101 protein-coding genes (1 of these 101 cut by a window edge) are annotated in these 114,301 nt (G+C 65.3%); 40 read left to right on the top strand and 61 right to left on the bottom strand.

All coding sequences use genetic code 11. The features are described 5' to 3' along the window. On the top strand, positions 1-205 hold the final stretch of the coding sequence (locus ACK6C6_RS11260) for a Bug family tripartite tricarboxylate transporter substrate binding protein (RefSeq protein WP_409267403.1). 788 nt of this gene lie to the left of the window's left edge; only the last 205 of its 993 coding nucleotides appear in the window; its start codon lies off the left edge, out of view; its stop codon occupies positions 203-205. Positions 206-259: 54 nt separating this feature from the next. Here ACK6C6_RS11260 and ACK6C6_RS11255 read toward each other — a convergent pair whose 3' ends face one another. The 9 genes from ACK6C6_RS11255 to ACK6C6_RS11215 form a co-directional block, all read right to left on the bottom strand. Next, on the bottom strand, positions 260-1,192 hold the full coding sequence (locus ACK6C6_RS11255) for a family 43 glycosylhydrolase (protein ID WP_409267402.1): 933 nt from the start codon (positions 1,190-1,192) through the stop codon (positions 260-262). Positions 1,193-1,324: 132 nt separating this feature from the next. Then, a complete protein-coding gene (locus ACK6C6_RS11250; protein WP_409267401.1) occupies positions 1,325-3,295 on the bottom strand; it encodes a peptidase U32 family protein in 1,971 nt (656 codons plus the stop codon). 40 nt (positions 3,296-3,335) lie between these two features. After that, positions 3,336-4,424: a hypothetical protein gene (locus tag ACK6C6_RS11245; protein WP_409267400.1), complete on the bottom strand. Its 1,089-nt coding sequence runs from the start codon at positions 4,422-4,424 to the stop codon at positions 3,336-3,338. Next, complete coding sequence (locus ACK6C6_RS11240; RefSeq protein ID WP_409267399.1) at positions 4,415-5,380, bottom strand: phytanoyl-CoA dioxygenase family protein; 966 nt, start codon at positions 5,378-5,380, stop codon at positions 4,415-4,417. The genes ACK6C6_RS11245 and ACK6C6_RS11240 overlap by 10 nt, the downstream gene beginning before the upstream one ends. Further along, positions 5,368-14,139: an Ig-like domain-containing protein gene (locus ACK6C6_RS11235; RefSeq protein ID WP_409267398.1), complete on the bottom strand. Its 8,772-nt coding sequence runs from the start codon at positions 14,137-14,139 to the stop codon at positions 5,368-5,370. Before ACK6C6_RS11235 ends, ACK6C6_RS11240 begins: the two co-directional genes overlap by 13 nt. Positions 14,140-14,224: 85 nt before the next feature. Beyond that, positions 14,225-14,758, bottom strand: coding sequence for a phage tail protein (locus ACK6C6_RS11230; protein ID WP_409267397.1), 534 nt, complete (start codon positions 14,756-14,758; stop codon positions 14,225-14,227). Between the two features lie 16 nt (positions 14,759-14,774). Beyond that, entirely contained in the window at positions 14,775-15,269 is a 495-nt protein-coding gene (locus ACK6C6_RS11225; protein ID WP_409267396.1) for a phage tail protein, read from the bottom strand. Between the two features lie 25 nt (positions 15,270-15,294). Beyond that, positions 15,295-15,816 (bottom strand): phage tail protein, encoded by a 522-nt coding sequence (locus ACK6C6_RS11220; RefSeq protein ID WP_409267395.1) that lies wholly within the window; start codon positions 15,814-15,816, stop codon positions 15,295-15,297. A gap of 259 nt (positions 15,817-16,075) precedes the next feature. Continuing rightward, positions 16,076-16,807 carry a siderophore-interacting protein gene (locus ACK6C6_RS11215; protein WP_409267394.1) on the bottom strand — a complete coding sequence of 244 codons (732 nt, stop codon included), beginning with the start codon at positions 16,805-16,807 and terminating at the stop codon, positions 16,076-16,078. 66 nt (positions 16,808-16,873) lie between these two features. Here ACK6C6_RS11215 and ACK6C6_RS11210 point away from each other — a divergent pair, with 66 nt between their 5' ends. Further along, the gene (locus tag ACK6C6_RS11210) at positions 16,874-17,350 is read left to right on the top strand and encodes a MarR family winged helix-turn-helix transcriptional regulator (RefSeq protein WP_409267393.1); all 477 of its coding nucleotides are present in this window, start codon (positions 16,874-16,876) and stop codon (positions 17,348-17,350) included. On the opposite strand, the gene ACK6C6_RS11205 is transcribed toward ACK6C6_RS11210, so the two are convergent. From ACK6C6_RS11205 to ACK6C6_RS11190, 4 genes are all read right to left on the bottom strand, one after another. Further along, positions 17,314-17,865, bottom strand: a complete 552-nt coding sequence (locus ACK6C6_RS11205) for a putative glycolipid-binding domain-containing protein (RefSeq protein WP_409267392.1) — start codon at positions 17,863-17,865, stop codon at positions 17,314-17,316. The two genes, ACK6C6_RS11210 and ACK6C6_RS11205, sit on opposite strands and share 37 nt — an antisense overlap. Positions 17,866-17,940: 75 nt before the next feature. After that, complete coding sequence (locus ACK6C6_RS11200; protein WP_209586689.1) at positions 17,941-18,138, bottom strand: hypothetical protein; 198 nt, start codon at positions 18,136-18,138, stop codon at positions 17,941-17,943. 231 nt (positions 18,139-18,369) lie between these two features. Next, on the bottom strand, positions 18,370-19,329 hold the full coding sequence (locus ACK6C6_RS11195; protein ID WP_209586688.1) for a chemotaxis protein: 960 nt from the start codon (positions 19,327-19,329) through the stop codon (positions 18,370-18,372). A gap of 129 nt (positions 19,330-19,458) precedes the next feature. Then, positions 19,459-21,342: an AI-2E family transporter gene (locus tag ACK6C6_RS11190; protein WP_409267391.1), complete on the bottom strand. Its 1,884-nt coding sequence runs from the start codon at positions 21,340-21,342 to the stop codon at positions 19,459-19,461. A gap of 220 nt (positions 21,343-21,562) precedes the next feature. On the opposite strand from ACK6C6_RS11190, the gene ACK6C6_RS11185 reads away from it, so the two are divergent. Next, entirely contained in the window at positions 21,563-22,120 is a 558-nt protein-coding gene (locus ACK6C6_RS11185; RefSeq protein WP_409267390.1) for a sigma-70 family RNA polymerase sigma factor, read from the top strand. Continuing rightward, positions 22,117-22,818 carry an anti-sigma factor domain-containing protein gene (locus ACK6C6_RS11180; RefSeq protein ID WP_409267389.1) on the top strand — a complete coding sequence of 234 codons (702 nt, stop codon included), beginning with the start codon at positions 22,117-22,119 and terminating at the stop codon, positions 22,816-22,818. The genes ACK6C6_RS11185 and ACK6C6_RS11180 overlap by 4 nt, the downstream gene beginning before the upstream one ends. 9 nt (positions 22,819-22,827) lie before the next feature. On the opposite strand, the gene ACK6C6_RS11175 is transcribed toward ACK6C6_RS11180, so the two are convergent. Beyond that, positions 22,828-24,483 carry a DUF4394 domain-containing protein gene (locus ACK6C6_RS11175; RefSeq protein ID WP_409267388.1) on the bottom strand — a complete coding sequence of 552 codons (1,656 nt, stop codon included), beginning with the start codon at positions 24,481-24,483 and terminating at the stop codon, positions 22,828-22,830. Between the two features lie 252 nt (positions 24,484-24,735). On the opposite strand from ACK6C6_RS11175, the gene ACK6C6_RS11170 reads away from it, so the two are divergent. Beyond that, a complete protein-coding gene (locus tag ACK6C6_RS11170; protein WP_409267387.1) occupies positions 24,736-25,071 on the top strand; it encodes a hypothetical protein in 336 nt (111 codons plus the stop codon). A gap of 67 nt (positions 25,072-25,138) precedes the next feature. Here ACK6C6_RS11170 and ACK6C6_RS11165 read toward each other — a convergent pair whose 3' ends face one another. The 9 genes from ACK6C6_RS11165 to ACK6C6_RS11125 form a co-directional block, all read right to left on the bottom strand. Next, on the bottom strand, positions 25,139-25,765 hold the full coding sequence (locus ACK6C6_RS11165) for a DVUA0089 family protein (RefSeq protein WP_409267386.1): 627 nt from the start codon (positions 25,763-25,765) through the stop codon (positions 25,139-25,141). A 100-nt stretch (positions 25,766-25,865) separates the two neighbouring features. Further along, entirely contained in the window at positions 25,866-28,151 is a 2,286-nt protein-coding gene (locus ACK6C6_RS11160) for a hypothetical protein (protein ID WP_409267385.1), read from the bottom strand. Between the two features lie 262 nt (positions 28,152-28,413). Next, entirely contained in the window at positions 28,414-28,857 is a 444-nt protein-coding gene (locus tag ACK6C6_RS11155) for a YybH family protein (RefSeq protein ID WP_409267384.1), read from the bottom strand. A gap of 29 nt (positions 28,858-28,886) precedes the next feature. Continuing rightward, the gene (locus tag ACK6C6_RS11150) at positions 28,887-29,813 is read right to left on the bottom strand and encodes a copper resistance D family protein (RefSeq protein ID WP_409267383.1); all 927 of its coding nucleotides are present in this window, start codon (positions 29,811-29,813) and stop codon (positions 28,887-28,889) included. Beyond that, positions 29,814-30,179 (bottom strand): copper resistance protein CopC, encoded by a 366-nt coding sequence (locus tag ACK6C6_RS11145; RefSeq protein WP_209586680.1) that lies wholly within the window; start codon positions 30,177-30,179, stop codon positions 29,814-29,816. Between the two features lie 9 nt (positions 30,180-30,188). Beyond that, positions 30,189-30,536 carry a copper-binding protein gene (locus ACK6C6_RS11140; RefSeq protein WP_409267382.1) on the bottom strand — a complete coding sequence of 116 codons (348 nt, stop codon included), beginning with the start codon at positions 30,534-30,536 and terminating at the stop codon, positions 30,189-30,191. A gap of 45 nt (positions 30,537-30,581) precedes the next feature. Continuing rightward, a complete protein-coding gene (locus tag ACK6C6_RS11135; RefSeq protein ID WP_409267381.1) occupies positions 30,582-31,976 on the bottom strand; it encodes a multicopper oxidase family protein in 1,395 nt (464 codons plus the stop codon). Between the two features lie 13 nt (positions 31,977-31,989). Beyond that, entirely contained in the window at positions 31,990-33,405 is a 1,416-nt protein-coding gene (locus ACK6C6_RS11130) for a TolC family protein (protein WP_409267380.1), read from the bottom strand. A gap of 25 nt (positions 33,406-33,430) precedes the next feature. Next, complete coding sequence (locus ACK6C6_RS11125; protein ID WP_409267379.1) at positions 33,431-33,754, bottom strand: hypothetical protein; 324 nt, start codon at positions 33,752-33,754, stop codon at positions 33,431-33,433. Between the two features lie 899 nt (positions 33,755-34,653). Here ACK6C6_RS11125 and fdx point away from each other — a divergent pair. Genes fdx through ACK6C6_RS11110 form a run of 3 tightly spaced genes read left to right on the top strand, consistent with a single transcriptional unit; the run spans position 34,654 to position 37,557 of the window. Continuing rightward, complete coding sequence (gene fdx, locus ACK6C6_RS11120) at positions 34,654-34,992, top strand: ISC system 2Fe-2S type ferredoxin (RefSeq protein WP_409267378.1); 339 nt, start codon at positions 34,654-34,656, stop codon at positions 34,990-34,992. A 35-nt stretch (positions 34,993-35,027) separates the two neighbouring features. Beyond that, complete coding sequence (locus ACK6C6_RS11115) at positions 35,028-37,190, top strand: copper-transporting P-type ATPase (protein ID WP_409267377.1); 2,163 nt, start codon at positions 35,028-35,030, stop codon at positions 37,188-37,190. After that, positions 37,180-37,557, top strand: a complete 378-nt coding sequence (locus ACK6C6_RS11110; protein ID WP_409267376.1) for a DUF3703 domain-containing protein — start codon at positions 37,180-37,182, stop codon at positions 37,555-37,557. Before ACK6C6_RS11115 ends, ACK6C6_RS11110 begins: the two co-directional genes overlap by 11 nt. Here ACK6C6_RS11110 and ACK6C6_RS11105 read toward each other — a convergent pair. Continuing rightward, the gene (locus ACK6C6_RS11105) at positions 37,535-38,527 is read right to left on the bottom strand and encodes a tyrosine-type recombinase/integrase (RefSeq protein WP_409267375.1); all 993 of its coding nucleotides are present in this window, start codon (positions 38,525-38,527) and stop codon (positions 37,535-37,537) included. The two genes, ACK6C6_RS11110 and ACK6C6_RS11105, sit on opposite strands and share 23 nt — an antisense overlap. Positions 38,528-38,928: 401 nt before the next feature. On the opposite strand from ACK6C6_RS11105, the gene ACK6C6_RS11100 reads away from it, so the two are divergent. From ACK6C6_RS11100 to ACK6C6_RS11070, 7 genes are all read left to right on the top strand, one after another. Then, positions 38,929-39,573, top strand: coding sequence for a hypothetical protein (locus tag ACK6C6_RS11100; RefSeq protein WP_409267374.1), 645 nt, complete (start codon positions 38,929-38,931; stop codon positions 39,571-39,573). An 816-nt stretch (positions 39,574-40,389) separates the two neighbouring features. Beyond that, positions 40,390-40,998, top strand: coding sequence for a hypothetical protein (locus ACK6C6_RS11095; protein ID WP_409267373.1), 609 nt, complete (start codon positions 40,390-40,392; stop codon positions 40,996-40,998). A gap of 70 nt (positions 40,999-41,068) precedes the next feature. Next, positions 41,069-41,581, top strand: coding sequence for a hypothetical protein (locus ACK6C6_RS11090; RefSeq protein ID WP_409267372.1), 513 nt, complete (start codon positions 41,069-41,071; stop codon positions 41,579-41,581). Positions 41,582-41,721: 140 nt separating this feature from the next. After that, a complete protein-coding gene (locus ACK6C6_RS11085) occupies positions 41,722-42,384 on the top strand; it encodes a hypothetical protein (RefSeq protein ID WP_409267371.1) in 663 nt (220 codons plus the stop codon). 4 nt (positions 42,385-42,388) lie between these two features. Continuing rightward, positions 42,389-44,362, top strand: a complete 1,974-nt coding sequence (locus ACK6C6_RS11080; protein ID WP_409267370.1) for a hypothetical protein — start codon at positions 42,389-42,391, stop codon at positions 44,360-44,362. 2 nt (positions 44,363-44,364) lie between these two features. After that, a complete protein-coding gene (locus ACK6C6_RS11075; RefSeq protein ID WP_409267369.1) occupies positions 44,365-45,366 on the top strand; it encodes an ATP-binding protein in 1,002 nt (333 codons plus the stop codon). Between the two features lie 106 nt (positions 45,367-45,472). Next, entirely contained in the window at positions 45,473-46,840 is a 1,368-nt protein-coding gene (locus ACK6C6_RS11070; protein ID WP_409267368.1) for a hypothetical protein, read from the top strand. A 22-nt stretch (positions 46,841-46,862) separates the two neighbouring features. On the opposite strand, the gene ACK6C6_RS11065 is transcribed toward ACK6C6_RS11070, so the two are convergent. Further along, positions 46,863-47,783 carry a site-specific integrase gene (locus tag ACK6C6_RS11065; RefSeq protein WP_409267367.1) on the bottom strand — a complete coding sequence of 307 codons (921 nt, stop codon included), beginning with the start codon at positions 47,781-47,783 and terminating at the stop codon, positions 46,863-46,865. 9 nt (positions 47,784-47,792) lie between these two features. Further along, positions 47,793-48,755: a DUF4238 domain-containing protein gene (locus ACK6C6_RS11060; protein ID WP_409267366.1), complete on the bottom strand. Its 963-nt coding sequence runs from the start codon at positions 48,753-48,755 to the stop codon at positions 47,793-47,795. A 180-nt stretch (positions 48,756-48,935) separates the two neighbouring features. On the opposite strand from ACK6C6_RS11060, the gene ACK6C6_RS11055 reads away from it, so the two are divergent. Next, positions 48,936-49,979 carry a DNA-binding protein gene (locus tag ACK6C6_RS11055; RefSeq protein ID WP_409267365.1) on the top strand — a complete coding sequence of 348 codons (1,044 nt, stop codon included), beginning with the start codon at positions 48,936-48,938 and terminating at the stop codon, positions 49,977-49,979. A 66-nt stretch (positions 49,980-50,045) separates the two neighbouring features. Here the strand turns inward: ACK6C6_RS11055 and cadR are convergent, their stop codons facing one another. Beyond that, on the bottom strand, positions 50,046-50,474 hold the full coding sequence (gene cadR / locus ACK6C6_RS11050) for a Cd(II)/Pb(II)-responsive transcriptional regulator (RefSeq protein WP_409267364.1): 429 nt from the start codon (positions 50,472-50,474) through the stop codon (positions 50,046-50,048). An 81-nt stretch (positions 50,475-50,555) separates the two neighbouring features. Here cadR and ACK6C6_RS11045 point away from each other — a divergent pair, with 81 nt between their 5' ends. After that, the gene (locus ACK6C6_RS11045; protein ID WP_409267363.1) at positions 50,556-52,988 is read left to right on the top strand and encodes a heavy metal translocating P-type ATPase; all 2,433 of its coding nucleotides are present in this window, start codon (positions 50,556-50,558) and stop codon (positions 52,986-52,988) included. Between the two features lie 26 nt (positions 52,989-53,014). On the opposite strand, the gene ACK6C6_RS11040 is transcribed toward ACK6C6_RS11045, so the two are convergent. From ACK6C6_RS11040 to ACK6C6_RS11005, 8 genes are all read right to left on the bottom strand, one after another. Continuing rightward, the gene (locus tag ACK6C6_RS11040; RefSeq protein ID WP_409267362.1) at positions 53,015-53,620 is read right to left on the bottom strand and encodes an SIS domain-containing protein; all 606 of its coding nucleotides are present in this window, start codon (positions 53,618-53,620) and stop codon (positions 53,015-53,017) included. Continuing rightward, positions 53,617-54,588 carry a cation diffusion facilitator family transporter gene (locus tag ACK6C6_RS11035; protein WP_409268262.1) on the bottom strand — a complete coding sequence of 324 codons (972 nt, stop codon included), beginning with the start codon at positions 54,586-54,588 and terminating at the stop codon, positions 53,617-53,619. Before ACK6C6_RS11035 ends, ACK6C6_RS11040 begins: the two co-directional genes overlap by 4 nt. 65 nt (positions 54,589-54,653) lie before the next feature. After that, on the bottom strand, positions 54,654-54,836 hold the full coding sequence (locus tag ACK6C6_RS11030) for a hypothetical protein (protein WP_409267361.1): 183 nt from the start codon (positions 54,834-54,836) through the stop codon (positions 54,654-54,656). Between the two features lie 662 nt (positions 54,837-55,498). Beyond that, entirely contained in the window at positions 55,499-58,663 is a 3,165-nt protein-coding gene (locus tag ACK6C6_RS11025) for a CusA/CzcA family heavy metal efflux RND transporter (protein WP_409267360.1), read from the bottom strand. Between the two features lie 14 nt (positions 58,664-58,677). Continuing rightward, on the bottom strand, positions 58,678-59,898 hold the full coding sequence (locus tag ACK6C6_RS11020) for an efflux RND transporter periplasmic adaptor subunit (RefSeq protein ID WP_409267359.1): 1,221 nt from the start codon (positions 59,896-59,898) through the stop codon (positions 58,678-58,680). After that, the gene (locus ACK6C6_RS11015; RefSeq protein WP_409267358.1) at positions 59,895-61,181 is read right to left on the bottom strand and encodes a TolC family protein; all 1,287 of its coding nucleotides are present in this window, start codon (positions 61,179-61,181) and stop codon (positions 59,895-59,897) included. The genes ACK6C6_RS11020 and ACK6C6_RS11015 overlap by 4 nt, the downstream gene beginning before the upstream one ends. A 107-nt stretch (positions 61,182-61,288) precedes the next feature. After that, positions 61,289-61,636, bottom strand: coding sequence for a hypothetical protein (locus ACK6C6_RS11010; protein WP_409267357.1), 348 nt, complete (start codon positions 61,634-61,636; stop codon positions 61,289-61,291). Positions 61,637-61,769: 133 nt separating this feature from the next. After that, positions 61,770-62,642 carry a cation diffusion facilitator family transporter gene (locus ACK6C6_RS11005; protein WP_409267356.1) on the bottom strand — a complete coding sequence of 291 codons (873 nt, stop codon included), beginning with the start codon at positions 62,640-62,642 and terminating at the stop codon, positions 61,770-61,772. A 180-nt stretch (positions 62,643-62,822) separates the two neighbouring features. Between ACK6C6_RS11005 and ACK6C6_RS11000 the strand changes: the two genes are divergently transcribed. Next, positions 62,823-63,320, top strand: coding sequence for a hypothetical protein (locus ACK6C6_RS11000; RefSeq protein WP_409267355.1), 498 nt, complete (start codon positions 62,823-62,825; stop codon positions 63,318-63,320). Positions 63,321-63,843: 523 nt separating this feature from the next. Here ACK6C6_RS11000 and ACK6C6_RS10995 read toward each other — a convergent pair. Both ACK6C6_RS10995 and ACK6C6_RS10990 read right to left on the bottom strand, forming a co-directional pair. Next, positions 63,844-66,834, bottom strand: a complete 2,991-nt coding sequence (locus tag ACK6C6_RS10995) for a hypothetical protein (protein ID WP_409267354.1) — start codon at positions 66,832-66,834, stop codon at positions 63,844-63,846. A 503-nt stretch (positions 66,835-67,337) separates the two neighbouring features. Further along, positions 67,338-68,210: a protein phosphatase 2C domain-containing protein gene (locus ACK6C6_RS10990; RefSeq protein ID WP_409267353.1), complete on the bottom strand. Its 873-nt coding sequence runs from the start codon at positions 68,208-68,210 to the stop codon at positions 67,338-67,340. A 253-nt stretch (positions 68,211-68,463) separates the two neighbouring features. On the opposite strand from ACK6C6_RS10990, the gene ACK6C6_RS10985 reads away from it, so the two are divergent. Continuing rightward, positions 68,464-68,742 carry a hypothetical protein gene (locus ACK6C6_RS10985; protein WP_209586661.1) on the top strand — a complete coding sequence of 93 codons (279 nt, stop codon included), beginning with the start codon at positions 68,464-68,466 and terminating at the stop codon, positions 68,740-68,742. A 22-nt stretch (positions 68,743-68,764) separates the two neighbouring features. On the opposite strand, the gene ACK6C6_RS10980 is transcribed toward ACK6C6_RS10985, so the two are convergent. Further along, entirely contained in the window at positions 68,765-69,925 is a 1,161-nt protein-coding gene (locus tag ACK6C6_RS10980; protein WP_209586660.1) for a tyrosine-type recombinase/integrase, read from the bottom strand. A gap of 107 nt (positions 69,926-70,032) precedes the next feature. On the opposite strand from ACK6C6_RS10980, the gene ACK6C6_RS10975 reads away from it, so the two are divergent. Then, positions 70,033-70,476, top strand: coding sequence for a DUF411 domain-containing protein (locus ACK6C6_RS10975; RefSeq protein ID WP_209586659.1), 444 nt, complete (start codon positions 70,033-70,035; stop codon positions 70,474-70,476). Positions 70,477-70,547: 71 nt separating this feature from the next. Then, positions 70,548-70,889: a hypothetical protein gene (locus ACK6C6_RS10970; protein WP_409267352.1), complete on the top strand. Its 342-nt coding sequence runs from the start codon at positions 70,548-70,550 to the stop codon at positions 70,887-70,889. On the opposite strand, the gene pnuC is transcribed toward ACK6C6_RS10970, so the two are convergent. Both pnuC and ACK6C6_RS10960 read right to left on the bottom strand, forming a co-directional pair. Beyond that, complete coding sequence (gene pnuC / locus ACK6C6_RS10965) at positions 70,886-71,479, bottom strand: nicotinamide riboside transporter PnuC (protein ID WP_409267351.1); 594 nt, start codon at positions 71,477-71,479, stop codon at positions 70,886-70,888. The two genes, ACK6C6_RS10970 and pnuC, sit on opposite strands and share 4 nt — an antisense overlap. 93 nt (positions 71,480-71,572) lie before the next feature. Beyond that, positions 71,573-72,073: a pyridoxamine 5'-phosphate oxidase family protein gene (locus ACK6C6_RS10960; protein ID WP_409267350.1), complete on the bottom strand. Its 501-nt coding sequence runs from the start codon at positions 72,071-72,073 to the stop codon at positions 71,573-71,575. Positions 72,074-72,232: 159 nt separating this feature from the next. On the opposite strand from ACK6C6_RS10960, the gene nadB reads away from it, so the two are divergent. The 4 genes from nadB (at position 72,233) to ACK6C6_RS10940 (ending at position 76,843) form a co-directional block, all read left to right on the top strand. Beyond that, on the top strand, positions 72,233-73,861 hold the full coding sequence (gene nadB, locus ACK6C6_RS10955) for an L-aspartate oxidase (RefSeq protein ID WP_409267349.1): 1,629 nt from the start codon (positions 72,233-72,235) through the stop codon (positions 73,859-73,861). Between the two features lie 25 nt (positions 73,862-73,886). After that, positions 73,887-74,786, top strand: a complete 900-nt coding sequence (locus ACK6C6_RS10950; RefSeq protein ID WP_209586654.1) for a DMT family transporter — start codon at positions 73,887-73,889, stop codon at positions 74,784-74,786. Positions 74,787-74,906: 120 nt separating this feature from the next. Beyond that, positions 74,907-75,800: an NAD-dependent protein deacetylase gene (locus tag ACK6C6_RS10945; protein ID WP_409267348.1), complete on the top strand. Its 894-nt coding sequence runs from the start codon at positions 74,907-74,909 to the stop codon at positions 75,798-75,800. Continuing rightward, positions 75,797-76,843 carry an alpha/beta fold hydrolase gene (locus ACK6C6_RS10940; protein WP_409267347.1) on the top strand — a complete coding sequence of 349 codons (1,047 nt, stop codon included), beginning with the start codon at positions 75,797-75,799 and terminating at the stop codon, positions 76,841-76,843. The genes ACK6C6_RS10945 and ACK6C6_RS10940 overlap by 4 nt, the downstream gene beginning before the upstream one ends. Before the next feature lie 37 nt (positions 76,844-76,880). Here the strand turns inward: ACK6C6_RS10940 and ACK6C6_RS10935 are convergent, their stop codons facing one another. The 9 genes from ACK6C6_RS10935 to queE all read right to left on the bottom strand — a co-directional run bounded on the left by ACK6C6_RS10935 (position 76,881) and on the right by queE (position 84,602). Then, positions 76,881-77,204 carry a hypothetical protein gene (locus ACK6C6_RS10935; RefSeq protein WP_209586652.1) on the bottom strand — a complete coding sequence of 108 codons (324 nt, stop codon included), beginning with the start codon at positions 77,202-77,204 and terminating at the stop codon, positions 76,881-76,883. Further along, positions 77,201-78,097 (bottom strand): carboxylating nicotinate-nucleotide diphosphorylase, encoded by an 897-nt coding sequence (nadC, locus tag ACK6C6_RS10930; protein WP_209586651.1) that lies wholly within the window; start codon positions 78,095-78,097, stop codon positions 77,201-77,203. The genes ACK6C6_RS10935 and nadC overlap by 4 nt, the downstream gene beginning before the upstream one ends. Then, positions 78,094-79,242, bottom strand: coding sequence for a quinolinate synthase NadA (nadA, locus tag ACK6C6_RS10925; protein WP_409267346.1), 1,149 nt, complete (start codon positions 79,240-79,242; stop codon positions 78,094-78,096). The genes nadC and nadA overlap by 4 nt, the downstream gene beginning before the upstream one ends. A gap of 16 nt (positions 79,243-79,258) precedes the next feature. Further along, on the bottom strand, positions 79,259-80,860 hold the full coding sequence (locus tag ACK6C6_RS10920) for an ABC-F family ATPase (protein WP_409267345.1): 1,602 nt from the start codon (positions 80,858-80,860) through the stop codon (positions 79,259-79,261). 149 nt (positions 80,861-81,009) lie between these two features. Then, entirely contained in the window at positions 81,010-81,939 is a 930-nt protein-coding gene (ldcA, locus tag ACK6C6_RS10915; RefSeq protein ID WP_409267344.1) for a muramoyltetrapeptide carboxypeptidase, read from the bottom strand. Beyond that, the gene (locus ACK6C6_RS10910) at positions 81,936-82,862 is read right to left on the bottom strand and encodes an alpha/beta fold hydrolase (protein WP_409267343.1); all 927 of its coding nucleotides are present in this window, start codon (positions 82,860-82,862) and stop codon (positions 81,936-81,938) included. The genes ldcA and ACK6C6_RS10910 overlap by 4 nt, the downstream gene beginning before the upstream one ends. A 176-nt stretch (positions 82,863-83,038) precedes the next feature. Then, a complete protein-coding gene (tadA, locus tag ACK6C6_RS10905; protein WP_409267342.1) occupies positions 83,039-83,512 on the bottom strand; it encodes a tRNA adenosine(34) deaminase TadA in 474 nt (157 codons plus the stop codon). Further along, positions 83,505-83,951 (bottom strand): 6-carboxytetrahydropterin synthase QueD, encoded by a 447-nt coding sequence (queD, locus tag ACK6C6_RS10900; RefSeq protein ID WP_409267341.1) that lies wholly within the window; start codon positions 83,949-83,951, stop codon positions 83,505-83,507. Before queD ends, tadA begins: the two co-directional genes overlap by 8 nt. A 15-nt stretch (positions 83,952-83,966) precedes the next feature. Then, the gene (gene queE, locus ACK6C6_RS10895) at positions 83,967-84,602 is read right to left on the bottom strand and encodes a 7-carboxy-7-deazaguanine synthase (protein ID WP_409267340.1); all 636 of its coding nucleotides are present in this window, start codon (positions 84,600-84,602) and stop codon (positions 83,967-83,969) included. A 236-nt stretch (positions 84,603-84,838) separates the two neighbouring features. Between queE and ACK6C6_RS10890 the strand changes: the two genes are divergently transcribed. The 3 genes from ACK6C6_RS10890 to ACK6C6_RS10880 all read left to right on the top strand — a co-directional run bounded on the left by ACK6C6_RS10890 (position 84,839) and on the right by ACK6C6_RS10880 (position 89,809). Further along, complete coding sequence (locus ACK6C6_RS10890) at positions 84,839-85,708, top strand: sensor histidine kinase (RefSeq protein WP_409267339.1); 870 nt, start codon at positions 84,839-84,841, stop codon at positions 85,706-85,708. Positions 85,709-85,836: 128 nt separating this feature from the next. Next, positions 85,837-86,835, top strand: coding sequence for a diguanylate cyclase (locus ACK6C6_RS10885; protein ID WP_081925982.1), 999 nt, complete (start codon positions 85,837-85,839; stop codon positions 86,833-86,835). 97 nt (positions 86,836-86,932) lie between these two features. After that, complete coding sequence (locus ACK6C6_RS10880) at positions 86,933-89,809, top strand: M16 family metallopeptidase (protein ID WP_409267338.1); 2,877 nt, start codon at positions 86,933-86,935, stop codon at positions 89,807-89,809. Positions 89,810-89,907: 98 nt separating this feature from the next. Here the strand turns inward: ACK6C6_RS10880 and ACK6C6_RS10875 are convergent, their stop codons facing one another. The 6 genes from ACK6C6_RS10875 to ACK6C6_RS10850 form a co-directional block, all read right to left on the bottom strand. After that, the gene (locus ACK6C6_RS10875; RefSeq protein WP_409267337.1) at positions 89,908-91,248 is read right to left on the bottom strand and encodes a hypothetical protein; all 1,341 of its coding nucleotides are present in this window, start codon (positions 91,246-91,248) and stop codon (positions 89,908-89,910) included. A 204-nt stretch (positions 91,249-91,452) separates the two neighbouring features. Next, the gene (locus ACK6C6_RS10870; RefSeq protein WP_409267336.1) at positions 91,453-93,510 is read right to left on the bottom strand and encodes a hypothetical protein; all 2,058 of its coding nucleotides are present in this window, start codon (positions 93,508-93,510) and stop codon (positions 91,453-91,455) included. A gap of 230 nt (positions 93,511-93,740) precedes the next feature. After that, positions 93,741-94,949, bottom strand: a complete 1,209-nt coding sequence (locus ACK6C6_RS10865; RefSeq protein WP_409267335.1) for a YsnF/AvaK domain-containing protein — start codon at positions 94,947-94,949, stop codon at positions 93,741-93,743. A 13-nt stretch (positions 94,950-94,962) separates the two neighbouring features. After that, on the bottom strand, positions 94,963-95,400 hold the full coding sequence (locus ACK6C6_RS10860) for a DUF2382 domain-containing protein (RefSeq protein WP_409267334.1): 438 nt from the start codon (positions 95,398-95,400) through the stop codon (positions 94,963-94,965). Between the two features lie 150 nt (positions 95,401-95,550). Next, positions 95,551-95,808 carry a hypothetical protein gene (locus ACK6C6_RS10855; protein WP_209586638.1) on the bottom strand — a complete coding sequence of 86 codons (258 nt, stop codon included), beginning with the start codon at positions 95,806-95,808 and terminating at the stop codon, positions 95,551-95,553. Positions 95,809-95,830: 22 nt separating this feature from the next. Next, the gene (locus ACK6C6_RS10850; protein WP_409267333.1) at positions 95,831-96,616 is read right to left on the bottom strand and encodes a DNA/RNA non-specific endonuclease; all 786 of its coding nucleotides are present in this window, start codon (positions 96,614-96,616) and stop codon (positions 95,831-95,833) included. A 223-nt stretch (positions 96,617-96,839) separates the two neighbouring features. Between ACK6C6_RS10850 and ACK6C6_RS10845 the strand changes: the two genes are divergently transcribed. The 4 genes from ACK6C6_RS10845 to ACK6C6_RS10830 all read left to right on the top strand — a co-directional run bounded on the left by ACK6C6_RS10845 (position 96,840) and on the right by ACK6C6_RS10830 (position 98,059). After that, positions 96,840-97,190: a hypothetical protein gene (locus ACK6C6_RS10845; RefSeq protein ID WP_409267332.1), complete on the top strand. Its 351-nt coding sequence runs from the start codon at positions 96,840-96,842 to the stop codon at positions 97,188-97,190. Continuing rightward, the gene (locus tag ACK6C6_RS10840; protein ID WP_027864053.1) at positions 97,190-97,447 is read left to right on the top strand and encodes a DUF5985 family protein; all 258 of its coding nucleotides are present in this window, start codon (positions 97,190-97,192) and stop codon (positions 97,445-97,447) included. The genes ACK6C6_RS10845 and ACK6C6_RS10840 overlap by 1 nt, the downstream gene beginning before the upstream one ends. A 4-nt stretch (positions 97,448-97,451) precedes the next feature. After that, on the top strand, positions 97,452-97,721 hold the full coding sequence (locus ACK6C6_RS10835; protein ID WP_209586635.1) for a DUF5985 family protein: 270 nt from the start codon (positions 97,452-97,454) through the stop codon (positions 97,719-97,721). Positions 97,722-97,786: 65 nt separating this feature from the next. Beyond that, positions 97,787-98,059, top strand: coding sequence for a hypothetical protein (locus ACK6C6_RS10830; protein ID WP_409267331.1), 273 nt, complete (start codon positions 97,787-97,789; stop codon positions 98,057-98,059). Positions 98,060-98,095: 36 nt separating this feature from the next. Here the strand turns inward: ACK6C6_RS10830 and ACK6C6_RS10825 are convergent, their stop codons facing one another. Beyond that, positions 98,096-98,932 carry a phytanoyl-CoA dioxygenase family protein gene (locus ACK6C6_RS10825; protein ID WP_036212579.1) on the bottom strand — a complete coding sequence of 279 codons (837 nt, stop codon included), beginning with the start codon at positions 98,930-98,932 and terminating at the stop codon, positions 98,096-98,098. Positions 98,933-99,140: 208 nt separating this feature from the next. Between ACK6C6_RS10825 and ACK6C6_RS10820 the strand changes: the two genes are divergently transcribed. The 3 genes from ACK6C6_RS10820 to ACK6C6_RS10810 all read left to right on the top strand — a co-directional run bounded on the left by ACK6C6_RS10820 (position 99,141) and on the right by ACK6C6_RS10810 (position 103,303). Beyond that, entirely contained in the window at positions 99,141-101,483 is a 2,343-nt protein-coding gene (locus tag ACK6C6_RS10820; protein ID WP_409267330.1) for an ATP-binding protein, read from the top strand. Positions 101,484-101,640: 157 nt separating this feature from the next. Beyond that, complete coding sequence (locus tag ACK6C6_RS10815; RefSeq protein ID WP_409267329.1) at positions 101,641-102,723, top strand: mechanosensitive ion channel family protein; 1,083 nt, start codon at positions 101,641-101,643, stop codon at positions 102,721-102,723. Between the two features lie 187 nt (positions 102,724-102,910). After that, positions 102,911-103,303 (top strand): KGG domain-containing protein, encoded by a 393-nt coding sequence (locus ACK6C6_RS10810; protein WP_409267328.1) that lies wholly within the window; start codon positions 102,911-102,913, stop codon positions 103,301-103,303. Between the two features lie 393 nt (positions 103,304-103,696). Here ACK6C6_RS10810 and ACK6C6_RS10805 read toward each other — a convergent pair whose 3' ends face one another. Further along, complete coding sequence (locus tag ACK6C6_RS10805) at positions 103,697-104,884, bottom strand: glycosyltransferase (RefSeq protein ID WP_209586630.1); 1,188 nt, start codon at positions 104,882-104,884, stop codon at positions 103,697-103,699. Positions 104,885-105,322: 438 nt separating this feature from the next. After that, a complete protein-coding gene (locus tag ACK6C6_RS10800; RefSeq protein ID WP_409267327.1) occupies positions 105,323-106,543 on the bottom strand; it encodes a hypothetical protein in 1,221 nt (406 codons plus the stop codon). A 158-nt stretch (positions 106,544-106,701) separates the two neighbouring features. Here ACK6C6_RS10800 and ACK6C6_RS10795 point away from each other — a divergent pair, with 158 nt between their 5' ends. Together ACK6C6_RS10795 and ACK6C6_RS10790 are read left to right on the top strand one after the other, a co-directional pair. Further along, a complete protein-coding gene (locus ACK6C6_RS10795) occupies positions 106,702-107,994 on the top strand; it encodes an NCS2 family permease (RefSeq protein WP_209586628.1) in 1,293 nt (430 codons plus the stop codon). 279 nt (positions 107,995-108,273) lie between these two features. Next, entirely contained in the window at positions 108,274-109,083 is an 810-nt protein-coding gene (locus ACK6C6_RS10790; protein ID WP_036212589.1) for a YdiY family protein, read from the top strand. A 53-nt stretch (positions 109,084-109,136) separates the two neighbouring features. On the opposite strand, the gene ACK6C6_RS10785 is transcribed toward ACK6C6_RS10790, so the two are convergent. Both ACK6C6_RS10785 and ACK6C6_RS10780 read right to left on the bottom strand, forming a co-directional pair. Then, positions 109,137-110,438 (bottom strand): MFS transporter, encoded by a 1,302-nt coding sequence (locus ACK6C6_RS10785; RefSeq protein WP_409267326.1) that lies wholly within the window; start codon positions 110,436-110,438, stop codon positions 109,137-109,139. Continuing rightward, positions 110,435-110,758 (bottom strand): thioredoxin family protein, encoded by a 324-nt coding sequence (locus tag ACK6C6_RS10780; protein WP_285376230.1) that lies wholly within the window; start codon positions 110,756-110,758, stop codon positions 110,435-110,437. The genes ACK6C6_RS10785 and ACK6C6_RS10780 overlap by 4 nt, the downstream gene beginning before the upstream one ends. 182 nt (positions 110,759-110,940) lie before the next feature. On the opposite strand from ACK6C6_RS10780, the gene ACK6C6_RS10775 reads away from it, so the two are divergent. From ACK6C6_RS10775 to ACK6C6_RS10765, 3 genes are all read left to right on the top strand, one after another. Then, complete coding sequence (locus tag ACK6C6_RS10775; RefSeq protein ID WP_027864044.1) at positions 110,941-111,120, top strand: DUF3606 domain-containing protein; 180 nt, start codon at positions 110,941-110,943, stop codon at positions 111,118-111,120. 188 nt (positions 111,121-111,308) lie between these two features. Beyond that, entirely contained in the window at positions 111,309-112,466 is a 1,158-nt protein-coding gene (locus tag ACK6C6_RS10770) for a mechanosensitive ion channel family protein (protein WP_409267325.1), read from the top strand. Between the two features lie 15 nt (positions 112,467-112,481). Next, entirely contained in the window at positions 112,482-113,330 is an 849-nt protein-coding gene (locus tag ACK6C6_RS10765; RefSeq protein ID WP_409267324.1) for a glucose 1-dehydrogenase, read from the top strand. Positions 113,331-113,333: 3 nt separating this feature from the next. Here ACK6C6_RS10765 and ACK6C6_RS10760 read toward each other — a convergent pair whose 3' ends face one another. Further along, entirely contained in the window at positions 113,334-114,158 is an 825-nt protein-coding gene (locus tag ACK6C6_RS10760; protein ID WP_409267323.1) for a hypothetical protein, read from the bottom strand. Between the last annotated feature and the right edge of the window lie 143 nt (positions 114,159-114,301).

Raw genomic sequence — 114,301 nt, 5'->3', positions numbered from 1 at the left:
CCCGGCCAAGACCCCGGCGAACGTGATCGCCAAGATCAATGCCGAAGCGATCAAGGTCATGAAGGGGCCGGAGTTCCAGAAGGTGCTGGCCGATACCGGTTCCGACTTCGTGGGCGACACGCCGGCCAACTTCGGCAAGTTCGTGCAGGCCGAGCATGCGCGCTGGGGCAAGGTCGTGAAGGACAGCGGCGCGACGGTCGACTGAGCTCCCTGACTTTCAACGCAAAACGCCGCCCAGGGCAACCGGGCGGCGTTGTTCTTAGCGCGTGACCTGGCGGATGCTGCCGTCCGCCTCGTACTCGAGCGGCGCGATCGCGATCGAACGGCGGTGGCTGCCGCCGCCCGGCAGCAGATTGTCGTGATAGAAGAGCCAGCTTCTGCCGTCGTGCTCGACGATGGCCTGGTGGTTGGTCGAGATCTTCAGGTAATCGAGCACCACGCCGCGGTAGGTGAAGGGCCCCAATGGCGAGCTGCCGGTGGCGTACAGGATCTGTCCGGGCCAGCCGCTGGAGAAAGTGAAGTAGTAGACGCCGCCGCGCTGGTGCAGGAAGGGGGCTTCGCCGAATTTTTTCTTCGGGTCGGCTGCCGGCAGTCCCGCGATGGCCACGTCCAGGATCGGCCCGTCCAGGCTCACCATGTCGGGCTTCAGCTTGACGACCTTGGGCACCCGGGTGCCGAAGTACAGGTAAGCCTGGCCATCCTTGTCGACGAACATGGCGGGGTCGATCGGCTCGTCGCCGGCGTTAAGGTCGCGCGCCTTGTCGACCAGCGGGTCGAGGCGTGCATCCACGAAGCCGCCGTCCGGGCGGCTGGAGACGGCGACGCCGATCTTGTCGCCGCCGACCGGCGCGTAGAAATAGTATTGACCGTTGCGGTAGGCCGCTTCCGGCGCCCAGGCCTTGGCATCCGGCTTTGCCCACTTGAACACCCTCACGTCGAGCGGCACGCCGGCATCCTGCCAGCCGCGCATGTCCTGCGAGGTGTACAGGCGCCAGGTGACCGAATCCCAGTAGTTGCCGCTATTCGAGGCGTCGTCGGTGGCGTACAGGTAGAACTTGCCGCCATCGAACGGGAACCAGTGCGGCGACGGGTCGCCATTGAAGCGCGGCGAGATTGGCTCGGCTGCCTGGGCAGGCAGGACGGAGGCAAGAGCCAGCGGAAGGGCGGCCAGGTAGGGCATCAGGTGCTGCATCGGGACATCTCCGGAATGGACATGCCGCCATGCTAGCGCCCGCGGGCCGCCTTGGGGCGGCCGCAGGCTACATGCTCAGCGTGTTGATTGCCCGGCGAGCGCCGGGCCAGGTTTTTTACCGATCGGTAAAAATCAGGCGCGCGGGCGCTGCTTGTGGAAGACCAGCGGGCTGTAAGGCACGGCCGAGGGCGGCGGCTGCTTGAGGATGTTGTCCTTCATCGCGCCCACCACGTGCATCTCGCAGGGCTTGCAGTCGAAGCGCAGGGTGTAGCGCTCGTTGCCGCTCACCAGGGTCATCGGCTCGGCCTTGACCTGGCCCTGCACGCCCTGGACACCCTTGGCCTGCTTCGGGCACAGGTTGAACGAGAAGCGCAGGCAGTGCTTGGTGATCATCAGGGACACTTCGCCCGGCTCTTCGTGCGACTCGTAGGCCGCGTCGATCAGCTGCACGCCGTGCTTGTGGTAGAAGGCGCGCGCCTTCTCGTTGTAGACGTTGGCCAGGTAGCTCAGCTGCTGCTCCGGATAGACCGCCGGCGGCTCGGCTGGGGCCTTGCGCTGCGGACGGTCCCAGCTTGCCAGGCGCGCCGCTTCGTGGGCGGCGATCGCGTCGCGGCGCAGCGCATTGATCGCGCTGGAGGCCACGAACCAGGGCTGCGTCAATTGCAGCTCGACCGCGCCGGCTTCGAACATCGTGTTGCCGAGCTTGGCGATGCTGGTGCGCAGCGCGCTTTCCGCCTGCGCCGCCTGCTGGGCCGGCTGCAGCGCGATCACGGCGCTGGTCGCGGTCTCGATGCCGTCCTCGTCGCGCAGCGTCAGGCGCAGACCGTCGGGCTGTTCGGCCAGCAGCAGGTCGACCCTGACCTTGCGCTCGGACGACTTCTTGGAGAGCGCCGATTCCCAGTGATGGTCGCGGTTGCGGTGCACGATGGTGCCGACCTTCAGGCCGGCCAGGCTCTTGACGGGTTCGTTCGGGAACACGCGCCAGTTCTGGCCATCCGCGTCCTCGCCCAGCTTCTGCGCCGTGTTGGCCTGGATGCCGACCGTCTCGCGCTTGTTCATGTAGTTCAGGCCGTCGCCGTTGGCCATCGCCGCATTGGTGGCCAGGTCGATGAAGTCCGGGCCGATGCGGGTGACCGTGCCCAGCTCCACGCCGATGTACTTGGGCGAGTCGAAGGCGCCGATGTCGTCCTGGCGGCCGAGCGCGAAGTAATCGGTGTGGCCGCGATGGAAGTTCTTGTCGACGTCCGGGGTGAACAGCACGCGGGTGTTGCCGCTGGACGCGCGCGCGTATTCCGGACGACGCTCGAGCAGCTCGTCGAGCAGCAGGCGGTAGTGGGCCGTGATGTTCTTCACGTAGCCCATGTCCTTGTAGCGGCCCTCGATCTTGAACGAGCGGATGCCGGCGTCGACCAGGGCTTCCAGGTTGCGGCTCTGGTCGTTGTCCTTCATCGACAGCAGGTGCTTTTCGTAGGCGACCACGCGGCCCTGGCCATCGCTCAGGGTATACGGCAGGCGGCAGGCCTGCGAGCAGTCGCCGCGGTTGGCGCTGCGGCCGGTGTCGGCGTGCGAGATGTAGCACTGGCCCGAGAAGGCCACGCACAGGGCGCCGTGCACGAAGTATTCGAGCGGGGTATCCACTTGCGCCTTGATCTTGCGGATTTGCTCGACGGTCAGTTCGCGCGCCAGCACCAGCTGCGAAAAGCCGACATCGCCCAGAAACTTCGCCTTCTCCACGGTACGGATGTCGCACTGGGTCGAGGCGTGCAGCTGGATCGGCGGCAGGTCCAACTCCAGCAGTCCCATGTCCTGGATGATCAGGGCGTCGACGCCGGCCTCGTACAACTGCCAGATCTGCTGGCGGGCCAGGTCGAGTTCGCTGTCGTGCATGATCGTGTTCATGGTCACGAAGATGCGCGCGCGGTAGCGGTGGGCGAATTCGACCAGGGCGGCGATGTCCTCCAGCGGATTGCTGGCATTGTGGCGCGCGCCGAAGGCGGGGCCGCCGATGTACACCGCGTCGGCGCCGTGGAGGATGGCCTCGCGGCCGATCTCGGCGGTTTTGGCGGGCGACAGCAGTTCAAGCTGGTGATCAAACAGTGACATGGCGGGAATCCTCGATGCGAAGGGCGAAATTATAGCCAAATCAAGGCGTTAAGTCATTCGCGATCGCAGCTGGGGGCGGCGCTCGGGCAGGCTCCATATACGCGATCCCGGGATCGGCGCCCAGCCGGTAGCGCAAATGCAACTGCTGGCCGCCTTCGAAGGCCGGCTTGCCGTCCAGGAAGCGCGGGGTGTTCAGGCTGCAGTCGCCCTGGCGCAGCACGATGTCGTCGAAGACGGTGATTTCGGTCAAGAGGCGCAGCGTGTTGTGCGGGGCCAGAACCGGCGGCAGGGTGATGGCGGCTGCCGGCAGGCTGCCGTCGGGGGCGGCGTCCCAGGCCTGCACCGACGCCGCATTCAGCGCGAACACCTGGCCCAGGGCCGTGGTTTCGCGCCATGCGCTGTGCGCGTCGGGCCGCTCGCACAGCACGCCATCGACCCGTACCTCGGCCGGCACCATCAGCGCCCCTGGCGCCTGGCCGAGCAGGTTGCGGGCGATCGCCACCTGCGGTTCGCGCTTGAGCGCCGCGCTCATGGTTTCGCTGACGATCACGTCGGGCAGCGCCTCCGGGTCGAGCCGCCAGGTCGCGGCGTCGGCCTGCACCCAGGCCGCCACGCCAGGTTCCAGGCCCAGGGCTTCCACCAGCCGGCGCGCCGGGGCCAGCGCCTCGGCATGGATGTCGAGCAGGGTGAAGCGGGCCCGGTCGGCCGGCCACAGGGCCAGCAGGGGCAGCAGCAGGAAGGCGAACGGGCCGCAGCCGGCGTACAGGACCCGCAGCGGGCGGCCTCCGGCACGCGCAGCGGCCGCGTCCATCGCCCGGGCGGCGCCCTGGATGAAGGCGGCGCTGCGCAGGAATTCGCGTGCGCACAGCGCGGCGGTCACGGGCGATACCGCCAGACCCGACTCCAGCCAGCTCTGGCCGTCCCCGATGTTCAGATGCACCGACATGTCCATCCGGGACAGGCGTTCGGCCAGCAGGCGCAGGTCCTGGATCGGGACGATCGCCTCGTGCAGGCCAGGGCCCGCGGCCAGGATGGCGCGGGCGAGCGCGCGCAGCTGTTCCAGGTCGCTAACCGCAGCCTTGCCTGCGTCGTCGGTGTTGCGCTTGTCGTGCGGCTGTGTCAGATCCATTCGGTGTGCTCGTCGCCGGATTCCGGCAGATAGGTAAGGTATTGCACCATGCGCGGGAGTATGCCCCGGTTGGGCGTGGCGCAGTGCGGCAGGGCCTGGTGCCAGAGGATGAAGTCGCCGGCCCGGCCGGGCACCGGCTCCGGGCGCAGGTCGCTCAAGGCCCAGTCGCGCGGGTGGACGCCGGCCGGCACCGTGGACAGCCATTCCGGCAGGCGCCGGTGAAAGCCGGGGACGCAGTGGAAGGCGCCGTCCTGCGGACCGCAGTCGCCCAGGTAGAGCAGGCCCTGCAGCCGGAACGGCACCGGCTGGCTCAGGCTCGCGTCCCAATGGAGGGGACTGCCCTGGAAGCGCCAGCCGGCCGTCTCGGGCGGATTGAAACTGACCTTGTCGATGGTCGGATAGATGGCGGCCGAGCCGTACAAGGCTTCGCAGGTGCGGCGCACGGCCGGCAGCGCGCGGTTGGCCGCGAGCGCCGGGTGGTCGGAAAAATCCAGCATCATGCCGCGCCTGGCAGGGTGTTCCCGGTACCAGCTGGCCGGATGCTCCGGGCTGGCGCCGAGGCATTCCCAGATGGCGCGGCGCGCCGCCTCGCATTGCGCGCTTGATGCGGCGCCGGGCAGCACCAGGTAGCCGTGACGGTCCCAGAAATCCAGCTGCGCCGCGGACAGCGCGGCCTCAATCGCGGCGGGCGCCCCTGCCGGCTCGGCCAGCGGCGCACGGGTGCGCTCCAGCAGCCAGGCCTGAAAGGCTGCGCGGCTCGGGCGCTCGCCGTACAGGTAGTGCAGGGCGCTCTCGAGGGAGATGCCGCGCCGGTACAGCGCCCGCAGCTGGCGCTGCCACGGCACCGCCTCGGCATCCGGATGTTCCCTGCCCTGGCCGGCGCTGCGTTCCCACAACGCGGCCAGCGCCGCTGCGTCCCCTTCGCCGCCGTCCGACGCTGCGCTCAGACCAGCCACAGGCCCTGGCCGGCGAACTGTGCGCCCGCCACGTCGCCGGATTGCAGCCAGCTGCCGATCAACTCGGCGCGGGTGTGCGTGCGCAGGTAGTTTTCCCAGTGCGCGACACCGCCCGCGGCGCCGGCGTCCAGGCCGGAGTTGTCGAACAGCGCCTTGACGAAGGCGGCGTCGCTGGCGCCGTCGTAGCGCGCCTTGAACTCGGCCGTCTGGGTGAAGCCCTGCACCAGCTGGGCGCCGTCCATGCCGGTGGAGAGCCACCACTGGAAGCCGCCGAGGTCGCCCGCACGGTCGAGTACCGCCTGGTACAGCAGGCCCAGCTGGGTCAGCGTGGACAGCTTCCCTTGCAGGAAGCCCAGGTCCACGGTGCCGTCGCTGAACTCGCCTTTTTCGATGCCGAACAGCTGGTCGACGTCGGCGTTGGCCCGGTTGGCCACCTTCAGGTGGCCGGCGCTGTCAATGATGAAGCGGTAATCGAGCATCTTGCCGGCGTACACCGCCGTATCGATGCCGTCGCCGCCCACCAGCACGTTGCTGCCGGCGCCGCTCTCGAGACGGTCGTCGCCGCTGCCGGCGATCCAGTCGTTTTCGCGGGCCACGCTGCCCGCGCCGATCAGGTAGCCATCGGCGGTGTTCCAGGCCAGCTTGTGTTCGCTGCTCTGGGAGAGCGCCAGCATCATGTCGACCCGGCTCATGGCCGGCGCAGCGGCGCTGCCTGCCAGTTTCCCGAGCCAGAAGGCCAGCCCGCCGCTGTCGGCCTGGCGGCCGAGGGCGTTCTGGTACAGCGCCTGGACAAAGGCGCTGTCGGACAGCGCGCGGCCGGCGCCGTCCTGCCATTCGGCGGACTGCAGGAACAGCTTGGCCACGGCGCCGATGTCGGCGCCGGCGCGAGCCCAGTATTCCAGTCCAGCCAGGTCCGGCGCGCGGCCGAAGGCGGCATGGTAGAGCAGGGACAGCGAGGACAGCATCGCCTTGTCGGCCGCGAGGAAGGACAGGCCTTCGGCTGCGCCGTTCAGCTCGCCCAGCGCGAGGGTTTCCTTCTGGCCCGGCGCGAACAGCGCGGTCTCGTGCTGCGCCTTGAGGGTGCCGGCGGCGTCCAGGTAGAACTGCCAGCCGCCCTGGCTGCTGCGGCCGCCCTGCAGGATGTCGTCGCCTGCGCCGCCGATCAGGCGGTCGTTGCCGATGCCGCCGACGACGATGTCGTCGCCGTCGCCGCCGTCGAGCAGGTCGTCGCCGCCGGCGCTGCCGATGATGTCGTCGCCGCCGCCGCCCGCGAGCACGTCGTCGTCCGCGCCCAGGAAGATGTTCTGGCGGGCGTCGTCGCCGGTCACGTAGTTGCGGCCGTCGCCGCCGCGCAGGGTCGCCGCGCCGATGATGGCCGCGAAGTCGACGTTGTTCAGTTGCAGCACGCTGCCGCTCGGCAGCGCCTTGGCGTCGAGCACCAGGCCGATCGCGGTGGCGTTGCTGCCGCCGTTGGCCGGCGTGGTGGAACTGCCGTTGATCAGGATGGTCTGCGGCGTGGCCGACCCGGCCGTGAGCACCACCGTCTTGCTCTCCAACAGGGTGTTCGGCGCGAGGCTGGACAGGAAGCTGCCGCCCTGGCCGGTCATGTCGGCCTGGACGCTGGAGCCGGCCTCGGTCTTGTTCTCGATCCGGCGGATCAGGTCGAGCAGCGCCTGGGCGTTGCTCAGCAGGCTGGCGGGACCTTCGACCTGCATGCCGGTGCCGGTCGGCAGGCTCACCAGCAGCTCGGTGCGCGGGCCGTTCGCCTCGCCCAGGCCCAGCGGGATGTCGGCCAGGTTGCCGTGGGCGGAGTTCGGGTCGTCCGAACGCGTGGCTTCGATCACCGGGATCGTCAAGCTGGTGGTCGCGACGCCGGTGGCCGGGTCGACCGGTCCGACCTGGGTGAAGATCGGCACACCGTCGACCAGGCCGGTCGCGGGCGGCGGCGCCGACGCGGTCCTGACCACATACGAGGGCGACACCGCACTGCCGGCGCCGGGGTTGCCGGCGGCATCCAGCACGCCCGCCAGGTCGACCCTCATGACGTTGACGACAGCCGTCGTCCCGGCGGCCGGGGTGAAGGTCGCGCTCCAGGTAATGCCGCCGTCGGTGCTGGCGAAGTCGCCCAGGCTGCCGTTGGCGGCGCTGACCGCGGCGCCGCTGAAACCGGTGACGGCCTCGCTGAAGCGTACGGTCACCAGTGCGGTCTCGCCGGCGCGCAGGTCGGTGTCGGACATGGTCACCGTCGCCGTCGGCGCGCGCGTGTCGACCGCGTAGACGCCGCTGTCGGCGCTGCCGCTGCCGGCGTTGCCGGCCAGGCTGGTGATGCCGCCGAGGTCCAGCGTCAGGAAGGTCGACGCATTGCTGGCGTTGGCGGCGGGCAGCAGGGTCGCGGTCCAGGTGGTGCCGCCGTCGCTGCTGGCGAGGTTGGACAAGCTGCCGCTCGGCACCGTGACGTCGTCGACCGTGAAGCCGGTGACGGCTTCGGTGAAGACGAAGGTGACGGTGGCGCTGTCGCCGATCTTGAGCGCGCTGTCGGAGATCGTGATGGGCGAGGCCAGCTTCGGCGCCGTGGTCTGGACGACATAGCTGGCGCTGGCGACGGTGCCGCTGCCGGCATTGCCGGCCAGGTCGGTGATGCCCGCATAGTCCAGGGTCAGCACGTTGCCGGCGGCGCTGGTGTCGGCCGAAGGGGTCAGGGTCGCGGTCCAGGTGATCCCGCCGTCGCTCGACGCCAGGTTCGACAGGGTGCCGTTGGGGACGGTGACGTCGTCGGTGCTGAAACCGCTCACGGCTTCGGTGAACGTAAAGGTGACGGTGGCCGTGTCGCCGGTCGTCAATGCGGTGTCGGAGATGACGATGCCGGAAGCCAGCGTCGGGCGCACGGTATCGACGGCGTAGTTGCCGCTGTCGGCGCTGCCGCTGCCCGTGTTGCCGGCCAGGTCGGTGATGCCGGCGTAGTCCAGGGTGAGCACGTTGGCGGCGGCGCTGGTATCGACCGAAGGGGTCAGGGTCGCGGTCCAGGTGACGCCGCCGTCGCTCGAGGCAAGGCCGGACAGGGCGCCGTTGGCGACGCTGACGTCGGCGGCGGTGAAGCCGGTCACCGCCTCGCTGAAAGTGAAGGTGACGGTGGCGCTGCCGCCGAGGGCGAGCGCGGCGTTCGAGATCGCGATGCTGGACGCCAGCGTCGGACGCACGGTGTCGACCGCGTAGTTGGCGCTGTCGGCGCTGCCGGTGCCGGCGTTGCCGGCCAGGTTGGCGATGCCGCCGAGGTCCAGGGTCAGGACGTTGCTCGCATCGCTGGCGCCGGCATCCGGGCTCAAGGTCGCGGTCCAGGTGGTGCCGCCGTCGCTGGTGGAGAGATTGGACAGGCTGCCGTTCGGCACGGTGACGTCGGCGGCCGTGAAGCCGGTGACCGCCTGGTTGAACACGAAGGTGACGGTGGCGCTGTCACCGATCTTGAGCACGGTGTCGGAAATGGCGATCGGCGACGCCAGCGCCGGCGCCGTCGTGTCGACCGCATAGTTGCCGCTACTGACAGTACCGCTGCCGGCATTGCCTGCCAGGTCGGCGATGCCCGTGTAGTTCAGGGTCAGCACGTTGCTGGCGCTGCTTGCGCCGGCCGAAGGCGTCAGGGTCGCAGTCCAGGTGATGCCGCCGTCGCCCGTGGCGAGATTCGACAGGACGCCGTTCGGCACGCTCACGTCGGCCGTGGTGAAGCCGGTGACGGCCTCGGTGAACGTGAAGGTGACGGTGGCCGTTTCGCCGGTCTTCAGGGCGGTGTCGGAGATCGTGATGCCGGCGGCCAGGCTTGGACGCACGGTGTCGACCGCGTAGTTGCCGCTGGCGGCAGTGCCGCTGCCGGCATTGCCGGCCAGGTCGGCGATGCCGGTGTAGTCCAGGGTCAGCACGTTGGCGGCGGCGCTGGTGTTGGCCGAAGGGCTCAGGGTCGCGGTCCAGGTGATGCCGCCGTCGCTCGAGCTCAGGCCCGAAAGCGTGCCGTTGGCCACGCTGACGTCGGCGGTGGTGAAGCCGCTCACCGCCTCGGTGAAGGTGAAAGTCACGGTGGCGCTGCCGCCGATGGCGAGCGCGGTGTCGGAGATCGCGATTGCCGAGGCCAGGCTCGGACGCACGGTGTCGACCGCGTAGTTGCCGCTGGCGGCAGTGCCGCTGCCGGCGTTGCCGGCCAGGTTGGCGATGCCGCTGTAGTCCAGGGTCAGGACGTTGGAAGCACTGCTGGCGCCGGCATCCGGGTTCAGGGTCGCGGTCCAGGTGGTGCCGCCGTCGCTGGTGGCGAGATTGGACAGGCTGCCGTTCGGCACGGTAATGTCCTCGGTGGTGAACCCGGTCACCGGCGCGGTGAAGACAAAGGTGACGGTGGCGCTGTCGCCGATCTTGAGCGCGGTGTCGGAAATCGTGATCGGCAAGGCCAGCACCGGTGCGGTCGTGTCGATCGCGTAGTTGCCGCTGGTGACAGTGCCGGCGCCGGCATTGCCGGCCAGGTCGGCGATGCCCGCGTAGTTCAGCGTGAGCACGTTGCTGGCGGCGACGACGCCGGTGCCCGGGTTCAGGGTCGCGGTCCAGGTGATGCCGCCGTCGCTTGAGGCCAGGTTCGACAGGGTGCCGTTCGGCACGGTCACGTCGCCGGCGGTGAAGCCGGTGACGGCTTCGCTGAACGTAAAGGTGACGGTGGCCGTGTCGCCGCTCGCCAGCGCGGTATCGGAGATGACGATGCTGGTCGCCAGGCTCGGGCGGACGGTGTCGACGCTGTAGTTGACGCTGTCGGCGCTGCCGCTGCCGGCATTGCCGGCCAGGTTGGCGATGCCGGCATAGTTCAGGGTCAGGACATTGCTGGCGTCGGTGCTGCCGGCGGCGGGCGCCAGGGTCGCGGTCCAGGTGACGCCGCCGTCGCTGCTGGACAGGTTGGACAGGCTGCCGTTCGGCACAGTGACGTCGGCGACCGTGAAGCCGGTGACCGCCTCGCTGAAGGCGAACGTGACGGTGGCGCTGTCGCCGATCTTGAGCGCGGTGTCGGAGATCGTGATCGGCGAGGCGAGTACCGGCACCGTGGTCTGGACGGCGTAGTTGGGGCTGGCGACGGTGCCGTTGCCGGCATTGCCGGCCAGGTCGGCGATGCCCGCGTAGTTCAGGGTCAGGACGTTGCTGGTGTCGTTGACGCCGGCCGCAGGGGTCAGGGTCGCGGTCCAGGTGATGCCGCCGTTGCTTGACGCCAGGTTCGACAGGGTGCCGTTGGGGACCGTGACGTCGTCCGCGGTGAAGCCGGTGACGGCTTCGGTAAAGACGAAGGTGACGGTGGCGCTGTCGCCGTTCTTCAGGGCGGTGTCGGAGATCGTGATGCCGGCCGCCAGGCTCGGACGAATGGTGTCGACGCGGTAGTTGCCGCTGTCGACGGTGCCGGTGCCGGCGTTGCCGGCCAGGTCGGCGATGCCGGCATAGTTCAGCGTCAGCACGTTGCTGGCGGACGTGGCGTTGGCCAAAGGCGTCAGTGTCGCGGTCCAGGTGATGCCGCCGTCACCCGAGGCCAGGCTTGAAAGCGTACCATTGGCCACGCTCACGTCGGCAGTGGTGAAACCGGTCACCGCCTCGGTGAAGGTAAAGGTCACGGTGGCGCTGCCGCCGATGGCGAGCGCGGTCTCGGAGATCGCGATGCTGGAGGCCAGGCTCGGGCGCACGGTGTCGACCGCGTAGTTGCCGCTGTCGGCCGTGCCGCTGCCGGCGTTGCCGGCCAGGTCGGCGATGCCGCCGTAGTTCAGGGTCAGCACGTTGGACGCGCTGCTGGCGCCGGCGTTCGGCAGCAGGGTGGCGGTCCAGGTACGGCCGCCGTCGCTCGAGCTCAGGTTGGTGAGCGAACCGCCCGGCACGGTGACGTCGGCGACCGTGAAGCCGGTCACCGCTTCGGTGAAGGCGAAGGTGACGGTGGCGCCATCGCCGATCTTGAGTGCGGTGTCGGAGATCGAGATCGCACTGGCGAGCAACGGCGCGGTCTGGTCGATCGTGTAGGACTGGCCGGCCGTGAAGCCGCCGGACACGCCCTGGCTGCTGGCGTTGACGATGCCGGTGCCGCCCGCATTCAGGTCCAGGCGCAGGCTGCCGTCGCCGCTGACGTTGTCGACGGTGACGGTATAGGTGGTGCCGCTGCCGCTGACGCCGGCGATCGTGCCGCTCACGCCGCTGCCCGCCAGGGTGAAGTCGCTCGCGTCGACGCCGGTGACGCTCTCCGAGAAGGTAACGGTGTAGTCGACGCTGGTGGACTTGGTGAGCGCCTGGCCGACCCGTTCGATGGCGCTGACGGTCGGCGCCAGCGCCGCAACCAGCACGCCGGAAGTGGAGCCGACACTGTTCAGCGCCGTCGCAACGTTGTTGCCCACTGCGTCCCTGATGGTGGCGCCATTGAGCGCGATGCCGGCGCCGAGGGCGATGCCGTTGTTGTCCGCCTGGCCACTGACGACGGTGTAGCGGAAGTTCAGCGCGCTGCTGCCCGAGCCGCTCACGTAGAACGCCTGTACCGTCCCTCCGGTGTCGAGCGTGAGCGCGAGCGACGGCGTCCCGCCGGCCGCGTCGACCACCACCGTCTCGTTGAAGTTGACCGTGAAGTCCAGGTCCTGGCCGGCGCGATAGGTGGCCGATGCCGGTACCGCCACCGAACTGACGACCGGGGCGGTATGGTCGAAGGTGTAAACCTCGCCGCCGGTATACCCGCCCGGGGCATTGCCGCCCGTGTCGGTGATGCCGGTGGCGCTGCTGTTCAGATCGAGCCTCATGGTGCCGTCGCCGGTGATCCCGTTGACCGTGACGGTGTAGGTGCTGCCGCTGCCGCTGACCGCGGCGATGCTGCCGGCCGTGTTTCCGGTGGTCGTCAGCTTGAAATCGCCGGCGTCGACGCCGGTAACGCTGCTGTCGAAGGTGACGGTGTACTGCACCGAGCTGGCGTTGCTCGGCGTGGCATTGGCGCGCACGATCGAGCTGACTGCCGGCGCCAGGGTGTCGAAACTGATCGACGGCGTACTGCCGGCGCCGCCAATGTTGCCGGCCAGGTCGGCGTAGCTGCCGGCGGCCACGCTGATGCTGGCCGTGCCGCCGTTGACGCCGTTGGTGGGCGTGAAGGTCGCGGTGCGGGTCAGGCCGCTGCCCGAGATCCCGCTCAGGGTGCCGCCGCTGACGGTCACGTCGCCGCCGCTGCCGTTCCAGGTGAAGGTGTTGCCGGGGTCTTCGCTGAAGGTGAAGGTAATCGTCGCGGTTTCGCCGGCCTTCAGGGTGCTCCTGTTGCTGGTGATGGCCACGGTAGGCGCGGTGCGGTCGATCGTGACGTTGAGCGCAGTGCCGACCGCGCTGGTCTGTCCGCCGTTGCTCACCTGGGCATAGACCTTGTAGACGCCGTCGCTGACGCTGGTGGCATCGATGCCGTTCACGGTCCAGGCGCCGTTGCTGGTCGATGCGGTATTGGTGGGGTCGGTGCCGGCATCGAAGACGCCGTTGTTGTTCTTGTCGAGGAAGACACGCACCGTGCCGCCGTTGTCGGCCGTCGCGCTGGTGCCGCTGAAGGACAACAGGCTGGCGTTGGTGATGTTGTCGCTATTGAAGGTGCCGCTGTCGTCGAGGGGCGCCAGGTCGGGCGCGCTTGGTGCGCTGGGTGGCTGCGAGGCGCTGACGTTGGCGATTTGAATGCTATGGAACAGTAGGTTCCACGCTTCATCGCCCATATACCCGGGATAGGCGGGATTCTCTCCCAAGGTCCAGCTGATCGTAATGGATGCCACATTGTTGTCAGAGAACGAAACGCCCCCGTTCAACACCGTGCTTGCCTTGAACGGCGTGGCGTTTCCGGGCGAATAGACTCCCGCCATCCTGTACGTGGAAATCGGGACGTCGAGGGTGTTCTTGGTAACGATCTCCAGTGCGTCGAGCCTCGAGACAGCTATGTTGTTCTGGAAATCGTAAAAGGACAATGTCAAGTCCTGGAAGCTGAAGGTCTTGGCGACTGCGCCTCCCTCGGCCTTGATAACCATGCTGGCGCTGGGAACGCCGGGACCAGAATTGTAATAAATCGCCGTGCTGCCCAGTTCGCGCTCGACGCCGTTCGAGATGACGAACTTGTCACCAATCTTCACGAAGCCATTGCCACCGGAATTGTATGTGCCGATCGTATCACTGAAATCATAGGTGCCGTTCGCGGTGCCGTTCGGGGCCAGCAGGTTGCCGTAGTCGCGCAGTGCGCTCGCCGAGAACGGGCTGTAGGAGCTGATGGTCCCGGTCGTCCGCTCGAGTACCCAGTTGCCGCCCAATGCGACGGAGCCCGTTGCATCGGTCGATGCGGCGACGTCGGCGCCGCTGGCCTGCGCCAGTTGTTCGACGAAGGTGGCGCCGTCCGTGCCCGCGCCGACCTCGCAACCGTAGAGCAGGATATCGGCGTCCGGTGCGAGCGCGGCGCGGATCGTGGCCAGCTCGCCGGCGCGGGCATCCAGCACCTCGCTGGTCAGCTGCAGCGAGCCGAGCGAAACCTTGCCTTCCTTGCCGTGAGAAACAATGTGCAGGGCCTCGATGCCGCTCCTCCCCTCCAGCACCTGGGCCATGCGCGCCAGGCCGTCTTCACCGGCGTCCAGGATGTGGACTTCGCTGTCCGGCGCCAGTCCGGCCAGCAGGGTTTGATAGTCTTGAACGTCAGTCTCGACAAACACGATCGCGCGCGGCGCAGGGGTCTGCGGGAGGGCTTGCGATTCCGGGAGGGTAGTGGGCGACATTGGCTCAGTCATGGCGGGAACGGGGAGAGTAGATGGAAATCATTTCCGGCGGCACTGAGGCCGCCGGGTGCTGGTGCTGCGACGATCAAGGCCTGCTGGGGAACACGCCTTCGAGTGAAATGATGAAGCGCAGCGGTAGGTAGGGTTGCATGTTGTTGTGCGGCTGGCCGCTGCCCGCCGGCCCCAGCGCCTGCGCATTCATGGCCGTGTCGGGCGTCGGATAGTAACCCGGCGTATCGACCTTGGCCTTGCCGGCCTTGGGTGTCTTGGCCCAGACGGCAGCGGTCGGGTCGGTCGTCGATCCCTGGTTGTCGAGCGCCTGCGGCAGGTGGACGTGGGCAGGCATCTGGGTCTGGTCCAGGGTGACGGCAGCGCTGCCGCCCACCTGGCCGACCACCCGCGGCGTCAAGCCGTTGCCGGTTCCCTGGTGCAGCGGCACGCGGCCGTTCAGGTTCGGCAGGGCGAAGGTCGTGCGGCCGTCGCCACCGTAGATGGCGCCGATGACCGCGAACAGCGTCGAGTACTGCTGAATGCTCAGCAATTGCCCGTTGCAATCTGCCCAGCCGTTCGGCGCGTACTGGCCGGTGAAAATGCGTACTTCTCCAATGTATGAATCCATGCTCCGGCTCTCCTTCTTATTGTCGTGGCGGGAAAATACCCGAGATGGCAATGCACAGATTGATTGCCAGGTAAGGCTGCATATTGTTGTGCGGCTGGCTGCCGCCCGCGGTGCCCAGTGCCTGCGGGGCCATCTGGACGTTGCTCGTTGCCGCGTACTCGCCGGCCAGCGCGGCCCAGGTGTTGCCGGAAGGCGAAGGCTGGGAAGCCGGCTGCGCGGAGGCAAGGGCCTGGTGGGTGTGCGTCGGGATTTCCTTGTCGATCAGCGCGTGCGTGGCGCTGCCGCCGGCCGCGCCCTGCGGATAGCCGGGACCGAAGCACAGGGGCGCCTGACCGCGCAGGTCGGGGAGATTGAAGGTAGTACGGCCGTCGCCGCCATACATCGTTCCGATGATGGCGAACAGCGCCTGGTTCTGATTGACCTGCAAGGTCTGGCCCTGGCACGGCATCCAGCCGCGCGGGACCCGGCCGAATGCGAATGCGCGGATTTCACCCAGAAAGAAATCGGACATGAATAGTTCTCCTCTCGTGCGCTGCTTAATTGAAGGACGGGAAGATCCCGTTCGTCGCGATAATGAAGGTCAGCGCCATGAAGGGCATCATGTTCTCGTGCGGCTGATTTCCACCGGCAACGCCGATGGCATTCGGCTTCATTGGCACCAGGGCGGCGGTTCCAGGCTTTTCATAGGCGGTCACGGTCGGGCCGCCCCAGAATCTGTTTTCGGCGTTGGCGTCGGTGCCGGGCGCCGAGTTTGCATTCACGGCATGGGTATGGACGCCCATTTCGGCAGTCGTCAGGGTCACCGTTTCGGTGCCGCCGGCCTGGCCGAGGTTGTAGTTGATGCCTTGCCTGCTCACACCCGTGCTGACGGGGACCCTGCCGCGCAGGTCAGGCAGGCCGAACGTGGTCTGGCCGTCTCCGCCATAGGTCGTGCCGATCAGCGTGTACAGCGCCTCGTATCCCGAAATGGGAAGAATCTGCCCGTTACACATCTCCCATCCTTCGGGAGCGTACGTTCCGGCGAACATGCGGATTTCCCCCACATAGCAATCGGCCATTTCTTTTCCTTTTTATGAAAGTAACGAATGCAAGGCTTGTGAATCGATTCAGTCATCGATCGCCTCGGCTGCTGCGAACAAAATTTAAACAGATTTCTGTGGAGAATGAAATGCAAATTGGCAATATGTGGCGTGGAGGCACAGCATTTGCGGATATGTGTGAATTGTGGGGAAGTGCGTTTTACAAAATAGGGGCCGGCCTCTTCCATTAGGTGGAGATCGATGGCGAGACAGGCCTGAAACGCGCCGGCGGGGTGGCTCAGTCGAGATGCTCGTGGTGGTCGGCCACGCCTTGCTTGCAGTACGCAGAGACGCGCATGGCGTCTTTCGCGATCCGCTTTTCCTCGAGCAGCACGCTGCGAACCTGCCTGGCGGTCGCGGCTTCGCCGGCAAACCAGGCGAAACCTTCGCCCGCGGGCAGGGACAGGGCGCGCAGGGCAGCCACCAGGTCCGCGTCGCTGTCGACCCAGGCCACCTCGACCTGCGCCCGCGAGACCGGCGGCAGGCGCTCGGCGCCGTCGGCCGCGATCACGGCCAGTACCCGGCTGCTGGCAGGCAGCTCGGCCAGGCGGCGCCGGATCGCGGGCAGGGCGCTGCGGTCGCCCGCCAGCAAGTGCCAGTCGAGGTCTTCCGGGATGATCATCGAGCCCCGTGGCCCCGCTATGACGGCCGGCTGGCCGACGGCGGCGGCGCGCGCCCAGTCGCTCGCGGCACCGCCGCCGTGCAGCGCGAACTCCAGGCTGACTTCACGCGCGTCGGCGTCGTAGTCCAGCGGGGTGAAGTCGCGCCGGACCTGGGCGCCGTCGACGCCGGCGAAGATGAATTTGACGTGGTCGTCGAATGAGGCCGACACGAACCGGGCAAGACCCTCGCCGCGGAAACGGATGCGTACGAAGGAGTCGCCGAGCGCGTCAACGCGGGACACGGTGACATCACGGATGTGCAGTTCATGGCGCACGCGTCGTACGCCCTTGCGATTTGGCTGTTCCATGCTGATCCAAATTGGTTGATAATATCATCTATTATCGATAACTTAGTTGATGAAGTCAACCAACCCATGAATCAGGCTCCCTCTCGCCCCGGCAGCGACGTCTTCGAAGCGATCCACGAGATCATGCATCTGTATCGCGCCCAGCAATATCGTGCGCTGCGCGCCAGCGCCCACGAACTCACCCACATGGAAAACCGGGCGCTCGGCCATATCGCGCGTCACCCGGGAGCGACCGGCCGCGACCTGGTGCAGCGCTCGGGCCGCGACAAGGCGCAGGTGACGCGCCTGGTGCAGGGCTTGCGCGAGAAAGGCCTGGTGGAGGCACGCGCCGACGAGGCTGACCGCCGCAGCACCCGCCTGTACCTGAGCGCCAGCGGCCAGGCCGTGCATGCCGAACTGCGGCAGGCCGGCCTGGTGCTGGCGGCCCAGGCGCTGGCCGGCCTGGACGAGGGCGAGCGGCGCCAGCTCGAGACCCTGCTGGGCCGGGTGCAGGAGGGGCTGCGGGTTCAGGCCGGGAGCAGCCGGGTGAACAGCGAAGGGTAGTGCCGCACCAGGCCGTCGGCATCGAGCTCCAGTTCGGCCTGGAAGTCGCCGATCGGTCCCTCGTACAGGTAGCGGCCACCGTCCAGCCGGGTATAGGCCTGCTCCATGCGGCGCGCCGCCAGCGCGGGCACGGGAATGTAGACGACCGCGATCCTGGTGCGCGCTTGCAGGGCGGCGCCGAGCCGCCGTACCGGCAGGGTGTTGGTAAAGGGCGTGGCGGCGATGTCGACGTCGGTACAGCCGCCGAGCTGGGGCTGGAGTGCGCCGTCGCCGTCGCGCCAGTGGCCGCTGCCGTCGCTGGTGAGCACCAGGGAGGCGCCGCCGGCCGCGTGCACCTCGACCGAGCGCACCCGCCAGGCGGTATCGCAGCAGATCCGGTAGCTGCAGCCGAAGGGCCCGTCGCCGCGATCGCCGACGACGACGCCTTCGGCGACGATCACGTCGTCCCGGTAATCAAGATTCAGGTGTTCCAGCCCGATGCCGTCGAGCGGCTGCCAGCGGTATGCATGTCCCATGATCGGCCTTGTCGGATCGAGCCGCCACGGTAGCACGGCGCACGGACGCTTGCAGGGTTCGGGATGACGGAAGCTTCAGTCGTTGCGGGGATAGCGGCGCCGTTCGCCCTTGCGGCGGCGCTCGGGCTGCTCATAGGCGCGCAGCAGGATGTCGCGCGGGATATGGCAATTGTCGAGGTAGTCAAGGGCGAAGCGCAGGCCCCGGGTTTCCGCCAGAAAGAAGGCGTACTCGGCAGTTACAGCGGTGTTCTCGTCTCGTCTTCGTTGCGGCATGGTGTGCTCTCCGCGGGAACGGCGGTATGCTTGCCGCGCGAACCTGCTTTGTCCTGTCGGCGGAGAAAGTGCTCCCCGCCTGGCCGGTACCCCCGATAACGTACCGACTTGTTGTCAATAATACATTCTGCGCCGCTGCGCACGATGTCGAATGTGTTAATGTTTGTTACATCACAACGAATGTGATGCGTGTCGGGTTGACCGCCGCGCAAAAAACCTGAGTCGGGGGGCTTACTGGCGCAGGAGGCGTCGGATCGTCGCCGCCAGCTCCTCGGCCGAGAACTTGGCCACGTAGGCGTCGGCCTGCACGTTCTTGACGTGCTCTTCGTTCGTGGTGCCGGACAGCGACGAATGGATGATCACCGGCAGGCTGGCGAAGCGGCCGCTCTTCTTGATGGTCCGGGTAAGCGTGAAGCCGTCCATTTCCGGCATCTCGAGGTCGGTCAGCACCAGGGCGACCTTGTCGTGCACGCTCTTGCCCTCGGCTTCGGCGGCATTCGCGATGCTGTTGAGCTGGTCCCAGGCTTCCTTGCCGCTCTTGACCATGATGAAGGGCAGGCCCATGGCGTCCAGGCCCTGTTCGATGAGGGCGCGCGCCACCACCGAGTCGTCCGCGGCCAGCACGACCGAACCCGGCTTGATCTGGATCCTGGCGCCGACCGTCTGCTGGTTGATCTCGGGACCGGAATCCGGGTTCATGTTGCGCAGGATGGTCTCGACGTCCAGCACCTGCGCCAGGCGGCTCGGCTGGCCGTTTTCTTCCGGCAGGCGGGCGATGCTGGTGACCATGCCGCTGCCGGCGGCGTGCTCGGCCGACATCACCTGGTTCCAGTCCAGGCGCACGATTTCCTCGACGCTCTCGACGGCGAAGGCCTGGGTGGTGCGGGCGAACTCCGTCACCAGCATGATGTTCAGGCCGGTTTTCGGCTTGACGCCGGCGATCGCGGGCAGGTCCAGCACCTGGATGATCTGGCCGCGCAGGTTCACCACCCCCAGCACATGGGGCATCGAGCCGGCCACGGCGGTGATCTCCGGCATCGCGACGATCTCGCGGATCTTGAACACGTTGATGCCGAAGAGTTCGCTGCGCTCGCCGTTCTCGTCGCCGCCGAGGCGGAATAGGAGGAGCTCGAATTTATTGGTGCCGGTGAGGTTGCTGCGTTCGTCGACTTCTTGTTGAACCGATTTCATATTCCGCCATGAGAAAAATAGTGCCGATAGGCAAGCATTTTACGTGGGAAACATCCCGAGCCGTAAAGACTGCCGCAAATCTCGCCCATTTTTCTATGTGAGGACGGTCGGAAAACAACAAACTGCGGTTCAACGAACGGGTTCGGGCATGGCGGTCCGGGCTGCGGCATTGCGGTCCGGCGCCACGAAGGCCAGCCCTTCCTCGAAGGAGCGCAGGATCATGTCGACATAGGCCTCGACCAGGGCCCGCTTGGGCAGCTGTTCGTCGTAGGGCAGCAGGACCGTGACCATCAGCGCTTCCGGCAGGTCCTTGCGCAGTTCGGCCACGGCGGCGCGCCAGGCCTCGAAATTGTCCTGGCGCGGGTAGGTGATGAACACGGTCGACACCAGCTCCGGCGCGCTGCCTTCCGGACGCTCCACCGGCGCGCCCACCACCAGGCTGCGGGCATCGACGTCGCCCTCGCGCAGCGCGCGCACCAAGAGCTCGGTCAGGAACTCGTCGCGCTCGGACGGCAGCCCGGCGCACAGCACGATCGAACCGGCCGGCACGTCGAGCGAACCCTGCCAGCGCCCGAAACGGGCTTCGCGCATCTGGCGCAGGTGGGCGCCGATGTTCGCATCGAGCAGCGGTACGGGTTTGCGGCGTCCGCGCGCGCCGCTCTCCGAAGCCGTGGCCACGGTGTCGGCGATGTTGGCGATGACGGCGCGCATGCGCGTTTCCTGCGCCTTGTCGATGGTGCCGGCGCCAAGGTCCGACACCGCCATGCGCAGGCCGGGCAGCAGCACGTGGTCGCAATAGCGCGCGAAGCTGTAGCGGCGCACGTAGGCGCGCGCATCCTTGGTCAGCTCGTCGGCTTCGCCGGCCAGCACGCGCTGGTGGAAGCGCTCGGCGTCCGACATGTTGGGCGCGTCGCCGAGCAGGATGGTGATCGGCGCCAGCGCCCGCACGTGGCGGCCGGCCACCACCAGGCACAGGGTCAGCGGGGTCGACAGCAGCAGGCCGACCGGCCCCCATAGCGCGCCCCAGAACAGGGCCGAGACGATCACCGCCAGCGGCGACAGGCCGGAGCTGTGGCCGTACACCTTTGGCTCGATGAAATTGGCCAGCACCAGTTCGAAGGCCAGGAAGATCGCCATGCAGGTGAGCGCCAGCGACCAGCCGGGGTCGATGGCGGCCACGAACACCGCGATGATCGTCCCCGCCAGCAGCACGCCCAGGTAGGGCACGAAGCGCAGCACCCCGCTCAGCACGCCCCACAGGATCGCATGCGGGATCCCGGCCAGCCACAGCGACACGCCGATCACCACGCCGAAGGTGAAGTTCACGATGAACTGCGAGAAGAAGAAGCGCGACACGCCCTGGGCCGCGTCGCCCAGGGTGCGGATGGTGCGGCTGACCTCGGCCTGGCCGGCCAGGCGCACCAGCCGGTCGCGCAGCGAGCTTTGCTCGAGCAGGATGAAGACGAGCAGGATCAGCACCACGCCGGCCTCGCCGATCGGGCCCCAGACCAGGTTGATGACCCGTCCCAGCGTGTCCTTCATGGTGCGCGGGGTGCGCACTTCCACCGGCAGCGGCTGGTTGGGGGTGACCACCAGGTTGCCGCGCCGTACCCGCGCAGCTTCGGTGCTTGGTACCGGCGCCACCGCGCTCAGCTCGGCCTCGATGCGGCTGATCGGGCGCTCGACCAGTTCGCGCACGTTGGCCACCTTGGTCTTGATCGCCTTGCGGTACTGCGGCAGGTCGCGGGTGATCGTCACCAGCTGGTCGAACAGGACCGCGCCGATGGCGCCCACCCCGGTGGCGACCAGGGCCACCGACAGCAGCACGGCCGGCATGCGCGCCAGCCCGACCCGCGTCATGCTGCGCACCAGCGGCGCCAGCACCAGGCTGAGGATCAGGGCCAGGGCCAGCGGCTCGAGTACTTCACGGCCAAAATACAGGAGGGCGACGACGCAGGTGGCGCTGACGACGGTGCCCGCCGTCAGGCGCAGGGTGGGTGGCAGGACATTCATGCGGGTCGTCGTCGGCTCATGAGAATGGAAACCGGGTATGTATAAAGGAAAATCCCGCGTTCGCCAAGTGCCGGGCCGGTCGTTTCGATGCTGAACCGCTTTCGAACGGTGTGCGCGGCCTTGTTCGCGACGAATCCGCTCGTCCACCGTCGGGAGTTCGATTATCATCGTGGCAACTATTTCCTGTCCAGGGGGTTTCGATGCATGAGCGGTGTCCCGCATGAGGTCTGCTGCGGATTTCGACTACGAGGCAGCCCTTGCCGGCTGCGCCCGCGGCGAGCAGGCTGCGCTGCGCGGGATCTACGATCGGGACGGCCGCAGGCTGCTCGGGGTCGCCCTGCGCATCGTGCGCCACCGCCAGATCGCCGAGGAGGTCCTGCACGACGCCTTCCTGAATATCTGGACCCGGGCCGCCAGCTTCGATCCGGCCCGCGGCGCCGGCCGCGGCTGGATCTACAGCGTGGTGCGTAACCAGGCCTTGAGCCTGGTGCGCAGCGGCGAGCGCGAGCTGGCGGTCGACGAGGAGGAACTCGACGCCCTTGGCGCCACCCCGGCGCAGGAGCACGGGGTGATCGACGCGCTCGCCCTTCGCCAGGATCTCGGGCGGCTGCACGACTGCCTGGTCGGGCTGGACGCCGCCAAGCGCAACAGCATCCTGTACGCGTACATCGACGGCTGCTCGCACAGCGAAATCGCGCAGCGCCTCGAGTCGCCCCTGGGGACGGTCAAGGCCTGGATCAAGCGCGGCTTGAGCGCCCTGCGGGAGTGCATGGGATGAAGCTCGAGAACGAGGACGATCGGCAGGACCTGGCCGGCCAGTACGTGATCGGCACCCTGCCGGCCGCTGCGCGCCGTGAGCTGAAAGCGGCCTTGCCGCACGATCCGGCGCTGCGCGCCGCGGTAGCCGACTGGGAAGCGCGCCTGCTGCCGCTGACGGAGCTGGTCGACCAGGTAGAGCCGTCCGCACAGCTGTGGCCGCGCATTGCGGCTTCGCTGGCCCGGCAGGAAGGCGCCCGGCCGGCGCCGCGCGCAGGCTGGTGGGACCGGCTGAACCTGTGGCGCGGGCTGGCCGCTGCCGGCTTCGCGGCTGCCGTCGCGATGGCCGTGGTCACCCTGCAGCCGCCCGGACCGGCGGCGCCACGCTACATGGTGGTGCTGGCAGCGCCGCAGAACATGGCGCCGGGCTGGGTGCTGCAGTCCAGCGATGAGGGCCGGCTGCGCCTGGTCCCGCTGCGCCCCACCGAGGTGCCGCCGGCGCGTGCACTCCAGTTGTGGACCAAGGCTGACGGCTGGGACCGACCGGTCTCCCTGGGCCTGGTCGAGCCGGGCAAGGCGGTCGAGGTCCCGCTCGGCAAGCTGCCGCCGCTGCAGCCGAACCAGCTGTTCGAGATCACCCTCGAACCGCCGGCCGGCTCGCCGATCGGGCGCCCGACCGGGCCGATCCTCTTCATCGGCCGGGCCGTCAAGATGATATGACGCGCCGTCTCACCTGAGCGAGATCGCGATGTCGCGCAGGCCCAGGCCCTGGCCGGGTCCCGCCAGCGACAGCGCCGGGTTCGCGCTGCCCGCCGCCAGCGTGGCGGCGCCGGTCGCGAGGTCCACGCGGTACAGCGACGACGGACCGCCGGCGACGGTGCGCAGCGCCGCCAGCGCGATGCCGTTGGCGCCGCCCGCGATGTCGAAGCCGGCATCTCCGACGGCCGCCACCCCGAGCGGGCCGACGTTGACCAGGGTGCCGTCGTTCGGCGGATTCTGCAGCGCCAGGTTGCCGCTGCCGGTATCGATGTCGAACAGCTGGGTCGTCGTCGCATTCGGAATGCTGTTGGTATAGGCCGCCGCCGTCACCATCGGCGTCGCCCCGAGGCGGTTGACTGTGCCGTCGGTGGTGGTGGCGCCGGTGTCCACATTGATGCGCAGGCTCTGGCCGCGGTCGCTGATCACGCGCAGGCGGTCGGCCACCGGGTTGAAGTCGACCGCGAACATGCTGCCCACCATGCCGGCATACGGCTGGGTGGTGTCGGCCGGGTCGGCCGCCAGGCTTGCCTTGACCGTTGTGGTGCCGGTGGCGGCGTCGATGGTGACGATGCGCGCCGCCGAGGTAATCCCGTAGAGTAGTCCGTCACGCGGGCGGAAGTCGATCCCGACCACGGTCTCGTTCGCATTCAGGCCGGCCAGCCCGACTTCGAGGGTGAGCGTGTTCGGGGAGGCGGGACGGAAGGCCACGATGCGGCCGTTGTCCGTCAGGCCGAGCACCACCGGCGCTTGCGCCGCCCGCAGCGCCAGGCCACGCACGTCTTCCGTCAGGCCCAGCGCGCCTACCGGCGCCGCAGCATTCGCCGTGGCCGACAGGTTGATGGTGTAGAGCGTGCGGGTCCCGCTCACCGTCATCACCGCGTATCCCATATTGGTGCGCGCGTCGATATCGAAGCCGTTGACGGCGCCGCCATCGACACCGAGCGAAACCGGCATCGCCAGGCTGCCGTTGTTGGGCGGATTCTGCACATACAAGGTGTCGGTCGCGCTGTCGAGCGCGTACAGGGTGGTGCCGGCCGTGCCCGCAAAGGAATTGGTATAGGCCGAGCCGGTGACCGCCGTGTTCGCAGCCCCGCCGTTGATGTTGCCGTCGGTCGTGGTCGCGCCGGTATCGACATTGATGCGCAGGCTCTGCCCGGTGTTGCCGACCACGCGCAGCCGGTCGGCGGCAGGATTGAAGTCGACGCCGAAATCGGTTCCGGCCAGGGCGGTATACGGAGCGCTGGTGTCGGTGCTGTCGGCCGCGAGGGTCGACTTGAGGGTGGCGGCGCCGGTCTCGGGATTGAGCGTATAGATCCGCCCGCTGCTGCCGACCCCGTAGAGCAGGCCGTCGGCCGGGCGGTAGTCAATGCCGACCAGGTTCTCGCCGGCCTGCAGCCCGGTGACGCCCACCGTGGTGCGCGCCGTGCCCGGGGTGTCGCGGTTGAACGAGACCAGGCGGTTGCTGGCCGTCAGGACTACTACATCTCCTGCGGTGACGGCGGCCGGCGGTGGCGTGGCGACCGGGGGCGCGGCCGTCTTGTCGTCATCGTCGCTGCCGCCACAGCCTGCCAGCGCCGCCGCGATGCTGGAGGAAAGGATGAGTTTTGCGAGGGTATTCTTGTTCATGTCGCGTCCTGTCGTAGAAGTTGGATAGAGGTCTGTTGCCGGTTTCCACCGTGCCGGCCGAAGGGCGGCGCAATGCGGATACAGGCTCTACGCCGGACGCGGCGATTTGGATGCACTTTCGTCAAAAAATAGTTGTCGCACGCGCTTGCTTGACATCCGAGCGACGATTCAAGAAGCTTGTCGATTGCTGCCCCGGGGACCGTGGGCACGGACCCTGGGCGGCCACGTTTGTCGACGAACGGGAGCACGATCATGAACATCACACCGGACCCTTCGCGCCGTCTGACGGCTGTCCTGGGGGCGCTGGCCCTGGCCGGCTGCGCCGCATCGCACGGCGGCCCGTCCACCGCCGCCACCAGCGCCCCGCCTTCCGGTCCATTCTACGGACTGGAAACGGCAACCGGCGGGGGCGCGGCCGGCAGTGCGACGCAACACTCCGACGATGGAAGGACGTGCGCCATGCACCGGGAGATGCAAGCCGCGCCGAACGCGGAAGCGCGGCGGGCGATCGCAGAGCGCCAGATGCAAGACATGTCGCCCGAGCAGCGCGACCAGCACATGGAAATGATGCGCCAGCACTGCAAGTGAAGGGCCGGCCCAGCACGGACTTCGGCGCCGCCATGCCGACGCATGCCGGCGGCCGGCCGCTGTTGCCTCAGGCCCTGGACCGCCCGGCTGTGCGGCGGCGCGTTGCCGTCAAGCCAACCAGCGCGGCGCCCACCAGCCAGATCGAGCCGGGTTCCGGCACGTCGGCCGGGGCCGGCAGGCTCACGTTCAGCAGGTCGAAGGCCCAGGAACCGTTGCGCTTGAAGTCCATTTCATCCACGAAACCGTTGCGGAAGTTGCGGTACTGCTCGTCCTGGTAATAGAAGCCGTCCGCCAGGTTGCTGCTGACGTGGTAATTATTGTATTGCTGGAGCGACGCGGTGTAGGTGCCCGGCGCCAGCTCGATGCTGTAGTTGATGTCCCAGCACTGGCGGGTGAGCGCATCGGCGGCGACCTTGCGGCAACCGCCGTCGTCCTGCTCGCCGATCAGCTGGCCGGCCGAGTTGAACAGCGCCACGATCGGGTCGAAGCCGCCACGGGCGATCGTCTCGCCGGCGGCGTTGATGCCGCCGGCATACGACCAGGTGCGCAGGCCGACCGTGGACAGGGTGTCGACGGTGAACTGGAACAGCTTGACCTCGTTATCGTAGGCGAACTCTCCGGTGTAGGAGATGTTGGCGGCGCTGGCCGGCGAGACGCAGGCGCACAGGGCCAGGAGAAGGGCGATCGGTTTCATTGTCACTTTCATGAGGTTTACTCGTTCAGGATGGGGTTAAAGGAATATCCGCTGCGACGGCCGCCGTGGCCGTCGCAAAGGCAAGCGTGCTTGAAGCGCCTCAGTTCAGGCCACCGCCGACGACCGTGAGCTTGCTGAAGCTCGCGGACTGGCCGACCGTGTTGCTGCCCGAGGAGACGGCCATGCCGACATACAGGGTCGGCGCGGTAACGTTGACGCTGGTCGCCTCGGTCCAGGTGAGGCCGTCGCGCGAAGCCGCCGAGTACAGGGCATTGCCGCGGCGTTCGATGCGCACCCACACCGGCAGGGTCGTCGTCGAGTAGCCGGACAGGACCGACTTGTTGTCGCCGTTGATGGCGCGTCGGATCTCACCGGTGCTGGCATAGCGCGCCGTCCACGCATAGGTGCCCTGGCCCGTCACCGAGTCGGTCGCCAGCAGGCCGGCACGGGCGCCGCTCGCGCTGCCGCCCTGGGTCAGCATCTTCGCCGTCATCGTGAAGTTGCCGGTCAGGGGCATGTACTTGAAGAAGAAGTTGTAGCTGGTGGAGGTCGAGATGTTGCCGCCGCCGGCGATGGTGTACACGCCATTGAGCAGCGAGCTTCCCACCGGCGCCGTCACCGCCGCATTCATCACGCCTTGTCCGACTCCGGAGCTGCAGTTGAACAGGGCCGTGCAGGTGGGAGCGATGACCGGCGGCTGCGGATCGGTCGGGGGCGGATCGGTTGGCGTCGGATCGGTCGGGTTGGTCGGTGGCGTGGTGGTGCTGGCCGCGGTGCAGGTGGCGTCGGTGCCGGGATTGTTGACGCGTCCGGCGCCCGCATTGTTCTTCACGAACACGCAGGCCTGGTCGGCCGGCATGGCGCTGTAGTTGTAGGGCGGCGTCCACCTGGTGAGGCGCGGCAGGCCGGTTGCCGCCATCAGGGCGCTCGAGATGTCGATTGCCCCGCCGACCCAGGGCTTCGTGTCGTCGCCCTTGTCGTTGATGAACAGTTCGCCCGCGGCGCGGTAGCTGATCGCGTCCTTGCCGCTGGAGACCTTGCCGCCCACCTGGGAGGGCTTCAGGTTCTTGAACAGATAGTAGTTATGTTCGGACAGGACGTCGGACTGGTAGCGCACGTCCAGGCCGCCCGCGAACTTCATGTCCGGATCGGCCGGAGCGGTGTCGCCTTCGAGCAGGTTGTTGAAGGTGTGCAGCTGGCCGAAGCGGATCAGCGGCAGCCGGCTCGCGGTCCCGTGCCAGTGCAGGCCGGTAAAGGTGACGTGCAGGCGTCCGGCATCGCTCCAGGCGCGGCCGCTGTCGCCGTTGCCGACCAGGGTGGTCTTTCCGTGCTTGAAGAACTTGCTGTTCGACAGCGTCACATAGTCGGAGCCGCGCACGATGTCGAGCGCGCCGTCGTGGCGGGTGTCGCTGGCCAGCCGGTCGGGCGTATCGCCGTCGCTGATGGTGACATGGTCGACCCAGATGTTCTGGGAGCGCGAAATCGTCACGCCGTCCGCATAGGCGTTGGCCGAATCCTCCGGGTTGACGTCCCAGGGAGTATCGAGGGCGATGTTGCGGATGATGATGTTGCGGGTCCAGGTGGGGAACAGGTCGCCGTTCTTGCCGGCCGCGATCCATTCCTTGAAGTCGGCTTCCGCATCGCCGCCCTGGCTTGCCGCCAGCTCGCCGCCGATCAGGAGCGTGGTACCGGTGATGCGGGCGGCGCGGCCCTGGGCGTCGTTGATGCCGACCAGGGTGGTGTTCGACGGGATGCTGATCGAGCCGCCGAACTTCTGGTCGGTGTAGCTTTCGTATTCCTTGAAGACGGTGTTGTTGGCGCTCATCCGCATGTCGATGTGGCCGACGATCCGGACGATCTTCGGCGCCAGTCCCGCTTCGTTCAGCGCGGCGACCAGCTGCTGGCCGTTGTAGACCGTGTAGATGTGCTGGGGCGCCGCATTGCGGCCGCCCGTGACGACCACTTTCTCGTGCGCGCTGCCGCTGCGCTTGTAGCTGTGCCAGCCGGCGTCCGGCGCCACCTCGCATTCGAACGTCAGGACGCCACCCGTCGGATCGTAGGTGGCGAACTGCCAGTTCGGCAGCACCGGCGCGGCGCGGTAGTTGGCCGGCGAGTGCTTGCCGCCCACCAGGACCGGCGCCCCGGGCCTGCGGGTGCCGTAGCTGCCCAGCTGGAGCGGCGTGGAAGCGCCAGTAAGGGTCTGGGCGTCGACGCCGTTCAGGGGCAGGGCCGGGCAGCCGGTAGTGGCCGTGGCGCTGGAAACCACGAGGGAAGAGGTTCTCGACATCGACATCGCGGTCGCCGTCTCGGGTTCGCCACCGCCACAGGCGCTGAGAAGCACGCCGACGGCGGCCGCAAGGCTGGTACGTTGCAAGCTTTGAATCATGTTTTAGTCTCCAAAGTGTTATTTTTAACTACAAAACTGCTCAGGCCAATTTTGTATTGCACGTACCACTATAGCTATTGGTCTGACCAATTAATTAAATGGTATATGCACTTTGCGAGCTCGTCCATAACTTTCGTATTGACGAACAGTCAACGATGGTGACGCCTTGCGGGGCGTGCGGCGGGGAGGAAGGGGGACTTGCCGGGGGGCTGCGGGATGGGTGAAGAGGCGCCCCGGCGCCGGAAGCGCCGGGGCGGCGGGCCTACTTTGCCTTGCGCGACGACCAGTGCACGTGCACGATCGTCCAGCCCTCACCCTTTTTTTCGAGCACCATCGTGCCGGTGCCGAAGGCATGCACAGGCTTGCCGCGCGCGGTGCCGGTGGTCTCGGTTTCTTCCCAGACGATGGCCGTGTTGCCATCGATCCGTTCGCCTTGTTTCAGCAGCTTGCGGGTGGTGGTCTTCGCGAACTCCATGTCGCCGCCCAGGTGATGGTGGGCATATTCGTCGCGCGAGCGTTCGACGTAGCCGGCCTCGTAGATGGCGACCGCGGGCGACAGCAAGGCGAGCGCCCGGTCCTTGTCGCCGCTGGTGAGCGCTTCGTGGAAAGCCGCGACGGTTTCTTTCGGCGTGGCCGCGAGGGCGGCGGAATGGACGCCTGCGAACGCGACGGCGAGGATGGATACTGCCAGTGACTGCTTGAACATGTGTGCTCCTTGCTTGTAGATATTGTTATTCACGACGCCATCGGCGGTGGCGTCGACGTGAGGACTGCGGCAGCGACGACGGCCGCCAGCAGGAAAACGGTTTCGGCCTGCAGGATGCGAGCGAAACGGGGCCGGGAATCGTGCATGGCGTGTGCGGGTTGGCGCAGCGCGTCCAGCAGCGACGGCATGACGACGAAGCGGTTGAGGGCGCCCAGCATCGCCGCGCACAGGACCAGCCCGACCTTGAGCAGCAGTGCGCTGCCGTAGGGGTTGCCGACCAGGTCTTGCGGCGACGCCAGCACGCGCCAGGCGCCCAGCGCGCCGGTCAGGAAAATCCCCGCCAGGGCGACGCTGGCGCTGCGCGAGAGCGCTTCGACATAGGCGGCGCAGTCGGCCCTGTCGATCGGCCCATCGCCTGGCATCCGCCTCAGCACCAGCAGGCCGGCGACGATGACTTCCCCGACCCAGAGGCTGACCAGAACCAGGTGCAGCCAGTCGGCCGCGACCGCCCAGCTGAAGTCGCCGCCGGCGCCGGCGTGGCTGACCATGCTGCGGCTGTACAGGAGCACGGCGAGCGCGGCGATCGCGATCCAGGCTGCCTGTCCGCGCGCAGCGGCAGCGGACAGCGCCACCACCAGCAGCGCGGCCGCACCGATCATCCATGCCAGGCCGTAGTGCGTCGCCGCGATCACCGAGCGCACGGCGGGCCAGCTTTGCGCCAGGGGCAGTTCCGCCATCGACGCCGCTTCGATCCACAGGATCGCGGCATAGGCCACGATGGCGGCGCCGGTGGCAAGCCGAAGTGTGCCGCGCAGGCGCTGCGTAGTCGCCTGCGCCCATGCGGACCGGCCGGCGCGCAGCCACAGGGATGCCGCGCCGGCGCCGACCAGCAGGGCGAAGGTCAGGTTCAGGACGACGGTGACGGCGCGCTGCAGCAGGGCGTGCTCCGCTTCCACCTATTTCACCTGGAAACTGAACTCGCCCTTGACCTTGTGTCCGTCGCGGGTGACGGTGCTCCACTGGACCCGGTAGCTGCCGGCGTGCAGGCCAGGTGTGGTGGCGACCAGGGTCTTGGCGTTGGCCGGGTCGATGGCGATCCTGGTCGGTTCGACTACACGGCCCCGTTCGTCGACCAGCTTCAGCTTGCTGAACGGGAGTTCGAGCGGGTCGCTGAATTGCAGGCGCACCTGGCCCGGGGCCGGGCTGACGATGCTGTTTGCCTGGGGTGAAGAGGCTTCCAGCCTGGTGTGGGCCAGCGCGCCTGGTGCGGCAAGCGCGGACACCAGGGTGGCCGTGGCGATGGCGAGATTCTTGATGTGCATGGAGTTTCCTTATTCCGCCTTCTGCATCTGGACGATGGTGACGGCGCCGTTCAGGCGCTCGGCGGCGAACTTCACCTTGTCGCCCACCTGGACCTGCTCGAGGATCGCAGCATCCTGCACGCGCAGGACCATCGTCATCGCGGCCATGTTGAGGTTCCTGATCTCGCCGTGGCGCAGGGTGATCTTGCCCGCCTCCTTGTCGACCTTCTTGACTTCGCCCTCGGTGAGCGCAGCCGCGGCGCTGGTCGCAGCCGCGTCATGGGCGCCGTGGCCGGCGTGCTGCTGGTCCTGGCTTGACGCCAGTGGGGCGGTGCCGGCGATCAGGATCGCGAGGCCGAGTTTCGCAAATGCTTTCATGGTGTGTCCTTTCCTTGCCTGTTTTTGTTTGTTTCGGAAAAACGATCAGTGATGGCCCTGGTGGCCCCTGGGTTTGCGCACGGTCACTTCCACCTCCGGCGACTTGGCGGCGGCCGGCATGGCCTGGCCGCCGGCCGACTGGCTGCGTACCGCCGCGGGCGGCTCGCCCTGCCATTCGTAGGCGACGGTACCGGCCGGATGCTTGTACCAGCCCGGGTCCTTGTAGTCGCCGGCTTTCTGGTCCTTGCGTACTTTCAGCACCGTGAACATGCCGCCCATCTCGACGCCGCCGAAGGGGCCCTGGCCGCTCATCATCGGCAGGGTGTTGTCGGGCAGCGGCATCTCCATGTCGCCCATCGACCCGCCCTTGTCGCCCATCACCATGTAGTCGGGAACCAGCTTGCTGATCTTCTCGGCCACGCCGCGGTGGTCGACGCCGATCAGGGTCGGCACGTCGTGTCCCATGGCGTTCATGGTGTGGTGCGACTTGTGGCAGTGGAAGGCCCAGTCGCCCGGCTCGTTGGCGATGAACTCGATGGCGCGCATCTGGCCGACGCCGACGTCGGTCGTCACTTCCGGCCAGCGCGACTCCGGCCGGGTCCATCCGCCGTCGGTGCCCGTCACTTCGAACTCGTGCCCGTGCAGGTGGATCGGGTGGTTGGTCATGGTCAGGTTGCCGACGCGGATGCGCACCCGGTCGTTCAGGCGCACGTTCATCGTGTCTATGCCGGGGAAGGCGCGGCTGTTGAAGGTCCACAGGTTAAAGTCCAGCATCTCGTTGACGCGCGGCGTATAGCTGCCCGGCTCGATGTCGTAGGCGTTCAGCAGGAACACGAAGTCGCGGTCGACGCGGTGCTGGGCCGGATTCTTCGGATGCGTGACCCAGAAACCCATCATGCCCATCGCCATCTGCACCATCTCGTCCGCATGCGGGTGGTACATGAAGGTCCCCGGGCGCCGTGCCACGAATTCGTACACGAAGGTCTTGCCCGGCTGGATGCCGGGCTGCGTCAGGCCGGTGACGCCGTCCATGCCGTTCGGCAGGCGCTGCCCGTGCCAGTGGATGCTGGTATGCTCCGGCAGCCGGTTGGTGACGAAAATGCGCACCCGGTCGCCCTCGACCACTTCGATCGTGGGTCCCGGGCTCTGGCCGTTGTAGCCCCACAGGTTGGCTTTCATGCCGGGCGCGATCTCGCGCACCACGGGTTCGGCGACCAGGTGGAACTCCTTGACGCCCTTGTTCATGCGCCAGGGCAGCGACCAGCCGTTCAGGGTCACCACCGGGTTGTACGGGCGGCCGTTGGGCGGCGGCGGCGGCGGTTGCGTGGCTGCCGTGCTCATCACGGGCGCTTCGGGCAGGGTGGCGGCGCCTGCGCGGCTCACCAGTCCGGCGCCGACCAGCGCCGCGGCGCCGGTAAAGAAATCTCGACGAGAACTCATTTTCTCTTCCTTGTCAGTGTGCGGGCGCCGCTTCGGCGGATGCGGCGGCGGTCAGCGATACGGTCGACCCGCCGCTGCCGTTGATGGCGGCCTGCAGGTCGGTTTCGGCGATCCAGAAGTCGCGCTGGGCCTCGATCGCGGTGTTCACACCGGTGATCTGGGCGCGCGCGTCCGCCAGCAGCTCGAACACGCTCATGAGCATGCCGTTATAGCGAAGCAGGGTTTCTTCCGAAATTTTCTTTTGCAGTGGAACGACTTCGTCGCGGTAGTGTCGGGCCACGTCATAGGTGGTCCGGTAGGCCGACCAGGCTTCGCGTACCTGCGAGCGGGCGGTGGTGGCCGTATGGGCGGTGCGGTGGACGGCCCCCATGTAGAGCGCCTCGGCCTTCGCGACCCGCGCACCGCCCCAATCGAAGATCGGGAGTGCCAGCTCGATTTCGTAACCGTTTTCGCGTGGCGCGCCGCTCTTGCTCGCATTGACGTAACCCGCGTCGAGTACGTTGACCACCCCGGTCGCGCGGGTCAGCCCCAGCGCACGCGCGGTCGATTCGGCGTCCAGCTTCGCCAGCTGGACGTCGAGCCGCTGCCGCATCGCCAGCGCTTCGACATTGCCTTCGTCGCGTGGGGCCGCCGGAAGATCGGGAAGCCGCTCGGGAAGCGTGAAGGCGGTCTGCGCACCCCACACGCTCATCAGGCGCGCCAGCTGCTCGCGCGCGGCGGTCGCATTGTGTCGGGCACGCGCGAGCTGGGTCGTGGTTTCGGCGGAGAACACCTGTTCGCGCGCCTGGTCGAGCGCGCTGAGGTTGCCGGCCTTGGCCATGCGCCGGGCCAGTTCGGCGCTGGCCTGCGCGGCTTCACGTACCTGTTCGGCATAGTGCGCCGACTGGGCCGCGGCAACGGCATTGAACCAGGCCTTGCGGGTGTCGGCCGCCAGGCGCACGGCGTCGGTCGCGGCAAGCAGTTGCGCGCCCTTGAAGCGGCGCGCTTCGATGTCACGGCGGATCGGAATGGTCAGCAGGCCGACCAGGTCGAACATCACGCTGCGTTCGATCTCCGTTTCGCCGCCGCCGGACATGCGGCTGAAGCTCACGCCCGGGTTGGCCATGCGTCCCGCCTGGACCAGGTCGGCCTCGGCGACGCCCAGGCCGGCGAGCGAGGCGCGCAGGCCGCGGTTGTTGAGCAGGGCGACACGAACGGCGCCGTCGGCGCTCAGCGGCGCCCCCAGCAGGCGATCGAGTTCGTCCTGGATCGATGCGTTGTCTGCGCTCCCTTGCGGCAGGCGGACGTCCTGGCCCGTGCGCGCCGAGGTCATTGCCGATACCGCGTCGAGGCCGCCGTCCTGCGAAAAGCTGGCGCAGCCGCTCAGTACGAGCACAAGCACGCCGGCGCCGATGGCGCGCAGCATGGGTGGCGAGGTTTGTATTGTCATTGTCTTGCCTTGGCTTGATATGGTCTCAGTGATGCTGATGGGCGTCGTGTGCGGGCGCGGGCTTGGCGGACCGGGCCGGTTTTGCCGGGGCCGGGGCCGGGGCCGAGTCATGCGCCGCATGTGCCGGCCCCGCGGCGAGCGCATCGTTCAACCGGCGCCAGGTTTTGTCCGGGCTGGCGTCCTTCTCCTGAGGCAGGCGGGAATAGCCGGACATCGCCGACTGGTAGACGGGTGGGGGGACGGCCACGGCCGGGTCGGCCGGGTCGGGCGAGCGGGATGCTTGCTGGGCATGCGCGCACGGCGCAGCCATCAGGACGCCTGCGGCGGCCATCATGTATAGGGATTTCATCGTCAATCCTCGAAAATCGGTCACGGGACGTGCGTCGCACGCACGGTCGCTTGGGAAGCGTGCGCAGCGGTGCAGGCGCACCGGCCGTCAGCTTCTGCTTCGATTACGCGGATGGATGTCGGGGAGGTCGCTGTGGACCGTCGGGGATGAAGCCTGCTACCAGGGTCGAAGGCGACACGAGGACGGCGTCGGAGCCGTCGAAGGTGGGAAGAGGGAGGAAAGCCGATGGCGGCGCGACTGCACCGGCGCAGACTGCCGAACAGGCGCTGCAGGCCGAATGCGTCTTTTTCACGATATCCGGCGCCGAACCATGGTCCTCGTCGGCCGCTGCGTTCGCGCCGTGGCCGGCGTGCGCCGTGTGGTCCGCGTCATGATGCGCGTGGGCATCTGGAGCGGGCTGGTGGTGTGCCATGCCGGCGGAGCTTGCCGCGGTCTGGCGGACAGGCGCGCAAGACATCCCGACGCTCGCGGCGACCGCATGGAGCGGCAGCATGAGCATCAGTAGCCAAACAATGAATGTCTTGACAGTGCGGTTCATAGGCAGGCGGAGTATAGCACGGCATATTGAACTGAAAAGTGCTTGAAGGCTGTCCTGAATCAGGGGCGTGGGCCGCCGTCCACATCCTGTTTTGGTCAGGAAAAACCAGTGTTGGCAAAACTGCTTGACCTTCCTACAGTCGGAAGGTTTACAGTGAAATCAGCTAACTCCTGGAGCCCTGACATGCATGCACGCGAGCGATTGAACGAAGCTGTCGTCAAGCAAACTGCCGACGAGAGTGCGGTGCGTCCCGTAGCGGCGAAGACTGCCGCCGCTGTTGCCCCGGCCGGTGCGACCGGTTCAAGGGACTGTCTGTTCTGCCGGTACCGTCGCGCACCCGCGCAGGAGATGGAGGCGGCCCATGCCTAAGCTGACCGTCTTGCCCCACCCGGAATGCGCCCCCGGCGGCGCCGTCATCGACGTCTCACGCGGGACCAGCATCTGCGACGCCCTGCTCGAGCACGGCGTGGAGATCGAGCACGCCTGCGGCAAGGTCGGCGCCTGCACGACCTGCCATGTCGTGGTGCGCGAGGGCTTTGCCTCGCTGAACGAAGCAAGCGAAGCCGAAGAGGACATGCTGGACCGCGCCTGGGGTGTCGAACGGCAGTCGCGCCTGTCCTGCCAGGCCGTCGTCGCCGATGGTGACCTGAGCGTCGAGATTCCGCGTTATTCGCTCAACCACGCGAAAGAAAACGCATAGAACACCAATCTCCCATCCATGTTTCCGGAGCTGTCATGAACAACGATGCCGTATCCACAGAGCCCCTTCCCGCCGGGACGGTCTATACCTGTCCCATGCATCCGGAGATACGGCAGTCGACGCCGGGCAACTGTCCGATTTGCGGCATGGGACTGGAACCTGTGATGCCGTCGCTGGAAGAGGGCGACAGTCCCGAACTGATCGATTACCGGCGCAGGTTCTGGTGGACCCTGCCGCTCACGGTGGTCGTTGCCGTGCTGGCGATGGCGGGCCACCGACTCTTCGGTGGCGGGCTGGCGCTCCAGAGCTGGATCGAACTCGCACTCAGCACCCCGGTGGTGCTGTGGGCCGGCTGGCCGTTCTTCGTGCGCGCGGCACAGTCGATCCGCAAGCGCAGTCCCAACATGTGGACCCTGATCGGCATCGGCGTGGCCGCCGCCTACGGGTACAGCGTGGTCGCCACCCTTGCGCCGGGCCTGTTCCCGGCCACCTTCGCCATGCACGGCCGCATCGGCGTCTATTATGAGGCCGCCGCCGTGATCATCTCGCTGACCCTGCTCGGCCAGATCCTCGAGCTGCGGGCGCGTTCGCAGACCTCGGCGGCGATCAAGTCCCTGCTCGGCCTGGCGCCGAAGACCGCGCGCCGCATCCGCGCCGACGGCAGTGAAGAGGACGTGGCGCTCTCGCACGTGCGCGTCGGCGACCAACTGCGCGTCCGGCCCGGCGAGAAAGTCCCGGTCGATGGCACCGTCCTCGAGGGCGAAAGCGCGATCGACGAGAGCATGCTCACCGGCGAGCCGCTGCCCGTGACGAAGCGCGCCGGCGACAAGGTCATCGGGGCGACGATCAATGCCAGCGGCAGTCTCATCATCCGATCCGAGCGCGTCGGCGCGCAGACCATGTTGTCCCAGATCGTGCAGATGGTCGCGAATGCCCAGCGCTCGCGGGCGCCGATGCAGCGCCTGGCGGACGTGGTGGCCGGCTACTTCGTGTCGGTGGTGGTCCTGGTGGCGCTGGCGACGCTGATCGGCTGGGGACTGTACGGGCCGGAGCCGAGCTGGGTCTATGGCTTCGTCAATGCGGTGGCGGTCCTGATCATCGCCTGTCCCTGCGCGCTGGGCCTGGCCACCCCGATGTCGATCATGGCGGCGACCGGGCGCGCGGCCACCCAGGGCGTGCTGTTTCGCGACGCCGCGGCGATCGAGGCCATGGGCAAGGTCGACACGCTCATCGTCGACAAGACCGGCACCCTCACCGAGGGGAAGCCGGCGTTCGACCGCGTTATCGCGGCGGCCGGTTTCCAGGAAGACGAGGTGCTGCGCTTTGCTGCGAGCCTCGACCAGGGCAGCGAACACCCGCTCGCGCACGCGATCGTGGCGGAAGCCAGGCGGCGCGCCCTGCCGCTCGACAAGCCCGGCAGCTTCGAGTCGACCAGCGGGATCGGGGTGCGCGGCACCGTCCAGGGGCAGGCGCTTGCCCTCGGGAATACGGCGTTGATGGAAAGCGAAGGGATCGACTGGACGCCACTGCGCGATGGCGCGGAGGAGCTGCGCCAGGCGGGCGCCAGCGTGATGTACCTGGCCCGCGCAGGGCGCCTGATGGGACTGGTGGCGGTCTCGGACCCGATCAAGGAGACGACGCCGGAGGCGCTTGCGGCGCTGCGCCAGGCCGGCATCGCGGTCGTCATGGCGACCGGCGACGGCGTGACGACGGCGCGCGCAGTAGCGGCGCGGCTCGGGATCGAGGACGTGTATGGCGAGGTCAAGCCGCAGGACAAGCTGGCCCTGGTCGAACGCCTGCAGAAAGAAGGGCGCATCGTGGCGATGGCGGGAGACGGGATCAACGACGCCCCGGCGCTGGCCAGGGCCGACGTGGGGATCGCGATGGGAACCGGGACTGACGTGGCGATCAATTCCGCCCACCTGACACTGGTCAAGGGTGACCTGCGGGCCATTGCCCGCTCACGTCGCCTGTCGCTGCAGACGGTACGCAACATGCGCCAGAACCTGGGCTTCGCCTTCATCTATAACGCGCTCGGCATCCCGCTGGCGGCCGGCCTGCTGTATCCGGCCGCCGGCCAGCTGCTCTCGCCCATGATCGCGGCGCTGGCAATGAGCCTGAGTTCGGTCTCCGTGATTGCCAACGCCTTGCGCCTGCGCGGCGCCGGCGCAAGCACGGAGACGCGCCATGCATCCTGAGCTGCGCAAGGCCTACGAGGACGAGATGGCCGCGGCTCGCTATTGCTATCGTGCCGGCAGGGAGGCGGCCGCGATGGCGCATCTCGAGCGGGCTCATGTGCTGGGCCAGCGCCACGTCGCGCTGCACGTGGCGACGCATCGCTGGATGCTGAAGATCGGCCTGCGGCGCCGCGCTCCGCGGCAGGTGTGGGGGCAGCTGCTGCGGCTCGTGCTGGGCGCGCTCGGATCGGCCGTGGGCATCGTGCCGACCGGGAATACCGGCGGCACGGACATCGGCATGCTGCGGCGCCTGCCGCTCGACCCGGCAGTGCGGCGCCTGCTCGACAAGCGAGCCGGTACGCCGCCTATTGCCCGGGATCGGGTTTGACCCGCGCGTATTGGTAGTCCGCCGCGGAGCGTTCGAGCGCCAGGCCGAGCGTGTCCTTGAGCTCGTCGGGTTTGGCGCCCTCGGCCAGTTTGCGCTGGGCGAAGGTGTTGCGCAAGGTGCGCCCGCCGGCACGGGACAGGTCGATGCGGGCACGCTCGAACGTGGCCCGGACCTGCATGTAGACGGTCTTCTTGATCATCTTGCGTCCTTCGGTATTGGCGGGAAAGACGAACTCGCCCGGGATGCCCATTTCGGCGCGTTCCCTGAGCCAGGCCTGCAGCTCGGCGACGCCTTCCCGCGGAAGCAGCGCCACGTGCTCGTGACTGGTCTCATTCTTCTGGCTCGGGGTGATGGTCAGTTCAATGGATCCGTCGAGGTCGGCCTGTTGCCCGACCTCGCCCAGCAGCAGGCCGATCGCCTCGGCCACCCGCAGCCCGGCGAGCGCGATCGTGACCTGCATGGCGCGGTCGCGCCGGCGCTTCCAGCCGTCGAAGGGCGTCAGCCGGCGCACCCGCACCGGCGCCGAGGGCAGGGCGTCGAAGAAGCGGCGCAGCTGGTCGTCGGACAGGGCCCGCGTGGGTTCGTCCCGCAGGTACTCGGCTGGCCCGGTGGCCAGGAGGGCTTCGCGCGCCGGGTTCGGATCTGCTTGCAGATGCTGGTAGCAGCGCTCGAGCAGGCGCAGGTAACGGTGCGCGATCTTGCTGTTGATGACGCGGCCGTGCTCGTCGGCGCGGTTGAGGAAGCGCTTGATATCGGCATGGTCCACCGTGGAGAAGCGTTTGCCTTGTTCCGCCACCCAATTGCAGAAGTTGCGGAACATGTACCGGTAGATGGTGGCCGACTGCTTCGACACGGTCTTGAGCTTGCCGTCGGCCGGCAGGCGCTTGGCGGTTTCGGCGAAGTCGAGGCTGATGACGAAGGCGTCGAAGGCCTTCACGGGATTGTCGTCCCAGGATGAGAGCTTGGACATGATGGACATGGAGATGGGCGTCGGCGCACTATAGCATCAAAATGGTAACTAACCAACGAGGATCCGCAACGCGAAAAAAAACCGCCACCAGGGTGGCGGGTCGACGTCAGCTACTACGCCGGCAGGTGACAGGCCAGGCGGGCATACGAGCGGCTCCATGTTTTAGCTATCCGAGGACGCGCGAGCTTGCTTGGTTGGAGGTCATTGGAGCAGAAGGTCGGCCGTATAGGCCAGAAGCAGCGAGGAAGGTGTTTCTGGAATCAGCAGCGACAGGTCCCCATTGCTGAGATGCCGAGAAGAGAATGAATGCTTGGCGCCTGCCAACGCCAAACTGGGGAAAATTGTATTTCCGCGAATACACGTGAAAACTATAATAAATATATTTAGGTCCTGGAGATTGTATGAAACCAGAAAACGGTAAGAGATCAGCGCCATCTCTTCGAGCCATTGATTTTGCGATCGCATTTGCTTTCTTTGTGATGTTGATTCCAATCCCGATTTCGATGTGTCGCGGAACTCACCTGATCGATCAACTCAATTATTTCGCAGACATGCTCGCGGTACTTGCGGCCTTATATGCGGGTCGGACGATCTTCTTCCCGTCTGCGCAAGACGCTTCTGATTCTGCCGCTGTGAGCATGAACAACAGCGGCAAAACCATTGAAGTCGCCAACAGCCCAGAATCGGATGCTGCGCCCGCAGTCGAACAGAAGAGAGCGCAATCTGACGTTGACCCGAGCAATCAGGAGCAAAAATCAGATGTCGAACCACATGATGAGACTCCCCAACAGGTGTTCTATGCAATGTCGACCATCTTGGGCGGCTTTGTACTTATCAAAATCGCAGTGTTTTTGGGAAGAAGGTTCGTATTACCCGAGGTCGTCCTCAGCACTTTGCTAATTACCGCTGCAATCACATTTGCAAGTATTTCCTTTGGCCGTGCCCTGAAGTACAAAGTTCGGATCGGCACGCGGTTTACGCTCTCATTGGCTTTCGGCATTAGTTCGGGGATTCTTGCGAGCCTAACACTCGCTTATGTATTGTGATCGCTGATTCTCCGCTTCTCGCCTTGAAGTCAGCGTTGAATGCTGCCGTCGGGCGCTGGATTGTGGTTAAGTATGCACGAGCGGGCAGGGCGGCGGCACCCAGTTTTTCATTTGATGGCCGCAGATTGCTTCGTGACGGTCTTGAGTGTGCCGACGGCTGGCAGGCGCTTGGGGGTTCCGGCAAATTCGAGGCTGATGACGAAGATGTCGAAGGCCTTGAAGGGATTGTCGTCCCACCATGTGGGCCTGGATATGGTGCTTACGGAGATGGGCGTAGAGAGACTATACGGAGAAAAGTAACTAACCAACGAAGTTTGACACAACTCTAAAACCCGGCAACCAAGGGCGGCGGCGAGCGAGCCTCACGAGGAGGCCAGAAGGAAGCGCAATCCGCGCAGTTGCTCCCTGGTCAAGGAGCGGGATCCATGGCAGCAGCAGGACCAGGGTAGGGCAGCGATATTCACCGAGACTGGCACCAGTCGTGCCGCAACATCGATCCCTTTCGCTCTGTCCGGCATAGAGAAATACTTGACCAGGGCGGGGACCGAATCCTGGCCCTCCGGTCCCATCGCCGTTCAACATTGAGACCATATCCCGCACAGCCGGCAGTATAGTACTTAGGCAATTAAAAATGTGTAGGAGAAACATAAGAAAGTCAGGAAGGCAGACTCCCTGCGACAGCGACGCCGTTCCAGTCTACGAAAACATATTCATCGGGAATTTTTTATATGGGTTGGGAATGGCCCTTGGGAGCCGCTTGAGGGGGGCGCGCTTGCTTCCAGCCTGAACCTGTTACAGCAGACGCCGCTCGACAGCATGCTCGGCGACCTGCTTGCAGATTTCGGCGGCACAGTGCTGTTGTATGAATTCAAGCGCCGTTCCGGCGATCATAATAAAGAAGCCGTCAAGGCGGAAAAACTGCGCGTCGTGCTGCAGCGCGACCAGAACCTCGCCAACATTTCACGCACGGCGCACTGGAATGTCGTTCTGGAAGAAGCCTCGGTCAATGCCGAGATCAGCATTCACGTGTCACCTTACGTGGAGTTCGGCACCGGATCGCCCAGCAGGCCAATCCCGCTCAGCACGTATGTGGATGGGCTGGCGGCACATATTCTGGATGACGGCACCGAGCGTCCGCGTCCTGCGGACGTTCAGGCATACCTGCACCTGATGGCCGCCCTGAACCATGTCGATACGGCCAACGCCGGGGGATTCGTGCTTGCAGTGAAACGGGATGGGACGATCCAGTACACGCTGCTGGCAGATATCCGGGACTTGGCGATCAGCCACCACCGGCACCCCGAACTCGCCCGGCAACGCCAGCTGGAGCGGGAGGCCGGCCGTGACCGCAGCGTCGGAGCCGAGCAGGCTGCACCCGGGCCAGGGCATCAGGAGCGCGAACGCGAACATAGGATGGAACGATGATGAGCATGAACGAGACTTACGCGGCGTTTGCCTCGGCATTATTCGATGAAACAAACGCCAGCAGGCCGAGGTGGCCGGACTGATCAAGCGCCTGGAGTCGTCGGTTGCCGCATTCGAGGACACCGGAAGACGGCTGCCGCACGCGATCACCTCTGCGGTCGAGGCGCGCATGGAAAGTTCGGCGCAACAGGGCGCCGCCACGATCGCAACGAACTTGACGGGCGCTACGGCGTACGCGCAACGCGCAGCCGCCATGTACAGGCGCGAAGCCGACATCGGTCCGCGCAAGATTCTCACGGTGTCGCTGCTTGCGATCGGTTTCGGGCTCGCGGCAATGGTGTGGACGGCGCGGCTGTTCTTGCCGGACGCAGACGAGCTGGGCAGGCTACGCGCCGACATTGCGACGCTTGAAGAAACGGTGCGTCAGCTGGAACGGAAAGGAGGTCGCGCAAGGCTGGCCCGGTGCCCGGACTTGAAGAAACGTGAGCGCCTGTGTGTCCAGGTCGACGACTCGGTGCAATATGAAAACGGGTACCGGATCATCAAAGCTCTCGGAAGTAAATTTGTCAGTTCGGTCTCATAGCTCCTCCTAGCAGAACAGCTTCCTTGCCGGCCTCGATCTGAGGGTTTTTCTTCCTTCTTTTGGAAGTAAAACTGGCACTTCGCTGTCAGATGTACTAATTTGGTCAGAGCAGTGTCAACCCAGACTACCTGGAGGCGGCCATGGCCACAGCTAAGACTCCGCGTTCGGCGCAACGGGCGCGGGTACTTGACGCGTATCGCGGGCGTGGCCGTCAGAACAGCAACCTCTGGCTTGCGTATAGTGTCAAGCAGAACCAAGATCTGCTCTTCCATTCCGACCGCAGTTTTGTTCACTGGCTAACCTTCCTCGAGAGTGATCCCTTGGTCGTTGGGTTCTATCCAATTTCCCAAGACGTGAGTAATGTGCTTGAGGTTGGCCCAGAGTGCGCAATGGTTGTCGATCGCTCCAAGCATCAACTCGAAGTGCATATCGTCGCCGCGGTCGGGCGTGAGGTCGAGGCAGTCCAGACGGATTCCGGGCTGGCAACGGTTCGCATAATCAGCTACGACGAACTACGGGCACGCTCTCGCCTGGCCGTTCACTGGCTCAAGGCGGTCAACTACGCCGGCATGTTTCGGTACAAAAGCCCCAATGTCATCATGAAGCAGTTGGCGGTTGCGCTCACGCACCGGCAGTCTGGAACAGTCGACGACTTAGCCGAGGACCTGACTGGCCACGATCGCGCCTCGGTATTCGGCGCCGTTGTGAGAGCTGCAATTCATGGGCGACTCAACCTTGACCTATCGGCGCACGGATTGTGTGGGGCGACCCACTGGACCGACCGTATGTCTCCGGAGGAGTAGCAGCATGGGTACGCGGCAGTCGGTGATTAAGGACGCAGTGCCGCTCGAGCTGTGGCCCAGCGTGCTCGACGTTGAGTTTGAAGACGAACAACGGGAACAGTTTCGAGCGCAGGTGGAGGCGATGCACCTCTACTTCGCGTGGGTTCCTGTCGCCCAGATCGAGGCACAGACCGGGGTCCATCAAACCTGGTTACCGAAGCTCGCCAGACGATGCCTTGAAATCGCGTCTGACGGACGCATCCAGGGATTCCGGGCATGCATCCCGTTCTCCCGAACCAAGGATTACTGTAGGGTTAGCAAACTGCCGCACAATCCGCCAGGCGTTCCATCGGGAATGGCTGGGGCTTTGGGCGCCATACTCCGACGATTCCCTGCTATCGAGCAGCAGCTGGTTCTGTACATTAAGAACGAAGCGAAGCACATGGCTGTTCCAGAATACAAGCTCAGGCCTTGCGACCTTCACCGAATATTTCTTCGCTGCCTGACTGACAACGGTGTAGGGCCGAACGAATGGCCGTTCACGACGCAATATAGGGGGCTACGTTCGATACAAGCGTTCATGAAAAAGACGCTGGACCGGCATTTTGCACGAAGCACGATGGCTCGCGGTGATAGCGCGGCCCGTGCTCACTTGAACGTTGGTCGAGGCGTTGCCCCACTGCTCAGCTTCGACGAGCCATTCGATGCGGTCGAAATCGATACCTACAAGATTGAAGCGCATCTAACCGTCGCCTTCGAAACGCCTGAGGGGCTTGAAACTGACTTAAGGCTGGATCGATTGAACCTGATTGCTGTCGTTGACCGGTTCAGCAGCGCCGTACTGGCTTACACGGTCGTGTATCGCCCTGAAATTAGCGCGGACGACATTCTCAAAGTCATTCGTAGTGCAGCGTGCGGAACCTGGGAGCCGATAGAGCTGAGCATTGCAGGCTTGTCCTATCCCGAAGGGGCCGGGCTCCCAAGTGGGGTAATCGATGGTGCGCAAGGGGCGCTTTGGAACGCGACGATGTTCGATGGCGCCTTGGCGCATTTATCTTCGGCCGTTCACGCGCGCGCACGTGCCGCACTTGGCTTCGCCATTAATTGGGGGCCGGTCGCGCATTTTGAGCGCCGGCCAAACGTAGAGAGGACATTCAATCAGATCGGTCGATCACTGTTCAAGCGACTCCCTTCTACCACCGGATCGCATCCTCGTAACGGTCGTGCGGACGAGGCGGAGCGCAAGGCCGTCGAACATCACATCAGGGCGGCGGACGTCGAGCAGCTTCTGGACGTTGAGTTTGCGCAGCATAATGCGACCCCTACGGAAGGGCTCTCGAACCTGTCGCCGCTTCAAGCAATCCGCTATTTTCTGGACCGCCCGGAACGCTTTGAAAGCCGCCGGCGTCCTGCTGGCATGTCTGCAGAGGCGGGATTCGGCCAGTACGAACCAGTAACCGTTCGTGGTAATCGCAGCACCGGCCGACGACCCTATGTTCAGGTCGACCGCGTGCATTACACGAATGAAGTGCTCGCCACTTCTGGCCACCTGATCGGTGCGCGATTGCTGTTAGAAGTGGATGAGGATGACATGCGCCAAGTGAAGGCCTTTCTCCCGAATGGTGGCGAGCTTGGTGTCCTGAAAGCCCATGGTAAATGGGGGCTGACAAAGCACAGCAGGCGGACTAGGAAGGCAATCAACAGTCTCATTACAAAGAGGCTGATCACGGTAAGCACATTCGACGACCCTTTGCAGGTGTACATGCGTCATTTGGCGAGCAAGAAGGGTGGGCGGACGGGCTCAGGTCCGAGACCGAAGCAGCTTACCGAGATCGTGCGTGTCAGTAAAGACGCAGGCCTTGATCCGAAGGTCGTCCGTGCTCCCTCGCCGCCGCCTGGTGTTCCAGACACAACCCGTCGTGTGCTCAACGAAACCCGCGGACGCCTTCTTGATGAGCCGACATTCGATTTCTTTTCCAAGATCAAGAATCGGAGGTAGTCATGCCGAACCGTGACAACAAGACTGACGTTTCACGTGCGGCTGCATCCACGTTTGATGCTGACATGCGAGAACGGCTCCTGGGTGGCCATCCCATCAGAGAAGGAGCCTATACGCTTCCTACGCCGATGATGCAGCGGACATACGCGCTCGTGCGAGAACTCGTCTGGGCACGACGGACAGGAACGGTGTTCTACTCTTCGCCGCGTATGGGCAAGACGCGCTGCGCCCTCGCGATTCGTGATCTGCTGCGAGCTGAGTTTCCCAACATTTATGTAACCTTGCTTAGTACGCGTCCAAGCGGGCGTCCGACCACGTCACACATGCTGCGGCTCATCCTGGAAGCGGAGTCGCACGTCCTTTCGAGACGGCCTGACCCAAACCTCTTATTCGGCAATGCAGTGGCGGATATTCGGGTCAAGGCTGGGCGCATCGGCGCAAAGCAGTATGTTTTGCTAATCGATGAGATGCAGCTGTTGAATGATGCCGACTTGCAGCAACTGGTGTGCTTCCACAACGAGCTGGAACTGCAAAACCTCAAGATGACGGCGATCTCCTTCGCGCAGCCAGAAATCCTGCATCGCCGTACCAGCCTTTTGGCAAACAATGCCAGACAGATTATCGGACGATTCCTCAGCGATACCTTGCAATTCGATGGGTGCTGCAGCGAGGGTGATTTTGGTGACCTGCTACGTTGTTATGACTTGGCATCAGAATTTCCGGAAGGATCAGGGATCACCTTCACACAATTCTTTTTTCCAGCGGCCTATCGGGCCGGATTCCGGCTCGAAACATATCGCACCGCCCTGTGGGACGCCCTGCACCGCGCGGCCGGAAGCATTGCCGAGCAAGGCGTTCCAATGGAGCACATCTGCCTGACAATCGAGGACTTGTTGCTGTCGCTAAGGCGGCAGGACCATTGCGGATTTCATATCGACGAAAACGATATTGACGCTGCGGTATCGGCCTCGAAACTACGGTCGTTCAGCGACGTACTAAACTGAAGCACTGGAGGCACCCATGCACAGGCGAACCGGTGCACTAAGACTTACCTGGAACCCGGCGTTCCAGTTTCCCTTCGAATCAGGCTGGTCGTTGTTTCGAAAGGTAATGATACTCAACAACCTGGATGAGTTCGAGCTGGGCGATCTCATCGCGCGCCCACAGCGGCCGCGGACGAAATCACGCCTGCGAAACTGCGCTGACAGCAGTTGGATCGATTTCAAGCGCTTCGGTGACTTGCTCGACGTGCCTGCCAGAGAACTCAAAAACGGCTTCTGGGATCAGCTCGCCATCAACGTGGTTGGCGGTGAAAAGGCGACGTCGAGGGTATGCAGCACTTGCTGGCATTCCCACCAGTTTCACTGCCTTTTTTTCGACTTGGCCTGGGTGAAGCACTGTCCTTGGCACGGCGCTGATGTGTGTCGCCCAAATACGCTGGGAAAACCAGCTAAGTTCAATGAAGTATTACGAGGTGACGTAGACGAGATGTCGCTCGACAAGCTATTGTCCATCTCGGCAATGGGCCGAGACGATCGCCTTCGAGTAATCGGTCATGTTGTCGAGTATCTCGAATGGTGGCGCGCAGTACAGGCGAAGGTGCCTGTTGCTGACACTTTGCTGCATCGACTGGTCAGCACTTCCGAACTGTCCGAGCAAAGTAGCCTGGAGCTGCGATGGCAAGCCGGCTTTGCCCAGGAGCAGGCGCCGCTACCCTATGGATCGTGGGTTCTCGAGGGTACGCCTTCGATAGCGTGCCGGTATGTTCAGGTCACCGATACCGGAAGAACGCCTGGCGCCGCGGAAGACAGGACAACCATTCGCAACGATACAGGAAGGTGCTACCGTGCGATTCGCCGCCATATCTTCCGCAACTATGTGCGTCGGCACCGTAGATGCTTGTCCAGGCTCTCGAAGCTCGACCAGGACGATCGCCTTTCCCTGGCGCGAAGTGGTGTATGCGCAACTTGCTTGGCCTATGTCGTTTGGAGGATGTCCACAGAGCGTCTCATGATCATGAAAGGTCTGCATTATCCGCGGACCAGTGATTATGAATTACGCTTATCCGAGCCTTGGGCCCACAGCCCTTCGGACGACCCAAGCCGGCTTAGCTTCACTTACATGCAGTTCTTTGGACTGTGGGCCGCAATGATCGACTGCTTGAGCAGGGGAGGCTTCAAAGTTGCCATGCAAGACACGGTAGTGACGCCCCAGGTCGTGTTTGCACATGATGATTCCCGTCCTTTTGACTCACCTATACGCATACTGCATTGTCTCTACGCAGATCCGGCCGCGCTCGTGTTGCGTGCGGGGCGACCGTGCAAAAAGCCTTGGACCCTGCTGTCGAATGAGCAGCAGTGCATCCTACGAAGCTGGGAGTGGCTCAACACTTTGCGGCCCACGGAAAAGTCCCTGTTCGAGATTTACGTGGAAACTAGCCCGGATGCACTGATGAAGTTGCGCCAGCTGTGGACTTGACAATCTGGACTTGGGTACGGTTTTACTTTCTCAAATCGCCGAAGCGCTCACCCGTTTCCAGATAGCGGATTGCAGACTGAACGTCGCGCCATCCGACGTATTCCATCAGAGTCTTCAAGTCCCACCCGTTCGACGTCGCCCACGAAGCAAAGCCACGGCGTAAGGAATGCCCACTGTACTCATCGGCCTCTGCTATCCCCGCTGCAAGGAACAAGGAGCGAAGCAAAGGCACCAGGCTGTTGATGTGCAGCCCTTCAGGGCGAATATTGCCCCAACGATCAATACCGCGAAACACAGGTCCTTCCTTGATGCCTGAAACCTTCGTCCAGGCCAAATATGCGTCCACTGGACAGAGCCTTTGCAATGCTGGCGTCCTGAACGTCACGCCCTGGGCATTCCGATCGCCTTTAGAGCGGGGCAAGAAGCAACTAATGCCCTGGCCCGCGACTGCCTTGGTATGCTCGACACGGAGGCGGGTAAGTTCGTCGCCACGGAATCCCCGCCAAAATCCCAGCAAGAGCAGGGCGCGGTCGCGCGTGTATCGCAGCTCATCGGGGTGTCGATTGTGGTCGACCGCCAGTGAGACCATTTGGTCGACCCAACTCACAATCTGGCTGACCTCCTCAAGCTGAACCGGCCGGGCCTGCTTTTGTTGGGAGGGGTGTAAGGATCGAATGCCTTTGAGCACCTGGCGTACGAGCGGCGCCTTCGTTGGGTCCGCAAACCCGTGATCGCGGTGCCAGGAGGCCAGTGCGGCCAGGCGCTGCTGCAGGGTACTTATCGATAGCGTGCTTGCATGCTCCGCTAAGTAACGCGCGATCGTATCCCCGCTTGCGGGCAAGAGACCGCCCCACTGCACTTCAAAGTGCTCGACGGCCGATCGATAGCTTCGCTGGGTGTTTTCACGTGTCCCAGCGGTGACGTAGGTGTCGATAGTGCCCATTGCCTAATCCTAGCGTGACCACGTACCCAAGTGACGCAGGGCATCGGCTCCACGGCGAATCTCGCCGTCCTGCATCCGATATCGAAATCGATCGTCGCGAGCGTACACTTGCCGCTGCCAGTTACCCAGAATCACGCCGTTCATCAAGGCCACTTGCTTTTCGTCGGCATGGACGACCCCGTCCGGCCCCTCGAATGTCCCGATCAGTGCCAGGTCGTGAGCCACAGTGAACAGTACTTCTGTGCCGCGTAGCGCGAAACCAGGGCCGCCGAGCCCGCCAGTCATCGGGCGGTCTGCCCACTGAAGGATTACCGGGTGATCCGAGGTGACAAAGCCACCTGTCGCGGGAAGCGCGCGTGTGAGAAGCCAATTCCGTTGCCCAAGCAACGGCAATATTGCATCGACCAGTTTCAACTCCTGGCCGACATGGTGGGTGGTCGATACGGAGATGGTGTACTCGCCTCGGTCAATGAATTCGCGCATTCGCTCATAGGGCAGGATATCTTCGGCGTTTAGTGCTCCGGCACGCGCGGCCTTGGCAAAGCTCGACTCGTATCGCTCCTTTGTCGCAAGTGTCAGATCCATGACCCGCTTCATGACTTGCTCATGGCTGTGGCGGACATTCTCGCGCATTCCCGGATTTCGAACGGCAAGCAGTGCGATCAGGTTCAATACGAGGTTCAGATCCTCTGAACCCTTGATTTCCCGCTCGCGGCAAATCCGCTCGAGCGCCTTGTCGAGCTTACCCTCAAACACGGCGATGCCTGACTCGACGTAGTCAGGCGGGATGCCGTCGATGTCCACGCGATTGAAGTCGCGCCCTGCAGCGACATTGCGTGGGACCGATGAGAATTGGCGTCCGACTTCGAAATCAGTGACGTACAGCGTGGACTTCTTGCTGCGACCCTTCGTAAAGCCCTTGAGGTAGCACTGTGGAACCCAGTGGTGGTTTCGCGACATGTTGGCCGTCATGGTTTGATCCAAGTTGATGGCGACAGGGAACTGTACAAGCAGTGGCACATTCTAGCGTATCGAGCAGCCTCAGACGGGATAATCTTCCATTATCCCATCTTAGACAGCGCTGGTTGTAGCGAAAAATCTGTCAACTAGCCAGTATGTACCATGATAGTATGTATCTTAGTATGAAATTACTTGGAGTCGATCATGGCGCGTGCTGGTGTGTATTTTTCCGACGTGAAGCTGGCCCGCGATGCCTTGCTGGCAAAGGGCCGCCGGCCTTCAATCGACGCGGTACGCGCCGAACTTGGTGATACGGGATCGAAAACGACCATTCATAAATATCTCCGCGAACTGGAAGCACAGGACGGCGCGCGCAGCTACCCCGTCAGCGAGGCTATCCAGGAATTGATTGCTAGGCTTGCCGAGCAGCTCAAGAGCGAAGCGGACACGGTCGTCATCGAATTGCGCGAACAGCTTTCAAGCGAGCGCAGGCGGTATGAAGTGGACCTGGCGGCTTTGCACGATACTCTGACTCAGCTGCGCGCCGACAACGAGGCCAAAGATGATCAGCTGTCGGCGAGCCAGCAGGAACTTGACCGGGTCCGCCGCGAACTACATCAGGAGCAGGTGGCAAGGCAAACCGCCCAGCAACGCAACCGTGATCTTGATGAACGCCTGAGCGATGCCGAGCGACACCAGCAGTCTTTGGAAGAAAAACATACGCACGCTCGCGAAGCGCTGGAGCATTTTCGGACCGCAGCGAAAGAACAACGCGAGCAGGAAGGCCGACGTCACGAGCAACAGGTCCACTCTTTGCAAGTGGAATTGCGTCAAGCCCAGCAAACCGCAGCGCTCAAGCTGGAACAGTTGACGCAGCTGAACAAGGAAGCCGCCTCCCTGGCCTCAGAGTTGGCGGCAGTCAAACAGACGCTGTACCGCGAGAAGGAGCTTGGCCGCGCCCTCACACGCAGGATCGAGGAGTTGCAGGCGATCGAACCCCGGGTCGCTGCGTCTGAGACGCAGTTAAACGAGCTTCGCACGCGGCACGCACAGACTGCGGATGAGTTAGCGAAGGCCGTTGATGCGAGCAACGAGCTTCGCCGTCAAAACACGGCATTGGCGGTGGAATTGGATAATGCCCGCCTGACGAAGACGCTGGGCGAGCAGATCGCCCAGCTGCAGAAGGCAGTGTTCGGCGCCGATCAGGCACCGACGACAGATTCAACGGAAAAGTAGGTGACTATGAAGGGAACGCGACTGGATGCTGAGTACGTTTCGGCTGGCGAGTCTACCTTCAAGCAGTTATGTCCCATGGGGCAAACCAAGTGCCGCATTGCCAGAGTCAGTGCCTAGCGTGCGAAGAATGGCGCAAGAATCACTCCGGTCGCTGACAACGCAGCGGCCACGTAGTTCACGCAGTTGCGACTCAAGCGCTGATAGCGCCTCGATTCGTTCGAGCACCTGCGCTATGTGCCTGTCCAGAAGCTGGTTGACGCCCGCACATTCCTGCTCAGGATGCTCACGGAAATTCAACAAGATCCTGACTTCATCGATCGACATGTCCAGCGCCCGGCAGTGCCGAATGAAGGAGAGGCGCTCGCTATGGGTTTCATTGTAACTACGATAATTGTTTGCACTACGCTCCGGGGGCGTGAGCAAGCCGATTCGCTCGTAATAGCGGATTGTTTCGACCAGACATCCAGAGCGAACAGCAAGTTCCCCGATCTTCATGAACATTCTCCAATGACGCTTGACCTTGTACCTGCTACATGGTTTTAAATGCGAACTATACACAGTTTGTCGGAGAATGAAATGTCAGATTGTAAGAATGAATCATGCTGCGGGCCGGCCGTTGTTCCGGTCGCGAACCCGATGACCGCTTTATCAGGCGCATCGGTACTGGAATTGCAGATCGCCCAGATGGATTGCCCGACCGAAGAGGGGCTGTTGCGGCAGTCGCTTTCGCGTGTTCCCGGCGTAGGAAAGCTGGACTTCAACCTGGTACAGCGCAAGCTGCGTGTCGAGCATGACTTGGCCGATCCCAGCCCGATCCTGGCAGCGGTGCGCGTGGTCGGTATGGACCCTGTGGTCGGTGAAAAAGCGGGATCAAGAAATGCGGCGCCGGCAACGGTCTTCCGGATCGAGGACATGTGTTGCCCGACCGAAGAAACGCTGATCCGAAACAGACTCGCGACGATGCCGCAGATTGAACGGCTCGAGTTCAACCTCATGCAGCGGCGCCTGAGTGTGTGGCATAGCGGAGATGCGTTTCCGATCGAAGCTGCGCTTGGCTCGCTTGGCATGCGTGCAGTCCAAGTGCAGGATCAAAGTACACAAACAGCCGCGGATGTCCCGACAACCATGGCGAAACGGGAGGCGTTGGGATTGGGACTTGGGCTAGCGGCGGCGATCGGCGCCGAAGTCCTTGCCTGGAGCACCGGTGACGAAAACTCCTTTATCGTCATCGCATTGTCGCTTGCCGCGATCGCCATTTCGGGCCTGGGCGTCTACAAGAAAGGTTGGATTGCCCTTCGCAACCGCAATCTGAACATTAACGCATTGATGTCCATCGCCGTGACGGGCGCTGTGCTGATCGGACAGTGGCCGGAAGCTGCCATGGTCATGGTACTGTTCGCGATCGCCGAACTGATCGAGGCGCGTTCGCTCGACCGGGCGCGAAATGCTATCCAGAGCCTCATGGCACTTGCTCCCGACACGGTCAGCGTCCGCCTCCCTGATGGAAGCTGGGGAGAGCGCGATGCCGCGACGGTAGCCGTCTCAAGCATTGCCCGGGTCAGACCGGGAGGAAGAATTGCCCTGGACGGCGAGGTGACCGAGGGGCAGACCACGGTCAACCAAGCCGCCATCACCGGCGAAAGCATACCAGTGGCGAAGGGCATCGGCGACAAGGTGTTTGCCGGCACGGTCAACGAGAATGGCGCCTTCGAGTACCGGGTGACTGCAAGCCATAGCAACTCAACCCTGTCGCGCATCATTCGGGCAGTCGAAGAGGCACAGGCGAGCCGCGCCCCGACCCAGCGCTTCGTCGACCAGTTCTCACGCATCTATACGCCGGCAGTATTCGTGATCGCCTTGCTCGTGGCCGTCGTGCCGCCACTGATCTTCGATGGCGAGTTGATGGCCTGGATATACAAGGCCTTGGTGATGCTCGTCATCGCCTGTCCTTGCGCGCTGGTCATTTCCACGCCGGTTAGCATCGTCAGTGGCCTCGCAGCAGCAGCCCGCGCTGGCATCCTTGTCAAAGGCGGCGTCTATCTGGAACAGGGCGGGCGTCTGCGCTCCATCGCTCTGGACAAGACCGGAACCATTACCCACGGTTCGCCTATGGTGACCGATTTCTACCCTCTCAAGGGCGATGGCGAACGTGGTTTTTGGTTGGCCGCATCGCTCGCTGAACGCTCCGATCATCCCGTATCAAGCGCCGTGAGCCGGTATTGGGCGAAGCAGGGCCATGCCGCACAGCTGGCGGAGGTCGCGGATTTCGAGGCACTTGCCGGACGCGGCACCAAGGGACGCATTGACGGTGCCTGGTTCTACCTGGGTAATCATCGCCTGGTCGAGGAGCTCGGGGTCTGCAATGCCGAGACCGAAGGAATAATCGATCGGCTGGAGCAGGAAGGCAAGACTGTTGCCGTTTTGTGCGATGAGACGGTGCCCCTCGTTCTAATCGGCGTCGCCGACACGATTCGCTCTACTAGCCGCGCGGCGATCGCCGAACTTCACCAACTGGGCGTTCGCACGGTCATGCTCACGGGTGACAATGTCGTTACGGCAGGCGCGATCGCGCGGCAGGTCGGCATCGATGATGCGCGCGGCAGTTTGTTGCCAGAAGATAAGCTCGCCGCGATTGAAGACGAGCGCACTAAATTCGGCACGGTCGGGATGGTTGGAGACGGCATCAATGATGCTCCTGCGCTGGCAAAGGCGGACATTGGATTCGCGATGGGCGCCGCCGGCACAGACACGGCCATCGAAACAGCCGACGTAGCTCTTATGGACGACGATCTCGGCAAACTTGCGCAGTTCATCCGCTTGAGCCGCAAAACCGCGAGAATCCTTCGGCAGAATATCGTCCTCGCCCTGGCGATCAAGGCGGTATTCATGATCCTGGCATTCGCCGGAACGGCTACGCTGTGGATGGCCGTCTTCGCCGACATGGGCGCAAGCCTGCTCGTCGTCTTCAATGGCCTGCGCCTGCTCAAGCTGGCCCGCCACAAGGTCTAGCCGCTGGGCTTGAAACGGTCGGTCTCTCAGCCGAGCCGGCCGTTTTGCTCGTAGTTCTGCGGCCGGATGGCGCGCTCCGCGAGCTCGATCAAAATATGGATGACCTTGATGTGCAGCTCCTGGACACGGTCGGCATAGCGGCCCGCACTCGTGCAAATGCAGACGTCGGCATGCTGGGCAAGCGGCGACCCTGGCCTGCCCGTCAGACCCACCACTTGCATGCCGCGTGCGCGCGCCGCCTGCGCGGCGAGTACTACCGAAGCGCTACTGCCGCTCGTGCTGATGGCAAACAGCAGATCCCCATCGGCGCCATTGCCCTGGATGAAGCGCGCGAAGACCTGGTCATAGCCGTAGTCGTTGGCCACACAACTCATGTAGCTCGGGTCACTGATGGCGATGGCCGCCATGGCTGGGCGATCATCCCGAAAGCGCCCGGACAGCTCTTCCGCCAGATGCATCGCATCGCACATCGAACCGCCGTTGCCACATGAAATCACCCGCTTCCCACTGGCGAGAGTATCGATCAGGAGCTGTGCCGCAGCTTCGATGTTCCGGAGCTGGATGTCGTCACCGAGTAGGCGCGCTAGCCCTTCGCGCGCCTCGTCGAGGCTATTCCTGATGTGTTCGATCATCGCGACTCTCCTTCCTGTGCGTGCTCATGTCCCGCGTGCTCGCCATGGGCGTTCTCTGTAGCCGGGCCGAACGAATGTTCTTCCACCGCCTGCTCGCATGGCGTCGTTTCTATCTGGACTGTGCTGTGGTGAATGTCGAACTCCGTTGCCACCATGCGGCGGATGTTCGCCAGCAGCGCCTGAGGATCTGTGACGTCCTGCCGATGAACAATGTGGACGGTCAGGCTTGCCTTGCCGCTAGTAATCGACCAGACGTGCAGGTCATGCAGGCTTTCCACGCCTGAGACCCGCAGAATCGCGTCCTTTACCTGCACAATCCCCAGGCCTTCCGGCACGCCTTCAAGCAGAACGTTCATGCTGGCCTTGAGCAGTGTCCAGGTGCGTGGCAGGACCCACAGTCCAATTCCGACGGCAATGAGAGAGTCGACCCAGCTCCAGCCGGTATAGCGAATGATCAGGGCGCCGGCAATAACGCCGATCGAACCAAGCATGTCGCTCCAGACCTCGAGATACGCCCCCTTCACGTTCAGGCTGCTGTCCTTGCCGCTCGACAGTAATCGCATGCTGACGAGATTGACGACCAGGCCGAAGGCGGCGACCACCAGCATGGTTCCCGACTGGATCTCCGGCGGCGTACGCAGGCGTTCGTAGGCCTCGTACAGGATATAGACTGCCACGAGGAACAACAGGATTGCATTGAACGCGGCAGCCAGGATCTCGAAGCGATAGTAGCCGAAGGTACGCTCGCTGTCGGCCGGGCGCTTGCCGATACGGATGGCTGCCAACGAGATTGCGAGCGCGGCAGTGTCGGTGAACATATGCGCCGCGTCCGAGATCAGAGCGAGACTATTGGTGAGAATGCCCCCGATCACCTCGGCGATCAGAAAGGCCGTGGTTAGGATCAGTGCGATCCAGAGCGGCCGTTCGTTCTGGCCGGGTTGCGCCGCGTGAGAATGTCCTGCCCCCATCATCTCCCTCCTGTTCCAAATTGAGTCGATTATTCGTGCCGTGCGATTAGTGAAGCCCTCGGACGCTACGTCGTCTTGTCATCCGCCCCGCCATCGTCAACGGCGTCTTCGGTTTTGACGCCTTTCTTGTATTTCCGCCAGCCGAGGTAAACCCAGACCAGGCCAACCAACACTAGTACGGCCACGATAGTGATGCCGACGAGGTGGTCCTGTAAGGCCACACTTGCCTGTTGCTGAAGTAAGGTCATTGTTTCCTCCAAATGTGGGGCCGTCTGTACGCTCGAGGCATTTATTCAAACAACTTATCCATATGAACCAACGGGCGTATGAGGAGTGTGAGTATGATTACCAGACCGGCAGCGGCGTCTACCCGGCCACTTTCAGCGGCACCAACTGTTAGGTATGCGCCTACTGCAAGGATGGCAGGGGCCGCTGAGGTCAGTGTCTTGACAGCGTTATGAATGCGGCGCCGCCTGCCAGGCTGCGGCGTCCATGTGGCTACGGGACCAGCCGCAGCCGCCCCGAACCCAGGAGCGGCCCAGGCGGCGACAGCGGCCAGGTTAAGCGGCTCGGCGTGAGCCATGCCATGGAGCCCCTGCGCCGTCACACGCATAACGAGGAGCAGGCAACTCACCGAGATCGCCAGAAACAACGGAAGGAAGCCGAGCGCTCCTGGGATAAGGTGGGCGCGCCCCCCGGCACCCCTGGCTAGCAACATGGCACCGATACAGGCAAGATGATGGGCAACGCCGGCCAGGAGCAAGACGCTTCCGAGGAGGAAGCCACCGATCGCGCAGCTCGCGAACGACACCACATGCATGCCTATCGCGAGCCTGAGCGACGCCGGGGCAGGTGGCTGCTCCGGCCCGCACTGTTCCCTCGGAAATTCCGGGGCAGTCATGTAGCCGCCTCAATGCAGGACTGCCTGCGCGGTGGGCTCGGGCGTCTCCACCTCATCCTTGCGATGCGCAAGGCGGTAGAGAAGCGGGAGTACCAGCAGGGTGAGGGCGGTCGAGGACAGGATGCCGCCGATCACGACCGTCGCCAGCGGCCGCTGCACTTCGGCGCCGGTGCCGGTTGCGATCGCCATTGGCACAAAGCCGAGCGAGGCGACCAATGCCGTCATCAGGACTGGGCGAAGGCGGGTCAGCGCGCCGTGCCGCAGCGCCTGGTCAAGTCCCATGCCTTCTTCGCGCAAGGTGCGGATGTAGGAAATCATCACCAAGCCATTGAGAACCGCGACCCCGGACAGCGCGATGAAGCCCACCGCGGCGGAAATCGATAGCGGTATACCACGCAAGGCAAGCGCAGCCACGCCCCCTGTCAGCGCGAATGGAATACCGGTGAAGACCAGTAACCCGTCCTTGATGTTGTTGAACATCATGAAAAGCAGAGTAAATACAATGAACAGGGCAAGCGGGACGACCAGCTGCAGCCGCTTGGTGGCAGACTGAAGCTGTTCGAACGTACCGCCCCAGTCTGTCCAGTAACCGGACGGCACTCTAACCTCTTTCTCGATTGCTGCCGCGGCCTCCGGCACGAAACTGCCAATGTCCCGGCCGCGTACATTAGCGCTCACCACGATGCGGCGTTTTCCGTTTTCGCGGCTGATCTGGTTCGGGCCAGGAGCGAACTCCAGGCTTGACACCTCACCCAATGGGATATAGCTGGTGGCACGGCCGCTGGAGACAGGCAGCGGAATGGGCAGCTGCCTCAACGCATCCAGGTCCGTACGCAGGTTTTCCGGCAAGCGCACCACGATATCGAAGCGGCGGTCGCCCTCAAACATGGTGCCGGCTTCGCGCCCACCAGTGGCGATGGCCAGCGCCTCCTGGACGTCGCCGATGTTCAGGCCGAAGCGTGCTGTCTTCTCGCGGTCGATATTCACGGTCAGCATCGGTAGGCCACCGGTCTGCTCGACCTTCACTTCCTCGGCGCCAGGAATTCGCCCAAGTACACGAGCAATCGCCTGGCCGGTGGTCTCCAGCACTTCCATGTCGTCGCCGTAGACCTTCACAGCAACATCGCTTCGGACACCGGAGATCAGCTCATTGAAGCGGAGCTGGATCGGTTGCGAGAACTCATACGCATTGCCGGCGTATTTGTTCGCCTCGGCTTCGATTGCCTCGATCAGCTCGGCACGGGATTTCTTCGGTGCCGGCCAGCTGGACTCAGGCTTGAGCATGACGTAGCCATCTGAAATGTTGGGCGGCATTGGGTCAGATGCAATCTCCGCCGTGCCGGTTCGGGCAAATACCCTGTCGATTTCCGGGAACTTTGCCTTCAGGCCCGCTTCGAGCTTCTTCTGCATCTCCACTGACTGGCTCAAACTGGTTGCTGGAATGCGTAGTGACTGCAGGGCCAAGTCGCCCTCGTTCAAACTCGGGATGAACTCGCTGCCGAGTCGCGTTGCCAGCAGGCCCGCCAGCAGAACCAGGACCACGGCGCCGGCGATGACGGGCGCTGCGTTGCCCAGTACCTTCTCGAGCAGCGGCGCGTAAGCGCGGCGTGCGGCGCCCATGATCCGGTTTTCTTTTTCCGCCACGCGCTTGCCGATGAACAGGGCCACGGCCGCAGGGATGAAGGTGATCGAGAGGATCATTGCACCGAGAAGGGCGGCCACCACGGCAAAGGCCATTGGGTGGAACATTTTGCCTTCGACGCCGGAGAGAGCGAAAATCGGCAGATACACGACCATGATGATCAATTGGCCGAAGAGGAGGGGGCGACGTGCTTCCCTTGCCGCTGCGAACACCTCGTGGAAGCGCTCGGTCAACGTGAGTTCGCGCCGGTGGTGTTCTTGGGCGTGCGCCAAGCGCCGGACGCAATTTTCGACGATTACGACTGCGCCATCGATGATGATCCCGAAGTCCAGGGCACCCAAGCTCATCAGGTTTGCGCTGACGCGGTAACTCACCATGCCGGTGAACGTGAACAGCATGGCCAGTGGGATCACGAGTGCAGTGATGATGGCCGCACGAATGTTGCCCAAGAAAAGGAATAGGATCACGATCACCAGGATCGCGCCTTCGAGGAGGTTCTTCTTGACGGTATTGATCGCCTTGTCGACCAGGACGGTGCGGTCGTAGACGGGAATCGCCTTGACCCCGGCGGGCAGCGTACGGTTGACGTCGACCATCTTCTCCGAAACCGCCTGCGCGACTGCCCGGCTGTTTTCGCCGATGAGCATGAATACGGTCCCGAGCACAACTTCGCGGCCATTCTCGGTCGCGGCGCCGGTACGAAGTTCGCGACCGATGTCGACGGTGGCGACGTCGCGTACCCGGATCGGCACGCCCGCCACATTGCTGAGAATAGTGTTGCGGACGTCTTCCAGGCTGCGCACCTGTCCAGGTGCCCGGATCAGGAACTGTTCGCCGCGACGCTCGATGTAACCGGCGCCGACGTTGGCGTTGTTACGCTCGATGGCCGCTACAACATCCGCCAGCGACAGGCCATATGAGCTGAGCTTGGTCGGATCGGGCGCGATCTGGTATTCCTTGGCAAAGCCGCCGATCGAGTTGATTTCGGTAACGCCGGGCACCTGGCGCAGTTGCGGCTTGATGATCCAGTCCTGGATTTCGCGCAGGTCGGTGGGGGTGTAGGGTGTCCCGTCTGGTTTTTTCGCGCCCGGCTCGGTCTCGACCGTCCACAGGTAGATTTCTCCCAGGCCGGTTGAGATCGGTCCCATCATCGGCGTGACCCCGGATGGCAGGTTTTCCTTCGCCTCCTGGATCCGCTGGTTCACGAGTTGCCTCGCGAAGTAGATATCGGTACCGTCCTTGAAGATGACGGTCACCTGCGACAGGCCGTAGCGCGACAGCGAGCGGGTCTCTTGCAAACCCGGCAGGCCGGCCATCACATTCTCGATTGGGAAGGTGACGCGCTGCTCCACTTCAAGCGGCGAGAATCCTGCCGCCGAGGTGTTGACTTGCACCTGGACGTTAGTGATGTCCGGAACCGCGTCTATCGGCAGTTTTTGGTAGTTGTAGATGCCGACCGCGGCCATGGCGATCACGGCAAGCATGACGAGCCATCGGTGGTCGATGGCAAAACGAATGATTTTTTCGAACATGGCGTTATCCTCGATCAGTGGCCGTGCTCGGCGCTGCCCTTGGCCTGCTCGGCTTTCACCACGAAGCTGCCTGTCGCAACATACTGGGTGCCGGCAGTGATTCCTTCTGCGATGGCGACATAGTTGCCGTCGCTCGCGCCGGTTTTCACCGGCTGTGCCTTAAAGCCGTTCTGGGCTTTGAGGAACACCACCTGTTTCCCTTCGACTTCCTGCAGCGCACTGGCCAGCACCGTTACCGGCGCTTCGGTCTTGCCACGAACCAGTTCGACGCTGACGAACAGTCCCGGACGCCATGCGCGCCCCGGATTGGCGATGACAACACGCGCCGTCGCGGTGCGCGTCTGTTCGCCCAATAGATTGCCAACGTAGCTCACCTTGCCTGCGACAGTGGTATCGCCACCGGCAGGACGAATGGTGACCGGCTGTCCAACGCGGACATGGCCCAGGTCCTTGGCGGTGACGGCCATCTCTACCCAGACCGACGACAGATCCGAGACCAGGAATGCGTTCGCATCTTCTTTGACTGCTTCGCCTTGGGACAGGTGCTTTTCAACCACCACGCCGGTGAACGGGGCCCGGAGCACGTAGCGGTTAGCAGAACCGGATCCCGGCTCGGCTCCTAGCGCTGCGAGTTTGGACCGTGCCGACTGCAGCTCGATCTGGGACTCACTGTAGGCTTGGCGAGCTTGCTGATAGTCCTGCTCGGCGGAGATGCGGTCTTGCCACAGCTTTTTCTCCCGTTCGTATGTCAGGCGTGCCAGTTCCAGCCGCTTGGCCGCGGCATTCGCCTGGCCGCGCAACTCAGCCAGCTCGGGGCTGGCGATCATGGCAAGCTGTTGGCCTTTTGTTACGTCCTGGCCGAGCGTTGCCGAGACAGTTTCGACCACACCTGCTACACGCGGGACGATATGGGCCGTCCGGTCTTCGTTGAACCGGACTTCGCCAGGCAGCGTCACGGTAACGTCAATGCTTGACGAGCTCGCGGTGGCCAAGGTGATCCCGGCGAGCTGGGCCTGTTGCGGCGTCATCTCGACAATGCCGGGTTGTTCGTTCGCGTGCCCTTCTTCGGAGCCGGTGGATTTCCCGGCGGACTGCTCGGAATGCTCGCTCTCACCTGCGCCTTGCTTTGCAGGCACATCCTTCTTCCAGAAAAAGATGGCCAATGCCAGCACAGCGCCCACAGCAAGCACGAGCAGGATCGAGACGATATTTTTTTGATTGATATTGAACTTCATTTGGTGGTCCTGTTATCTGGAGCGGCGGCAAAACGGCCGAGGTCTGCAACGGCCCGATAGCGCTCGTACAGTGCTTGGATGTATTGGGTGCGAATCTGCAAGAGCGTGCGCTGTGCATCGAGAACGTCGAGGAAGTTGAACTTGCCGGCTTCGAAGCCGGTTACTGTCGACTCGAACACGCGCTGGGCGGCAGGCAGGATATCTTCGCGCATGCTGCGCACCTGGGTACTGGTAAGCTGTGCGCGCTGGTGAGCATCAGTCAGCTCCTGATGCAAGCGGAGCCGCTCTGCGTCGAACTCAGCCTGGGCCTTGTCGGCGCGCGCGAGCGAAGCCTGCAGGTTGCCCTGGTTACGGTTGAAGAGGGGAAGCGGTACAGACAGGCCGACGACGGCCTGCGAACCGCCTATCTGGTCATCCTTCTTGCTGCCAACGATGAGGGTCACGTCCGGAATACGCTCTGCGCGATTGAGCCCAACCTGCGCCTGCTCGCGCTCGACCTGCAGCCGCGCCCGTTGCAGCCGGGGAGTCTGAGTGAGTCGGCGCCGCAGCTCGGTAAGCGGCGGTGGCGGGGTCAGGTCAAGCTCCGGCATGAACAGGGCATGCGAAGGCGGACTGGTTTCTCCCCAGTAGGCGGCAAGTTTATATAAGGCCACTTGCGCAGTGGCCTGCGCTTGCGCCACCTCTATCCGGGATGAAGCTTGCGCGACGCCTGCGCGATCCTGGTCGACTGGCGAGACGCGACCGGCAGCGACGCGTTTGATGGCCGCACCCGCAGCCTTGTTCGCCACATCGAGTGAAGCCTGCGCCAGGCGCACGCGCTCCTGGGCGGCCAAGGCATCGAAAAAGGCGATAGTGACATCGCCGCGCAGTTCGAGCTTTGCGGCATCGAGACTGCCGGCTGCTAGTTGTTGCTCGCTGTCCGCAAGCCGGATACGCGCCGCGCGCTTTCCGCCAAGTTCAAGGACTTGACTCAGCTGAACCGTCTGCGTACGTGTTCCGCGTTCAGTCCCCTCGCGCACGAAAGAGATCTCGGGGTTTGGGAAGAGCGCCGACTGGCGGCGCAAGCCGCCTGTAGCCGCTACCTCGAGCGCGGCGGCGCGCAGGCTCGGGTTAGCCGCCATTGCCTTCGCGATGGCCTGGTCGAGGGTCAGTGGAGCACCTGCCATCGGCACTGCCTGATGGACCGTACGCTCGGATGAAATTTGAGCTGCCGTTTGTGCAGCACACGGGTACGCCTGTGCAAACAGCACGGACGCCCCGAGGACGAAATACTTTAATTGCATGAATAACTCCGGTCGTTGAAAACGAAGGCTATTCAGCAGCGATGCGGATCGACCTCAGTCCTGCTTGGACTGGTCGTAAAGAAATGATTGACGCGTTCGCCGCCGAATCAGACGGCGGAGATCCACTGGGGCCGCTCGGGGCGAGCGGAATAAGACGAGGTGTAGGAGAGGGGGCTTCCTTCAGGCGCGGCACGGGCCGGAAGCAATACCGAGACCACAGTTGGCAGCGCATCCATTGCGAGCGTGGCATGTGCGCACGACGAGCAGTGGGAGTGCAGCGTGGACTTCTTGACCGACCCGGTTGGTGAATCCTTGGTGTCGGCGCTGGCCTGGTGCGCGTCCGCATCGGACGAATGGTGTCCAAAATGCTGTGCGGCGCGGCCGGATTCGTGCTCGCAATAGGCGGCGACCGCAGTCCAGCTGAGCTGGAGTGCGAAAATCGCTAACACGAGCATGATGAATCGTCGGGCGGCCATTCGGAAAGTATAGCACGTCGCAACTACAAAGTTTGGAGCGCAAAACTGCTGCCCTGGCGCCAATGCAAGGTTACGTGCGCTAATGCATAACTTAGTCCATTTTCAATGGCCACTATTTGAGGAGTCCATACTCGATCTCGATCGTCACGTCTTCGAAAGCGTCGTCATCGATACATTCGAGCACTCGCTCCTTGATCTTAGTCACTTGGTCGGGCAGGGCGTCAGTCCTCACGACGACATGGGCAGTCAGTACATGGGTCTCACCGTCGATCGACCAACTGCGGGTATCGTGGATATCAACGACGCCAGGAAGGTCCCTTACGGCACGCTCGAATGCCGGGACATCGAACTTGGCAGGAGTGCGCTGCATGAAGACCCTCATGATCTTCCGCAGGTTTCGGACCACATTCCAGAGAACGAACAAGGATATGCCGATTGAAAGCGCTGGGTCGACCCATGGCAGATCCCAAAATGTCATCACCGCGGCGCCGATCAAAACCGCGATCCAGCCGAGCGTATCTTCAAGAAGGTGCCAGCTGACGACTTTCTCGGTAAGGGAGGAACCTTTTCGAACCCGGAGCACTGCCGCCCCGTTGAAAACCACGCCGATGACTGCGAGCACGATCATGCCAGTTGTGTCGACGTCCTCCGGGTCGAGAAGGCGTTGGCTGGCATTCCACACGATGTAGCCGATACCAGCAATGAGAACTATCGCAGTGATCAGACCACCGAGCAGCGAGTACCGGGCGTAGCCATAGGTATCGACAGGCGTGTTGCCTCGCTTCGACAGGCGGTCGAAGTACCACGCGAGCCCAAGCGAAATCGAGTCGCCCAGGTCGTGGACCGCATCACTGAGAATGGCGATGCTATTCGTCCAAATACCGCCGATGAACTCGATGATCGTGAAACTGAAATTGAGCAGGAAGGCGACTTTCAGGTTGCCGCTCCCATGCTTGTGCGGGCCGTGCTTACTACTATCTCCCATCGGCATCCTTCCTTATCGATTGAACAAGCGGTACACTTATTGGTTTGTTGACAATAAGCCTATCGCGTTTTCGGTTCCTAAGCCGCTCAGAAGGCGGGCTCGGCAAGCGTCGGCACAATTTCCAGCATGGGCGAACCACGTTCTATTACGACGCATGCGGCTATTCTGAGGAGAAACTACTTGAAACTGAATCGCGCCCTCCAACGAGAAATCCTTGAACTTCTGGCAGATCACTATGCTGGAGCTCGCCAAGACGTCTTTCCGCAAAGGGAATTGACTGAGGAAGAAGATGACGAGTACACGACCAACTTGCTCTACCTGGAGGAGCACGGTCTTATTGAGTCCGGACTGGAGCAGTTCATGGATGGCAGCTGGGGAAGCGCCGGAGCGAAAATTACGGCCAGGGGCCTGGATTTCCTTGCCGACGACGGCGGCTTGACTGCCATTCTAGGAACGGTCACGGTCAAGCTTCACGATGACACCATCCGCGAGCTGATCGCTGGACGGATTGAAGAATCTGACCTGCAGCCTGCGGAGAAGGCAGGCCTGCTGACGCAACTGAAGGAACTCCGCGGCGAGTCGATCAAACATCTGACCATGAAGCTCCTGGACGCCGGACTCGATAGCGCACCGAAGGCACTACCAGTAATTCAGAAATTCCTTGAGGGGATGGCGTAGAGCGGATGTGGGCTGCCGCGCGAGCGCAATCGTGGCGACCATCTGATAAGACGCTTGCTAAAGGATGAAATTTCGCGCCGGCGGCGTAGCGCCAAAGTCGTAGACTGTCTCTTCGGCTGCCAGCTTGTGCCGCTTAACTGTGCGGTTGATGACAAGCGTAGTAACCGCTAAGCTTGACGATACGCCGCCGCATTCCAGCAAACGTCTGCTTGGAAGTGAATTTGGCAGATCGCTGCAAGAAGTGCATCTGACAGTTTTACTTCCAAAGATCTGCCAAGTTTGCTTCCGAGAGCTGGATCATCAAAGGGTATTGACGAGAAGGCCTGCATTGGCGCCCAAGGACAAAAAATGCATAATCTATATTATGTTAAATTCGCTTTGTGTGCGTCGGTCGGTGTGTCCCCAAACAGCGCCGTCCACAGCCGAAAACGCTCTCGCCCACCGAAGTCCGCCACGCCCGCATCGACCAAAAAAAAGCCGCGGACTCGCGCCCGCGGCTTTCATCATACAAGCGATCTAGAACTTAGAACTTGTGGTTGTACTCGACCGTGAAGCGCGCATAACGCGGCATCTGGGTCGACAGGACGCGGCCGTAGCTGTCGAGCAGCGTCTGGGTCGAGCCGCTGTTCAGCATTTCCGAGACCGACTGCACGGTCTGGCGGTTGGCGACGTTGAACACGTCGACCTTTGCCGTCAGGCCCGGCAGGAAGGCCGGCATGTAGGCCAGGTTCAGGTCCAGGCGCGTGGTCCACGGCAGACGGCCTTCCGAGCCGCGCGGCGCCGGACGTCCGAAGCACGTCGCGTAGTACGAACCATAGCTGTGCGCGGCCGGCACGGTCGGGTCGGCGCCCAGGCAGTTCTTCGGACGGCCCGACTGCGCCAGCAGGTTGCCGCCGACCATCCACTCAGGCGTGACCTGGTAGAAGCCGAAGGCCTTCAGCTGGTGACGGCGGTCGTTCGGCAGCGGGCCGTACTTGCCGCGCATCAGCTCAGGCTTGTCCCAGCTGATGGTGTGCGACACGTCCAGCTGGCCGATGTCCGACTGGGTCTGGCCTTCGGTATTGCCTTCGTTCTTCGACCAGGTGTAGTTCACGCGGCCGTACCAGCCATTGCGGAACGGATGCTCGAGGAACAGGTCGATCGCCTTGTAGGTGCGCTTGGCGTCGTCGAAGCCCAGGTCCGCCTTGCTCAGCTTCACTTCGGTCAGGTTGGTGCCGGTGTTGGCGAAGTCGACCAGGAAGGTGTTGTCCTCGCCCGGGTTGAAGGCTGCGCAGCCGAAACCGGTCCACTTGCTGGTGTTCACGCTCGGATTGCGCGCCAGCCAAGCCTTGAACGGACGGTCGTCGCACATGTCGTCGATGGTCGAGCGCAGCGTGCGGTAGGTGGCGCGGGCGCCGAAGGTCATGTCACGCGACAGCGCGCGCTCGAAACCGAGCGTGATCTCGTCCTGGTAGGTCGGCTCCAGGCTGGTGGCGGCAACGGTATTCGGGTGCTTGTACTGGAAATACTCGTTGTTGGTCGAGAACGGCGCCGGCGCCAGCGGCACCAGGCCCTGCGGCGCGCCGGTGACCGGGTCGACACCGGTATAGGTGAAGGACTGGGTGGTGAACAGCGAACGCGATGCGCCGCGCACCGAGATGTTGGTCGGCACCTGCACGAAGTAGCGGCCGGCGGTACCGAACACCTTGAACGAGGAGTCGCCGTTCACGTCCCAGGACGCGGCGAAGCGCGGCGCGATCTGGTCCTTGATGTCCATGAACTTCTGCTTGTCGCCGTTGCGGTTCTCGAACTGCTCGTTACGGATGCCGACGGTCAGCAGCAGGTCCTTGGTAACCTGCCAGCGGTCCTCGAGGTACTGGGCCGACTGGTCCGAGTAGGCGTCGGTGATCGAGGTGAACTTGGTCTCGGTCACGTAGTAGCCCTGCAGGCCGTAACCTCCCCCGCTGGCCGGCGCCACCGTCACGTTCTGCAGCGTGATCGGGGTGGTCGGCGACTGCGCGCTGCGCGAGTAGGTCCACAGGCCGCCGCCGGCGCGGAACACACCGGCGTCTTCGGAGCTCAGCCTGTTCTCGTCGATACCTGCGCGCAGCGTGTGGTTGCCGAGACGGTACTCGATGTCCAGGCGAGCGGACTCGACCGTGTCACGGCCGCCGGTGACCGGCACGTTGCCGCTGACTGGGTTCGGGTTCGGATACGACAGGCCAGGCACGCGGGCGGCCGGCGTGGACGACACCTGGTACACATTCGGGTTGACGCCCGGATAGGTGCCGTAGGTGTTCTCGTGCTTGGTGGTCGACTTGCCGTACAGGGCCAGCACCGTCAGGTTGTCGGTGATGTTGCCGGTGTACTTGGCGATGTTGACGATGCCGCCGACCGGGGTCTCGCCCGAGAAGTTCTTGTAGTGTTCGCTGGCGCCGATGACGCCGTTGCGTGCGCCGCTGGCGTAATCGTAGCCGGACAGGTACTTGTCCTTCTTCGAGGTGTCGCCGAAGCCGGTGTACTCGAGGCGGTGGTTGTCGTTGATGTTCCAGTCGAGCTTGACCAGGTAGCGGGTGGTCTTGGTTTCCGACTCTTCCCAGCCGCGGCCGGCGGCCGAGGTACTGGTGCGCAAGCCGGTCACGGCGTTGGTGCCCGAAAAATCGGTACGCGACTGCTCCAGCGAGCCGAAGAAGAACAGCTTGTCCTGGATCAGAGGACCACCGACGTTCACGCCGACCAGCTTGCGGTCGGTTTCGTTGGTCGCGCGGCGGCGGTACAGGGTGCCGTCCGTGGCGGCGGTGTTGCTCGCGCCGAGCACCGGATAGTAGATGTCGTCCTGGCTGGCCTGCAGGTTCTTCGGATCCCACTGCACGATGCCGCCCACTTCCCAGCGGTTGGTGCCGCTCTTGGTGGTGATGTTGGCGACGCCGCCGACCGAGCGGCCGAACTCCGCACCGAAGCCGCCGGTGAGGATCTGCGCCTGGCTGATTGCGCCGTACGGCAGTTCCATGTAGCCCAGCTGGGTCAGCGGGTTGGTGACCGGGAAGCCGTTGACGTAGTACGAGTTTTCCGACACCGCGCCGCCGCCGAAGCTGTTGGCGCCGTTCGGGTAGCGGCTGTCGCCCTGGGTGGTGTTCGGCGCGATCAGGATGATCGACTCGACGTTACGCGCGATAGGCAGCTTTTCCAGCTGGCTGGCAGTAAAGATGGCGCCGTTGTTGGTATTGGTCACGTCGATCGCGCGGCGGCGGCCGACGATCTGCACCTGCTGGGTCGAGAACACGGCTTCGGCGCCCTGGCCGATCAGCACTTCGACTTCGCGGCTTTCGACCACGCTACCGTTGCGCACCAGCTGGACCGAGTAGCGGCCCGGCGGCAGCGAGGTCGCCAGGAAGCGGCCGTTGCCTTCGATCGAGACCGTACGGCGCAGCTTGGTGTCGAGGTTCTCCACCACGACGGTCGCGCCGGCCGGGCTTTCCACCGCGCCGTAGACGTTACCTGTCGTGTTCGATTGGGCCAGTACCGTCGAACTCATGCCCAGCGTCAGTGCGGTCGCTCCGAATGCGAGAGCGAGCGAACGAGCCAGTTTCGTTTTTACTGCCATGAACTTTCTCCTATCGTTTGTGAACCTGCCGCCGAGTCAGGGACAGGCTGGACTCCTCCTTCAGCCAGTTGCAGCCGGTAGGTCTGCTTGGACTAAGGAAGATTTAACGATTGTATTTAGTAAATACTTGACGGCGATGCATGTGCTTAGAAAATAGATTTTCCAATTCATGCATACCTGGAAGGACGTTTCAGGCAGCGTTCGGCAGATGGGCGGAAGATATGGGCGCGTTCGATGCTTTTCCGTACACGTTGAGCAATCGCGTTCTTATTAACTTTTTAGTCAGATATGTAAAGATGTTGTATAGCCACAACTAAACGACTTGCCGGCAGCCGAACCGGCGTACCGGCTCTGTCTTATGGCAGAGCCGCAGAAGCTGTCCGGGCCGCTCAAGCAGCCGGCAAGGCTGCAGCGCAGGCCCGGATTTCGCGTGCTCAAGCGCGCAGATGATCGCTGCGCCAGAGGATCGCCGATGCATCGTCCGCCTGTTTCACCACGGCCGGCCCCGAAGCCCGCGTCGCGGCTTCGTGCTCGCGCAATTGCGCAAGTGCGGCCGGCAAGCCGTGCTCCATGCACAGACGGAACAGGCTGTGCGGCGTGTGCAGCGCGTAGGTGTCCACCAGGCGGTAGAAGCCGTCGCTCATGACCAGGATGGCCGACCCGGCCGGCGCCTCGAACGTAGACGTGCGTGCGCCGAAGGCGCCGTTTGGCCGCAGGCACAGTGAATTGGTGTTGGCCACGGAATTCTGGAAGGCGCGCCGGGCGCGCAGCATCGGTGTCAAGCGGGCCTGCCTGGCCATGGCGTCATGGATGCCTTCGCGCCTGAGTTTTTCGATCTCGGTGCGCAGGATGGCTTCCTGCGGATTGACGAAGGGATCCAGGTCCAGCACCTCACCGTCAGGCCGGCGCAGCAGGATCTTGCAGTCGCCCAGGCAGAACAGCTCCAGCCGGTGGCCGTCGCCGTGTTCGTGCGCGCGCACCCAGCTCAGCGCCGCGATCGGCCAGGCGTACAGCGGCACCTCCTTGCCGGCGCAGCGTGCAAGGAACTCCCTATGGACCTCTTCGACGGCGGCGTGCGCGGCCTCGCTTTGACCGAGCCCGGCATCGATGGCCGGACCGAGGGCCGCCGCGAACCGGGTGACGAACCACACCACGTCGCCTTCGCCCGGCGCGACGTAGTCGCGGTCGGCGACCGAGGTGCCGCCGTCGATGACGACCAGTTCGGTCCTTGCGGGTGACCGAAAGCTGCCGGCCCAGTCCTCGTTGTGGTCCGGCTTTGCGCCGTCGGAGATTGAATCGATGTGCATGAACATGGTGTGAAACTGCTTGATGAGTGGCCGCTCGAACCGAACTCGACATTATATATGCTAATGTCGAGTGAGATGTGGCATGAATATTCCTAAATCGTGGTCCGCATGGAATGGTTTTGCTATGCATCAAGCCGCCTGCAGTCTGCAGGGGCTGGTCCGGCCCGCGCACGACTGGCGAGCGTCCGTTTGCACCCCTGCCCCACGTGGGTAAGAATGCAGTTATGCGAACTGATCACTCGAAAGGACGAGCATGGGCATCACCGTGAAGAATACGACGCCGGATACGACCAAGGTCACCCTGGTCGGCGAAATGATGGACGGGAGCTTCGACGCCAAGGTCATGGCGGAGACCGATGTGCCCTACACCAAGTACTGGGACAACGAGCTCGAGCAGCGCATCGTCTACCTGCACCCCGACCCGGAGCAACTGAAGGCGATCGTCGCCGCCCTGAACGAGGGTCGTCTTTCGCTCGACGCCTTGCAGGATTTCGGCAGCTCCGCCGGCGGGGAATCCGAATTGCCGATCTGAGGCCGCCCTCCCCGGCTGCGGCTCAGGGAACCAGCTTGGCGCCCGAACCGATGATCTCGTCGTGGCGTTCGTGGTCGCGCTTGTGCAGGTAGGCGGCGGTGGTCGCGATGTTGGCATGGCCGGCCGTGTCCTGCAGCGTCTTGAGCTGCACGCCGCTGTTGGCATGGTTGGTCAGCATGCTGTGGCGCAGCCAGTGGGTGGAGGCCTGGCGCAGCGCGGCCGCGCTGTCGGCGTCGCCCTGCGCCAGGGCGCGGTCGGCGGCTGCCGCGAACACGGCTTTCAGTGCTTCGGAGGCCGCTTCGTCGGTAATGCGCACCGCTTCCTCCCTGCGGCTGGACAGCACCAGCGGCGTGCGGTCGGCGCGGCTCGCCTGCGGCAGCAGGCCGAAGGCCTGGCGGTAGTCGCGGTAGGCGGCCAGCATCGCCGGCGGCACCGGCAGGCGGCGCGGCTTGGCGCCCTTCCCCATCACGTCCAGCCACCAGCGCCCGTCGCCCTCGCTGTAGATGGCCCCCATGTGGGCGCCGACGATCTCGTTCAGGCGCGCGCCGGTCTGGGCAAACGCGACCAGCAGGAAACGGTCGCGCTCGCGCTGGCGCAGGCTGGCCGGCGTATCGGCCACGCGCGCCGCGACGGCGTCCAGCGCATGCGCGATCGCCTGCGGCGTCAGGTAGCGGGTGATGCGGCTGCCGTGGGCGGCGCGCACGTTGCGCACCAGCCGGGCCGGATTGCGCCGCAGGTAGCCGGTCTGCTCGGCATAGCCCAGCAGGCCTTTCACTGCGATCATGGCCTGACGGCGGCTGGCATCCGACAGCGGGCCGGAGAACGGCCGGTAGCGCGGATCGTTGCGCGGCCACTTGGTGGTGGAGATCCATTCCGGCGGTGGGTTGCGGATGAATTCCTTGTAGGCGTTCAGGTCCGCCACCGTCAGCTGCCCGAAGGTCTTGCGCGCCTCTTCGCGGCACCAGGTGAGGAAGCGGTACAGTTCCTTCTGGGTGTTGGCGATGGATTTCGGGCTCAGCTCTCCCTGGCCGATGTATTCGCGCGCCAGTTCGGCATCGCTGCGCGCATCGGTCACCGGCTCGTCCCCGACTCCGCGGAACACGGCGCCACGCGCGCTGGCCGCCAGCCGCAGGGGCGAATCTTCGGGAAGCGGGTCGAGGTCGATCGGGAGGAAGCTGGGCATGTTGAAACGATACTGTGTTTTTATACAGTATAGCATCCGGCGGCCGGGCCACCAAGCGTGCGGCTGAGGCATAATGCGGGTTTGTTCCCCTCGATCCTGGAGTGACCATGTTCCTGCGTTTCATTCGCCAAGCCGGCGCCGCCACCCTCCTCGCCCTGCCGCTCGCCGCCAGTGCCGCGCAGCCCGTGATCGAGGTATACAAGACCGAGTACTGCGGCTGCTGCAAGGAGTGGATCAAGCACCTCGAAGCGAACGGCTTCCAGGTCAAGGCCCAGAACGTGGCCAATCCGTCCGACTACCGCGAGAAGTTCGGCATCCCGGCCGAATACGGCTCCTGCCACACCGGTCGCGTGGGCGGCTATGCGGTGGAGGGCCACGTGCCGGCGGCCGACATCAAGCGCATGCTGGCGGAAAAGCCCAAGGCGCGCGGCCTCGCGGTGCCGGGTATGCCGATGGGTTCACCCGGCATGGAAGGCTCGCGCAAGGATCCCTACGAGGTGCTGCTGGTGAAGGATGGTGGCAAGACCAGCGTCTACAAGCGCTACGAGTAGTCCACGCCAAGCCTGCGCCGGGCCATGGGCGGCGCAGGCATAATGGGTTTCCAGCATTGAGGGAGCCCGATATGACTACCCAGCATCCGCAGAACGACCCGTCGACGACACTCGGCGTCGGCGGCACCACCAGCGGGCAGCAAGGCGCGACGCCCAGCCACGAGACCCAGCAGGAAACCGGCGGCAGCGGCGGCGACGGCCTGACCCGCAACCAGTCCGGCGAGACCACCAATGCGCCGAGCGGCGCCCCGGCCGCAAGCGGGCAGGTCGAGGCCGAAGGCAGCGCCATGACCAATATCGGGCGCGGTCCGCAGGACACCCGTCCGAGCCAGGCCAGCCCCACTGGCACCGGCCTCGGCACGCCGGAAACCGGCGGCAACCAGAGCGAGGCCGACCTGCCGCCCGCGCGCTAGGCCGTTTCCCGCGCCGGCACCATCGCCGCCGCCGCATCGCGCGCGGCGAGCTTGCGCCACCAGATCCAGGACACGATCGCGTTGACCCAGAAGCCGGCGTACAGCAGCGCCGTCAGGTGCAGTCCCCGGCTGGCGTAGAGCGGCACGGCGATGCTGTTCACCAGCAGCCAGACCGGCCAGTTCTCGATGCGCCGTCCCATCATGAGGAGCTGGGCGATCACGCTGAACACCAGCACGGCGGAATCGACGAAAGGCGCGTAGGCGTTCGTGTAATGGTGCAGCAGCGCGCCATAGGCGGCTGTGGCGGCGACACCCACCGGCAGCATCCACAGCAGCGTGCGGACGCCCGCATGCGTCACCGGCAGTGGCGACCCTTGTCGACCGCGCAGCCAGCGCCACCAGCCGAGCAGGCTGGTCCCCACAAAAAACACCTGCAGCACGACGTCGGCGTACAGCCTGTGCCGTGCGAACAGGACCCCGAACAGCGTGCAGCCGATGATCCCGGTCCACCAGGTATGCACGCTGTTGCGCCCGGCGAGCACGATCGCCAGCGCGGTAAAGGCATTCGCCCCGATCTCGAGCGGGCTCAATGCGCCGCCCCGTACCGCAAGTCTCGCCCCATGGATGGCTCCCCAAGAAATGATGAGCACTGTAAGCGAGCCGGCCGGGGTCGGCAAGGGACCTTACATGCGGATGGTCCCGTGGTCGGCGTCGACGTCCGGCGTGGTGCCGGTCACGGCCGCCTTGGCCATGGCGAACATGCGCACCATCTTGCTGTCGTTCGCATCCCAGTATTCGGCGGCGTGCGGCAGCACCCGCACCAGCACGACGTGCTCGTCCTCCGGACCGGCCGGGAACCAGGCCTGCACCATGGGGTTCCACAACGCGTGGATCCGGGCGCGCTCGACCACGCGCTCAGCGTGGCCGCTGACCGAGACCCAGGTGCTGTTGTCGGGATCGGCGAAGCTGACGTTCACCTCCGGCTCGTGGGCGATGTTGTCCCACAGCTCGGTCGTGGTGCGGGTGTAGAACCACAGGGCGCCGTCGCCGTCGACCTGCTGGTTGGTCATCGGCTGGCTGACCAGGTGGCCGTTCTGGTCACGGGTCGTGAACATGGCGAAGCGCATCGAGCCGATCTTCTCGGACAGCGCGGCCGCGTGCGCCTGGGCGTGTTGAGCTGACATGGCAATCCTTTCATTAGGTGGAATAGCGATCCTAGCGCCGCTTCAAGGGCCCATCCGTGCGTCCGCGTACAGTGTCCCGCCCTTGACCCACCGGCCCCTCCCTGACGCGAGCTGGCCAAATCGACTATAGTGATGCCTCTGTACAAACCTGACATCACCATGAAATTTGACGTCGCTATTGTCGGCAGCGGTCTGGCCGGCCTGTCGGTGGCCCTGCACCTGGCGCAAACGCGCAAGGTTGCGATCATCTCCAAACGCGCCCTCCTCGACGGCGCCAGCAACTGGGCCCAGGGCGGCATCGCCGCGGTGCTCGATTCCAGCGACAGCCACGACCAGCACATCGCCGATACCCTGATCGCAGGCGCCGGCCTGTGCGAGGAAGCCGCGACCCGCTACATCGTCGAGAACGGCCGCGCGGCGATCGAATGGCTGATCGAGCAAGGCGTGCCCTTCACCCGCGACGAATCGGCGGAACTCGGTTTCCACCTGACCCGCGAGGGCGGCCACAGCCAGCGCCGTATCATCCACGCGGCCGACGCCACCGGCCATGCGGTGCAGGTGACGCTGGAGCAGAAAGTGCGCGCGCATCCGAACATCGCCTTGTTCGAGCACCACTGCGCGATCGACGTCATCACCTCGGACAAGCTGACCGGCAAGGGCGTGCACGGGGGCGCCCCGCACCTGGTGGGCCAGCCGCGCTGCTACGGCCTGTACGTGCAGGACGAGCAAAGCGGCGAGGTGCTCGCCTTCGAAGCCGAGCACACGGTGCTGGCCACCGGCGGCGCCGGCAAGGTCTACCTGTATACGACGAATCCCGACACCGCCACCGGCGACGGCATCGCCATGGCCTGGCGCGCCGGCTGCCGGGTGTCGAACATGGAATTCATCCAGTTCCACCCGACCTGCCTGTACCACCCGTATGCCAAATCCTTCCTGATCACGGAAGCGATCCGCGGCGAAGGCGGCCTGCTCAAGCTGCCGCCCGAAGCCGGCGTTGCGGCCGGGACGCGCTTCATGCCGGCCCACGACGAGCGCGGCGAGCTGGCCCCGCGCGACGTGGTGGCGCGCGCGATCGACTTCGAAATGAAAAAGCGCGGCCTTGACTACGTCCACCTCGACATCAGCCACCAGGACCCGGAGTTCCTGAAGGAGCACTTCCCGACCATTTACGCGCGCTGCCTGGAGCTGGGCATCGACATCACCAAGGAGCCGATCCCGGTGGTGCCGGCGGTGCACTTCACCTGCGGCGGCATCGTCACCGACCTGGCTGGGCGCACCGACATCCCCGGCCTGTACGCGGTCGGCGAGACCGCCTGCACCGGCCTGCACGGCGCGAATCGCCTGGCCAGCAACTCGCTGCTGGAGTGCGTGGTGGTCGGACGCGCCTGCGCGCACCAGATCGCGGCCGCGCCGAAGATCGAGAACCCGGTGCTGCCGCCCTGGGACGAGTCGCGCGTGACCAATGCCGACGAAGAGGTGGTGATCGCCCACAACTGGGACGAGCTGCGCCGCTTCATGTGGAACTACGTCGGCATCGTGCGCACCACCAAGCGCCTCGAGCGCGCCCAGCACCGCATCAAGCTGCTCAAGGAAGAGATCGACGAGTACTACCGCAACTTCCGCATCACGCACGACCTGCTGGAGTTGCGCAACCTGGTCGAGGTGGCGTCGCTGATCGTCAACAGCGCACTCTCGCGCCACGAAAGCCGCGGCCTGCATTATTCGCGCGACTTCCCGGATACCCTGCCGAAGGCCCTGCCGAGCGTGCTGACGCCGGAACGCCGCTGATTTCCCGGCCGGCCACGGATTTCCCATGTCCCGCCCCGCCCTCACGCCTTCCACCATCCTGCTCCTGACCGTGCCCCCGGTGCTGTGGGCGGGTAATGCCATCGTCGGCCGCCTGGTGCGCGACGCGGTGCCGCCGATGACGCTCAACCTGATCCGCTGGACGATCGCGCTGGCGGTGCTGGTGCCGCTCGGGCGGGCGGCGCTCAGGCACGGCAGCGGCGTGCTGGCCAACTGGCGCCGCTACGCCATGCTCGGCCTGCTGGGCGTGGGCCTGTACAACTCGCTGCAATACCTAGCCCTGCAGAGTTCCACGCCGATCAACGTGACCCTGGTGGCGTCCGGCGTGCCGGTCTGGATGCTGCTGGTCGGCCGGCTGTTCTACGGCGTGCCGGTCAAGCGCAAGCAGATCGTCGGTGCGATCCTGTCGATCGCGGGCGTGCTGGTGGTGCTGTGCCGCGGCGATATCCACGGCCTGCTGCAGCTGCGCCTGGTGATCGGTGACGTGTACATGATCCTGGCCACCATCGCCTGGTCTTTCTACAGCTGGATGCTGATGCAGCAGAAGGACGTGCCCGGCCTGCGTGCCGACTGGGCGGCGTTTCTTCTCGCCCAGGTCGCCTACGGCGTGCTGTGGTCGGCGGCCCTGGCCGGCGGCGAATGGGCGCTGCGCGACGTCGCCATCGGCTGGAGCTGGCCGCTGGCAGCCGCCCTGCTGTACGTGGCGATCGGCCCGGCGATCCTGGCGATGCGCTGCTGGGGTGCGGGCGTGCAGCGTGCCGGTCCGAGCATCGGCGCCTTCTTCATCAACCTGACGCCGCTGTTCACGGCCCTGCTGTCCTCGGCCTTTCTCGGCGAGCCGCCGCACCTCTACCACGTGCTGGCCTTCGGCATGATCGTGGGCGGCATCGCGGTCTCGGCACGCTAGGCTGCGCCTTGCGAAAACGGGATGGCGCATCCATCTCGGCTTCATTGTTTAGCCAGGGTATCGTGTTTCTGTCCGCGCAAGCCGGATGCTACGATCCCAGCCAATGGAGGATCACGCAACATGGCAGCAGTTTTACCCGTTCAAGACCAGGCTGAGGCGCTGGCGGAATTCCTGGAACGGTATCCGCGCGCGCTGGTGCTGACCGGCGCCGGCCTGTCCACCGCCTCGGGCATTCCCGATTACCGCGACCGCGACGGCACCCGCCGCGGCCGCCAGCCGATCCAGGGGCCGGAATTCCGGCGTTCGGTCGACATCCAGCGCCGCTACTGGGCGCGCAGCATGGTCGGCTGGCCGATCATGTCGAAAGCCCGGCCGAACGAGGGACACCGCGCGCTGTCGCGCCTGGAAAAGCACGGCAGCTTCGGCTACCTGTTGACGCAGAACGTCGACGGCCTGCACCAGCAGGCCGGCAGCCACGCCGTGCTCGAATTGCACGGCAACGTGCACACCGTCGTGTGCATGCTTTGCAAGGCGCAGTTCCCGCGCGCCTTCGTGCAGACCCTGCTGAACGAGGCCAATCCCGAGCTGGCGAACGTGCTCGCCACGCCGCTGCCGGACGGCGACGCCGCGATCGAGCCGGACGCCCTCGAGGACTTCCACTTGCCCTTCTGTCTCCATTGCGGCGGCGCGCTGGCGCCGGATGTCGTATTCTTCGGCGACGGCATCCCGCCACCGCGTACCGCCTGCGCCCTTGCGCAGATGGAGGCGGCCGACGCCTTGCTGGTGGTCGGTTCGTCGCTGATGGTGTATTCGGGTTTCCGCTTCTGCCGCATGGCGCAGGAGAGCGGCAAGCCGATCGCGGCGGTGAACCTGGGGCGTACCCGGGCGGACCACCTGATCGCACTCAAAATAGAAGAGTCGGCCGAGCGGCTGTTGCCGCGCGTCGCCGGCCTGCTCCACGCGGAGGAGCCGGAGGAGTCACATTCACTACTCGACCACAGGGGGATTTTGTGACCAAGAGCTACCGCACGACAACAACGAGCAGCACGGGTTCCAGCGGCCCGCGCACGGGCGCCATCCTGGCCGCCATCGGCCTGGCCGCCTCCTTCTTTTATGTCCGCGCCAAGACCAGGCAGGCCGAGCGCGACAATCCACCGCAGGGCAAGTTCGTCGCGGTCGACGGAGTGCGCCTGCATTACGTGGAACGCGGTTCCGGGCCTGTCCTCGTGCTGCTGCACGGGAACGGTGTCTATTCGAAAGATTTCGAAACGAGCGGCCTGCTCCAGCGGGCAGCCGAGCATTACCGCGTGATCGCCTTCGACCGGCCCGGTTTCGGCTACAGCGACCGTCCGCGCAGCACGCTATGGACTCCGGACAAGCAGGCGGCCCTGCTGCACCGCGCGCTCGAGCAGATCGGCGTGGAATCGGCCATCGTGCTCGGCCACTCCTGGGGCACGATGGTGGCGCTGGCGATGGGCTTGCAGCAGCCCGACTTCGTGCGCGGGCTGGTGCTGCTGTCGGGTTACTACTACCCGAGCATACGCCTGGACGTGGCCACGCTGACCCAGCCGGCCATACCGGTCATCGGCGACGTCTTGCGCTATACGGTGTTGCCGCTGGTCGCGCGGGCAATGTGGCCCGGCATGGCCAAGCGCACCTTCTCGCCCAGGCCGGTCGACCGGCGCTTCGATGCCTTCCCGGTCTGGATGGCCCTGCGGCCGAAGCAGCTGCGCGCCGCCGCGGCCGAGACCGCGGTCATGATCCCTGCGGCGGCCTCGTTGTCGAAGCGCTATGCCGAGTTGAAGGTGCCGTCGGTCATCGTGGCCGGCACCCAGGACAAGATCGTCGATGCGGGTCACAATTCCGAGCGCCTGAGCGAGCGCCTGGCCCTGAGCCGGCTCGAGCTGGAGCCTGGCGTGGGGCACATGACGCACTATGCGGACCTTGACAAGGTGATGGCGGCGATCGACACGATCGCAACCCAGGTGGGCGAAGCGCTGCATCTGCGCTCGCCCGAGGCGGAAGCCCTGGCGCGGGCGAGCGAGAGTGGCGTGTAAGGCAGAATGATGGGATCGGACGCGCAGCGTCCGTCCATCAACCCTTGAGCACGTACTTGATGATGATGCCGGCCATGAGCGCGGCGAAGATCACCAGCGACAGGCCGCCGTGCAGCGCCGGCGAGCCGATCGATACCTGCGAGGTACGCGGGTCCATCTCCATGCGCACGGCCTTGCCGAACATGACCGGCCGCAGGAAGCCACGCACGCCCACCAGCACCATGCCGATGCCGAAGCACAGGTCGGCGGTGCTATTGTTGGCCAGGCCATTGGACAGTGTCGGCAAGCCCAGCACCAGGCCGAAGACCAGCCACAGGATGCGCGCACCGGTCGAGATGCGCAGACGGCTCCAGTCCATCATGCCGCCACCTCCTTGATCGCGCCGACGATCCGCAGCGAATAGTCGGTCGCGCGCACGTCCTTGGTCAGGCTGCCGACCGAGATGCGGTCGACGCCGGTTTCGGCGATCGCCCGTACCGTGTCCATGTTGATGCCGCCGGAGGCTTCCAGCAGCGCACGGCCGGCGTTCACCCGCACCGCTTCCCGCATCATGTCGAGGTCGAAGTTGTCCAGCAGGACAGACTTGACGCCGGCCGCCAGCGCTTCTTCCAGCTGGGCGATGGTCTCGACCTCGATCTGCACCGGTGCGCCCGAGTTCAGCGCCTCGGCCGCCTGCAGGGCGCGGGTCACGCCGCCCGCCGCAGCGATGTGGTTTTCCTTGATCAGGATGCCGTCGTACAGCGCCATGCGCTGGTTCTGGCCGCCGCCGACACGCACCGCATATTTTTGCGCCAGGCGCAGGCCCGGCAGGGTCTTGCGGGTGTCGAGGATGGCCGCCTTGGTGCCGGCAATCGCGTCGACATACTTGCGGGTCGCGCTCGCCACGCCCGAGAGCAGCTGCATGAAGTTCAGCGCCGCACGCTCGGCGGTGAGCAGCGAACGCGGGCAGCCTTCGATGGTGCAGACGGTCGAGTCCTTGGCCATCATGTCGCCTTCGGCATACTGCCAGGCGATCTCGATGTCCTGGTCGACGGCCAGCATCACGCCCTCGAACCAGGGCGCGCCGCACAGCACGGCCGCTTCGCGCACGATCACGCGCGCCTGCACGCGCGGCTCGCTCGGGACCAGCATGCCGGTCAGGTCGCCGGTGCCGACGTCTTCCAGCAGCGCCGCCAGGATGTTGGCTTCAAAGCTGGACTGCAGCTTCTCGTCGAACTGGGCATCAAGAATATAAGGATTACGCAGGGTCGTCATGCGGGGCCGACTCCGTTGAACAGTTTCGTGTTCTGCTCGAGCGCACCGCTCGGCAGGGCCTGTGCCTTCTTGGCGGCGGCGAAATCGAGCATGCGGTCGATCGCGCGCTTGGCCTGACGGCCGATCTCCGGGTCGACGTGCACTTCGTTGGCGCCGGATTCCAGCGCTTCCGCCAGGTTCTTCAGGCCGTTCATGGCCATCCACGGGCAGTGGGCGCAGCTCTTGCAGGTGGCGCTGTTGCCGGCGGTGGGCGCTTCGATGAAGTACTTGCCGGGGGCCGCGGCGCGCATCTTGTGCAGGATGCCGTTGTCGGTGGCGACGATGAAGGTGCTCGCCGGCAGGTTCACCGCGGCGTTGATCAGCTGGGTGGTCGAGCCGACCACGTCGGCCTGGGCTACCACCGAGGCGGGCGACTCCGGGTGCACCAGCACTTTCGCGTCCGGGTGTTCAAGCTTGAGCAGATCGAGCTCGACGCCCTTGAACTCGTCGTGCACCAGGCAGGAGCCCTGCCACAGCAGCATGTCGGCGCCGGTCTGCTTCTGGATATACGAGCCCAGGTGGCGGTCGGGCGCCCACAGGATCTTCTTGCCCTGCTCGTGCAGGTGCTTGACGATGTCCAGGCCGATCGACGAGGTTACCATCCAGTCGGCGCGCGCCTTCACGGCGGCGCTGGTGTTGGCGTATACCACCACGGTGCGGTCCGGATGCTGGTCGCAGAAGGCCGCGAACTCGTCGGCCGGGCAGCCCAGGTCGAGCGAACAGGTCGCGTCCAGGTCCGGCATCAGGATGGTCTTTTCCGGGCTCAGGATCTTGGCCGACTCGCCCATGAAGCGCACGCCGGCCACGACCAGGGTCTGGGCCGGGTGGTCACGCCCGAAGCGCGCCATTTCGAGCGAATCCGAGACGCAGCCGCCGGTTTCCTCGGCCAGGTCCTGCAGCTCGGCGTCCACGTAGTAGTGGGCCACCAGCACGGCATTGCGTTCCTTCAGCAGGCGCTTGATGCGTTCCTTCAGCTCCGCCTTTTCGGCGGCGCTCGGCACGGCGGGCACGCGCGCCCAGGCCTCGGCCGTCGCCGGGTTGATGCTGCAGGCCTCGCCGACCTGCGGCCGGTCGTATTCGTAGGTCTTGATCGGTGCGGTGATCATGCGGTCGGGTCTCCTATCAGGCGATGCCCTGGCTCGTCAGGTACTCTTCGTAGTTGCCGCGGAAGTCGATGATCTCGTTCTCGCGGATCTCGAGGATGCGGGTGGCCAGCGAGGACACGAACTCGCGGTCATGCGAAACGAAGATCATGGTGCCGGCATACTTGTCGAGGGCGATGTTGAGCGACTCGATCGACTCCATGTCCATGTGGTTGGTCGGTTCGTCCAGCAGCAGCACGTTGTGGCGGCCCAGCATCAGCTTGCCGTACATCATGCGGCCCTTCTCGCCGCCGGACAGCACCTTGACCGACTTCTTGACTTCGTCTCCGCCGAACAGCAGGCGGCCCAGGATCGAGCGCACGGCCTGGTCGTCGTCGCCTTCCTTGGTCCACTGACCCATCCAGTCGGTGAGGTTCTCGCCGCCGGCGAATTCCTCGGTCGGATCCTGCGGCATGTAGCCGACGTCGGCGTTCTCGGCCCATTTCACGCGGCCGTTGTCGGCGTCCAGGCCGGTGATCTCGGCGCCGCCGATGCAGCGCAGCAGCGTGGTCTTGCCGGCGCCGTTGGCGCCGATGATCGCGATGCGCTCGCCTGCCTCGACCATGATCGAGAAGTTCTTGAACAGCTGGCGGTCGTAGGCTTTCGACAGGCCTTCGGTCTCCACCGCCAGGCGGTGCAGCTTCTTCTCGCCTTCGAAGCGCACGAACGGATAGGCGCGCGAGGACGGCTTGAATTCCTCGATCTTGATCTTGTCGATCATCTTGGCGCGCGAGGTCGCCTGGCGCGCCTTGGACTTGTTGGCCGAGAAGCGGCGCACGAAGTCCTGCAGTTCGGCGACCTTTTCCTTCGCCTTCGCATTATTCGCCAGCTGCTGGTTGCGTGCCTGGGTCGAAGCCAGCATGTAGTCGTCGTAGTTGCCCGGGTAGATCTTCAGGGTGCCGTAGTCCATGTCGGCCACGTGGGTGCAGACCTGGTTCAGGAAGTGGCGATCGTGCGAAATGATGATCATCGTCGAGTTGCGCTGGTTGAGGATGTCTTCCAGCCAGCGGATCGTGTTGATGTCCAGGTTGTTGGTCGGTTCGTCCAGCAGCAGGATGTCCGGATTCGAGAACAGGGCCTGGGCCAGCAGCACGCGCAGCTTCCAGCCCGGCGCCACGGCGCTCATCGGACCCTGGTGCAGGTCGCTGGCGATGTCCAGGCCGAGCAGCAGCTCGCCGGCGCGCGCTTCGGCCGAGTAGCCGTCGTACTCGGCGACCTTGCCTTCGAGCTCGGCGGCTTTCATGTAGTCTTCGTCGGTCGCTTCCGGGTTCGCGTAGATCGCGTCGCGCTCGGAGATGGCGTTCCACAGTTCGGTGTGGCCCATCATGACGACGTCCAGCACGCGCACGTCTTCGTAGGCGAACTGGTCCTGGCGGAGTTTACCGAGGCGCTCACCCGGGTCGAGGCTGACGTTGCCGGCCGAGGGCTCCAGGTCGCCGCCGAGGATCTTCATGAACGTCGACTTGCCGCAACCGTTCGCACCGATCAGGCCGTAACGGTTGCCTTCGCCGAACTTGACGGAGATGTTCTCGAACAGCGGCTTGGCGCCGAATTGCATCGTGATATTGGCAGTGGATAGCACTAGGAAACCTTTAGAAGCGGAGTTAGCAACGGTGTTGCCGGATAACCCGCGATTCTACCATCGCGGGGCCTGGAGGGCGAATCGCTGCGGCCGACATGGCAAAACGGCGCACCCGCGTGCGCCGTCGAGGACAAGTACGCGCGGACGGATCAGCCGCAGTGGCCGGCCTGGCGTAGCGTCGGATAATCCGACAGGGACAGTGTGAAGCCGTCGTCGCGCGACACCAGGCGCCCCTGGGCGCCGAAAGGAATCGTCACCCGGCGCGGAATGTGTCCGAAGCTCAGGCCCTGGATGAGCGGAACCGGCAGCGTGGCGCGCAGGTGGGCCAACATGGTGTCGAAATCGTAGCCGTTGTCGTTCGGCGCCAGCTTGTAGCCGGAAAAGTCGCCCAGCACCACCGCGCGCTGGCGTTCCAGTACGCCGGCCTGGTGCAGCTGGAGCAGCATGCGCTCGACCCGGTAAGGGTGTTCGCCGATATCTTCCAGATACAGGATGCCGCCGTCGATGCGCGGGAAATACGGGGTGCCCAGCAGCGAGACGATCATCGCCAGGTTGCCGCCCCACACCGTGCCCGCTTCCTCGATGCAGGGGTTCCCAGTCGCGCATTCGCTGATGGTGTGGGTCGGCCCCTCCAGGCACTGCCAGAAGTCGTCAAGCGTGAACTGCACCGGTTCGCGGGCGCCGAAGTCGCCCGCGATCATCGGGCCGGCGTAGCTGAGCGCCCCGGTGCGCGCCATCAGGCCCATGTGGATGGCCGTGACGTCGGAAAAGCCGACCACCAGCTTGCCGCTGGCGGCGATCGCCTCGAAATCGATGTGCGGCAGCAGGCGGGTGGTGCCGTAGCCGCCGCGCAGGGCCATGATGATCTGCACCTCCGGGTCGGCGATCGCGGCGGCGAGCTGGTCCAGGCGGCCCTGGTCGGTGCCGCCGAAGCGTTCGTGGATGCCGGCGTGGTCGTAATAGTTATGGACGAGGCAGCCCTGCTGCTCGAGGCGGGCGATGCCGCGGTCGACCGCGCACGGGTCGAGCGCCTGGCCGGCCGGGGCCACGATGGCGATGCCGATTTGTTGGGTGATCACTGTTTGACGAAGAGCCGAGGTGTTGAGTCTGGCAACATCTTACCCCTGGCGTGGGCATCGATCAAGGCAAGGAGCCGCTCGACCAGCTGCGGCGGGAGGTCGTGGCCCATGCCCTGGATGACTTCGAGGCGGGCGCCGGGGATGCGGCTGGCCGTGTCTTCGCCGCAGGCGAGCGGCACCAGCGGGTCGTTGGCGCCATGGATCACGAGCGTGGGCGCGGTGATCGTGCGCAGGAGCGCGCAGCGGTCGCCCGAGGCCGCGATCGCCATCATCTGGCGCGCTACGCCGCCGGGGCAATAGCTGCGGCGCACCGAGCGGGCGACGCGCTTGCGCAAGGCCTTGTCCGGGGTCGGGTAGGACGGGCTGCCGATGGCGCGCATGACACTGACGCCGTGGTCGACGATGCTCTCGATGTCGCCGGGGTCGGCCGGACGCCGGGCCAGCAGGCTGCTGATCTTTTTCTCGGGGCCGGGCAAGCCGCGGCGGCAGCTGCTCGACATGATCGAGGTCAGGCTCAGGATGCGCTGCGGGTAACGCGCCGCCAGGATCTGGGCAATCATGCCGCCCATCGAGATCCCGACCACGTGGGCGCGCGCCACGCCGAGGGCCGACAGCACCCCGATCGCATCTTCGGCCATGTCTTCCAGGCGGTAGGGGGCGTGCAACGGCCAGCCGAGCCTGGCCTTGATCGAGGCCAGCATCAGGTTAGGGACGCCGGCCTGCTCGAACTTGGTGGACAGGCCGCAATCGCGGTTGTCGAAGCGGATCACGTAGAAGCCGAGCTCGACCAAGCCTTCGACGAATTCGTCGGGCCAGGCGGTCAGCTGCATGCCGAGCCCATGCACCAGCAGCAGCGGTGGGGCCTTGGGGTCGCCTGCGGTGTCGAAGGCGATGCGGATTCCGTTGGCGTTCAGCGTGGGCATGGCGGCATGCCGGCGCCGCGCAAGGCGGCATCGGCTCTTCAAGCGACAGGGTTGGCTCGCCGCATGGAGGAAAAAACCTCCGGACGGCTTGCAAACAGCATATCACTTTCAACGGGGGGCAGGCGCTCGTGCGGGCGTACGACTTGTCTTACGCCCAACAGCAAGGCGGCCCCTGCCTAGCCAGATGCGGGAAGCTTGCGCGCCGCGGCCCGGCGCTCGGCGAAGAAGGCCCGCAACAGGCTGCTCGCCTCGTCGGCCATCACGCCTCCCTGCACCTCGGTATGGTGGTTGAGACGCTCTTCTTCGAACAGGTTGAGGACGGAGCCGCAGGCGCCGGTCTTCGGATCCACAGCGGCATAGATCACGCGCGCCAGGCGCGCATGCATCATCGCACCCGAGCACATGATGCAGGGCTCGAGCGTGACGTAGAGTTCGCAGCCCGGCAGGCGGTAGTTGCCGAGCTTGTCGGCGGCGGCGCGCAGCGCGACGATCTCGGCGTGGGCGGTGGGATCATGGCGGCCGATCGGCTGGTTGTAGCCGGTGGCGATCACTTCACCGTCCTTGACCACCACCGCCCCCACCGGCACTTCGCCCTCGGCCCAGGCCAGCCTGGCCTGCTCCAGGGCCAGCCCCATGTAGCGGTCAGACATCGGTCACTTCGGCCCAGCAATTCGGGGTTTCGTGCAGCACCAGCTTGTGCAGGCGCAGGCCGGTGCCGTAACGGTCGGTGAACACCGTCTTGAGGATGTTGAAGGCGACGCGCGCCAGGTTCTCCACGGTCGGGATGCAGTCGATCACCACGGTCTTGTGGCCGGGCAGCGAGGCCAGGAAATCGCGCACCCTATCGTCCTTTTCGTACACCAGGAAGGCATGGTCCCACACGTCGACGAGGTGCTGCTTCGCCAGGGTCTTGACGTCGGAGAAATCCATGATCATGCCGTTGTCGGAATTTCCTTCAACATCGATGACGTCCCCGGTCAGGGTGATCTCGAGGGTGTAGCGGTGGCCGTGCAGGTTGCGGCACTGGCTCTTGTGGTCGGGAATACGATGGCCGGCATCGAATTCCAGCTTGCGGGTGATAGTTAACATCGGGTCAGCAATGATTCAGGGGATCTGGAGGAGTTTGTGGGTCTGCAGGCTCAGCTTCCACTTGGGGTTGCGGCGGCAGGTCTCGATCGCCAAACGCGTATTCTGCGCGGCGAGCGGGCCGTCCATCGGCTGCACGTAGAAGTTCTCGAAGTCGAGCCCCTCGTAGGCGGACAGGTCCTGGCCCGCCTGGGGAATCACCACCTTGATCTCGTTGCCCTTCGCGACCACCAGCTCGGCGCCCATCTTGGGGCTGACGCAGATCCAGTCCACGCCTTCCGGGACCGGCAGGGTGCCGTTGGTCTCGATGGCGATCGTGAAGCCGCGCGCGTGCATGGCGTCGATCAGCGCCCGGTTCAGCTGCAGCAGCGGCTCGCCGCCGGTGAAGACCACGTACTTGCTGGCTGCATGGGCGGCCGGCCACAGGCCGTCGATCTCGGCCGCGAGCAGCTCGGGCGTCCGGAACTTGCCGCCGCGTTCGCCATCGGTGCCGACGAAGTCGGTGTCGCAGAAGGTGCAGACGGCCGTGGCGCGGTCGGCTTCGCGGCCGGTCCACAGGTTGCAGCCCGAAAAGCGGCAGAACACGGCCGGGCGCCCCGCATGGGCGCCTTCGCCCTGCAGGGTGTAGAAGATCTCTTTGATGCTGTAAGTCACGGTAAGCCTCTCGTCAACCCTCCATTATAACGCGCCGCCGGCGCCCCGTGGGCCAGGCGCCCATGCATTGAGGATGAGCAATATTGCCTGTCGGACTCAGGTGTACCTTCATACGGAATCTTCCGAATGCGAGTCAGAAGGATGCTATGAACAAGCCCACCTCATTCCTAGTCCGATTTTCAGCATTTGCCTCAGCGCTCGGCGCCCTGGCATGCAGCGCTCCGGCCAGCGCCGCCATGCCGCTGCCGCTGCGCGGCGCGCCGCCGGAGATGATGGCTGCCGCCATGGTGACGCTGGCCACCATCGCCCTGGCCGTGCTGCTGGAGCGGCGCAGCCATGCTACCCAGGAGCGGATCCGCGCGCTGGAGCAGCAGCTGGAGGCCGAGCGCGGCGCCCATGCCGACGTCGAGGACGCCCTCGCCGGCAGCCACGAAGTGCTGTGCCGCCTGGTGCGGCAGCACGAAAGCGTGCGCGAAGCCGAGCGTGCCCGTATCGCGCGCGACCTGCACGACGAGCTCGGGCACCGCCTGCTGTCGCTGCGGGTGGAGCTGGCGCTGCAGCAGGCCGCGGTACGCGGCACCTCTGCCGCCGTGCACGACAAGCTGACGGTTGCCATCGGCAACCTCGACACCGCCATCCGTTCGGTGCGCGCCCTCGTGACCGGCCTGCGCCCGATCGCCAAGGGCCAGAGCTTGCGCCAGGCCGCCGAGCGCCACCTGGCCGACTTCGGGCGCCTGCACGGACTGGACTACCGCTTCGATGCGGGGCGCGACGGGCTGGAGGAAGACCAGCGGCGCGACCCGGAGCAGGACGCGGTGCTGTTCCGCGTGCTGCAGGAATCGCTGTCCAACGTGGCGCGTCATGCCCAGGCCACCATGGTCTGCGTCACCCTGGTGGAATCGGCCGGCGAGGCCGTCCTGACGATCGAGGACGACGGCATCGGGCCAAGTGCCCTCGACCACCTGGATGCACGCGGCTGCGGTATCGCCGGGATGCGCGAGCGCACCGAGGCCTTCGGCGGTACCCTGACGGTGCTGCCCGGCCGGCGCGGCGGGACGGTCGTGTGCGCAACACTGCCCCTGACGCGGATACCTGCCCCCGTGTGAAACCCGGCGGTGAGGGCAAGCAGGAAGGGCTCTTGCTGAAAATCAATAAGTTCGTCCCTGCGCAGTAGCAGAATCGTTTCGTGTTGGCAGTCAATTCGGCTGCCGGACCGGAACCGTAGAGGACGACCATGATCAGCCCACACAGCTCCAGCATCAGCATCAGCGCGCCTGCCCCGACAGCTCTCGTGAAAGATGGGGCGTTCGTCGGCCAGCTGGTGGCGTCCCTGTCGATTCCGGTCTTCGTCCTCGACACCCAGGCGCGGGTCATGATCTGGAACCGCGCCTGCGAGCAGCTCACCGGCGTCCCGGCCCACGAAGTGCTGGGCACGGGCGATCATTGGCGCAGCTTCTACGAACACCGCCGCCCTACCCTGGCCGACCTGGTGCTGCAGAACCGCAGCGAGGACGTGCGCAAGATCCTGCCGCGCTCCGCCTCCGACACTTCGCCTACCGGCCTGTGCATCGAAAGCTGGTTCGACATGCCACGCGCCGGCCGCCGGCGCTACCTGGCAGCCGACGCCAGCCCGATCTTCGGCTCGGACGGCGAACTGGCGGCCGTGGTCGAGACCCTGCGCGACCTGACCGACGAAAAGATGGCCCAGGTGGCGCTGGAACAGCTGGCCACGCGCGACGGACTGACCGGCCTGGCCAACCGCCGCTGTTTCGACGATACCCTGCACGCCGAATGGGCGCGCGCCCTGCGCCAGCAGCAGCCGCTGTCGCTCCTGATGGTCGATGTCGACAACTTCAAGGCCTACAACGATGCCAACGGCCACCTGGGCGGGGACGAATGCCTGAAGCGCATTGCCCGCGCAGTGGCCAGCGAGATGCGCGCCAACGACCTGGTGGCGCGCTACGGCGGCGAGGAATTCGCGGTGATCCTGCCCAACCAGTCGCTCAAGGGCGCCGCCATCGTGGCCGAACGGATCCGCTGCCGGGTCGAGCAGCTGCAGCTGCCCTGCACCGCGCCGACCCGACACGTGACGGTGTCGATCGGCGCCGCCACTGCCCTGGCCAGTCCGGACAATACCGCCAGCCAGCTGGTCGCCACCGCCGACGCCGCCCTGTACCGGGCCAAGCACCTGGGCCGCAACCGCATCAGCCTGCCGCTGAGCGAGGCCGCCTAGCCGCTCGTTCGGGACGTATGCATACCTGAATCCCCTGTTCTTTCCTTGTCGAATAATCTATCCTTTGCGGATAGCAATATTCCTAAAAGGAGAGAACGTGTCGAAAACCACCCTGTCGCGCAGCGTCCTGGCGACCCTCGTGCCGGCCGCCTTGCTGGCGTTCGCGCCCGCCGCCGGCGCCGCACCAAAGGCGCAAGCCCCCGCGGCCAAAACCGCCGGCGGCGACGTCCTGCCGTTCAAGGCAGTCGAAAAAACCTTGCCGAACGGCCTCAAGGTCATCGTGGTGCCGACCGGCTTCCCGAACCTGGTGTCGGTCCACATCCCGGTGCAGACCGGCTCGCGCAACGAGGTCGAGCCGGGCAAGTCGGGCTTCGCCCACTTCTTCGAGCACATGATGTTCCGCGGTACCCCAAGCTACCCGCCGGAAAAGTACCAGCAGATCATTACCCGGGCCGGCGCGCGCCAGAACGCCTACACCAGCGACGACCTTACCAATTACTACACTACCTTCGCCAAGGAAGACCTGGATACCGTGCTCAAGGTCGAAGCCGACCGCTTCCAGCACCTGTCCTATCCGGTCGAGGCCTTCAAGACCGAATCGCGCGCCGTGCTGGGCGAGTACAACAAGAACAGCGCGAACCCGATGCAGAAGCTGTTCGAAACCCAGCGCGAAGCCGCGTTCTCGACCCACACCTACCGCCACACCACGATGGGCTTCCTGAAGGACATCGAGGACATGCCCAACCAGTACGAGTATTCGAAGGTCTTCTTCGACCGCTGGTACCGTCCGGAGCGCACCACCGTGATCATCGCCGGCGACGTCGAGCCGGCCAAGGCGGTGGCGATGGTCGAAAAATACTGGGGCGGGTGGAAGCGCGGCAGCTTCAAGTCGAACGTGCCGGTCGAGCCGGCCCCGCAAGGCGCGCAATACCGCCACGTGGCCTGGCAGACCCCGACCCTGCCGCTGGTGACGGTGGCCTTCCGCGCGCCGGCCTTTTCCGATACCCAGAAGGACCAGGCGGCGCTGTCGATGCTGCTGTCGCTGTCCTTCGGCCGTACCTCGCCGCTGTACAAGCGCCTGGTGCAGGACGAGCAGAAGGTCGACCAGCTGTTCGACTTCGTTCCGAACCGGGTCGACCCGACCCTGGCCACCATCGGCGCGCGCGTGAAAAAGCCGACCGATGCGCTGTACGTGCGCGACGCCATCCTACAGACCGTGGCGAAGCTGCGCAACGAGCCGGTCACCGCCGCCGCGCTGGCCGATGCGAAATCCGCCAATAAGTATGGGCTGATCCGCACGCTCGACAACACCGAGGCGATCGCCTCTACCCTGGCCTCCTACGTGCACTTCAACCGGTCCTACGACACCCTGAACCGCTACTACCGCGTGGTCGACAGCCTCACGCCGGCCGACCTGCAGGCGGCCGCGCGCAAGTACCTGGTGGACGAGTCGATGGTGGTGACCACCCTGTCGCACGACGCGCTGCCGGCGGAGATCAAGAACCTGCCCAAGCTGGCCGACTTCGCGCCGAAGGCGAGCGAGGCCAAGTTCGACGTGCTGGTCCAGAAATCGGCCCTGCCTCAGATCCGCTTCAAGCTGCTGTTCGCGGCCGGCTCGGCGCACGACCCCAAGGGCAAGGAAGGCCTGGCGGCGCTGACCGCGGCCATGGTCGCGTCGAGCGGCTCGCGCGAGCGCAAGATCGACGAAGTGACCAAGGCCCTGTTCCCGCTGGCCGGCAGCTTCAGCGAGCAGACCGACAAGGAAATGACCACCTTCAGCGGCTCGACCCACAAGGACAACTGGGACCAGTACCTCGGCATCGCCCTGCCGCTGCTGGTGGACCCGGGCTTCCGCGAGGAAGACTTCCGCCGCCTGAAGGACGCGCAGAAGAATGCCCTGGTGCTGGACCTGAAGGACAACAACGAAGAGGAATTCGGCAAGGAGCGCCTGCAGGCCAATGTCTTCGCCGGCACGCCCTACGGCCATCCGGTGCTGGGCACGGTCAAGGGCATCGAAGCGATCACGCTGGACGACGTCAAGGACTTCTACCGCCAGGCGTACACGCAGGGCGCGGTGCGGGTCGGCATCTCGGGTGACGTCTCCGATGCGATGGTCGCCTCCCTGAAGGGTGCGCTGGCGCGCCTGCCGGCGGCCGGCGGCCTGGCCCCGACCCCGGCCATCCGCGGCCGCATGCCGAACGGCCTGGACGTCGAGATCATCGAGAAGAACACCCGCGCCACCGCGATCTCCTTCGGCCTGCCGATCGAGGTGACCCGCTCGCATCCGGACTTCCCGGCCCTGTGGCTGGCCAAGACCTGGCTGGGCGAACACCGCGCCTCGAGCGCCCGCCTGTACCAGCGCATCCGTGAAGAGCGCGGCATGAACTACGGCGACTACGCCTACATCGAAGCCTTCCCGCGCGGGATGTTCCAGTTCTTCCCGAACCCGAACCTGGGCCGCAAGGCGCAGCTGTTCGAAGTCTGGATCCGCCCGGTGGCGCCGCAGAACGGCCACTTCGCCCTGCGCGCCGCGCTGTTCGAGCTGGACAAGATGATCCAGAACGGCCTGTCGCAGCAGGACTTCGAGACCACCCGCGGCTATCTTGAAAAGAACGTGTTCGTGATGACGGCCACCCAGGACCAGCAGCTGGGCTATGCGCTCGACGCCCAGTGGTACCGCACGCCCGAGTTCACGCGCATGATGCGCGACGGCCTGGCCAAGCTCACGGTCGCCGACGTGAATGCGGCGATCAGGAAGCACCTGTCGGCCAAGAACCTGTCGGTGGTGATCATCACCAAGGACGCGGCCGCCCTGAAGGACAAGCTGGTGACGGATGCCTTCTCGCCGATCAGCTACGATGCGAAGAAGCCGCAGGCGCTGCTGGACGAAGACCAGCAGATCGGGTCGATGAAGCTCGGCGTCAAGCCGGAGTCGGTGCGAATCACGCCGGCGGCGCAGGCCTTTGCCGAGTGATGTGATCGTCTACTTGCCCTGGTAGTGAAATCGGCGCCCCGTTGGGTGCCGATTTGTTTCGCCCAGTGCCGCGCTGTGCAGCCAGGGCCCGGCGCGGATCATGACTTGATCCGCTCCCAACCATGCCGCACCGCCGCCTTGATGCGATCCCAGGCGCTTCCCTTGCCGGTGCCGCGGCGCGCATCCCAGGCGCGCGCCAGGTCGCCCTCGACGTCGTCCCACGGGCGATTGCGGTACAGCTTGCTCCTGCGCATCTCGGCGCCGAACGAGTACGCCGGCTTGACGCTGTCGTACTCCATCCCCGAGCCGCCCAGGTGAGTGTCGTAGTGGCTGCGATAGTAGCTGTCGGCGTCGTGGTGCACCGTCATCCGGTCCCAGCCGCGGCGTACGGCGGCCTTCATCTTTTCCCAGGTCAAACCGGCCACCCCTGCGTTGAGGGCCTCCCATTCCCGGCGCAGCTCGCTCTCGACCTCATGCCACGCGCGACCGTGATACTTCTCGTGGCGCGCCATGTCGGCGCCGTAGGCGTAGGCCGGCTTGACATGCTCGTAGTCCTCGCCGCCGTAGTTGGACAGGAAATGGTTGCGGTAGTAATCGTCGTCATCGCCGAAAAAATTGCTGCCGATGTCCAGGCCGCTGCCGCCAACTGCGGGCGGCTCGGGTTCCGCCGAATAGATGCGCGACCGGCCGCGCTGGGTCTCGGCAAGGCGCGGGCTCGCCGCGGGCACACCGCCCGGGCCGGATTCGCGCTGCATCGATTCGCCGCCGCCCGTCTCGAGGTCCTCGAAGGTGGGGACGTGGCCTGCATTCTCGCGCAAGGTCGAGCCGTGCAGCGAGGTGCTGCCGGTCGCGCCGAGCCCGCTTGATCCGAGCGGTTCCTGATAGGTCCCGCCGGTGGGCTCGGACTGGTACAGCGAATGCTGCTGGAAGAGCATGCCGTCGCCCGGGTTGTCGAGATGCGGCCTGCTTGCTGCGCGCGGCTGCGCCGGCGCCGGTGAAGCCTGCTGCATGCTGGCGGCGCCGCCCATGCGCATCGATTCGGGAGGCCTGCCTGGAAGCGCCTCCTCGTCGACGTCCGAGGGACCGAAGCGCTCGACGATGTCGGCGGCGCGCTCGGCTTCCGGCAGCGTATCGGCGCGCACCACCAGCACGTGGTGGCCGCGGGTGACTGCGCCCGCGTACCGGCTGGCGCGCGGGCTGTTGTCGGCGCCGAACAGGTCGGTGAATACGCGCCTCAGGTTGGCGCCATTCCCGGCGTCGGTGCCGCCTCCCGGGGTGGCGCTGCTGCCGCCGGCGCCGCTTGCGCTGTCGGTCATGCCGGTCGGATCGGCGTTGGAGAGCGTGAGCTCCTCGCGCGGGAAACCCGAAGTTATCAGCTCGTTCATCGCGTTCTGTGCGTCGGTCCGGTTACCGAACACAGCTACAAGAGTATGTCGCATGGTCCTTCCTCCCAATCGGTGAGTCCCGGGGCGCGCCAATCCTGGCTGCCGTACCGACCGGCCCGTCCCGCTCCGGCCCATGGCCGTTGCACCAAACAGCCTACTCCAATACCCCGCCGGCGCAAAGAACAAAGCCCCCCAGGTTCGACCCTGGAGGGCTTTGCACGGTGGGCGGCGATCAGGCCGCCCCGGCATGGTGTTCGATCAGGAGGTCATCCGATCCCAGCCATGGCGCACCGCCGATTTCATCTTTTCCCAGGTCGACTGGCCACCGCTGCCGTAGCGGGTATCCCAGTCGGTCCGCAGGTCGTTCTCGACTTCGCCCCACTGGCGGCCGCGGTACTTCGGATCCTGGGCCATCGACGAGCCATAGGCGTAGGCCGGCTTGTAGTCGTCATAGCTGCCGGCGTCGCTGGAGGTGCTGTAGGTGGCGTTCCAGTGACTGCGGTACTCGCGGTCGTTATCGTCGTCGTCCGTCATGCGGTCCCAACCGTGGCGGACCGCCGACTTCATGCTTTCCCATGCGCCGCCCACGCCGGTGCCGGCCGCGGTGGTCGCACCGGTGCCGCCGGAGATCCGCGAATCCCAGCCGCGCGCCAGGTCGCCCTCGATGTCGTCCCACGGACGATTACGGTAGAGCTCGCTCTTGCGCATCTCGGAACCGTAGGCATAGGCCGGCTTGACGCTGTCGTAATCCATGCCCGAGCTCCCCAGATTGGTGTCGTAGTGGCTGCGGTAGTAGCTGTCGTCGTCCTTGTCGAGGGTCATGCGGTCCCAGCCGCGGCGCACGGCCGACTTCATCTTTTCCCAGGTCGAACCGGCAGTGCTGCCGCTACGGGTGTCCCAGTCGCTGTGCAGGTCGTTCTCGACCTCGTCCCAGCGGCGGCCGCGGTACTTGTCGCTGCGTGCGCTTTCGGCGCCGTAGCTGTAGGCCGGCGCGTATTCGTCATACGATCCACCGGTCGTGCCGTAGGTGCTGCTGAAGTGGCTGCGGTAGATGGTGTCGTCATCGTCGTTGGTCATGCGATCCCAGCCGCGGCGAACGGCGGCCTTCATGCGGTCCCAGGTGTCGCCGGCGGTATCGCCGCTGCGGGTGCTCCAGTCGCTGCGCAGGTCGTTCTCGACCTCGTCCCACTTGCGGCCGCGGTACTTGTCGTCGCGCGCCATCGCGGAGCCGTAGGCGTAGGCCGGCTTCACGCGGTCGTAGTCCTCGCCGCTGTAGTTGGCCAGGAAGTGGTTGCGGTAGTAATCGTCATCGTCGCCGAAGAAATTGCTGCCGATATCCAGCCCGCTGCCGGTGCCTGCCGTGGTGGCTCCCGGCGAGTAGATGCGCGACCTGCCGCGCTGGGTCTCGGTAAAGCGGCTGCTGCCCGGCGAGGAGCCCATTGCTGTATCGCGCTGCATCGAGCCGGCGCCTCCCTGCATCGCCGATCCTTCCAGCGAGGAGCCCTGCAGGGTGCCGCCCTGGCCGCCCGAACTGCGGATCGACATGTCGTTCTGCGTGCCTTCCAGCGACGAGGCCTGCACCGAGTTCTCCTGCAGGGTCGAACCCTGGAGCGAGGTGCCGCCAGTCGCGCTCAGGCCGCTCTGGCCCATCGGTTCCTGGTAGGTGGTTCCCATCGGTTCGGCCTGGTGTAGCGACTGCTGCTGGAAGAGCTTGCGGTCGCCGGGGTTGTCGAGCTGCTGGCTGGCACCCGTGGCTGCGCCGACACCTGGGCCCGTCGCGAGGCTGCCGCTGCCGGCCGTCGTGCTGCCGCTCATGCCGGTGCCGGACTGGGCCGACATCTGCGAGGATTGCTGCATGCCGCCAGCGCCGCTCATGCGCATCGATTCCGACAGGCCGCTGCCGGCGCCCATCGCGCCGGCGCCCGATGCCTGCTCGTCGATGTCGGTCGGACCGTAGCGTTCGACGATATCGGCGGCGCGTTCGACTTCCGGCAGGGATTGGGCGCGCACGGTAAGCACGTGGTGGCCACGGGTGACCGCGCCCTCGTACCTGCTGGCATGCTCGCTGTTATCGGCGCCGAACAGGTCGGTGAAGAAGTGCTTGATGGAAGCGCCGATGCCGATCCCGGTGCCGTCGGCCAGGGTGTCGCTGCGGCCGGTGTCGCCGGTGCTGCCGGTGACGCTGTCGGTCATGCCGGTCGGGTCGGCATTGCTCAGCTTGACCTCGTCACGCGAGAAGCCCGAGGACATGAGCTCGTTCATCGCATTCTGTGCGTCGGTCCGGTTGTCGAACACCGCTACAAGAGTATGTTGCATGGTCATTCCTCCCTTAAAGTGAGTGACGGGGGTGGCTGCCGAACAATCCGGCCCCGGACCGCTCGCGTGAGTAGGACGAGGTCGAGACAGCTCGCGCGCCAGCCCGCCGCGCGCAAATGCACGGGACCAGATTACTCCAAACCCGGCCGTACGCGCGCGCGCCTGACCGGACAGTAGGAAGGACGGAAAACGGCGCCCGCAGGCGCCGTCCGTACTGCGGGTGAGCGGGCTCAGTAGGTCCGGTTGGTGCCGGTGTCGCCGGTCATGCGGTCCCAGCCGTGCCGCACCGCGGCCTTCATCTTTTCCCAGGTCGAAGGGCCGCCGCTGTAGCGCGATTCCCAGTCGGTGCGCAGGTCGGATTCGACCTCGTCCCACTGGCGTCCGGTGTAGCGGCCGCTGCTGGCCATCTGCGAACCGTAGCTGTAGGCCGGCGCATAATCGTCATACGATGCACCGGTGGCGCCGTAGGTGCTGGTGAAGTGGTTGCGGAAATAGCTGTCGTCGTCGCGCAGGTCGGAGCGTGCCGTGGTTCCGTCCAGGCGCTGCACGTCCACCTCGGTATGGCGCACGGTGTCGTGGATCTGTTCCTGGCGCTCGTTGACCTGCTTGCCGACCGTGACTTCCTCGACGATGCGGGCCGATTTCTCGACCACCGCTTCTTCCGCGGTCTCGCGCATTTCGATGGTCTGCTCCTTGAACGCGGTCGCATCGGCCGGGCTGATCGGCTGGTCGACGGCGCGGCGCTGGACGTCCACGTGCTCTTCGCGCAGGCCGACGGTCTCGTCGACCGGGGTCTCGACCACGCGCGAGTAGATGCGCACGCCGCCACGCTGGACTTCGCGCTTGCCCACCTTCAGCTGTTCTTCGACCACAGGGATGGACTGGGTGCTGCCGGTGCGGCCGGCTTCCATCGCGGTGTCGCGCTGCAGCGAGGCGCCCGACAGGCTGCCCTGCTGCTGGGCCGCGGCCGACTGCGTGGACGTCGAGTACGACTGCATGCCGCTCTGGCTGCCCTGCAGCATGGCGCCACTGGACGCCATCTTGCCGACATTGTCCGAGTGCTCGTCGATGTCGATCGGACCGAAGCGCTCCACGATGTCGGCGGCGCGCTCGACCTCCGGCAGCGAATCGGCGGTCAGGGTGATCACGCATTTGCCGCCGGAGACGGCGCCCTCGTAGCGGCTGAGGCGGCGGCTGTCGTCCTCGTCGCTGCCGAACAGGTCGCTGAAGAAATGCTTGATGCTGCTGCCGATGCCCGTGTCGGTGTCGGTGGACGTGGCCGTCGTGGTCGTGGTGGTGCTGGAGCTGCCGGTGATGCCGGCCCCGGTCTCGCCGGACATGCGCACGTCCTGGCGCGAGAAGCCCGAGGCCAGCAGTTCGTCCATCGCGCTGCGTGCGTCGGCGTTGTTGTCGAATACGGCTACCAAAGTATGTTGCATGGTCGTTCCTCCATCATTGGTGGGTATCGGATGCGGGCGGCGACCCGGCGTCGTCGAAGCGCTCCACCTCGGCCCGCTCCGCCTTGAGTGGAACGGTGTCACGGTAGTGCTCCTCGTGCCGGACGCGGGTGATGTGCAGCTCTTCCTTGATGCGCAGGCGGCGTTCGACCACCAGCACTTCTTCGAGAACCGGCACCACCAGCGTGTCGCCTTCGTAGCGGCTTGCGGGTGCTTCTTCCAGCGCGACGATCCTGTCCACAGGAACGTGCCGGACACCCACCTCTTCGCGCATGAGGCGCTCGTCGATGGTGACCGGTTGTTCGCTGACCGTCTTGTGGACACGTACGCCGCGGCCGGTCTCGACGACACGGGTGCCGACGGCCAACTGCTCCTCGATCACGGGAATGCGCAGGCCTTCCTGTTGCTTGTTCTCGGGGATATTGCTCGACATCGGGACAGCTCCTCGTATCGCCGGATAGGGACAAACGAGGTTACGCCTTTTCAGCCGGGGCATGCGCACCTTTGACGTGCGGAACGGTAAGGGCCGCTTGGGCCCTCATGTGCTATGCGGCCGGGGGGGCGGCCGCGACCTGAAGGGGGATCAGGCGAAGGGATTGTCGACAGTCTCGACGTCGGGCGGCGGCAGGCGCTCGGGCAGCTCGCGCGCCTCGAGCGCCTCGACCACCGCGCCCAGCTGCGCGTGGAGGCGGCGCGCCAGCGCCAGCCCGGCCTTGTCGGCGGTCAGGTCGACGTCGCCGGAGATGGTGATGCGGTCGAGCCGGTTCTCCAGCATCAGGTTGCCGATCTCGAGGACGTCGGCTTCATTGGCAAAGGGCTTGAACGGTTTCTTCGGTGGCATGGCGCTCTCCTGGTCGGTGCGGTCAGTTGCGTTGCTTCTTCTGGCGGATCTTCGGCAGCGCCAGCATCCGCTCCTTCTGCTGCCGGCTCAGCGAGGGCAGCAGTTCGATGCCGACGATGCGCTCCAGCTCTGCGACCGGGATCACCTGGATCGGCGCATCGGCGCGGTTCTCGACGAACCAGGCGGCGGCGGCCTTCTGGCGCGGACTGTACACCACCTTGTACAGGTGGCTCGGCACGATCACGTTGCCGACCTTGCGCAGGTTGCTGCCGAGGAAGGCCGGGCCGGTGATCACGTACAGGGAACCTTCGCGCTTGGCCATCTTGCGCACCGCGCCTTCGATCGGCGCCCAGATGTGGCGGTTGTGCTCGCGATCCTGGGGGACCATGTTCGCCAGCGAGAAGCTTTCGCGCTGGGCGCGGCGGTCGGGCATGTCGCCGTTCGGCGCCAGATGGCCGCGGTCGAAGCCGCTGCGCGCATAGTCGGACAGCTCGGCGCGCTGGCCGCGCGGCAGGCGCGGCTCGGGATGGAATTTGTTGTCGCGGTCCAGGCCCTCGGCGGCTTCGAGCTGGCTGGGCGCCAGGTGCTCGGCCGACCACAGCGCGGTGCGGGTGACGCCCGAATGCATGATGCCGAATTCGCTGTAGCACAGCTCGCGGGTAGCGGCAGCCAGCTTGGGGTTGCGTATCTCGGGCGCACGGCCGTCGAGGTAATGGTCGGGGCAGCTTGCGGCCTGGGCCGCGCCGGCGGCCAGCAGCATGCCGATGAAGCAGGCACGGACAAGCCGGGCCAGGGTGGAACGAAACATGAGGATGTATGGGGCGAACCGAAAAATCGTTGGCCCATATTGTAGCCGAGCGACGTTGAGGGAGGTCAAACAATACACGTCCCGGCACGCGCACGATTGGAAATGCCTTTCCGTCGAGAATGAGATAAACTTGCGCCTTTCTCAACAAAAGATTCCTTTTGGGAAAGTATACCCGAAGCGAATGAACCGTCCGCCAATCCCAGAGGACTTGCGCCGTTTTGTCTTGACGAGCATTCCCTCCGTGCCCTTCCTCGAGGCACTGCTCTTGCTGCGCGCGAATCCCGGCCAGCAATGGAGCGGAGAGACGCTGGCGCGCCGCCTGTACACCAGCGAGCGCACCGCCCAGGGACTCCTCGACGAGCTGTGCCGATCCGGCATGGCCGCGCCCTGCCCTGCGCCGAACGAGCATTCCTATTGCTATTCCCCTGCGTCCGAAGCACTGCGCGAGCGGATCGACGGCCTCGCCGAACTCTACGCACGCCACCTGGTGGACGTCACCAACCTCATCCATTCCACTCTCGACCGCAAGGCGCAGCAGTTCGCCGACGCCTTCCGCCTGCGAAAGGATACCTAATGGGCGAACTCATCTACACCTTGTGCATGTTGACCTCGCTGGCCTGTACCTGGCTGCTGTTTGCCAGCTACCGGCGCACGCGTTACCGGCTCCTGTTCTGGAGCGGCCTGTGCTTTGCGGTGATGACTTTCAATAACCTGTTCCTGATCTTCGACAAGATCGTCTTCCCGAATGTCGATTTCATGCCGCTGCGGGTCATCAGCGCGCTGGTGGCATGCCTGCTGTTGTTGTACGGCCTGATCTACGAGAAGGAGTGAGCCGATGGTCCAGATGATGTACGGCGCGATCTCGATGGCTTCGCTCACCATCGCCCTGTTCTTCCTGCGCTTCTGGCGCAATACCGGCGACCGCTTCTTCCTCTGGTTCGCCCTGTCTTTTTTCATCGAGGGCCTGCACCGCATCTACTCCGCGGTGCTGAACGAGGCCGGCGAGGATTCGCCGCTGCACTACCTGATCCGCGTGCTGGCCTACGGGATGATCGTGTGGGCGATCGTGGAAAAGAACCTGCCGCGCAAGGAACGACGCGACTAGCGTGCGCCCAACCGGCGGGCGCGGCGCGATAATGGGTCATGAAAAACCGTCAACAGGAGGACAGCATGGCCCCAGCACCCCAAGAAGAAAACGACCAGGCCCGGTCGCAGGCGAACCCCGTCGCCGGCGGCGGCCAGGAGCAGCGTTCGGAGAACCTGCTTCCCGGTGAGGAAGGCGCCGAGGACGGCCGCTTCGACGTGGCCGAGGAAGTCAGCCTCGACCAGCATTCCGACCAGGCGCGCCGGGTTGGACAGGTGCCCGAGAACGGCATCGCCGACGCGCTGCCCGACGCGCTCAAGACCCCGGTGCCCTCGCAGGGCGTGCCGGAAAAGGAGTAATTCCCCCCAGGGCCGCCGCGGGCGGCCCATCCCCTCTTAGCCACCCATCGTCACGCCCATCTTCAGGCCCTCGATCGTGTGCGCCTGCCGGATCGGCACGAGCTGCTCGACGACGCGGCAGTTCAGGTGTCTGCGTAGCTCTTCCGGCAGGCTATCATGGTAGGCGCGCGACAGCTGCAGGTCGTGCTTGATGGCATTGGTCGCATCCGGCGCGTCGGCGCCCACCACCAGCACCGGGCGCGAGACCTTCGAGCGGTTGGCGGTGCCGCGGTGGATGGTCAGGGCCGAACGCGCCGAGATGTCGCCCACCTGCGGCAGCTTGCGCTGGGCCAGGGCCTCGTAGCGCGGATACAGCGACTTGTCGGGGAACATCGGGTCGCCCTCGTACAGGTCCCACTGGGTGCCCGGGGCGATCTCGAAGGGGCCCATGTCCTCGGTGACGTCGACCGTGGTGAGGTTGAAGGCCAGCGAACTGAGGCGCCGGCCCTGGACCGTTTCCGGCGGCGAGGCGAAGTCGCGGTGCCAGGGCTGGTGCATCGCGCCCGGTCCCGGCACGTCGAAGCCCACTTCGACGATGCGCCATTCCGGCCCCAGCACCGCGCTGCAGACCGCGGCCACCCAGGGATGGCTGGCGATGGTCACGAAGGAGCGCAGGCGCTCCGGGTGCACCTCGACGTAATAGCGGTTCGGGCCGCGGTTCAGGGCCCCGCCCTCGCGCGCCAGTGCTTCTTCGAACAGCATGTCGATGTCGGCGCGCAGTTCTCCGATCAGCTCGCGGCTGAAGGCCCCGCGGCAGGCGATGATGCCGTCCCCGTAAATGCCGCGCATGATGTCGGCCACTTCGTATCGTGCGGTGCTAGCTCCGCTTTCCATGCTCCATTCCTCCCTTGTGCGTGCGGGCGGCCATGCGGCCGACACGTGGTCCATCGTCGGGAAATACTACTGGCAATTGCCAAGGCGCGGCGCAAGCACGGCGTGGCGGCCCCCGGACGTTGACAGGGAGGCATCCGGACCGTAGATTGTCGCCACTACTACAACAGGATCCGACCATGAGACACTCGCCGGCCCACAGGGGCACGCCTTGACGCCTGGCTCCGCAAGCGTGCTGTTCATCTGCGAACGCCCGGTTCCCGACCCGGTGCTGGGACGCGTCGCGGACGAGCTTGGGGAGACGGTCCTGCATGCCCGTTCGGTTGCGGCGGGCCTGGAGCAGGTGCGCCACCATGACTTCGCGCTGATGCTGGTCGGCTATGCTGGCGACGTCGGCGCGCTGGCCGCCACCATCCGCCAGGTCAGGGCCACGCGCCGCTCGGTCCACACGCCGGTGGTCGCACTGGGCGTACCCGCCGGCGCCGGTTTCCCGGTCGCCCCCCTGTATGAGGCCGGCGCGGTGGCGGTGCTGACCGAGCCCCTGTCGCCGGTGATCCTGCGCGCCAAGCTGCGCTTCTATATCGACGCCTTCCAGGCCTCCGCCGAGCGGCGGCGCGCCGAGGCGGACCTCATCGATGCCAGTGCCCGGCTCGAATCCATCATCGCCGCCGCCGAGCTGGGGGTGTGGTCCTGGGACATCGGTCCCGACCGCGTCGCCGGCGACGATCGCATCGCCGCCCTGTTCGGCATTCCCGATGCAATGGGCGATGGTGCGCCGGTGGCGCGCTATTTCGAAGCGATCCATCCCGACGACGTGGCGGCCGTGCAGGCCCTGCTGTCGGACGCGGTGGCGCGCGGTGCGCCCTACGACGCGACCTTCCGCATCCGGCGCGCCGGCGGCGGCTGGCGCTGGGTCATTGCGCGCGGCAGCGTGGCGCCGGCGGCGGACGGCAGCGCGCGCATGCGCGGCGTCGTCATCGATGCCTCGCGCCAGTTCGAGGCCGAACAGCAGCTGCGCCTGAGCGAAGAGCGCTACCGCACCCTGTTCGATTCGATCGACGAGGGCGTGTGCGTCATCGAAATACTGTACGACAATACCGGACAGCCCTGCGACTACCGCTTCCTGGAAACCAATCCGGCCTTCGTCAAGCATACCGGCCTGGCCAATGCGATTGGCCGCAGCATCCGCCAGATCGCGCCGCTCCATGAGCGCTATTGGTTCGAGATTTATGGAAGGGTTGCCGCGACCGGCGAGGCGGTGCGCTTCGTGAACGAAGCGCGCGAGCTGGGCCGCTGGTTCGACGTCTATGCGGCCCGGATCGGGCCGCCGGAGCAGCACCGGGTCGCGGTCGTGTTCAACGACATCACCGAACGGCGAAAGGGCGAGGACGCGCTGCGCCAGATGGCGGCCGACCTGGAAGAAGCGAACCGCATCAAGACCGAATTCCTGGCCACCCTCGCCCACGAGCTGCGCAACCCGCTGGCGCCGCTGCGCAGCGGCCTGCAGTTCATCCGGCGCGCGCCCGAGGACCCGGCGGCGGTGGCGCGCATCCACGAGATCATGGAACGCCAGCTCGGGCAGCTGGTCCACCTGGTCGACGACCTGCTCGACGTGGCCCGCATCACGCGCGGCCAGGTGGCGCTCAAGCGGGAACGCATCGACCTGGCCGGCGTGCTGTCGGCGGCGGTCGAGACCAGCATGCCGCTGATCGAGGCGGCGCGCCACCAGCTCGACCTGCGCCTGCCACAGGAAACCCTGGTGGTGGATGCCGACCCCACCCGCCTGACCCAGGTGGTGTCCAACCTGCTCAACAACGCGGCGCGCTACACGCCGCGCGGGGGCAGCATCGTGCTGGCGGCCGAACGCGACGGCAGTGACGCGGTCATCGCCGTTTCCGACAACGGCATCGGCATCGACCCGGCGCGCCTGGAAGAGGTGTTCAAGATGTTCACCCAGATCGGCGAAGGCCGCCGCCATGCGGCGGGCGGGCTGGGCATCGGCCTGTCGCTGGTGCGCAGCCTGGTGGAACTGCATGGCGGCAGCGTGCGGGCGAGCAGCGCCGGCACCAATGCCGGCAGCGTGTTTACCGTGCGCCTGCCGCTGGCGCCCGTGGAGCCTACCGCGCCGGCGCCCGGGCCGGCGGATGCAGCCGCGGCGGCGCGCATGGCGCGGCGCGTGCTGGTGGTGGACGACAACCGCGATGCGGCCGAAACGCTGGTGGCCGTGCTGGGCCAGCTCGGCCACCAGGCGCTGGTGGCCGTGCTGGGCCAGCTCGGCCACCAGGCGCTGGTGGCCAACGACGGCCACCAGGCGCTGCGCATGATGGCGGGATTCCAGCCCGACGTCGTGTTCCTCGACCTCGGCATGCCGGGCATGTCGGGCTTCGAGGTGGCCGAAGCGATCCGGCGCGAGCCGCGCTACGCCGGCGTGCGGCTGGTGGCCCTGACCGGCTGGGGCGGCGAGGCCGACCGCGAGCGCAGCGCCCGTGCCGGCTTCGACCGGCACCTCACCAAGCCGGCCACCACCGCCGCCATCGAGGAAGCGCTGGCCTGAACTTCCCGGCAGTGCCGCGGCGCCGGACTACCAGGAGATCGACAGCAGCACCTCGGCCATCCGCAGCCAGCGTCAATTGTGCGCGCCGCAGGCCTGCTGGCCCCCACACTACTCCCTTTGCCGTGACGATGGGATGGGGTAAGGGATGGAATATTTGTTGAGTAATAATGACCTGGAAAACTGGATGATGGCGGTCGGCGTCTTCATCGGCGCGACCGCCCTGATGGTGGTCGTGCGCATGTTTTTCCTGCGCCGGCTGAGCAATATGGCGAACCGCACCGTGACGCGGGTGGACGACCTGGTGGTCAAGATGCTGAACCGGAGCTACCTCGTGTTCAAGCTGGCCATCGCCGCCTACCTCGCCAGCATTTTCCTCGTGATGCCGGAAAGCTGGCGCCTGGTGGTGTCGCGGATCGCCGTGGCCTCGCTGATCCTGCAGCTGGGCATCTGGGGCGACACCGCGCTGCGCGGCTGGCGCAGCCAGCTGCTCGCCACGCCCGGCGACGGCGCGCGCAAGGCCTCGAGCACCATCCTGTTCTTCATGATGCGCCTAGTGGTCTGGACCGTGGCCTTCCTGATGACGCTGGATAACTTCGGCTTCAACATCACCACCCTGGTCGCCAGCCTGGGCATCGGCGGCATCGCCGTGGCCCTGGCTACCCAGAACATCCTCGGCGACCTGTTCGCGTCGCTCTCGATCATGCTCGACAAGCCCTTCGAGGTGGGCGACTTCATCATCGTCGGCGACGCCCTCGGCGCGGTCGAATACATCGGCCTGAAGACCACGCGCCTGCGCGGGCTCGGCGGCGAGCAGATCGTGTTCTCGAACGGGGAGCTGCTCAGGAGCCGGATCCACAACCACAAGCGGATGGAGTCGCGCCGCGTCGCCTTCCTCCTGCGGGTCGCCTACGGCACCAGCGAAGCCCAGGTGACCGCGATCCCGGCCATGATCCGCGAGATCATCTCGTCGCGGGCCGACGTCAATTTCGAACGGGCCCACTTCTTCCGGTACGGCGACTGGTCGCTCGACTACGAGGTGGTGTACCACTTCAAGAGCCCCGACTACATCCTGCACATGGACACCCAGGAGCAGATCCTGCTGCAGATCTACCGCGCGTTCCAGCGCGAAGGCATCCAGTTCGCGCACCCGCTGTCGGTGGTGCGGGTAGCGGGCGCCCACGATCCGGTCGGCGGCTGGCCGCCCGTCGCGCCGGATCCCGGCGGCGCGCTGCGCCACTGAGCATCGGGAACGCGACGGTATGCGCCGGAGCGGTCCTACAGCACTGGGCCGGACAGTCCTATTCCGTGGCCGAGGCCGGCGGCCTAAGATGGACTCACCTCTTCCGGAAACGAATGCCCCCCGCAGGACGCGGCGGCAGCGGCCGGAAGAGAATCGACCAACCCTGTCATCGATAAAGGAGACCATCATGACATCGAACAACCAGGGCAACAGCAAGCGCGGCTTCGCCTCCATGGACCAGCAGCAGCAGCGTGAGATCGCCTCGCAGGGCGGCCGCGCATCCGGCGGCGGCAACCGCGGCAACTCGCAGAGCGGACGCGGCGGGAACTCGCAAAGCGGCGGTGGCGGCAATGGCGGCGGTGGCCGCGGCTTCGCCTCGATGGATCCGCAGCGCCAGCGCGAAATCGCTTCGCAGGGCGGCCGCGCGGCCCACGCATCCGGCAACGCCCACGAGTTCACCTCGGAAGAGGCGCGCGAGGCCGGCCGCATGAGCCACAAGAACGACGGCAACCAGCAGAGCGGCAACCGCGGCAATTCGCAAAGCGGCGGCAATGGCGGCGGACGTGGCGGCAACCGCTGAGCGGGTCGCCTGACCCTCGCAACATGGTCAAACGGCGCGGTGTCCCAGGACACCGCGCCGTTTTTGTTCGTTCGACGCCCGCAGCGGATTCCCGTAGGGTGGGCGGCTCTACCGCGTGACGGGGCCGGCCCGCGGTCTTGGCGCCGCCCACGCGGTGATCGTCAGCGGCGAGATCGTCGTGCCCGGAAACGGAGCCTCTATCGATCACCGCGTGGGCGGCCCATACGGCATGGCGAGGCAAACTGCCGGGTGGAGCCGCCCACCCTACGAAGCCGGACGTACGCCGAAGACGGCACCCACGCAAAAACACGGCGGCGGTACCCACGAGGGTCCGCCGCCGTGCCGTCGCCAGTCAGCGCCACCGGTTGCCCGGTGCGCTGGCCGCTTACCCTGTCAGGCGCTCTTCGCCACCGGCACCTTGGCTGCCTTCACCGGCAGCACGTCGGCCTTGGCGACATCCGGGTTGGCCGGCAGGCGCGCGTGGCGGCCCGGCACGGCGCTTTCGATCAGCTCGTGCATGCGGCTGGCGGTCAGGTCCCAGGAGGTGTTGGCCACCACTTCGCGCATGCGCTTGGCCATGGCCTGGCGTTCGTCATCGCTCAGGGCCAGCTGGCGTTCGCAGGCGGCGATGAACTCTTCCGGGGTCGCGGCGACCGCCACCACGTCGCCATACGGCACCTTGACGTCGGTGATCGGGGTCGACACCGCCGGCAGCTCGGCCGCCATGTACTCGAGCACCTTGGTCGGCGAGATGAACTTGGTCGAATCGTTCATGGCGAACGGCAGCAGGCACACGTCCCAGCCGGCCAGGAACTTCGGCAACTGGTCGTAGCTGCGCTGGCCCATGTAGTGGACGTTGGGCTGCTTCGGCAGCGTGGCCGGGTCGATCTTGACGACCGGGCCGACCATCACGATCTGCCATTCCGGATGGGCGTCGGCCATCTTGGAGACCAGTTCGACGTCGAGGCGCTCGTCGATGACGCCGTAGAAGCCCAGGCGCGGGTGCGCGATATGGGCCTGGTCCGGATGCGAGATCGCGCGGTCCTGGGCCTGGCGGAAGTGCTTGGCGTCGACGCTGCTCGAGAAGCAGTGCGCGTTCGCGTGGCGGTCGCGCTTGGACTGGTACAGGCTCGGGCCGCCCGTGAAGACGACATCGGCCATGTTCAGCAACGCGCTTTCGCGCTGCAGCAGCTGTTTCGGCGCGTTCTTGAACATTGCCAGCTCGTCCATGCAATCGTAGACGATCTTGGACGGGTTCAGGCCCTGCAGCAGCGGCAGCGCCATCGGGGTATAGAACCAGACGACCGGCTGCTCGCCTTCCGGCACGAGGTCGGCCAGCAGGGTCTGCAGGGTCGGAAGCTGGTCATCATGGAAACCTGGTGCATGGATCGCGGTATGCGGCTGGCACACCGTGATGTTCGGCGCGACTGCCGTCTTCTTCAGGTATGCCTGCCCTTCGCTATAGACCGGTTCCTCGACAAACAGGATATCGTAGTGTTCCGCCAGACGGGTCATCAGGTGCTGGGGACGCTGGAAGACGAAGTCCCAGCGCAGGTGGCAAAACACGATCAAGGTCGGCATATTCATTTCCTTTCGCCTTCGTGGCGCTATTTTGTTGGCAAAGCCTGGCGTTTTCTCTCTGTTGGCCAGTTCCCCGGGTGTGGACAATTGCGGTTCAATCCCACACCGGACCCGCTAATCGTAACATGCAAAATTGCCATTATTTTCATTTATGCACTGCAATATTGCTAATTGGAAATGTTGCAACCAGATGTTACAAAGACCTCTCATAGGAGAGAGCTGCCTGCTGAGCGCACTCGTGTAGGGTGGCTCCTACAGCGGTACAAGAAAATCCACTACGAAAAGTCATCGCACTTTTACCGTGCCCGGGCGCGCAGGGGCGCCGCCGGGACCACCGGCGGCGATCTTTGTTCGGGGAAAACGGCGATCGAAGGCGCCATGCGGCCGCCGCAAGCGCCGCCGGGGTGGCGGGAGCGCGGTCGGAAGGCCTTGCCGCCGTCAACCCGGCTGGTAGGGTTCCGCGCCTTCGGCGTGCCCGTCCTCGCTGAAACCGGTGGCGACAGACACGCCCTCCAGGCCGAGCGACAGCAGCGCATCGCACAGGTTGTCGATCTCGGCGCCGAGGTCGGCGGCGAGGTCGACCGGGGTCTCGACGCTGCCCCAGGGCGTGCCGCCGTCGAGTGCATACAGGTTGATGCGCAGGACGATGTGCTCGCCCGCGTCAAGCGGCGCGACGGCGGCATGGACCTGGTCCGGCGCCAGGTCCTTGTCGGACAGCGTGCGTGCGATCTCGGACAGGATGCCGAGGGTGGTAAGCTCGCTCACGCCCTGCTCCTTGGCGCCGTAGAACAGGTCCTGGTAGAGGAAGTCGACATGGATGCCGTCGGGCTCGCGTCCCAGCAGGCGCCGCACCAGCGGGGCGGCCTGCGCGGTCCAGGCGCGGAAGCGCTCCTCGCGCGCCGCGTACCAGGCGTCGGCGCCCGCTTCGTCGCGCGGCACCGCATAGAACGGGTCGTCGGTACGCTTGAGCGAAAAGCCCAGCAGGAAGCGCAGCTCCAGGGCCGACTCGTCGGGCGCGAAGCGCTCGCCGGTCCAGCCGCGGATGCTCGCTTCGATGGTCGGCGCCGGCTGCAGTTTCTTCTCCAGCAGCGTGCCGGCAGCCTCGCGCAACATTTCCTGCAGGCTCGAATAGGACACGTGGTCGATCTCGGCCAGGTCGTAGGCATGCTGGACCAGCACCAGCTTGCCGCCGGCGCTCTCCAGCCCGGCCGGGTGGAAACTGTTGGCCAGCGCCTCGAAGGCCTCTTCGTCCTGGAAGGTGTCGGCCGCCTGCAGGCCCCCGGTGCTGCGCACGAACAGCGGAATCAGGAAGGCGTCGATCTCGTACTCCACGCCCTTGCCGTTGCCGTCCTCGCGCCGCAGGCGCAGGTTGGCGGCTTCTTCCTCGATGCGGCCGCGCAGCAGGCGGCAGGCCTCGGGATCGGTATAGCGCGCCGTTTCGATCGCTTCGTACAGCGCCTCGTCGCGCTTCTTGCGCAGCAGCTTGCGCACCGCGGCCAGGAGTTCCTCCTCGCGTTCGTCGGCACTGCCGAAGCCGGGCGCCTCTTCCCTTTCGGCGATCGCCAGGGCCAGGTCGGCCAGCTCCTGCGCCACGGAGGCGTTGTCGGGCTCGCGCGGATTATTCGAGGTACGGGGCAGCGGACGCTTATTCTTCGGCATGACATGTGGTGGTAATGATGGAGATGCCATGTTAGCGCATTGGCACCGATGCGCGGGGCCACGCTGCATGCCGGAGCAGCCAATGAGCAGCCAATACTCGCTCGGCAGTACCGCGGAGTGTTATGCTTCAGCCAAAACACGCCTGGAGTCCAATAATAATGCTCGACCGATTCTTCAAACTCACCCAAAGCGGCACCACCGTCCGCACCGAACTGCTGGCCGGCCTGACCACCTTCCTGACGATGGTGTACATCATCTTCGTCAATCCTTCGATCCTGGGCGACGCCGGCATGCCGAAGGAATCGGTGTTCGTGGCCACCTGCCTGGTGGCGGCGCTCGGCACCGCCGTGATGGGCCTGTACGCGAACTACCCGATCGCGATGGCCCCCGGCATGGGCCTGAACGCCTATTTCGCCTATGCCGTGGTGCTGGGCATGGGCATCCCGTGGCCGGCGGCGCTGGGCGCGGTGTTCATGTCCGGCTGCCTGTTCATCCTGGTTTCCCTGCTGGGTCTGCGCGGCATGATCGTGAACGGCATCCCCAAGTCGATGCGGGTCGCGATCACGGTCGGCCTGGGCATGTTCCTGGCGCTGATCGCCCTGAAGAACGCCGGCATCGTGGTGGCCAGCCCGGCGACCCTGGTCAAGGCCGGCGACCTGCACAAGCCGGAAGCCGTCATGGCCATCGTCGGTTTCTTCGCCATCGTCGCGCTCGACCGCCTGCGCGTGAAGGGCGCGATCCTGATCGGCATCGTGCTGGTGACCGTGCTGTCCTTCTTCTTCGGCGGGAATACCTATAACGGGATCTTCTCGGCCCCGCCCTCGATCGAGCCGACCCTGTTCAAGCTCGACATCGCCGGCGCCCTGTCGGTCGGCATCATGAACGTGGTGCTGGTGTTCTTCCTGGTCGAGCTGTTCGACGCCACCGGCACCCTGATGGGCGTGGCGCGCCGCGCCGGCCTGCTGGTCGAGGGCAAGATGGACCGCCTCAACAAGGCCCTGCTGGCCGACAGCGGCGCGATCGTGGCCGGCAGCGTGCTCGGCACCTCGAGCACCACCGCCTACCTGGAAAGCGCCTCGGGCGTGCAGGCGGGCGGCCGCACCGGCCTCACGGCGCTGACCGTGGCGGTGCTGTTCCTGGCCTGCCTGTTCATCGCGCCGCTGGCCGGCGTGGTCCCGGCCTACGCCACCGCGCCGGCCCTGCTGTTCGTCGCCTGCCTGATGCTGTCCGACCTGGGCGAAGTCGAATGGGGCGATTCCACCGAGAGCATCCCGGCCGCGGTCACCGCCCTCGTCATGCCCTTCACCTTCTCGATCGCGGAAGGCATCGCCTTCGGCTTCATCAGCTACGCGGTGCTGAAGCTGCTGACCGGCCGGGCACGCGAGGTGGCGCCGGTGGTCTGGGTGATTGCCGCCCTGTTCACGTTCAAGATCGTCGTGATCGGAACCTAAGTACTCGCCCCGAAATAAATGTGTTTTTGGCTTCCATAACCGGCGCGCTGCTGCGTTGGCTCCTGCTTGCAGTGCTCGCACTGCGGCGCACTCGCCGCCTTGCATCGCATCCGGTTCTGTTCGCCAAAACTCACATTTATTTCTTGTCGAGTACTTGGCGCGGTCGCGATGCCAGACATCCAAGGCAGCTGATTAAAACGCGCCAAATGTGTCTCAAAGCATCGTTTTGCGCGTTCTTTGGGATACAATGTCGCGCATCTTGCTGGCAATACAGTGCTTATGAAACACTTCAAATTCCCTGCATCTCTTCTTGCGCTCGGCCTGTGCGCCTTCCATGGCGCCGCACAGGCTGACTTCGACCTCCCGGCAGTCGGCAACGTCCACGGGCCGATCTCCGTGGCCAAGCCCGAGATCCCCGAAGGCGGCTGGTTCACCTCGGCCGAGCTGGGCGCGATCACGACCTCGGGCAACACCACCGGCACCTCGGTCACGGGCAAGATCGACGCCCGCCACGAGACCGCCAACTGGAGCCATGAATTCGTCGTCAGCGGCTTCTTCAAGGAAGACGAATACGAGAACGACGACGGCAACATCGAGCGCAGCAAGTCGGCCGAACGCTTTGCCGCCTCGGCCAAGGCCTCGCTCAAGCTGCTGGGCGAAAACAAGCGCGCCTTCGTGATCGGCTCGCACGTCACCGACCGCTTCGGTGCCTACAACCGCTATTCCTCGATCGCGGTCGGCCACGGCTCGCGCTGGCTGAATACCCCCGACACCTCGCTCGACGTCGAGATCGGCCCGGGTTATTTTGCCGGCGAGCGTGCCACCGGCGAGGACGAGAGCGGCCTCACGGTACGCGGCGCGGCCCAGCTGCGCTGGCGCGTCAGCCCTTCGGCCTTCTTCGCCCAGACGGTCAGCGTCGAGAAAGGCACCTCCAACACCCGTTCGGTGGCCGAGACCTCGCTCAGCACCAAGATCAATTCGACCATGCAGATGAAGGCCGGCTTCAGCGCGCGCAACGACTCGAGCGTCCCGGACGGCAAGAAGAACACCGATACCCAGACTTCGCTGACGATGGTCTATTCGTTCTGAGGCCAGCGGCCGGGACGAACGTCAAAAGGGCCCCGTTCGGGGCCCTTCCTCATTTAGCGGGGCGCCGGCCGCGGCGCAGCCCTCGTGTGCCCGTCCCCGACCGCCAGCAGGGCAAACAAGCTCAGCAGTGCCGCGGCCGTCAGGTAGTAGCCGACCCAGGCCAGCCCGTAGTTAGTGGCGAGCCATGTGGCGATGTAGGGCGCCAGCGAAGCGCCCAGGATGCCGGCGAAATTGAAGGTCAGCGAGGCCCCGGTGTAGCGCACCTCGGCCGGAAACAGCTCGGCCAGCAAGGTGCCGAGCGGCCCGTAGGTAAAGCCGATCAGGCACATGCCGAGCACCATGAAGGCGCCCACCGCCAGCAAACTGCCGGAACCGAACAAGGGACCGAACAGCAGCCCGAATACGGCGATCGCCGCGCTCACCAGGATCATCGCCATGCGCCGTCCGTGGCGGTCGGCAAGCAGCGCCGACGGCGGGATCGTCAGCGCGAAGAACACCACCGCGACCAGCTGCATGGTGAGGAAGGCCTGGCGCGAAAAGCCCAGCCTGGTCGTGCCCCAGCTCAGCGCGAACACCGTCATCAGGTAGAACACCACAAAGGTCGCCAGCGCGACGACGGTGCCCAGCACCAGCGCGCGGGTATGGTCCTTGAGCACCGCCAGCGCCGGCACCTTGACCCGCTCGTTACGATCCAGCACCTTCTGGAAATCCGGGGTCTCGGTGATTTTCAAGCGCACGTACAGGCCGACCAGCACCAGCAGCGCGCTGGCCAGGAAGGGAATCCGCCAGCCCCAGCGGAAGAACTCCTCGTCCGCCATCAGGGTGCCCAGCAGCAGGAAGGTGCCGCCCGACAGGAAGAAACCGATCGGCGCGCCCAGCTGCGGGAACATGCCGTACCAGGCGCGTTTTCCCGGCGGCGCATTCTCGGTCGCCAGCAGCACCGCCCCGCCCCACTCGCCGCCCAGGCCCAGGCCCTGGCCGAAGCGGCACAGGGCCAGCAGCAGCGGCGCCAGCGTGCCGATCGAATCATAGGTGGGCAGCAGGCCGATCAGCACGGTGGAAATGCCCATCGTGAGCAGGGCCGCCACCAGGGTCGCCTTGCGGCCGATGCGGTCGCCGAAGTGGCCGAAGACGGCCGAACCCACCGGCCGGGCGAAGAAGGCGATGGCGAAGGTGGCCAGCGACTGCAGGGTCGCCGCGGCCGGGTCGGCGGCCGGGAAGAACAGCCGCGGGAAGACCAGCACCGCAGCGGTGGCGTAGATGTAGAAGTCGTAGAACTCGATCGTGGTGCCGATCAGGCTCGCGAACAGGACCGTGCGCGGCTTGTTGGCGGGGGCGGCGGCGGCCTCGCTCATGCGGCACCGGCCTGGGCCAGTGCGACGCGGACTTCGTCGGCGGACACCGGACGCACCACGCGCGCCACCTCTTGCCCATCCTTGAGCACGACCACGGTCGGCCACAGCTTGATGCGGAACGAGCGCCCCAGCGGGCGGCCGGGCCCATCCTCCACCTTCACGTGGCGCACACCCTGGCTGCCCGTCAGGGCCTCGTCGATCAGGGGCTCGGCGGCGCGGCAGTAGCCGCACCAGTTGGCGCCGAAATCGAGCATCACGGTGCCGGGCATGGCGTCGACGGCGCTGCGTTCGGGCTGGGCGGTTTCGTAGGGTGCGGACATGCGGGTCTCCTCCTTGTGGTGCGATTGCTATCGATATGGCAAGCGTACCTGAAAAAGTTGCCATTGGCACGGTCCGCGGGTCGATGCCGGGTCGAGAATGGCGCGCAAGGTGAAACAGCGTACGGATCGCATCGGTTGTGGCTGGCACTCTGGCAGCAAGCAAAGTGAACAAGGAGGCCATCATGTCCGACAACCTGCAAAACCGTGGCGCGCAAGACCGCGCCCGCATCAACGTCAACGAGGAATGGGAAGTGCGCCACTGGACCGAAGCGCTCGGCGTGAGCAAGGAAGAGCTCGAACGCGCGGTGAAACAGGTCGGCCCGAGCGCCGAAGCCGTGCGCGAGCACCTGAAGCGTCACTGATCCCACGGCGCGGGCGAGGGGCACGCTCCCTGCCCGCGCCGCTTCACGGCGCCCTTCCGGCGCGCCTGCGCCTGGCCCTGGCTGGCCAGCGCGCAGCGCGCTGCCAGCCGTGCGCCGCTGCCGCATGCCCTTCCCCGCCTATCCCGGCACGCGCGGCCGGCGCCGGCCCTCCCGATAAGGAGTCCGGTTTGAACAATATTTCTCATTTCTTCGCATCCCTGAACATCACCCTGCCGAACGCCCTGTTCGCCGTCGCCGCCACCGTCGCCAGCTACGCGCTGATGCACGGCGCCCTGATCCTGTTCCGCCGCCGGCTCGGCCAGCTGAGCGAGGAGCACCAGCACCGCACCATCGCCCAGGTACTGGGCAAGACCCTGGCCCACACCGGCGTGTTCGCCATCGTCGCCACCGCGATCCTGATCGGCCTGTCGGTGCTGGACCTGCCCGAACCCTGGAACACGCGCCTGGGACACCTGTGGTTCTTCACGCTCGGCATCCAGATCGCCGCCTTCCTGCACCGCGCCGTCAAGATCGGCGCGCGCCGCTATTTCCTGAGCCACGGACGCGGCGCGGTCGACGACCAGGTCACGGTCGCCCACACGGTCGTGATCTGGCTGCTCCAGACCACGGTCTGGGTAGTGTTCGTGCTGGCCATGCTGTCCAACCTGGGCATCAACGTCACCACCTTCGTCGCCAGCCTCGGTATCGGCGGCGTGGCCATCGCGCTGGCGGTGCAGAACATCCTGGGCGACCTGTTCGCCTCGATGTCGATCGCGGTGGACAAGCCCTTCGAGGTCGGCGACTTCATCACGGTCAACAATTTCAGCGGCACGGTCGAGCATGTGGGATTGAAGACGACCCGGGTACGCGCCCTTGGCGGCGAGCAGATCATCGTTGCAAACGCCGAACTGCTGCGCAATACCGTCTACAACTACCGGCGCATGAGTACGCGCCGGATCGTGTTCACGCTGCGCGCCAGCCCGACCACGCCGCGCGAGCTGGCGGCGCGGGTGCCGGAGATGCTGCGCGAGATCGTCGCGAAACACGACAAGCTGCGCTTCGACCGCGCCCACCTCAAGACGCTCGACCAGAACTGGATCGAGTACGAGATTGTCTACACCATGCTCGACGCCAGCTTCGACCTCTACATGGATACCCAGCAGGCCATCAACCTCGACGCCATGCAGATGTTCGAAGAGCTGGGCATCTCGACCGCGCCGCGTCCCCAGCACGTCCTGCTGCAGGAAGCGCCCGAGGCGCGCGACCTGCGCGGCGAGGAAAAGCCGGCCGCCAACGAAGACACGCCGGGCGCGGCTTCCGCGCGCCCGCGCTACCTCAATCACTGACCGAAAGGAAACGCGATGACCCAGACGCAACAGCCAGCACAGCAGCAGGAACCGCCGGGCACCGAGGCGCAACTCACGCCGAAGGCCGACCACGGGGAGTCGAGCTACCAGGGCTCCGGCAAGCTCAAGGACAAGGCCACCCTCATCACCGGCGGCGACAGCGGCATCGGCCGCGCCGTCGCCCTGGCCTTCGCGCGCGAGGGAGCGGATGTCCTGATTGCTTACCTGAACGAACACGAGGATGCGCAGGAGACTGCGCGCCTGGTCGAGGAAGCCGGCCGCAAGGCGGTGCTGGTGCCGGGCGACCTGGCCGACCCGGGTCACTGCCGCGCGATCGTCGACAAGGCGGTGCAGGAGTTCGGGCGCATCGACGTGCTGGTCAACAATGCCGCCTTCCAGATGACCCACGACTCGCTGGAAGAGATCCCTGACGACGAATGGGATTACACCTTCAAGGTCAACATCACCGCGATGTTCCATATCTGCAAGGCGGCGGTGCGGCACATGCAGCCGGGCTCATCGATCATCAACACCACCTCGATCAATTCCGACAACCCGAAACCGACCCTGCTGGCCTATGCCGCCACCAAGGGCGCCATCGCCAACTTCACTGCCGGCCTGGCCCAGTTGCTCGCCGAGAAGGGCATCCGCGTGAACTCGGTGGCCCCGGGTCCGATCTGGACGCCGCTGATTCCCGCCACCATGCCGCCCGACCAGGTCGAAAGCTTCGGCCAGCAGGTGCCGATGAAACGGCCCGGCCAGCCGGCCGAGGTGGCGCCGGTCTACGTGCTGCTGGCTTCCAGCCAGGCCAGCTACATCTCCGGGGCGCGCATCGCGGTGGCGGGCGGCACCCCGATCCTGTAGGACCTAGTTTGCGCCGTTGGCGCGGCCCCGGGCCGAGGCGTTCGCGCTCAGCGAGAGGGAGGCCGCAGCGCCGCCCTTAGCCGGGGTGGACTTCCCGGCGCTGCCGGAATCGGCGTCCGAGCCTGCACGCACCGCACGGTCTGCACTCCCGGCCATGCTTCCTGCGCCGGATGCATCCAGGCCGAGGTTTGCGGCGTCTTCGCCCGAAGCGGACGCGCTGCTACCGCCCTGCGCCCCGGCACCGGCAGGCTGCGACAGCGCGCCGGCGCCCGACACCGATACCGTCGCAGCTGCCAGCATCGACCTTGCGCCCTGGCCGCCGCCGCGTACACCTTCGCCTGCTGCCTGCATGCCGCTACGTACGCCCGCGCTGCCGCTGCCAGCGGCGTCCCGGCCGGTGGAACGCAGTTGCGCCACCCTGTCGGCGGCCACATCCGCCGCGCCGCGCAAGCCGCCGGCGGCCTGGCCGGCGCCGAGTTCACCGGTCACGGAGCCATCGCCTGACACCGTGCCCGCCAGGGCGCCGTTCACGCCGCCGAGTCCGCGGCCGGCGCCTCGCGCTTCCGGCTGCGGGCGTGCTTCCCGCACGCGCTCGGCGGCCTGGCCGGCCATGCTCCTTGTCGGGCTGGCGATATCGGCATCCAGGCGGCCGGCGCCGCGCACCATGCTTGACGCGTCGATGCCGCCCATCCGGCCCATGCCCCCTCCGATCATGCCGCCAACCGAGCCGCCAAGGGACCCGCCACCCAGCAACTGGGCATGGGAGGATGCGGCGACACCCAGGGACAGGGCGATGACGATGTGCTGGACGATCTTCTTGGCTTTCATGGTGTTCTCCTTGTTAGTGGCGCGACTGATTTCGCTGCCGATACAAGGAAAACGATGCCGCGTGGCGATTTATTCCATCAACGCAAAAGAAAAAGTTGGCGCTGTCACCGTTACGTGTTGGAGATCTTGAACTGTTGAGCTGG

The organism is Massilia sp. BHUDP2, from assembly GCF_046236355.1.
Classification (GTDB): Bacteria; Pseudomonadota; Gammaproteobacteria; order Burkholderiales; family Burkholderiaceae_D; genus Telluria; species Telluria varians.
This window is presented reverse-complemented; position numbering and strand designations above follow the sequence as displayed.

Coding starts and splice junctions, on each gene's coding strand:
- ACK6C6_RS11160 (WP_409267385.1), bottom strand. CDS start 28,151: ATGATTCAAAGCTTGCAACGTACCAGCCTTGCGGCCGCCGTCGGCGTG.
- ACK6C6_RS11175 (WP_409267388.1), bottom strand. CDS start 24,483: ATGAACAAGAATACCCTCGCAAAACTCATCCTTTCCTCCAGCATCGCG.
- ACK6C6_RS11195 (WP_209586688.1), bottom strand. CDS start 19,329: ATGAAATCGGTTCAACAAGAAGTCGACGAACGCAGCAACCTCACCGGC.
- ACK6C6_RS10800 (WP_409267327.1), bottom strand. CDS start 106,543: ATGCCGAAGAATAAGCGTCCGCTGCCCCGTACCTCGAATAATCCGCGC.
- ACK6C6_RS10970 (WP_409267352.1), top strand. CDS start 70,548: ATGACTACCCAGCATCCGCAGAACGACCCGTCGACGACACTCGGCGTC.
- ACK6C6_RS11200 (WP_209586689.1), bottom strand. CDS start 18,138: ATGCCGCAACGAAGACGAGACGAGAACACCGCTGTAACTGCCGAGTAC.
- ACK6C6_RS11130 (WP_409267380.1), bottom strand. CDS start 33,405: ATGACAATACAAACCTCGCCACCCATGCTGCGCGCCATCGGCGCCGGC.
- ACK6C6_RS10825 (WP_036212579.1), bottom strand. CDS start 98,932: ATGGAAAGCGGAGCTAGCACCGCACGATACGAAGTGGCCGACATCATG.
- queD (WP_409267341.1), bottom strand. CDS start 83,951: ATGTTAACTATCACCCGCAAGCTGGAATTCGATGCCGGCCATCGTATT.
- ACK6C6_RS10960 (WP_409267350.1), bottom strand. CDS start 72,073: ATGTCAGCTCAACACGCCCAGGCGCACGCGGCCGCGCTGTCCGAGAAG.
- ACK6C6_RS11045 (WP_409267363.1), top strand. CDS start 50,556: ATGTCAGATTGTAAGAATGAATCATGCTGCGGGCCGGCCGTTGTTCCG.
- ACK6C6_RS10840 (WP_027864053.1), top strand. CDS start 97,190: ATGGGCGAACTCATCTACACCTTGTGCATGTTGACCTCGCTGGCCTGT.
- ACK6C6_RS11250 (WP_409267401.1), bottom strand. CDS start 3,295: ATGTCACTGTTTGATCACCAGCTTGAACTGCTGTCGCCCGCCAAAACC.
- ACK6C6_RS10890 (WP_409267339.1), top strand. CDS start 84,839: ATGCCGCTGCCGCTGCGCGGCGCGCCGCCGGAGATGATGGCTGCCGCC.
- ACK6C6_RS11235 (WP_409267398.1), bottom strand. CDS start 14,139: ATGTCGCCCACTACCCTCCCGGAATCGCAAGCCCTCCCGCAGACCCCT.
- ACK6C6_RS10795 (WP_209586628.1), top strand. CDS start 106,702: ATGCTCGACCGATTCTTCAAACTCACCCAAAGCGGCACCACCGTCCGC.
- ACK6C6_RS10780 (WP_285376230.1), bottom strand. CDS start 110,758: ATGTCCGCACCCTACGAAACCGCCCAGCCCGAACGCAGCGCCGTCGAC.
- ACK6C6_RS11065 (WP_409267367.1), bottom strand. CDS start 47,783: ATGGGCACTATCGACACCTACGTCACCGCTGGGACACGTGAAAACACC.
- ACK6C6_RS11210 (WP_409267393.1), top strand. CDS start 16,874: ATGAATCAGGCTCCCTCTCGCCCCGGCAGCGACGTCTTCGAAGCGATC.
- nadA (WP_409267346.1), bottom strand. CDS start 79,242: ATGATCACCGCACCGATCAAGACCTACGAATACGACCGGCCGCAGGTC.
- ACK6C6_RS11185 (WP_409267390.1), top strand. CDS start 21,563: ATGAGGTCTGCTGCGGATTTCGACTACGAGGCAGCCCTTGCCGGCTGC.
- ACK6C6_RS11100 (WP_409267374.1), top strand. CDS start 38,929: ATGAAACCAGAAAACGGTAAGAGATCAGCGCCATCTCTTCGAGCCATT.
- ACK6C6_RS10810 (WP_409267328.1), top strand. CDS start 102,911: ATGACATCGAACAACCAGGGCAACAGCAAGCGCGGCTTCGCCTCCATG.
- ACK6C6_RS11105 (WP_409267375.1), bottom strand. CDS start 38,527: ATGTCCAAGCTCTCATCCTGGGACGACAATCCCGTGAAGGCCTTCGAC.
- ACK6C6_RS11205 (WP_409267392.1), bottom strand. CDS start 17,865: ATGGGACATGCATACCGCTGGCAGCCGCTCGACGGCATCGGGCTGGAA.
- ACK6C6_RS11095 (WP_409267373.1), top strand. CDS start 40,390: ATGCTCGGCGACCTGCTTGCAGATTTCGGCGGCACAGTGCTGTTGTAT.
- ACK6C6_RS10995 (WP_409267354.1), bottom strand. CDS start 66,834: ATGAGTTCGACGGTACTGGCCCAATCGAACACGACAGGTAACGTCTAC.
- cadR (WP_409267364.1), bottom strand. CDS start 50,474: ATGAAGATCGGGGAACTTGCTGTTCGCTCTGGATGTCTGGTCGAAACA.
- ACK6C6_RS10760 (WP_409267323.1), bottom strand. CDS start 114,158: ATGAAAGCCAAGAAGATCGTCCAGCACATCGTCATCGCCCTGTCCCTG.
- ACK6C6_RS10775 (WP_027864044.1), top strand. CDS start 110,941: ATGTCCGACAACCTGCAAAACCGTGGCGCGCAAGACCGCGCCCGCATC.
- ACK6C6_RS11220 (WP_409267395.1), bottom strand. CDS start 15,816: ATGGCCGATTGCTATGTGGGGGAAATCCGCATGTTCGCCGGAACGTAC.
- ACK6C6_RS11140 (WP_409267382.1), bottom strand. CDS start 30,536: ATGAAAGCATTTGCGAAACTCGGCCTCGCGATCCTGATCGCCGGCACC.
- ACK6C6_RS11070 (WP_409267368.1), top strand. CDS start 45,473: ATGATACTCAACAACCTGGATGAGTTCGAGCTGGGCGATCTCATCGCG.
- nadC (WP_209586651.1), bottom strand. CDS start 78,097: ATGACGACCCTGCGTAATCCTTATATTCTTGATGCCCAGTTCGACGAG.
- ACK6C6_RS10985 (WP_209586661.1), top strand. CDS start 68,464: ATGGGCATCACCGTGAAGAATACGACGCCGGATACGACCAAGGTCACC.
- ACK6C6_RS11040 (WP_409267362.1), bottom strand. CDS start 53,620: ATGATCGAACACATCAGGAATAGCCTCGACGAGGCGCGCGAAGGGCTA.
- ACK6C6_RS11015 (WP_409267358.1), bottom strand. CDS start 61,181: ATGCAATTAAAGTATTTCGTCCTCGGGGCGTCCGTGCTGTTTGCACAG.
- ACK6C6_RS10950 (WP_209586654.1), top strand. CDS start 73,887: ATGTCCCGCCCCGCCCTCACGCCTTCCACCATCCTGCTCCTGACCGTG.
- ACK6C6_RS10885 (WP_081925982.1), top strand. CDS start 85,837: ATGATCAGCCCACACAGCTCCAGCATCAGCATCAGCGCGCCTGCCCCG.
- ACK6C6_RS10790 (WP_036212589.1), top strand. CDS start 108,274: ATGAAACACTTCAAATTCCCTGCATCTCTTCTTGCGCTCGGCCTGTGC.
- ACK6C6_RS11010 (WP_409267357.1), bottom strand. CDS start 61,636: ATGCTCGTGTTAGCGATTTTCGCACTCCAGCTCAGCTGGACTGCGGTC.
- ACK6C6_RS10980 (WP_209586660.1), bottom strand. CDS start 69,925: ATGCCCAGCTTCCTCCCGATCGACCTCGACCCGCTTCCCGAAGATTCG.
- ACK6C6_RS11145 (WP_209586680.1), bottom strand. CDS start 30,179: ATGCACATCAAGAATCTCGCCATCGCCACGGCCACCCTGGTGTCCGCG.
- ACK6C6_RS10865 (WP_409267335.1), bottom strand. CDS start 94,949: ATGCAACATACTTTGGTAGCCGTATTCGACAACAACGCCGACGCACGC.
- ACK6C6_RS10785 (WP_409267326.1), bottom strand. CDS start 110,438: ATGAGCGAGGCCGCCGCCGCCCCCGCCAACAAGCCGCGCACGGTCCTG.
- ACK6C6_RS11245 (WP_409267400.1), bottom strand. CDS start 4,424: ATGGATCTGACACAGCCGCACGACAAGCGCAACACCGACGACGCAGGC.
- ACK6C6_RS10835 (WP_209586635.1), top strand. CDS start 97,452: ATGGTCCAGATGATGTACGGCGCGATCTCGATGGCTTCGCTCACCATC.
- ACK6C6_RS11125 (WP_409267379.1), bottom strand. CDS start 33,754: ATGAAATCCCTATACATGATGGCCGCCGCAGGCGTCCTGATGGCTGCG.
- nadB (WP_409267349.1), top strand. CDS start 72,233: ATGAAATTTGACGTCGCTATTGTCGGCAGCGGTCTGGCCGGCCTGTCG.
- ACK6C6_RS11025 (WP_409267360.1), bottom strand. CDS start 58,663: ATGTTCGAAAAAATCATTCGTTTTGCCATCGACCACCGATGGCTCGTC.
- ACK6C6_RS10860 (WP_409267334.1), bottom strand. CDS start 95,400: ATGTCGAGCAATATCCCCGAGAACAAGCAACAGGAAGGCCTGCGCATT.
- ACK6C6_RS10945 (WP_409267348.1), top strand. CDS start 74,907: ATGGCAGCAGTTTTACCCGTTCAAGACCAGGCTGAGGCGCTGGCGGAA.
- ACK6C6_RS11005 (WP_409267356.1), bottom strand. CDS start 62,642: ATGGGAGATAGTAGTAAGCACGGCCCGCACAAGCATGGGAGCGGCAAC.
- ACK6C6_RS11225 (WP_409267396.1), bottom strand. CDS start 15,269: ATGTCCGATTTCTTTCTGGGTGAAATCCGCGCATTCGCATTCGGCCGG.
- ACK6C6_RS10975 (WP_209586659.1), top strand. CDS start 70,033: ATGTTCCTGCGTTTCATTCGCCAAGCCGGCGCCGCCACCCTCCTCGCC.
- ACK6C6_RS10875 (WP_409267337.1), bottom strand. CDS start 91,248: ATGCGACATACTCTTGTAGCTGTGTTCGGTAACCGGACCGACGCACAG.
- ACK6C6_RS11035 (WP_409268262.1), bottom strand. CDS start 54,588: ATGGGGGCAGGACATTCTCACGCGGCGCAACCCGGCCAGAACGAACGG.
- ACK6C6_RS11110 (WP_409267376.1), top strand. CDS start 37,180: ATGCATCCTGAGCTGCGCAAGGCCTACGAGGACGAGATGGCCGCGGCT.
- ACK6C6_RS11030 (WP_409267361.1), bottom strand. CDS start 54,836: ATGACCTTACTTCAGCAACAGGCAAGTGTGGCCTTACAGGACCACCTC.
- ACK6C6_RS10935 (WP_209586652.1), bottom strand. CDS start 77,204: ATGATGGACTGGAGCCGTCTGCGCATCTCGACCGGTGCGCGCATCCTG.
- ACK6C6_RS11060 (WP_409267366.1), bottom strand. CDS start 48,755: ATGACGGCCAACATGTCGCGAAACCACCACTGGGTTCCACAGTGCTAC.
- fdx (WP_409267378.1), top strand. CDS start 34,654: ATGCCTAAGCTGACCGTCTTGCCCCACCCGGAATGCGCCCCCGGCGGC.
- ACK6C6_RS10765 (WP_409267324.1), top strand. CDS start 112,482: ATGACCCAGACGCAACAGCCAGCACAGCAGCAGGAACCGCCGGGCACC.
- ACK6C6_RS11075 (WP_409267369.1), top strand. CDS start 44,365: ATGCCGAACCGTGACAACAAGACTGACGTTTCACGTGCGGCTGCATCC.
- ACK6C6_RS10805 (WP_209586630.1), bottom strand. CDS start 104,884: ATGCCGACCTTGATCGTGTTTTGCCACCTGCGCTGGGACTTCGTCTTC.
- ACK6C6_RS11115 (WP_409267377.1), top strand. CDS start 35,028: ATGAACAACGATGCCGTATCCACAGAGCCCCTTCCCGCCGGGACGGTC.
- ACK6C6_RS11085 (WP_409267371.1), top strand. CDS start 41,722: ATGGCCACAGCTAAGACTCCGCGTTCGGCGCAACGGGCGCGGGTACTT.
- ACK6C6_RS10830 (WP_409267331.1), top strand. CDS start 97,787: ATGGCCCCAGCACCCCAAGAAGAAAACGACCAGGCCCGGTCGCAGGCG.
- ACK6C6_RS10870 (WP_409267336.1), bottom strand. CDS start 93,510: ATGCAACATACTCTTGTAGCGGTGTTCGACAACCGGACCGACGCACAG.
- tadA (WP_409267342.1), bottom strand. CDS start 83,512: ATGTCTGACCGCTACATGGGGCTGGCCCTGGAGCAGGCCAGGCTGGCC.
- ACK6C6_RS11215 (WP_409267394.1), bottom strand. CDS start 16,807: ATGGAACAGCCAAATCGCAAGGGCGTACGACGCGTGCGCCATGAACTG.
- ACK6C6_RS10850 (WP_409267333.1), bottom strand. CDS start 96,616: ATGTTTCGTTCCACCCTGGCCCGGCTTGTCCGTGCCTGCTTCATCGGC.
- ACK6C6_RS11230 (WP_409267397.1), bottom strand. CDS start 14,758: ATGGATTCATACATTGGAGAAGTACGCATTTTCACCGGCCAGTACGCG.
- ACK6C6_RS11165 (WP_409267386.1), bottom strand. CDS start 25,765: ATGAAACCGATCGCCCTTCTCCTGGCCCTGTGCGCCTGCGTCTCGCCG.
- ACK6C6_RS10855 (WP_209586638.1), bottom strand. CDS start 95,808: ATGCCACCGAAGAAACCGTTCAAGCCCTTTGCCAATGAAGCCGACGTC.
- ACK6C6_RS11170 (WP_409267387.1), top strand. CDS start 24,736: ATGAACATCACACCGGACCCTTCGCGCCGTCTGACGGCTGTCCTGGGG.
- ACK6C6_RS11155 (WP_409267384.1), bottom strand. CDS start 28,857: ATGTTCAAGCAGTCACTGGCAGTATCCATCCTCGCCGTCGCGTTCGCA.
- ACK6C6_RS11190 (WP_409267391.1), bottom strand. CDS start 21,342: ATGAATGTCCTGCCACCCACCCTGCGCCTGACGGCGGGCACCGTCGTC.
- ACK6C6_RS11255 (WP_409267402.1), bottom strand. CDS start 1,192: ATGCAGCACCTGATGCCCTACCTGGCCGCCCTTCCGCTGGCTCTTGCC.
- ACK6C6_RS10910 (WP_409267343.1), bottom strand. CDS start 82,862: ATGCCCACGCTGAACGCCAACGGAATCCGCATCGCCTTCGACACCGCA.
- ACK6C6_RS10990 (WP_409267353.1), bottom strand. CDS start 68,210: ATGCACATCGATTCAATCTCCGACGGCGCAAAGCCGGACCACAACGAG.
- ACK6C6_RS11080 (WP_409267370.1), top strand. CDS start 42,389: ATGGGTACGCGGCAGTCGGTGATTAAGGACGCAGTGCCGCTCGAGCTG.
- ACK6C6_RS11135 (WP_409267381.1), bottom strand. CDS start 31,976: ATGAGTTCTCGTCGAGATTTCTTTACCGGCGCCGCGGCGCTGGTCGGC.
- ACK6C6_RS11180 (WP_409267389.1), top strand. CDS start 22,117: ATGAAGCTCGAGAACGAGGACGATCGGCAGGACCTGGCCGGCCAGTAC.
- ACK6C6_RS11020 (WP_409267359.1), bottom strand. CDS start 59,898: ATGAAGTTCAATATCAATCAAAAAAATATCGTCTCGATCCTGCTCGTG.